The organism is Reinekea marinisedimentorum (genome assembly GCF_004341165.1).
Lineage (GTDB): Bacteria > Pseudomonadota > Gammaproteobacteria > Pseudomonadales > Natronospirillaceae > Reinekea > Reinekea marinisedimentorum.
On the sequence record NZ_SLZR01000009.1, the window covers coordinates 1 to 115,343 of the forward strand.

The following is a 115,343-nucleotide window of genomic DNA, read 5'->3' on the forward strand; positions in this document are numbered from 1 at the left end:
GAAGGCAGCGCTCAACCGGTTCATGATTGAATTTGAAGAGCGCTTGGAAGATTATTTATAAACCTTGCAGTTACACAGAATTAATTACAGGGTCGTTAAAGCTTGTCTACGACTCGTGTTATAGACATATTGTTAACTAGAAAATCGTGAAGTTTTCTATTTTTTAGGATCCATGAATCAATTTTCATCTGCCTTAGTCTGTCACCTCTTCTGTGAGGTCTCAGTCTTACATAGTGATAAAAGTTACTATGATAACGATGTCCAAATGCATTAAAAGCAGGAGTATGGTTATATTTATACCCGATGTCGAACACTTTTGCATTTCGAGCTTTTGCGAAATAATTAAATAGTGTTTGATCTGCAAAGACACGAAACTCAGAAAGTGAGCGATCTGTTGATATATCGAACCAATGCTTGGCTACTGACAAAGCCGATTCAAATATGCCTAAATGCTCTTTGCAAAACAGCATAGCCCCACTGTTAAAATATTCTGAGCTCCATTGAATATCTCCAAATTCTTTTTGTGACTTTTTTATATCATTCGAAATCCAGCCATTCTTCACTGCAGGTGCGACCTCCGGAGGGAGGCTGTCTATAACTGTTGCGCCTAGGCTATCTGGTGGTACAAAATCGAATAGATTAGGAGCAGTAGGGCTTACCAGGATGTCACTATCTAGATACAGCATACGGTCGTACACTTTTAGCTGACTACCTAACAGCAGCTTACTGAATCCCGGCCACATATCTTTTAAGTTGTGACCAGACAATACAAAAAAATCGGCCCCGCACTGTTCCGCGTAACGTCTCATTAGCGGGTGAGAGTAGTCGGCCCACTTTTGACCATTCTCTCCAACGGCAACGGTTACAATGATTCGTTTTTCCATTTCTCTATCCTTGTAAAATTCTGTCTAGATATGATTTAAATAAAATTTTTGATTTCTACTGTCGGTACCAGCCAAAGTCGCGTTTTTATTTGAGTTTCATTCTTGACCTTATACTGCTTGATATAAACGCTAAAACTTGCTTCAGATTAATAAATCGCTTGAAAATTAGAAAGACGGACAAAGCTCCAAGTAACATAAATGTAGTATCTAGGATCAAATGTACAACTAGTGATTCTGTTAACGATGAAGCATATTGGTCTAAGTAAATGAATACTGCTGAGACAGGCAGTGCTGCGCTTATGTACCTAAGTTTTATTTTGTTATCAAAGTATTTTTTAGACCAGAACTGACCTACAAAAATTGCAGCAACATTTGTAAGGAATATTGAATAAGAAGCTCCTACAAATCCATAAATAGGAACTAGCCAATACAGAAGCACTGATATTATCAGCGCTGAAAAATATCGTATGCCTGTTGTACAAATTGTTTTGCTAGTCACTAGAAAACTAAATAGAAAGAAGTTTAATAGTGAATTTAATACAACACCGTAGGTAAGCGGGACAATAGCTTTAGTGGATGTGAAATAGGCTGGGTCAGCCATTAATCTGATTGCGGGTTCATAAAATAAACTTAAGCCCATTGCTGCTAGTACGAAAACGAAGGAGATACGATTAAAAACTGTATTGAAGGTTTCTCCTCCCTTGTCATCGCTATTGAATATTTTAAACCTTTCCGTGTTCCACCATTGACCGAATGGGCCCCATATAAGTAGCGGAAGAATACCCGCAAATTTGCTAGCAAGTTCAAACAAGCCGAGATCTGTTAATGAAGAGAAATAGTTAATTGATATTCTTGATACCGAGCTTATATATAGCGCGCCTAGCCCTGCTAACCATAATGGCCAGCTGAATTTAACCAAGCTTTTAAAAATTTGAAAGTCGAACTTAATGGAAGTTGAATAAAATATTATTACAGAGTAAATGAAAGCAAAGATGGCAGAAGATAGCACTGAAGAAATAATTATGCCGTAAACGCCAATGCCTGCGAATACAATGAGGTATATGTTTAACGAAAGTTGAACTAGAAGCTTCATTATTGAGCTTGCCGCAAATAGTATTGGCCACTCTTTTATTCGCAGGTATGTTGTTCCGTAGGCTTCAATTCCTACAGTAATTAATGAGATTAAATAGATTCCTATTAGGCTCGCATACTTTGTCGATCCGTAAAGGAGTGTCGAAATCTCTTGGTTAAAGGGCTTGACCGATAAATAGAAAACGAAACTTACTAAGATGCTACTTATTAGTGCTGTAGAAATGAGCGTTTGTCGATACTTTTTACTTTTGTTCTCAAAATAGAACTTAGGTAGAGCTTGTGAAAATCTCGCTCCAAAAAGTAGTTCTATTATTGTTAATGTTGTGACAAGCAGGCCAACTACTCCGTAGTCTGCAGGAGTTAGGTAGCTTGTATATATGGGGAGCATAATAAAGCCGGTTAGTTGCCTTATTATTGTGCCTCCAAAATAGATTGCGACTTGCTTTTTTGCTGGCAATGCGCGTGTAAAGATGTTCATTCTTGGCTCACCTTATCGGTTTCAAACTAATTCATAAACTAGGGTTTTATATCTTTTAGGAATTGCTTAACTGATTAACAATGTTTTGAGATAAATTAAGGCCAGTGAACATGGTTTTTCTGCCGGCTTTGTTGCGAATCAAGCTAAATCTATAGGGTCTCCCCGGTATTCTGATTACTTACAGTAGAGATAGGCCGAAAAAATCATAAATAAACGACCCAGATTTCTATACTTAATACAGTCAATCTATGTGGGTTATTTTTCTATACTACTCTCGAGGAAGTTTTAGGGGAAGTTCCACCGTAGGAGTTCACATGAAGGCTAAGCGATATTTCGGCCAAAAAGAGCCCGCTACTTTTACACTCCACTGAATGGTCATCGACCTGATATTTACTTCGTATTGTCTAGCTCTAAAGCTAAGGTATGGAGTGAAAGTCTACGTGAATATTCAATGTATTTGCCTCTTCAATTGCGCTACAAGCTCTTTGTGGGATAGTAAAATGTTGTGTTGATTAATAACGTATGTTTTGCAGCGCTCTTTTATTTTGTGGTCAGTTGAGTTTGTTAACAGGCCTATGATTTGTATTGCAGCACTAGAAATATCTCCTTCTGAATATATGAAGCCGTTTTCTTTATTTGTAATGATTCCACTAACCGATGGGTTGTCTGAGCATAAAATAGGAACCCCTGAATATAGGTTTTCTAGCATCGACAGCGAGAATCCAACTTCACCCTTAGAGGGGTGGAACGAAATGAAACAGTGGCTATAAAAACTAGATGGGCTGCTTACATTGCCAGTAAAAGTCACGTATTCACTTAAACCAAGGTCATTCGCTAATCGCTCTAAATCTTGTCGTGCAGGGCCGTCTCCTACGATCAAGTAGTGCCAGTTTCTGCCATGGTACTTGTGGATAACCTCTGCAAATGTTTTTAAAGCGAAGTCTATATTCTTAAAAGGGTTCAAGCGACCTGTTGAAACTATGATTTTTCGATCTCTTGGTATGGAGAATTCTTCGTAGGGGTCTGTGTATTTTATGTCTCGTAAATAAATACCGTTGTTAACAGCAATGCATTTTTGTTTTGGTATGCAAGTGACATTTATAAGGCGGTTTCTTATAAATTCTGTTGCACCTATGGCAACATCAGTATTTATAAGAGGTATTCTACTAAAGACGACTTTTAATATTTTCTTAAAGCCTTCCGGCCTAGTTCGTAAGCCAGGTGTATGATCATGTGTGAATATGCGTTTTACTCCGGCTAGTCGATATAGGGCATAGCGAAAAGCTCGGGTTGGCTTGTCGGTATAGTAGATATACGTAATGTTGTTCTGTTTTATAAACTCTAACTGGCTTGGAATATTATCAGTAGAAAAGTCATTAAAATTATTCTCTACCACTTCAATGGGTGCACTAGCTATTGCTTTTGGAACCTCTGAAATACTCGGATAGGCCAGGAGTATACGGTGGGTGTCACAAAAAGCATGTGCTATGGCAGCCCAATAGCTTTCCATCAGCCACCAGGCATACCCGACGTTAGAGTCCCAGTTGGCAACCAGAAGAATGGCTGGCTTGGCCTTATTCATTAATTAACCTTCCATTTTCTACTTTCTTTCTAGTTACACAGTCAAAACTGTAGCCCAACAGTTCAATGTCTTTTGCGTACAGCTTCGCTACCTTTTCTTTTGCCCTGTCGCTATAAATTTCTTGATAAGTCTGGCTGCTTCTCTGTGTTGGGTTCTTGTGGCCTAGTGGTGAGCTACCTGGCACTTTACTGCTGAATTTTAGGTAATCCTGCTGAATGTTTTCAAAATAGCCAATATCATCAATTAGAAGGCGGTCTTTATGGTCTAAAAGAAATTCATATTGGGGTTTAAAGTGTATGTGTGTTTTCAGGGTTTCTTCATTAAGCCAATTGTATACAAAGTCGTCAAAGTTTCTTACATTTGCGAAGTTTTTATCTGCCCATTTTCGGTCAGACTCATCCCAGCCTCCAGTTTTTAGATAAGTGTATGCAGAAAACAACCGGCTCCAAGGGTTACGTACAAAGGCAAACTTGTAATAGTTGTTGAAGTCTGCCTTGCCGAATATAACTCGGTACTGAACACCCGTATAATGGTACGGCAACATACCATATAGAGAGGTAGCTACAGAAGTTCCCGCGGTCTTTGTTATGTGTATAAATATTGTTTTCGTTTTTTTAAAGCCAGTGAGCGAGAATGTTCCTTTTTCATGGATGTTAACTTGGTTAAGCAGCTGGCTTATTTCCTCCTGGTGACGAAATTTATAGAATTGATACCTGTACTCATACGGGACGAATTTATTATAAAGATTTCGAATGTGGCTTTGCACTTTTTGCCCCTCAATACTTATTGGTAATAGGCCTGCATAAGCCGCTGGCCAATAACATTAATATCGTACCTTTCCCGGAGGGTTATTACGGCACTATCTTTAACTGTAGGCCAGCTTTCCTTGTTCAATATTAACTCTTCCAGTTGTGCGGCAATTTTCTCACTAGATCTGTCAGGAACTAAAAAACCCGTATGACCGTTGTTTATGCATTCCGGTATGCCTCCGGTAAAGGTAGAAACTATCACCGATCTCATTGCCTGAGCCTCTTGCAGTGCAACGCCCTGAGTTTCTTCATGGAAGCCGTCATGTGACTTTAGGGACGGAAATATGAAAATATCGGCTCTTCGGTATTCCGCCAGGAGGTCTGCGCTAGATAGACCGGTTTTAATCTGAATGCCAGTACAGCCTTTATCTGCAATGTACTGCTTTAATTCTTGCTTTAATGGGCCGTTGCCAACAATTGTGTAGCGTATGTCGTAGCCCATTTCAATGAGTTTGATTACCGCATCAATTGCGAATATGTGGCCCTTGTCAGGGTGGAGTCTGCCCACTGACAGTACCTCTAGTGAACTATTATTCTTTATGTTAGATACACTGTCTGGGTTGTACATATCCAGATCTATTCCCTGCGGAATAACGGTTAAGTTGGCATTTTCTCCACCGATTGATCTGTATTGGTTTGCTGCAAATTCTGTGTTTACAAACACATGTTTTGCCAACGCAGCTATTGTTTTTCGCTTCGGCTCAGGCAAGTTGGTGAGCCCAACGGGTTGCAAACCATGAAAGGTTGTCACGAAATTATAGTTGCACGCAGTAACAATGGGCCTGAAGTACACCGATGGGAGTTCCGAATGGCTATGTACAACATCGTAGCCTTTGTACAAAAATTCGGCATAGACCACAAGGTTAAAGTAATCTCGAAGGCTATACTTATCATTACTTGCCTTAAGCAGGCGCCAAGATGCTTTGGCTACATTCTTGATGCTTGTCCAGGTATTCCTTGGCTTCATCGGATTAAAAACCTTGAGCGCATGTTTTATCGCATCTTTGCCATATGGCTTTATAAAATGGCTATTATCCAATAGATTAAGGTCTGATATTTTAGAAAGGTATGGCTCGTTACGCTTGTCATTGATTGCCAAAATATCAACATGGTGGTTGTTTTTCATGAGAAAATGTATCTGATCAACAAGCCATGGTTGTATTAACGTAGGGAATGAAGACGTTAGAATGAGTGCTTTTTTATGCTTCACAGTGGCGCCACTACCTCTTAGATCAATAACGGTTAAGTTTAGTTAACTTCTGGAGTGGGTGATGTATAGCCAAACAGGTCAATAATCAGCTGCTCTTTACATTGTACAAGGTTGATTGTTTCCTGATCATAATAGAAGTCAGCAGTTTTTCGCTTCGAGCTATTGGTTCTTTGCTGGAATTTATTTTCTATCGTTTTAAAGTAATACTCCATCGGCTGGTAATTCGAAAGCTCCAGTGCTCTTGCTAAGTCACTTTCTAAATGCTCATTCCTGACTATAAAGTCAGTGTTTTTGTTCTTGTTCCAGAAATCCCGGATTGTCTTATACTGATCGAATAACTTTTTATCGTAAACATTTGTTGTATGGTGAGTGAGTAGTTTTAACATCCTATAAGTCATAAGGCCGTGACTGGTTGATATCGGGCTAAACCCATAACCCTCACCAATATCAAACTTATACTCTTCACTCAGCAACCTTTTTAACCACTTTCGGAATAGGTCAGCGTCGTTAGAATCTTTGTATAGGGCTTTCCATGAATTGGTGTCTTTCTTGATGTTGTGTGTCAATTGGGTGCGGGCTTCGTATATAGAAAGTCTCTTTTTACCCATTTCATTTGGAAGCTGAGTCTTATAGAAATATAGACTCTGCTTTTGAGTGGTATTTAAATAAACGGCCCCTTTGCCTTGGCAACCGTAAGCCCATAGCGATACATACCAATCCCATGGATTGCGTATTGAAGCTATTTTATATAGGTGGTCTTCTTCGCTGGTCAGTCTATTGTGCTTACCAATTATTTCGCCATCTAATAGCTCGCTTAAAATTGCGGTTATGTGCGTGCCGCCAGTTTTATGCAGCTCCGTGAAAACTAGTTTTTCAGTTCTAAACATAATTAGATGGTCTCTATTAAAGCGGGCTTCAATCTTTCTTTTCTTTGAAGTAATTAAAATGTCTAAGCATCGGTTCAGCAATGTTATTAATTTTTTCTATATCTTCGTTTGTTAGATTGCTGATGCTATCTGCATTCATGTTCTTGATGGTTTCGTCTTTCTCATGAATTTGAAATTTCTGATTTAGAAAATCTAGATTGTCACTCGGCAAATCTAAAAAATTAAGCAATTTGCGAATGGTGTCATCTGTATTTTCAGTGAACTCTTCATAGCTTATGCCCAAGTAGCGATTAAGTTGTGCTGATTCCTCAACCAGAAGCTCGCTACTGCGTTGCCATTGGTAGGCGGCTTCTTCTATTGTCCAACCTTCCCTGCGGTGATGAGGCTCAGCTTTGCGTTTGATTCCCTGAGCTACCGCGTAACCATTGCGTGTTATACCAATGAAGTAAGAGTTCTTGAAATTCTTTTCTAGCCATTTTATTTTGGCGCTGTTCGGCGGGGATTTTTCTAGAAAATACTCTCGACGCTTGTCTAAGCGCATTGCCCACTGCTTTTTCAATCGATTAACATCTGGGCCGATAGAGCTCTCATCCATCCGGAACAAGTCTTCACGGTTAACCCACATTCTGGGTAGTCCAATTTCGTAGTCTTTAACAAATTGATCTTGAATGAAGTGGCCTTCTGTTGGGATTGCTGATATATCTGGATGTCTACCAAGTACTTCTGCTAATAGGGTTGTCCCAGAGTTGTAGCATCCGACTACAAAAATCCACTTTTTATTATCAGGTACTCGAGTAAGCTGAGTTTTTAGCTCTCTATTAAAATCACTGAGTGACTCTTTGACATGTTTTATTAGGTAGTTTGTCATTCACTGTTTCCTGTTAGGTGCGCAGTACTACTTTGTGAATTTAATATTTGTAGGTATGTTCGTTCGTATTTTATAGCCTGCTCTTTAGCATCAAATACTTTGAAACGTCTTTCTGGTGGCTGCCGGTTTAGTGTCTCAGCTAGGCCCTCAATTGAACAAAATTCTTCTGCCACAAATAGTTCGGTAAGGTTGCTCAACGTGTCCCTTAGAATAAGGCGTTTTTTTAAGGCTTGAGTTTCTAGTGCAATCATTGGTAGCCCCTCGTGATCGCTGCACATGACAATAGCATCCAGGCTGTTTATGCAACTTGGTATGTCACTGCGGTGACCATGAAATGTTGTAATGTCCAATATGTTGAGCTGCGCAGCCTGTGACTCTAGAGTGCCTTTCAGTGGGCCATCGCCGATAATATGGAATCGAAAATCTTGATTGCCCTGTTGCTTTAAAATAGAGGCGGTTGATAAAAACATATCAACACGTTTTACTGGAACTAGCCGACCTATTATACCTATGTGCTTTTTGGCTGGCTCATTGAATTTAAATTCGGCAATTGCTTTCGCGTTTTCTGTCAGCTCTTCGGTATCAACGCCATTGTATATAACGTGAATTCTGTCAGGTTTATAGATTTTTTTCAGTTTGCTTTTTAACTCGTCAGAAACTGCGATGACGGCATGCTGTAAATGGTTGCCAACCCACTGGTCTACTTTTGCCTGCAGGTTGCTTTTCCAATTTGGGGTTATCTCCGATGCGCCATGAACCGTTCTGACACTCTTGGCTCTTACTGTAAATGTATTTGCAATTGCACCCAAGATATTCTCTTTTTGCCGGTGTGTGTGAACGATATTTGGTTGCTCTTCTTTAAGAGTATGCCGAAGTATATTAAATATCTGCCAGCTGGTATGGGTTTGCTCGTCGATAACGGTAACAGGGATGTCGCAGGCCCTTAGGCGCTCTGCCAACACACCTTCATTCATTAGAATAGCGCTGATGTTACATTGACGCTTCAGATACTTCAGCAATGCATAAGCTTGAGCCTCTGCGCCAGCCCAAAGGTCACCAGATATGATGTGAACTACCTTCAATTGGCTGGTTTCCCGTTGGTTATCTGTCATGCAAACAACATCCATGTTTCGCTATAATGTCTGGTATTATGCCTTATATGTATGTCAGATTAATAGACGCGGCATTTCTGCTGGTCTTCAAATGGAGTTGAACTTTGATTACCGTTTTATTTTGGTTGCTGGCCATATGCTCAGTATACAGTTACTTTATTTATCCGCTTATTTTAAAGCTATTACCAAACAAAAAGGCCCTCTTAGTAGTTGGCGAGTCAGAGCCTGAAAAGGTGAAGTCATACCGGTATACGTTAATAGTTGCAGCCTTCAACGAAGAAAAGCGTATTGAGCAGAAGTTGCAGAATATGCTCGAATTAACTTTTGATAGCGATAGGCTCGAATTCATTGTCGCTTCAGACTGCAGTGATGATGGTACCGACGATATTGTTAAGAGCTATCAGGAAAAAGGCATTGGCTTCGTACGTGCTACTGAGCGATTGGGCAAAGAAAACGCTCAGCTACTGGCTATCAAGCAGGCAAAGGGCGATATATTAGTATTTTCGGATGTTGCCACGATCATGGAACCAGACGCTCTGAATAAGCTGGAACGCTATTTCACAGACAGCTCGGTTGGTGCTGTTTCTAGTGAAGACCGCTTTGTCAGCCAGCAAGGCGAAGTTGCTGGGGAGGGGGCTTATTTAAAATACGAAATGTGGTTGCGTAAGCAGGAGAGCCAGTTAGGTGGTCTAATTGGCCTAAGTGGTTCATTCTTCGCCGCCCGTAAACAGGTCTGTGAGTATTGGGATACCCAGATGTGTTCAGATTTTAACACGGCATTCAATTGTGCTCGGGGTGGCTATCGCTCTGTATCGGCTCCGGATGTTCTTGGTTTCTATAAAGATCTTGCGGATCCATCGAAAGAATATGCCCGCAAGGTTCGTACGGTGCTTCGTGGAATGACTGGCCTGGCACGCCATAAAGAGGTTCTCAACTTCTCCAAATACGGGCTATTTGCCTTTCAGGTATTCAGCCACAAGCTGATGCGCTGGGGTGTGCCATGGTTCTTAATGGCGCTTTTGATTGTATCGGTGCTGATGGCTGATAACGGCTGGTTTTACCAACTGGCTCTGTTAGGGCAAATACTGTTTTACGGTGTCGCGCTGTTCGCGCATTTAAGTGAAAGGTTCCGCTCAATAGGTCCAGTGAAACTGGTGTACTTTTTTGTTCAGGTTAATATCGCATTGATAGACTCTGCAATTAAATACTTTTCAGGTACGCGTATGACTACGTGGAAACCTTCCGCAAGATGAAGTTTAAGAGTCTGCCTCCGGTTAACAGTGTAGTTTCTTTCAGGAAAGTACCGTTAAGCGAGAGCCTGCTCCCCGGCTACCAGATTAAATTTGTAGGCTCGGGCACTCAAGCGCTGGCCTACGCACTAAGCCAAATTAAACTGGCCAACCCTGGTATAGATAAACCAGAGGTTATTGTGCCGGGGTATTGCTGCCCGGACCTTCTCTCTGCGGCTATATATGCTGGTTATCTCCCTGTCTTAGTCGATATCTGCGAGAACGACCCTTCTTACGATCTGGCGCAGTTAGAACAAGCAATAACATCAAACACTTTGGCTGTGATTGCTGTTAATTTTATGGGAATAAAAGAGCGTCTAGCAGATATTAGTGTACTGCTGCAGAGGTACCCCAAAATAAAGTTAATAGAAGATAACGCTCAGTGGTTCCCGGATGAAAACGAGGTTAGTGAACTAACAGCTAATTTTGTAACGTTTTCATTTGGGCGCGGTAAGCCGGTTAGCCTTTATGAGGGCGGGTTAGTCGCAATAAAGCGCTCTGAACCAGTGGTTGGCCTTCCCATTCAAAAAGCAGAGCAGTTCAATGAGTTGAAATGGAGGTTAAAGGCTCTTGTCATTGTCCTGTTATCTAAGCCTGTATTCTATTTTTGGTTAGAAAAAGCCCCGTTCTTAAGGTTGGGCGCTACCAGGTATAAAAGGCTCGACACAATACAGGAGCTGCCAGCTGGGCTTCTCAGTTTTGTTCAGGCTAATATTGATGCTTACCGTAGTCGTAGCCGTGAAATTGAAGCGAAGTTAAAATCCAGATTTGAAACTGTTAACTGCCTCAATGACGTTATTGTTGGCCGGGGTTCTCGCCTTTTACGGTTTCCTTTGCTGTTGGAAAACAACAGTACGGCGAGCGACTACTACTCTAAGTTAAAAGAGCAGGGTGCTGGTGTAAGCCGGATGTACGCAGATTACCTGATGGAAGTTGAGGGTGTCTCTACGTTAACTGTTCGAAAGACTAGCGAATTAATGAATTCAAGTGCTTTTGCTAAGCGTTTTTTAACATTGCCTGTAGATAAGTTTGTAGAACAGAGTGAAATTTAATATTTCGAATGGAATCTTTAATGATTAAATCAAAGATAGTTTCATTTTGTAATGGATTAAGCGAGGCGGGCGCGTTTACCGGCTTTCTCGCACCTGCTGTTCCTGTTTTTATGATTCACCGGGTTCATGATTTATCTGAGTGTTATGGTGGCATATCGGTTGACTACCTCCGTAGGTGTTTAACCTATATAAAGCAACATGGTTACCGGGTTTTAACATTGGATGAGTTGTATGAATTTATTGTTCAAGGGGGAGCTATTCCGAGGAAAGTGGCTGTTTTTACCATAGATGATGGCTTTATAGATCATTACAAAAATGCGGCCAGAGTTTTCGATGAATATGGCTATCCGCTTAATTTCTTTTTGGTTACAGATCTGATAAATAAGCGCTTATGGCCCTGGGATGATCAGATCGCTTGGGCAGTGAAACACTCCAGTGCCTCAAGAGTAGATGTTGTGCTGCCTGATGGTTCGGGTTTCTCTGCAGATATAATTAGCAGTACACCTTCTCGGGTCGTAGAGCGGCTGAGAGAGGCCCTTAAATGTAAGCCAGAGAAAAACCTTTATAGTTGGATTGAAGGCCCGCTTTGTAAGGCGTTGGGTGTGAGTCTACCCTCGACTTTGCCTGAGCAATATGAACCGATGAGCTGGGCTAATGCTAGAGACTTGGTAGCTCGAGGGCATGGTGTTTATGCTCATACGGTGAGTCACCGCATCTTGTCACAGCTAGATAGTAACGAAATTGAGGCGGAAGTGGCAGGCTCAATTGACGAAATGAAAAGCCAGAACATTGAGCGCCAAGACTACTTTGTATACCCGACAGGAAGGATAGGTGATTTCAATGAGCAAGCAAAGCAGGTTCTTTGTAGTCAAGGAATAAAACTAGCCTTTAGTACAGAGCCTGATTATGCAAAGCGAAGTTCAGATACACTATCAATACCCCGGTTTTCTCTGCCATCAAATTTCGTCGATTTCATGCAGTATTTAACTAAGTTCGAACAGTTTAAGAGTGCTTTAAGGGCTAAGTTTTGAATACTTTATTTCTAGTAAGCCTAATTGCACGTTTAACTATTGTTGAGCAGTTATTGAGGCTGAATATTATGCCGGGCAGAGGGTCTTTCCAATAAAAGGTTGCGCCAACTTTTGGTTTTGTTAAATGCTTTATATAAAGTTTGGCGATTGAGCGAAGAGGTTCTCTGTCTTCCGCCCGGGCAATAATGTCCCCAGTTAGATTTAAGAATAACTTGTTGTCTCGCTGAGCTGAATTTGGAGTTTCTTCGTGCTGTGAAATCAGGTGGCTGTACAGAACGTTGTTGACGCCGCAGCGAGTATCAAACCAATTACACATACCAACTCTTGGGTTTGTTTCTATATAAAAGTAGCTGTCGCGAATAGGGCACCTTTTGAATTCAATCATAGCCGGCCCCGTATACTCGATGGCTTTTCCTATTTTTGCGCATTCAGCGTAGAGAGATTCGTTGTATTTACTCAGCGCCATTGATGTGACTCCATAGTGAGATGGAGTGGTTCCCAGCCGTTGAAATGAAAAAAAGCTTACCATTTCGTAGTTGTTATTGAAGTTTACATTACAGACCCATAGTTCATCATCGTTACCGGTAATGATTTCTTGGCCAATAAATCTATCGAGTACATCCTCAAATTTTTTACGGAAGGCTACGAGCTCGATTTCGCTACTTATGACCAGGTTTTTTGCGCCTAAGGTAGCGTAATCAGCAAAAGTTCTGGGCTTAATTAACAGCGGAATTTTTGAATTTAATGGTGCTTCTAGGTTCGTTTCAGTGCTGGGGATCGTAACACCTTCTTTTATCATACTTTCACACTCTAATTTTTTATCATTGAGTGTTTGCACGGTTAAAGGACTTATATTGATGAAGTAGTGAAGGTCTTTAATCTCTGTACTGAGTTCTGATGCCCATTCTGCGGCCCAGTCAGAGCAGCAAATGATGCTGCATTTACCATGAGTATTGGATATCTCTTTAAGGTTTTTTAGCAGGTCTTGTTTTGTGGGTTTTTGGGGTAAAAAAACCTTGTTGGATGCGTAACGGCTGTAAGCTGCATTATCTCGTTTATTGGTGAGTATAGTAATAACATCAAGCCCTGCTTGATGCGCAGAACGGACAGCACCCAGGCCATTAATCCCATTTGCAATGATAATGATTTTTTCTGTTTTCATTCTGAATCCAAAGCATTCTAGCTTGCGGGCGGTCTCATTTAGGGTGAGAACACTTAGTGATGGTTATGTGATATACAGTAGCCTGCGAAGCAGACTGTAAGAATGACATTGAAATTTATCATTCTTACAGCTTAGTCTTGAAGGAATCTAACCTTCAATCGCTTTCTTGTGCTCTTGGATTTCGGCATTGTCTGGAGCAATGGTCAGTGCTTTGTTTATGGCATCTAACGCTTCATCCTTTTTGCCGTTCAGGTGCAGAACCCAGCCGTAAGTATCCAGAATCGATGCTGAATTTGGTGCAATGTTTACAGCCTTTTCAGCGTAATCTAGCGCTTCTTTTGGTTTGGCTTCTTTAAGCATCCAGGCCATATTATTCAGAGCAACAACCAAATTCGGGTTGATCTCCAGTGCTTTGCTGTACTGTTCTAGTGCCATGTCTGTTTGGCCGTTGTCCTGATACAGGCTGCCAAGGGCAGTTAGCGCTCCGGTATTATTTGGGGCAACGTTTAAAAGTTCGAATAAAGCTTCTTCCAGGTTTTCTGGCTCCTGAGAGCGGATAAGCCTGAAGTAGTTTGTTGCCAGTTGAGGGTCTGGTTTGTTTTGCCAAATAGGCTTAATGAAGGCCAGAGCCTGCTCTTCACCTTCACCTCCGGCTATAAACTTAACTTTTTCATTGGTCACAACCATGTTTTCAGGGTGGTCTTCCAGGTAGTTATCCAGTTTATTTACCGCTCCCTGATAGTTATCCAGCTGCATTTCTACCTGGGCACCTAAAATCGCCAGGCCACCATGGTCTGGTAACAGGTTAATTGCCTGTTCAACCTTGGTCAGAGATTCTTTCCATTTATTTTGCTGGGCTAATGCAAAGGCTTCACCACGAAGGATGTTGGCGTGTATGGCCCGGGCAAATGGCTGCTCGTTATTGGTATATTTGCTTGCAATGTTTTTGGCCTGGTTAATGTCTCTTTGGCCTACCAGCAATTCAACTGCAGCAGAGTGAAGTGGTAACGCAACCTCAGGGCTATTATCTGCCTCTTTAATCAGCCAGTTGGTGAGTTTATTGGCGTCCAAAGTTGCACTTTTTGCCCGGGTTAAAGAGCTCAAGTATTGCTCACTTCCCGGGTTCACTTTCAGTGCCTTCAACCACATGTCCGAGGCTTCATCAAATGAGTTTTGCGCCTGATACAGGCGCCCTAGTGCACTAATGGTATTAAGATTTTGAGGAACAGTCTTGTGTAGCTCTTCCAGCCCGGTAATAGAGGCTTCTGTGTTGCCTAACTGGTAGTCAGCCATTGCAACCAGCCATATGGCATTAGGGTCTTCAAGTTTAGACAATTCATCGCGAATTTGTGTTGCTTCACTTTGTTCGTTAGATCGAATGAGCTGAGAAACGTAGAAGCCGGTCGTTGCCCAGTCTTCACGGTTTTGTGCATAGGCTTTGCGTAAGTGGCCTAATGCGACGCTTTCGTTTTCCTGCTCAAGATAATATTGAGCCAGCAACAGGTGCAGCCGGGTACGATTGGGCTCCAACTGTAAAGCCTTGCTAATAGATTGCAGGCCCTGTTGTTCCTCGCCACTGTTTAAAGAAATAATGCCGAATAAAGACAGCAGTGTCGTATCATCCGGGCGAGCCAATAAGGCCTTTTTCAATACTTCCAGAGCTTCATCTGGCTTGCCCTGTTCAGCTTGTGCCAGAGCTGTTGCACGAATAATGCTTACGGGTGCGGTTTCCGCATCGATATTCTCGGAAAGCAATAACTCTCCACTTTCAATATCACCCTCACCAATATGAATTAGCCCTAAAAGCATTGCGGCCTGGTGGTTATTAGGAAACTGATTCAGAATATCTTCAAAGTTGGCCTTTGCAGTGTCGAGGTCGCCCTGTGATGCGGCTGCTAATGCATCTTTGTACTGTTGCTGTGCAAGGAAGGCCTCTGGATTCGCTTCGCGGATAAGTTTGCTGTATATCAGAGCTTCAGCGGGTCGGCCCTGATCCAGCAATACAGTAGAGAGGAGTTCAAGTACCTGTTGCCTTTCTGTAAGCAACATATCTGTTTCAGGCAAATACTTCAGAGCATTGGTTAATGCGTTTTCAGCATCGTCAATCTTGCCTTTCTGATAATCCAATTTAGCCTGGTAATACATGAGCACCGGGTCTTCCGGGAACTGTTGCTGAAGTTGCTTGTTCCAGCTTTCTGCTTCTCCATACTGCTCCTCTTGGATTAAAAGGGATATAAACTCCTGTTTGATTTTAAGGGAGGTATCCTTATTCCCTGATAATTCACGATATATTTTGAAAGCTTCGTTGCTCTTTCCGGCAAGAAACATCTGCAACGCAGTTAGCCTGGCGTGTTCGTCTTTTTCTTCATCAGTCGGCACCCAGGCATCGATGACTGTTTTTGCTGAAATGAATTTCCCTTGCAGCAATAGCGCTTCGGCATAAGTAGCATTAACGTCGGCATTATTTTCATAGAAAGGTTTAAGCATCTCTGATGCTTGGTTGGGACTGCCCACTTCTGTTAACAGGCTGGCATAGTGATTAACAAACTTTTGATTGTTTGGGCTTGCCTGAATCGCATTTCTCATTTCAATAAGGGCAGCTCGGTATTGGCCTTGACGCTCGTAAGCCTGACTGCGCTCAACAAATGCCAGTGCTTTATCTTGGTCCGATTCGCTGGAACAACCAACAATCATTACGAGGCTTAAAAGTAACGGTATGGCGAATATTTTTATTCGGTTCATGGTGTGCTCTCTACTGGTTGCTTTCGTTAGTCATGTTGTACTTTTTCATCATGTCATACAAAGTTGGGCGCGTGACTCCAAGCATTTTTGCTGCAGCCGATACATTATATTGGCTTAGCTCAAGTGCAGAGAGAATGGCCTCTACTTCGGCACTTTTACGTGCTTCTTTTAAGTTGATGAGTGAAAATTTCTTCTGAGCCTTAGGTTCATCAATCCCTAAATCTTCAGTTTGCACTACATTGCTTTCTGCAAGTACAACAGCACGTTTAACTTTATTTTCTACTTCGCGTATATTGCCTGGCCAGCTGTAATGTTCGATTGTTTGAATGGCAGATTCAGAGAATGTCATTGCTTTGCCAGACATTTCAGCGGCATAGCGTTTCAGCATGTGGTTTGCGATGAGAGCTGCATCGTTTCCGCGCTCCCGAAGCGGTGGAATGTCGACAACAATCTCACAGATTCGATAGAACAAATCTTCCCGGAATGTTCCTTCTTTAACCATTTCTTCAAGGTTCTTGTTTGTCGCGCACACAACCCGCAGGTCTACTTTTATCTCTTTTCTTCCGCCTATTTTTACAATGCTTCTTTCCTGCAGGAAACGTAATAGTTTAGCTTGTAATGGCAGTGGCATATCGCCAATTTCATCCAGAAATAGAGTGCCTTGATGAGCCTGCTCGACTTTACCTGTTGTTGAGCTGGTCGCACCAGTAAATGACCCTTTTTCATGGCCGAAGAGTTCGCTCTCCATTAAAGATTCCGGAACGGCTGCGCAGTTAATGGCAATAAAGGGCTTGTCTTTATTGGGTGCGTGACTGTGTATTGCCCGCGCAAGTACTTCTTTGCCCGTACCACTTTCGCCAATCAGTGTTGCTGTTACGTTTGTTTGCGCAATTTTTTCTATCATTCGGCAGACATTACGCATTTGTTTGTTGCCGGTAATGACGCCTTTGATGGGCTGCACTGACTCTGTTGTCTTGTTGTTTTCCCATTCGAGTTGAGCGATGCGGAATGCGCGCTCTACAACATGGTCTAAGGTCTCGGTATCGATAGGCTTATAGTAGAAGTCGTAAGCCCCCAGCTTTATTGAAGTCAGAGCGTTCTGGTGCTCATTTTTACCGGTAAGAACAATAATTTTTGTTTTGGGGGCGATTGCCAGTATTTCTTTGATACATCGGAACCCTTCAGATACACCCTCTGGGTCTGGCGGCAACCCCAAATCCTGCAGAACAATGCTGGGTTGATAAGTTCTAACGGCGTTAATTGCTTCCTGAAGATTGCCAGACGTAATAATTGTTGTGCTGAAGTCGTCAAAATGCCATTTCAGCTGGCTTTGCAGTCCATCGTCGTCTTCAACTATTAATATAGTTTTTTCTAGTGCTTCCATTTATTGCTCCATTAACTGAACGCAATCTCAAAGCGACTGCCTTTATCGGGTTCGCTTTGTACGTTCAGGTTAGCACCAAGGTGTTCAATATACGATTTTGTAAGGTACGCCCCAATGCCAACACCATTTTCCTGTTTGGTCGTTGCAAAAGGCCTGAACAGCTCCTCTCTTATGAAATACTCACTCATGCCTTGGCCTGTATCCTCGATAATTATTCGTGATACACCGTTTTGAGTTTCTGAAATAACATTAACCTGGCCGCTGGCGGCTGTGGCTTCCTGTGCATTTCTGATCAGATTCTTCAGTGCTAATGATAACCGCTGCTTATCTGCCTTGAGTTCAAAATCATTATTTACCATAAGTCTGGGCATGGGTTTATAGCAAGAGCACTCTTGTACCAGTTCAAGCAGTAGTTCACTGGCTAAAAAGGATGTTTTCTGCTCTTTGGTGGCTGGATTGAACTTTTGAATTAAGCCTTGCATTCGTGAAGTAGCGTTGTGCACCGTTTTAATCATATCCTCAATAAATGCAGGGTTATTCTTATGGCGTTCAGCGTTCTTTCCGATTAGTGCAAGCTGGGCAATCACATTGTTAATATCATGCATAATAAATGCAGATAAACGATTATAAGTTTCAAGCTGCTTGGTATCGCTAATCACTCTTTCCTGCTGGTGCAGCAGAATGTTGCTGGCTACCTGAGTGCTTACGTTAGTCATTAGATCTCTGTCTTCGAAAGTAATGTCGCTACCCAGCTTTGGTCTGGCCAGGATCACGAATCCGACCAATTTCATTTGTATTATTAGCGGGGCAACCAGCCAGATGCTTTCATTCTTTTCTATCCAGTCGGGAAGTAGCCGGTTGTTTTGCGCCAGACTTGTAGCGCGGCTTCCAGGTACGAAAATCCAGGATTCCTTTAGCATTGTTCGAATGAATGGCTCATTAACGTTTATGCTTTCCGGTGCGCCCTCTAGCTTTATATTGCTGACAATCTGTTTGAAGGTGGAATTGTCATTAATCCACAGGCTGCCTGCTTCTGCGCGTACCACTTCGCATAACATCGTTAGAATGTTTTTGTAATAGCTGGAGCTGGCGCTGTCTAAATCTGAAAGCAGTTTGATCGCATGGAGCCACTCTGTTCGGTAATCATATTTTAGGGAGAAGAAGTGCTTGCTGAGGAATACCTCACAACGTTGTCGAAATTCCCTGGAAATTGCCAGGGAAAACAGTAATAACAGTATTGCAGTCATCGCCAATGAAAATAGATACGTACCTAAAAAACCCTGCTTTTTAACGTAGTAGCTGCCGAGGCTCACCAGGCTGATGAGGCATGCTGAAAACAGAATGGTTGTTGAATAGAATGCTGCCGGGCGGGATACCGTGAACAGGTAGTGGCTATCATCGTTTTCGTTAAATACCATAGAGCCTACGCCCAAGGCTGCTGCGACTGTCAGCGCTAACGCAGCTCTTGTTTGCCACATGGTTAATGGGATGTCGTTTGTTATCAGATTATGGCCGTACATTAAAACATCGAACGCGAATAGAAATGTCAGGCATAAGCCAATTAACTTGATCATTCTATGAGTGTTCAGGTTTCGTACGACCTGTTCTGTAAAGACCAAAGCGAAGGTCGCCAGCAGCATAATCAGAAGGTTAATCGTGCTGGCACTGCCGACCCCAATTAAGAGGCATATTGCTGAACTGGCGGCGGTTACGATTGTTAGGGATGTGATTATTTTGAGTTTTAAAGGCCACTCGATTATGCGAACCCGCCTGGCAAGCAGGGCAAAAAGAGAAGCCAGCCATAGAAACAGCCTTAGAATTTCTGCACCAAGCGTCATTTTTGCTGATAAGGGGACGATACTGTAGCTAATGAAAAATGCAAGAGACCAAATAAATTGCCCGAAGACGCCAATTAGCAGCAGTCTTTTCCAATAAACAGTGATTGACTGGAAAAGCAATAGGGCTAATAAGCTGCCTGTTGTGACAAAGGTGGTAAAAAATGCGGTTTGGGTAACCGTTACATAATCCATTACTACGGTCTCGACAATTCTCGGGTGGCCTCACGCCATTGGTGAGAATCGATCATTATAAAGGCTGGATAATTAAAATATAGTGAATGTGAAGGATCTGCGCAAAACTGTGGGCAGATATCCATTCTGCCGTATATTTTGGGGCTTTATCTAATTGGTGCTGGTCGTCGCTTCAACGTAGTCGCTGTATATGCCTTCAGTGTCGAACACTGCCATTTCAATGGTTTGTTCCGTTGGGTTGGCGATGTCTTCTAATAGTAGTTGGGTGGTCTCGTTACCGCTGACAACCGTTACCGTATACGAGTCATCTGAGCTCAGTTTGTAACGGATCTCGTAACCGCCTATATCGGAAGAGCTCATAGACTCACCATTTGCTCTCTCGGTCGGGGCAGACCAGTAAAGCATGACGTCTCCGTATGTTGTTGTGCTGGTACTCGATGATGTGTTTGTGGTTGATTCAGAGCTTGAACTACTTTCCAGCCCGCTTACGTTACATCCTGCTAAAAAAGTTATACAAATAATAAATATCAAAAGCTGTTTCATATATTAAAAACTATTAAAAATTCAACGCTGTCAGCTTATTGATTTTGCGTAAAATTTCGATCCCTAATGTTCGTAAATGAGACTTCTATTCCGTCTTTTTACGTAAAAATTCAAGTTTGTTAAGTTAGATCAATGTTTGATATCCGTAGGCCGGTAGGCGTTGAGATCGTTGGTTGTCAGGGGAGGGGTTGTGCAGAATTTTTTGGCAGGACGGCTGCTTTCGGGCTTCCGGTTGCGTGGTGTACCACCAGCAAGCTACGTGAGCTTTAAAATGCTGGTGGTACCTAGCGTTGTTTATCAGTTGGCCAGGGCTTCTACGAAGTCACTGTAAATGCCATCTGTATCAAATACCGCGACTTCAAAGGAGTAGTCTTCGGCGTCTTCCATGTCCAGGAAGCTGTATTGATCAGTGGTGTTGTCAGAAATCACGATATTTGAGTATGCATCATCGGCAGGCTTCTTGTAGCGTATTTCATAGCCACCCACATCTGCAGTTGTCATTGTGTCGCCATTGGCGCGTTCGGTTGGCGCAGACCAATAAAGTGTTACGGTGCGGGTCGTGCTGGCGGCTTCTTCCGTTGTAGTGTCTTCTGCTACGGTAGCTTCTTCTGTAGTGGTCGCTTCCTCTACTACGGCGGTCTCTTCTTCAGTCGTTGTTTCCTCTGCCACAACTGTCTCTTCAGATGTGGTGGCTTCCTCTTCAGTGCTGGTGCCCTCTGCGACATTGGTCTCTTCGGTCGAGGTTGTCTCTTCGCTAGTTGATTCATTTGCAACAGTGGTTTCATCAGAGGTGGTCGATTCTTCGACGGTTGTCGTCTCTTCTTCAGTAACTGCTTCCTCAGACGTTGTTGTTTCTTCGGAAATGGCCGTTGTATCAGTCTCCGTTTCAGCAGTTTCGGTTGTAACAATAGTAATCGTGCCCGACTCAATTGGGGTTACTTCAATCTGACAGCCCATCAAAGCGGATGTAGCTAACGTGATGGCAAAAATGTTAAACAGTTTCATATTGGTACCTATTAACCTGATGTCTTGTGTTGAGGCCATAGTAAGAAACGGGTGTTTTTAAACGTGTGAAGGGGTTCAAATCGTTCAATTGGTGACGAAACAGATGCCTGAATAGTATTTTTTGACGGGGTTGTTTGTATTGCGTGATGGTTTATTGTCTATTTATGGTCTGTTTTAGCCTGTTTTTGCTCCTTACGTAGGGCTTACAAACATTTGACTATTTTCCGGTCGGCTGGATCAGTGTTAGAGGTGCTGCACTCTCGCCTCAGTTGAGAGAGGTATCAACAGAATATTAAGGAATGCCTTGTCGTCGCATATTGTCAATTATATTTTGACAACTGCCAGCTTGCTTAATGCGGCCCTGAGCCTAAAATGAAAATTCTTTCAATAAAATCAAATGTACCGATAAGGATTGGATATGGATGTCAGCGTAGTGGTTTTGGCCGCTGGTCAGGGCTCCCGAATGAAGTCAGCATTGCCTAAAGTGCTACATAAACTCTCCGGCAAGCCGCTGGCGGCTCATGTTGTTGATTCTGCACGTCAATTTAGTTCGGACATTAGTATGGTGGTTGGGCATGGTGCTGAGCTGGTTCGTCAATATTTCGCCGAGTCGAGCGTCAAATTTTGTCTCCAAAATGAGCAGCTGGGTACTGGGCACGCTGTAGCCCAGGCGTTGCCAAAGCTTCCGGAAAGCGGCATCGTTTTAATTCTGTATGGCGATGTGCCTCTAACCAGGGTGGAAACCCTTCAGGCTCTGGTGAATCAGGTGGCTGATAAGAGCATGGGTTTGTTAACCGTCCATGCCGCAGACCCAACCGGCTACGGCCGTATTGTGCGCAACGCTGCCGGTGCAGTTCAGGCCATTGTTGAGCATAAAGACGCCAACGAAGATCAGCTGGCCATCAACGAGGTGAACAGCGGCATCATGGCGGTACCCGCCTGGACGCTGCACGAATGGCTGCCAAAGCTGAAAAACAATAACGCTCAGGGCGAATATTACCTGACCGACCTCATCGCCATGGCGGTGGAGAATGGCGTCGCGGTGAATACCGTGCATCCATTCAAAGAGGAAGAAACCCTGGGTGTGAATAATCGCTTGCAACTGGCTCAGCTGGAGCGTTGGCATCAGCAGCAAATTGCTAACCAGCTGATGACCGATGGCATAACCCTGCTCGACCCGAACCGCCTGGACGTCCGTGGCCAGTTAACCGCCGGTCGTGACTGCATCATCGATATCAACTGTGTGTTTGAGGGTGAGGTGACGCTGGGTGAGGGCGTCAGCGTTGGCGCTAACTGTGTGATTAAGAACGCCACCATCGGAGCCGGTACGGTTATCGAGCCGAATACCGTTATTGATGATGCTGCGATTGGTGAAAACGCCAATATAGGCCCCTTTGCCCGCATTCGCCCGGGCACGCACATGGCCAACAACACTAAGATTGGTAACTTTGTGGAAACCAAGAAGGCCATCATTGGTGAGGGCAGTAAAGTGAACCATTTAACCTATGTTGGTGATGCAGAAATTGGCACCGGCGCGAATATTGGTGCCGGAACCATTACCTGTAACTACGATGGCGCGAATAAATATAAAACAACCATTGGCGATAACGCCTTTATCGGGTCGAACTCTACGCTGGTGGCTCCGGTGGATATTGAAAATGGCGCGTTTGTCGGTGCCGGCTCCATCATTACCAAAAGTGCTCCCGCTGATCAGCTGACGCTGGCGCGGTCGAAGCAGGTGACCATCAGTAAGTGGAAAAAACCGATTAAAAAATAATCAAAAACCATTTTTTGGCCTGGCATCAGCCGAGCCAGCAGCTTTACTAATCTTGATGCAGCCAGACGCTGCAACCCTGGAATTTATGGAAGGATCATATTATGTGTGGAATTGTTGGAGCAGTCGCTCAGCGCGATGTCGCTGAAATCCTGGTAGAAGGCCTGCGTCGTCTGGAATATCGCGGTTACGATTCAGCCGGTGTGGCCGTTGTTGATGCCGAATGCAACCTGACCCGCGTGCGTCGCCTGGGCAAAGTTCAGGAGCTGGCCGAAGCCGTGGAACTGGAGCAGGTTGCCGGTGGTACCGGTATTGCGCACACCCGTTGGGCAACGCATGGCGAGCCTTCGGAAGCCAACGCACACCCGCATATGTCGGGTGATATTGCCGTGGTGCACAATGGCATTATTGAAAACTACGAAGCGCTGCGCGAAGTGTTGAAAGGCCGTGGTTACGAGTTTACTTCTGAAACCGATACTGAAGTGATCGCGCACCTGGTTGAATGGGAATACCGTAATTCCGATACCCTGATTGAAGCCCTGCACAAAACTGCGGCGCAACTGGAAGGCGCATACGGTACGGTGATTGTTGATCGTAAAGACCCAAGCCGAATCGTCGTGGCCCGTTCTGGCAGCCCGATTGTGATCGGTTATGGTGTCGGTGAAAACTTCCTGGCATCCGACCAATTAGCATTGCTCAGTGTTACCCGTCGCTTCAGCTACCTGGAAGAAGGCGATGTTGCCGAAGTTACCCGCCGCAGCGTCAAGGTGTTGGATGTCAACGGTAACGAAGTTCAGCGTGAAATTATCGAATCGACTGTAGAGCACGATGCTGGCACCAAAGGTCAGTACCGTCACTTCATGCAGAAAGAAATTTTTGAGCAGCCAACCGCACTGAAGAATGTGATTGAAGGACGTGTTACGGCAGATTCGGTCATTACCGAAAGCATTGGTGTGAATGCCGTGGAAATTCTTTCCAAGGTTGAGCATGTTCAGATCATTGCCTGCGGTACGTCCTATAACTCTGGCATGGCCGCGCGCTATTGGTTTGAAGCGGTGGCCGGCGTCAGCTGCGATGTCGAAATTGCATCGGAATTCCGCTATCGCCAGTTTGTGACCCGCCCGAACAGCCTGCTGATTACCCTTTCCCAATCCGGTGAAACGGCCGATACGTTAGCGGCACTGCGCATTGCCAAAGAAAAGGGTTACATGGCGGTAATGACCATCTGTAACGTCTCCGGTTCATCCTTGGTGCGTGAATCCGACATCGCGTTCATGACCCGTGCCGGTACCGAAATTGGCGTGGCCTCCACTAAGGCCTTTACTACCCAGTTGGCAGCTATGCTGATGCTGGTGACGGCCATTGGTAAGCACCAGGGCCGAATCGACGCGGCAAAAGAAGCGGAGATCGTAAAAGAGATTCACGCGCTGCCGGTACACATTGAAAGCGCACTGGCGTACGACAAAGAGATCGAAGACCTGGCCGAAGACTTTGCCGATAAAGAGCACACCCTGTTCTTAGGCCGCGGCGAATACTACCCTATCGCCATGGAGGCCGCGCTGAAGCTGAAAGAAATTTCTTACATTCACGCCGAAGCCTACGCTGCCGGTGAGCTGAAGCACGGCCCGCTGGCATTGATTGATGCCGATATGCCGGTGGTGGTGATCGCACCGAACAATGACCTGTTGGAAAAGCTGAAATCGAACGTCGAAGAAGTGCGCGCACGTGGCGGTCAGCTGTATGTCTTTGCGGATGAAAAAGCCGGCTTTGAAGGCGATGAAAATATGAAAATTATTTCCATGCCGCACGTTAATGAAATTACCGCACCAATCTTCTACACCGTGCCGATGCAGCTGCTGGCGTATCATGTGGCGTTGATAAAAGGTACGGATGTAGACCAGCCGCGTAACTTAGCGAAAGCGGTGACGGTTGAGTAATGGTATTCAGTAGGTTCTGCTGAAAAATCAGAGCCTACTCCTTTGAAATTCATCAAACACGTCAGCCTTACTATCGAGGCTGACGTTTAATTGAAACCTAAATCTGTTTCGGTTTATTCACAACTTCCCGTAACGCTTGGCAGCGTATAAGAGCTGGTGAAGCTCGCCTGTAATCCCCAGGAGTAACTACTGCCTGCAGAAAGGTAGCTGCTCCACGATGGATTCGTTGCTGTATAGCTGGGTGCGCTGCCGCTTAATTCCGAGTTCCAGCTGTTGACGATTTCTGTGCCATCACTGTAGGTAACGTTGCTTGTCCAGCTGCTGATGGCTGAATCACCGTTATTGGTCACAGTAACGCTGCCTATATAGCCGCTGTTCCAGGAAGATTCAACGGCGTAACTGAAGCTGCAATCACCGGCGGTTGTATCCGTATCGCTGTCGCTATCAGAATCATTGTCTGTGTCTGTGTCTGTGTCTGTGTCTGTGTCTGTGTCTGTGTCTGTGTCTGTGTCGCTATCAGAATCGTTGTCGGAATCTTCGTCAGTATCCGAATCTGAGACATAATCGACATCATAAGCAATACTAATCAGCTCACTTGGGCAGCTCACTTCTTCGTATTCAAATTCCGGGTTGTCAGCAATTTCGAACCAATCAACAAACCAGTCGCAACCACTTTTTAAATCTTCCATACCGTCTTGGCTGAACACGCTCTCGCACTTGTTTTGTACGCAGCTTTTAAGTGAATCGGTATCGTCATAGCCGTAGGTAGCCTGACATTCTGTTAAGAAACCACCGTATTGCGCGCCCAGGTCGTCCGTTCCCCATTGAGTACTGGCTGCATCAAATGCACCGACACCGCCGCCGGGAATGAGTAAGTCAAATTGTTCACCGCCTACGTCGTAACCAATATTCGTCGCCATAACGATCATTTCTTTACCTTCGATCGCCATAGACCCTGAGTCGTAATCGTTGTATCGGCCAGTACCAGAGAAGGTGATTTTATAACAAGTGCCACAGCTTACACCTTCGGCAGAAACGGCCGCGTAACCATAAGACAAGGTATCACTGATCTCCTGGGGTGCCATATTCCAGGGGGTGTATGCGTCACCGCCATCACAGCTACTTGCTATGTAGTCGTAAGCGGTATCTAAGGGGTTTACTTCATTATCAACGTTGCAGGTTTTTACCGGATTGCCATCGGCATTTTCGTACCAGGCACAGTGTGGTTTGCAGCCATCCCAATAGCGGGTGGCGTAACCTTCGGCAGCAAAGACTGATTGGGCAGCGGCTGCTACATATAACAGCGCGCTATATTTTACGACTCGTTTTAACACATTGGATGCATTGAAGCTCATTTTCGTGCTCCTTCATTTGTTATCAATTTGATTTCTAATTAGAAGAGTGCTCACTCCTGCCAAAAAAATTTGAATTAAAAATTAAATGGGTTTTAATTCATGGCAGGAGCGAGCACTTGGTTTTTTACGTAATCCTGAGCGGGAATAATGAGCTCAAGTACAGCAAACTACTTTGCAAACTCAACCAGATCTGCAAAGAGTTTTAAGGGCACCTCTAAAGACTCTGATATGTCTCTGCGGAGCCTAAAAAGTTCAGCGGCAAGACGACGATGAGAAATCATAGTTACTCTATCTTTTGAAATCGTCAACGCAGGCGATGGGCTTTTTAGGCCCGCCCTCCGGGGTCTTCAGGAAAAACACCTGCCGTCGTTGCGATTCTTGCAAAGGTCACGACATTCGCTGCGAACCGCGCCTAGCCAGCTGTTTTTCCTGAAGGCCAGAGATATATCAGAGTCTTTAGAGGTGCCCTTAATTGGCTGTTAGCCAATAGTTTGAAATGTAATAAACCTTTTAGGCCCGGGGTGGCCTATAAAGCGCTGACAGTTTAGGAGGAATGCCAATAGAAGTTGAGGCGAAACATCTAAAAGTTGTATGTACTTCTTAATTTTTCATTTTTCTTTGGAATAATTTAGAGCCTAGACACACTTTATGGCCTCACAGATGCCATTTGTATCGTTGGTATTTAAAAACGTATGTTGATCGGAAACTTCTGTTTCAGTTGGAGGCAGGCACTTTAAATGTCGATTCGATCCATTGAGCTTTTTTACTGGTTCACAAAATCAAATGAAACTGATAACCGTTTTTTTATTTAAGCGCCCGATCACCGTTTTTTTATAGTTCTTGCAATAGCCTCTTCATGCTTTTTTAAAATTACCACAATAAATATTGCTCGTCCGTTTGAGGGCAAGGAAGAGGTGAATAATCATGAAATACCTTATTGCTCTTGGCTTTGTATCGGCGTTTTTCGCGGGTTGTAATGTAGAGTCATCAGAAACAATTTCGACTGAGTCTGATGCAGAGGCAGACGGAGCTATAAAATCAGTAGAGGCGTACAGCTCCGACTATGCAACTGAGATGGATCGGGCCAGTTGGGTGTTGACCGCATCTAGCAATAGTTCTGCGCTGTATTATGCGACCGATGGTGATGATTCTACCCGTTGGACAACAAAGGAAATAAAGGCCAACGATCAGTACATCGACATCGATTTTGGCGATAGCTACTACATTGACGGCGTCGTGCTCGATAGCTGGGAGAGCCCGCGCGATTACCCAGACGCCTACAGTGTTTATGTGTCAGAAAATGGCGCCGACTGGGGTGATCCGGTTGCCATCGGTATTGGTCAGTCGATCACCGAGATTAGTTTTGCCGCTGTTGATACCCGCTATTTGCGCATTCAACAAGAGGGTGTAAGTACCAAGTACTGGTGGTCAATTCATGAAATTTATGTCAGCGAACGAGAGGTTAGTGAGCTCGATTCCAGCAATTGGAGCCTGAGCGCTTCGAACAACAATGACGATGTCATCTACGCTATCGATGGCAGTACCAGTACACGCTGGACGACGGAAGAGTATCAAACAACAGGTCAATATTTTCAGGTTGATTTGGGTGCCTCTGAAACCTTCGATCGCATTGTGTTGAACTCTGAAAACAGCTCTGGCGATTACCCGAGAAATTACGCCCTCTATGTCTCAGATGATGGCAGTAGTTGGGAAACGGTTGTCTATAATGGTGCCGGTGATTCGGCAACCACGACCATTGATTTTCACGATCAAACCGCACGTTATCTGAAAATTGAGCAGCTGGGCAGCAGCGATGATCGCTGGTGGTCTATTCATGAATTGTCCATTTATGCCGATGCTGCCGACAGCGAAACCGGTAACACCGGTTGGACGACCCTTAGCTCTATAGATGAACTACGCGATGCTCTGGATGCCAGCAATGGAACCTATCGAATGGAACCAGGCACCTACACCTTTGATGATTTCGACCCGGACGGTAACGGCTGTACAGTGCTTTATATGGCCGGTGAAAATACGATGATTGATTTCACCGATGTCGTCATTGATATCCCTACCAGTTTGCTGGCCACCAACTACAGCTGCAGCGATGGCTGGTATCAGTCTATTTTGATTGAAGGTGATGGCAATACGCTGATCAATGGTAGCTTTATCAATACCTATCCGAATGGTGATCTGTTTGTTACAGATTTCAAAAGCCATAATGAAGACAGCGAACGCCGACCTTATAAGTCGAATACCTACATGCGCATCTGGGGTGATAACACCACGCTTAAAAATAACAGCATGATAGTCCGTGGTTCGTTCCCTTATGGTTATGGCGATATGTTTGGTAAGGGCAGTGGCAGCACCTATGGTTTGAAAAAGCATTGTGCGGTACTGGTCTCTGCAGACGATGTTGTTATTGATGGCTTCGATCTGACACAGCTTGCGTTTTGTCATGGTATTTTTATGCAGGGTTCAGATAACACCACTATTCGCAATACCACGGTTCAGGGGCGCGTGCGATTGGGTGCTGATATGTATCAGGATGGCGACGATTCGTTACCGGGTATGGTGGATTTTCTGCAACAGCAACCTACCTGGTACGAAGGCGATCCCATTGTTGAAGATCGCATGTACAACCTGACTGAAGACGGTATTCGTGCATACAGCAGCGGTACGAAAAAAGACGGGGAAACATACGATACCGGCAGCATCTATGTTGAGGAAAGCTCGGTCACTAATATGCGTAATTGTTTTGCCCTTGTGGCTGCGGATGAAGCGGAGCTGGAGGGTGTTACGGTCAAAGGTTGCGCGGAGAATGGCTATTCGGTGCCTTCGGGTAGTACTGTCAGTAATGCCTATGGTGATGCGGCCTATGCACCATTGATACAGATGCCCTACGGTAACGAAAGCAATATCAGTATGGATATCACATTGATTGAGCCGGGCTTTGCCAGCGGGCCTTATAAGTTTTCAAATATTGCAGGGTCTAATCACACCATTATTCTGCGAAACGATGGCAGTGAACCTAACGACAGCTTACCCATTCTTATTGGTTATGCCTGGGATCGCTGGGAAGACGATGAGGATAATCTGTATCGGAACGGTGCTAGTGGAATTACCTTGTATAACTACACTGAGCGCGACGTGGAGCTGACTGAGTATGCTGAAGACAATACTGTCTATACCCAAACAGATGTCACCGATAATGGCACAGGAAACCCGGTTCAGTAGCCAGCATGGAGAGGCAGATTTTAACGCCGGAATTTATACGAACATAGCCAGTTGCAACAGCTATGAGGTTAAGAAATCACCGCTTCATCTATGAGTTTGCTCTCTTTAATCAGAGTAAGGTAATTCGGTGGCCTTACTTGGAGGAACTCCGCAATACCTTTTGAAGTCCCGGCTGAATTTGGCCGGGCTTTAAGCATCAGTCTCTGGCCTGTCTGTAGCCAACTTTGCATAGGTGTCATTTAACAGTGGCCTTCAAGGGGGGGCAATGCAGATGCCGGCCTTATATTTGCAAATATATAACGAAATGCTGAGAATGGTTGCTGATATTTCAACCATCGGCTATTTGATTTCTAATTGTTCTTTATAAGTCATTGTTTTATAGGGTTTTTTATTCTCGAAGTGAGCGTTACTTGAGAGAGCTGTGTATAAGCCTGTTGTCGTTATGTTGACAATTATATGTCGCTAGTGGAGGCAACCTGACAATGCTTGAACGTTACATTTTATAATTTAGGCAAATATAAGGTTATTACTATGAAACTATTCAAACAGGTGTTGCTGGCAGCAGTATTTATGACCAGTCATTTGGCAATGGCAGGGGAGGTCAGCGTTGCGGTGGCTTCTAATTTTTATAAGCCACTATTACAGCTGGCTGAAGAGTTTGAACAGGCCACTGGCCACAAGGTTGCTGTCTCTGCGGGGTCTACGGGGGCGTTGTATGCTCAAATAAAGAATGGTGCACCCTTTGAGGTGTTTCTGGCTGCAGATCAGGCTCGCCCGGAAGCACTGGAAAAAGAAGACAAGGCGATTGCCGGGTCGCGGTTTACCTATGCCCAGGGTCAGTTAGCCTACTGGTCAATGCAGAAGGGTTTAGAGGCAGAAGAGGATTTTAAAAAGTCGCTTGCCGAGGTTGAGCATGTGGCCATCGCTAACCCCAAAAATGCCCCTTACGGTGCGGCAGCAATGGATGTTATGAACGAGCTGGGTGTTTACCAGCAAGCTGCAGAGAAATTGGTTGAAGGCAATAACATCGGGCAAACCTACCAATACGTCAGTTCTAAGACGGTCGAGGCTGGCTTTGTTGCGTTGTCGCAAATATATGTGGATGGCCGTGTGGCCGAGGGCAGTGCCTGGCTTGTTCCTTCAAGCTTGCATCGAGTGTTAAATCAGGACGCGATTTTATTAACAGATACTAACGACGTTGCCCGGGCGTTCCTGGATTTCTTACAGAGCGCCCCCGCAAAAGAAACCATCCGCAGCTTTGGTTATAAAATCTGATACGGCTTTGGCCACTCATCATTCGCTTCGGCTGATTTACCGGTGCATTGCAAGGAACCTCTATGTTCGATACGTATTTTACGGTCATTTGGTTAACCATTAAGTTAGCAACGGTTGTCACATTGGTTTTGTTATGTGTGGCGACACCGCTGGCTTGGTGGTTGTCGCAAACCCAGTCTCGATTCAAGCCGGTCGTGAGTGCTGTTTTTGCGGTGCCGCTGGTGTTGCCGCCGACGGTGATGGGCTTTTACCTGTTGTTGTTACTGGGGCCCAATGGCCCTGTTGGTCGGCTTTCGGAAATGATTGGTCTGGGTACTTTGCCGTTCAGCTTTACCGGTATTGCGATTGCCTGTGCGGTGCACTCTTTTCCTTTTGTCGTTCAGCCATTGCAAAACTCATTTGAAGCCATTGGTAAAAGGCCTTTGGAGGTTGCTGCCACGCTAGGTGCTTCTTCGTTTGATTGCTTTCGCAACGTCATTGTTCCGCTTGCACGTCCAGGGTTTATCACTGCGATTGTTATGGGCTTTTGTCATGCAATTGGTGAGTTTGGTGTGGTGCTGATGATCGGTGGCAACATCCCCGGTAAAACAAGGGTTCTGTCTGTCGAAATCTACAATCATGTTGAGGCTATGGAGTATGCACAGGCGCATTGGCTGGCCGGTGGCATGGTTGTGTTTTCCTTTATTGCGCTGCTGATTATCTATCTGGTGAATCAAAAGGCTGCTAACCGGAGTATTGCATGAGTCAGTTGAAGGGGTGTTTTAACGTCGACCGTGGCAACTTTCAGTTGTCGGTTGATTTTTCGTTGCCCGATAAAGGTGTCACGGCTTTCTTTGGCCCATCTGGTTCGGGGAAAACAACCTGTCTAAGAGCCATTGCCGGTTTGGAACGTTTGCCGGAAGGTTACTTCAGTATTGGTGATCAGGTTTGGCAGGATGAATCCAGGAATATCTTTGTGCCCGCCAACCAGCGTGAAATTGGTTATGTGTTTCAGGAGGCCAGCTTGTTTCCGCATTTAAATGTGGCGGAAAATCTTCAGTTTGGCTTTGTTCGATTGCCAAAAGATAAACAGAAAGTCCTGCCGGAATCCGTCATTGAGTTACTGAATATCGGGCCGCTATTGAACCGGCCACCGGCTTCACTTTCAGGTGGCGAGCGACAGCGGGTGGCCATCGCCCGTGCATTGTTACGGTCGCCCAGGCTCTTGTTAATGGATGAGCCCCTGTCGGCGTTAGACAGTCGCTTAAAAAGTGAAATTTTGCCGTATTTAGAAAACCTGCACCACGAGCTATCCATCCCGATTATCTATGTCAGCCATTCGCCGATGGAAGTGGCCCGGCTGGCCGACTACATCGTGATTCTCAAACAAGGCGGTATTCATTGTGAAGGCCCGCTGAAAGACATTATGGTAGACCCTCAGTTTGCAACACAGTTCGGTGATGGTGCGAGTACGCTGTTTGAAGGTTTCGTTTCAGCTCAGCGGGACGATTTAATTACCGAAGTAACGACCGAGAAAAGCACCGTGCTTAGGCTGACCCGTCGGCCGTTTGAGGTCAACGCACCTATTCGTTGTCGAATTTATGCCAGTGACGTCAGCCTATGCACCGAAAAACCGTCTCAGTCGAGTATTTTAAATATTTATCCGGGGCAGGTTTTCAGGATTGACCCAGGTGATCATGAAGGTGAATTCATTGTTACGGTCATTTTAAATAATGATCAGCGGCTGCTGGCGCAAATCTCGGGCTATTCACTGAATAAGCTCCAGCTTAAAGCTGGTTGTTCGGTTTGGGCGCAGGTGAAATCTGTTGCTGTTTTGTAGTGGTTAACAGAATCCATAGGGTTCCTGTAAACACATTAAGGGGTTGTCTATGAAGCTGAGCGCAAGAAATACCATAGCAGCAAAAGTATTGCGCATTAATGAAGGTGCGGTGAACGTAGAGGTGGTTATGGAGATTTCACCGGGGGTCGAAATCGTTTCTATTATTACCAAGCATGCCTTCGAAAACCTGAATCTGGAAGTTGGAGCTCAGGCCTACGCCGTGATCAAATCATCGAATGTTATGATTGCAACGGAATAGCGGGTGCGTCGAGTCTTGTTGTTACTCTGCTCTGTGAGTAGGGATGAGATGGTCAGAAAAATCAGGATCGGGATATGGCTAAAAAAAACAACCCAATGGGTGCAGCAAAACTCAGTTTTAGTGCAGATATAGGCCAGTTTCTAACGGATAATCGTATTCGATTATTGGATGCGATTGGTGAGTATGGATCGTTAAGCGCGGCCGCGCGCTCGCTGCCTATGTCTTATAAAGCGGCCTGGGATGCAGTGAATGCGATGAATAATATCTCAGATAAAGAGTTAGTCATTCGCTCCACCGGTGGGCGAAATGGCGGAGGCACGCAATTAACACCCTATGCGAAAAAGTTGATCAATATGTATCGTGCTATGGAGGTTGAATATCAGCGCAGCTTAGAACGCCTTCATCAGGCGATGGCGGATTCTTCCGAGGCCATGGATATTAATGACTTTCGTCGGCTGATGACTCGTTTGCATTTTAACAGCAGTGCCCGTAACCAGCTTCTGGGTGTGGTTAGTTCCATAACCATTGGAGCGGTCAGCGTTATTGTTGAGTTGAAAGTGGGTGACCGCCTGCATATTAGCGCAGCCATTCCAAAGGAGGCGGCGGAATCTCTTGATATTCAATATGGTCAAGAGTTACTGGCGGTGGTTAATTCATCACAGATGATTTTACATGCGAATGAAACGTTTAAGCTTTCCGCCGATAACCAGTTGAAGGGTATCGTTCGTCATATTCATCCGGGTGCGGTCTGCTCGGATATCAATGTTGAACTTTCCGATCAGAAGTCTCTCGATATCACGATTACCGAAGAAAGCTGCGCCGAACTTGGGCTGGTAATCGGTCAGCCTATTATCGTGAGCTTTAACGCATCCTCCGTCATTTTGTGCCGCTATGAATAATTCGTTTCGTCAGAGCTGACACCTTTTATGCGTATGAAATTTTATAGGCTGCTTGCTTTATCTGTCGCGTTACTAACGTTATGTTCCGCATGTTCGTTGCAAAAGCCTTCACATTCTATTGTTACGGTGACCTATGTTGAGTCGGTTGATGTTGGTATGGGCACAACGGTTCAGGCGGCCTATTCGAGTGAAGGGCATGTGCTGTTAACCTTTAAGGATGGTCATACTCAGTTGCTTAAACAGGCGGTCTCGGCCTCTGGCTCCCGGTATGTCGCCGAAGGGGTGGAATGGTGGGAGCATCAGGGTGAAGTGACTTACAAAATCAATGGCCAGCTCATTTTTATGGGGCAGCAGCGTTAGCGCCACCCTGTAGGTCACCTGATGCTCGATTGTTTGAATTAACAGTCCGATTGAATCTGTTGAAAACAGTAACGGTGCTTTAGGGCCTGCATGCAGGCCCCGAGTAATGTCATTTCTATTTCGCGACCGGCATCTTCAAATGCAGGCTTCGGTCTTCCGAGGGTGTTAAGCCATACTGGTTTCGGTAGGCGGTAGAAAAGTGCGCGCCCGATGAAAACCCGCAACTTAAGCCGATATCTGCAATGCTCTGGTTGCTGCCCAGTAATTTACTGCGCGCCTTTTCCAGACGAATGCGCAGGTAGTAGCGGCTGGGTACCGAGTTGAGAAACTTCTTGAACAGCCTTTCCAGCTGACGACGACTGATGTTGGCATGAAAGGCAATGTCATCGGTGGTCAGTGGCTCTTCAATATTGCTTTCCATTAAGGCTAACGCTTCGGCCAGTTTGGGCTGTTCGCTTTTGGTTTTTTCACTGAGCTGCTGATTCCCAGTCGCGCTCGCCATACCCAGCCGTTCATTCACAAAATGCTTAGAGATTGCCTCAGCGGTTTCGGCATTCACCTGCTTGGCAATCCACATCAGCATTAAATCGAGGCTGGCGCTGCCGCCTCGGCAGGTGAGCCTGTCTCGATCAATGCAGAACTGATCGTGTGACAGCAGCATGGCGTTGTTTTCTTTGATCAGTGCCTCATACGACAGGCAATGAACCACCGCGCGGTAGCCGTTCAGCAAGCCGGCTCTGGCCAGGGTGTAACTGCCGGAGGCAATACCGGCCAGGTTGCGTCCGCTGCGTTCGGTTAAAAATTGCTCCAACACGGCACAATGGGTGTGGCGCGCGGGTGTGGTACCGGCCACAACCCAGCTGTCTGCCTCGGGCGCATCGGCCAGTGAATAGTTGGTGTCCACCTGATTGCCCAGGCTGGAGGTGGTTTTTTGGTCGTGCAGTGACACGGTGAAAAACTCAAACAGAGTTTCGCCCACCAGTTCGTTGCACATGAGCAGAGGCTCCATCGCTGAAACATAGGTCATCGATGAATAACCGGGTAATAGAATGAATCCGATCGTATGTGGCACGTTGAAAATTCCTTCGAGGTAAACGTTGAAAAGTTATTCGGCTTTTTCGAACGTGCCTCGCCGGAGCAGCGTGCCTTGCTGCATCATCCACTGGCCTTTTGCCAGTACAGCGTTTAGCTGTAGAGTCTTTTCATCCAGCAATAGCAGGTCGGCATCGGCATTCACCGTAACGTTGCCTTTGCCTGTCAGCTTTAATATTCGCGCCGGGTTGGCGGTGATGGTTTTTAAGGCGGTGGTCAGGCTGATGTCCAGCTCATTAACGGCGGTGATCAGCTGATTGTGCAATGACGACATAGAGCCACACTTCAGGCTGGTCAGCTCACCCTGCGCATTAAACACCGGCAGGCTGGCATGGCCATCGGTACTGAAGGTAATGCGGTTTTCATCGGCACCGGCTTCCAGAGCCATTTTCAGTGCCTCGGCGCACAGTACTTCGCCGCCGGCGAGGATCTCCGGTGTGGTGCTGGCGGTGAAATCGATGGTGCCGCCCTGCAGGTTAAAGTCGATGCCCTGATCGAGCAGCGCGGCGTTGCGGTTAATGTGCGTCGGGTAAAAGGCATTCAGCGGAATGCTGCTGTTGTAGGCAACATCAAACAGTGGTGCGAGCATTTCGTCGCCCGCGCCGGTGTGAATACTGACAATGCCTGCCTTGTTCGAGCACATGCCGGCGACTCGGGCCTGTGACGCCAGTCTGGCCAGCTCCTGCCAGCTCATCTGGCTGCCGCGATGGTCGGCAATCGCCACTTCGCCGACACCGATGCATTCGTCTATCAGCATGATGTCTTGCTCAACAGATCCGGTGAGCGTCACCGTGGGGTAGTGGTAGTTGCCGGTGTAAAAATAGGCCGAAAGGCCCTCTTCTTTCAGTGCCTTCACCTTGGCCAGCAATTCTTTATGCGTGCGGCAGACGCCATCGGTGCCCAGCGCGCCGGTAACGGTGGTGACACCACCGAGGATGGCATCGGAAAGCTGCATCTCTGGTGTGCGCGTGGCAAAGCCGCCTTCGCCGCCACCGCCGGTTACATGCGTCAGAGTATCAACAAAGCCGGGGCACAGAATGCGCTGCTCACAATCAAACTCTTCGAATTGCACCGACGACGAAAGCCGGATGTTCGCATCGATGGCAATAATTCTACCGCCGGCAATCAGAACACTTTGCGTGCCCATAAATTCAGGAGCGTAGAGTTGAGCATTTTTCAGCAGCAGCAACGACATGCCATAACCTTATCGGGTAGTTCAGGTTCGAATGATCATAGCAGTCACATTGCCGTTGCCAAATAGCTTGCTGCTAATTACTGACATTTATTCGCTCGGGTGAAAAGTCAGAGCGTTGAGCATTTCCGGTGCGTGGGCATGATCGCAAAAAATACCGCTAACGCCCCATTGAAGTAACTCGCCAAAGCGCTCAGCGCTGTTCACCGTGTAGCAGTACAGCGGGTAGTGGCTGGCGTACTGTTTAGCCTGCTGTAGGGTTAACCGGCTTTGGCTACAGTGCACTGACACCGGCTGCAGCTGCTGTAACGACGCCGGTATGGTTTGCGGTAAGGTTTTAAACAGGGGGGCAATTTGCACGTTGTTATCCAGGTTTCGTAGCTGCGCGAGTGCCGCGTGGTTGAAGCTGGAGACCAGCAGCTGATTTGTCGGCAGGTCTGCGTGCTTCAGGGTTTCATAAACGGCCATTACCTGACGGTTCGTTTCAAGGTCATCGTTGATCTTGATTTCCAGGTTTAAACCCAGCTGCAGTTCGCTGACCAAGCTCAGCAGTTCATCCAGAAACAGCAGGGGTTCACCCTGAAATTCAGGATTGAACCAGCTGCCGGCATCCACCTGTTGCAGTTCTTTTCGGCCGATATCGGCCAGGCGAACATCGGGCTGACCGAAAAGGCGAAGATCGGGGTCATGCATGATCACCAGCGAGCCATCGCCCGCCATGGTGACGTCAATCTCGACCCATCCAATGCCATGATGTTTGGCAGCCAGGATGCTGGCACGGGTGTTTTCAGGGGCTTTGTCCGGTAAGCCGCGATGGCCAATGAGGGCAGGCATGGGTTGTGTCATGGTGTGTACTCACAGTTTGGGCGCTCAGTTCGCCCAGTTGTCGTTAGTGATCGCCGTGAGTACATGGTCTTCCCAGCGACCGTTGACCCGCAGGTATTTTTCTGCGAAGCCTTCTTTTCGGTAACCGGCTTTTTCCAGCACTCTGCCACTGGCGATGTTGTCTGGCCGGTAGTTAGCCATAATTCTGTGAAGGTTTAATGCATAGAAGCCAAAATCCGTAATTTCTTCAACGGCTTCGGTCATATAGCCGTTGCTCTGTTCATTTTCAGCCAGGCTGTAGCCCAGATAGCCGGCCTGAAAAGCACCGCGAACAATATTGCTGATACCGGCAACCCCGATCAGCCGGTTTTTAAGGTAGATAAAGAAGCGAACTTCAGTATCGCGATCCATATTGCTCAGCCATTGCTCGTAGACGTCTTCAACATCCTGTGCGGTGTTCGGCACAAAGCCGCCGCCTTGCAACAGGTGGTGATGGTTGTTCAGAAAGTACCGTACCAGCTCATAAATATTGATGTCGTTTATACCGACTATGCTCAGCCGCGGGGTGTTGAGTTTCAGTGAATATGCCATGATGCTTTCATCATTAAGGAGGTGTTTATGTGGAATACCAACGATCTTTACGACGAACTGGAAGAACAGCTGGCGGTGATGCCACCAATTTATCACAGCTTTGGCGGGAAGCGATGCTTCAGTGGCGAGGTGGAAACGGTACGTTGTTTTGAAGACAACTCACGGGTGAAGGAAGCCATGGCATCCGCTGGAAATGGCCGGGTGCTGGTGGTCGATGGCGGCGCTTCACTGCGCTGTGCGCTGATCGGCGACATGATTGCCGAATCGGGCATGAGTAACGGCTGGTCCGGCATTCTGGTGCATGGCTGTTGCCGCGATGTGCATGAGTTGCAGCGGATGAATTTTGGTGTGCGGGCGCTGGCCTCCACGCCACGAAAGTCAGTGCGTAAAGGGCAGGGTGAAGCCGGTATCGAAATTGAAATAGACGGCATCAGCATCAAGCCCGGTATGTGGCTCTACGCCGATGAAACCGGCATCGTGATAGCGCCACACCAGGTTGCTTAAACCGAATTAGCCGCGGCTGCGCTGGGCAATAACGACCCCGAAGATGATCAGCCCCAGTCCAAAAAAGGTTTGCAGCTGCAGCGGCTCGCCCAGCACCAGATGAATCAGAAACAGGCTGATAAAGGGTGACAGGAAAATCAGCGAGCCGATGCGCGCCGTGTTGCTGGTGTGCTGCAGTGCCAGCTGCCAGAACACAAAGGTGATGCCCATTTCAAACAGGCCGATGTAGGTAACGCTGGCAATCGCCGGCAGGCTCCAGTCGAGCGGCTGGTGGTTAAACAGCATCAGCACAATGAACAGCATGGGCGTTGCGATGAGGAAATTCTGAAACAGCCCGATCATTGGGTCTTGTTTGTTGCGGGTATTCAGCAGCCAGTAACCGGCCCAGAACAGGGTGGAAATCAACGCCAGCGCGATGCCAAACATATCCAGTGAGCCGGTCACATTTTTGCCCGCCAGCGAGATCACCACCACACCACCATAGCCAATCAGCAGGCCGACAAAGGCACCTATGCGCAGCTTCTGTTTCAGCACCGGGATGCTCAGCAGCGCCAGAGTAATCGCCCAGGTGTAGTTGATCGGCTGCGCCACCTGTGCGGGCAGACGGCGGTAACATTCAAACAGAATCAGGTAGTAGATCAGCGGGTTTATAGAACCCAGCAGCAGCCGCTGTTTCCAGTGCGCCGGTAATGTTGTCAGCGCAGTCGACAGCTTTTTCTGCTGCGCCAGCAGGGCGGTCAGGGTGAGCAGTGAAACAACGGCGGCACCGGTCAGCAGTGAAATAACAGAATGGTACTGCAGGGCGACCTTGAAGGCAGTGGCCACAGTGGACCACAGCAGCACCGCCAGCAAGGCAAAGATGAGGGCTTTTTGTTCAGATTTCATTCGCTGTTCGCAACGGTCTAAAGCGCTGCAGGCTATCGCAACCTGAGCGCTTTAGAAAGAGGCTTTTAGCTAGAACTGAGCCTCCAGATACAAACCGGACGACAGCTGGTCGACGCCTTCCTGATCGAGGAACTTCCAGGTAAACATCCAGCCGACATTGATGCCCGGGCTCATGTTGGTCTTAAAGTTGATGGTAGCCTGCAGGTAGTCTTCCGATTCAAAACTGGTACTGGTGCAGGTGCTGCAATTATCCGGATCCACCGTGGTGCTGTAGTCTTCGGTGTTGACGTAATAGAGCATGTTTTCAATGGTGAAGCGGTTGTCGTCAAACATTCGGTAACCGATACCCAAGCCAAAGGTGTCGTAGCTGCCGTCGTTCTTGACGTTGTCGTTGCTATTGGCAATACCCACGGTATCTTCACCGATAAACAGGCCGGCACCGATACGGTTCTGGTGCCAAATGCCCATGCCGAAGCGGTTGCTGCTGATGGCCAGATCGTCCGCCGAGGCCTCTTCATTGCCATCAAAAGTAAACGAAAGCGTAAAGCTGAGCGGTTTCTCCTGCTCTTTCACGGCGACCTTTTCCGGCTGATAAGGAACAATCTTGCGGGCGCTGGTTTTTGGCCGTGGCGCGTAAGGCTGAATCTTCACCTTGGCCGGTGTCTCTGAGCGGGCACTGACCACATCAAAATAGAAGGTGCCGTTGGCGGTCATCTTCAGCTGGCCGTTGGTGTAGCTGTCGCGCTGACTGCCGCTGAAATCACGGTAAACCAGGCGATAGGCCGGGCTGTTGGCGTATTGCTGATCTAACGTGTCATACAGGTCGGCTTTGGCCTGATCGACGATATCAAACCAACAGACATCACCCTTGCGTTCATCGGCGCAATAGCTGATGTAGTTGCCGTCGATAGCCTGCTCTGAACCGATCTTCAGTGTTTTGCTGATTTCAGCACGCCAGGTGCCTTCAAAGCGGCAGCTGGTCAGGCCAGCATCGGTCAGGGTTCGTTGCTCGTTCTGGCGAATAAGCAGCGCCACGTAATGCGGGTTGCTGTTGTTAATTGTAAAGTGTTGTTTAATTTCATTAAGAGCTTTGTCTTCTGCTTTAATAAAGGCACTATTGCAGGCGGCATAGGCGTCTTTATGAGTACTGACCGCATTGCTGGAAACCTCAAACGGACTTGTTTGGGCCATTGAGAACTGTAGCCCACCCAGGCAGGTGAGCCCCGTCAACGCGATTAATTGGGTTGGTTTTCTCATGTCGGTCTCCTACTGACCAGAATCACTGTAGCATTATAAGCTGAATACCCGATGAACGGCTCTATAGCTGGGTATCAGACGTTTTTATGAGATTGATCCGGTTGCTCTATCTAAGCATTTTATGTTTGTGATTTCACAGGCTTTACCTGTTTCCGGCTTACATCTTTAACGCGTAAACAGAGTACCGGAAATAGCTGCAATCAGTGTTAAGCCAGCGTGGATAAATACTGATCATTTTATGCAGAATGATTGAGCGTAATTTCGCTGAGTGTGATTCAAGTCAATTTTCCGTTTTGTAATTTTCTTACAATTTCCCTCGTCAGCAGAAAGAAAGAATTACAAACTATTTTGATCGTGGTTCTGATGCATAAAAAATAAGTATCACGACCAAAATAAACTAAGCTCCACATTCGACACACTGCCCACTTATTTAAAAACATTACAAGGGCAGATGGGCAAAGTTAGTACCGTTTTCTAATCTCGGAGGTAATAACCAATGACTGATAAAAGCAATGCAGCCTTAGATGGCCTAAATGCAATGGTCGCTCGTGTAAAAGCAGCTCAAGCTGAGTTCGCGACTTACACACAGGAACAGGTTGATGCAATTTTCCGCGCTGCTTCTCTGGCAGCTAACCAGGCGCGTATCCCGCTGGCACAGCAAGCTGTTGCCGAGTCTGGTATGGGCATCGTCGAAGACAAAGTAATCAAAAACCACTTCGCTTCTGAATTCATCTACAACAAGTACAAAGACGAAAAGACTTGTGGAATTCTGGAAGAAGACGACAACCTGGGCACTTTCACTATCGCTGAGCCTGTGGGCATCATCTGCGGTATCGTTCCAACCACTAACCCAACGTCTACTGCGATCTTCAAATCTCTGATCTCCCTGAAGACCCGTAACGGCATTATCTTCTCGCCACACCCACGCGCTAAAAACTCCACTAACGACGCTGCTAAGCTGGTTCTGGATGCTGCCGTTGCTGCCGGTGCACCTAAAGACATCATCGGCTGGATCGAAGAGCCATCTGTTGAACTGTCTAACGCGCTGATGAAGCACGAAGACATCTCTCTGATCCTTGCGACCGGTGGTCCGGGCATGGTTAAGGCTGCTTACTCTTCCGGTAAACCAGCCATCGGTGTGGGTGCGGGTAACGTACCTGTTGTTATCGACGAAACGGCTGACGTTAAGCGTGCCGTTGCATCGGTACTGATGTCTAAAACATTCGACAACGGCGTTGTCTGTGCTTCTGAGCAGGCTGTTATTGTTCACGATGCCGTCTATGACGAAGTTAAAGAGCGTTTCGCTTCTCACAAAGGCTATGTTCTGTCTAAAGCAGAAGCCGACAAGGTTCGTAAAACGATCTTTAAAGATGGCGCTCTGAACGCCGCTATCGTTGGTCAGCCAGCAACCAAAATTGCTGAAATGGCCGGTGTTAAAGTACCTGCCGATACCAAGATTCTGGTCGGTGAAGGTGATCGTGTTCGTGGTGAAGACGAATTCGCACACGAAAAACTGTCTCCGGTTCTGGGTATGTTCCGCGCTTCTTCTTTCGAAGATGCCGTTGATCAGGCTGTGACCATGGTTGAGATCGGTGGTATCGGTCACACCTCGGGTATTTACACCAACCAGGACGTTAACGAAGACCGCATCCGTTACTTCGGCGACAAGATGAAGACCGCCCGTATTCTGGTCAACATCCCAACCACGCACGGTGGTATCGGTGACCTGTACAACTTCAACGTTGCTCCTTCTCTGACCCTGGGCTGTGGCTCATGGGGTGGTAACTCTATCTCTGAAAACGTTGGTCCTAAGCACCTGATCAACAAGAAGACCGTTGCTAAGAGGGCTGAAAACATGTTGTGGCACAAACTTCCTAAGTCTATCTACTTCCGTCGTGGCAGCCTGCCAATCGCAATGACTGATCTGGAAGGCAAGAAGCGCGCATTCCTGGTAACGGACCGCTTCCTGTTCAACAACGGTTATGCCGATGACCTGGTTAACATGCTGAAATCACAGGGTATGGAAGTTCAGGTATTCTTCGATGTTGAAGCTGACCCAACACTGTCTGTTGTACGCAAGGGCGCAGAAATGATGCAGAGCTACCAGCCTGACGTTATTCTGGCTCTGGGTGGCGGTTCTCCAATGGACGCTGCGAAAATCATGTGGGTCATGTACGAGCATCCAGAAACTGCCTTCGAAGAACTGGCAATGCGCTTCATGGATATCCGTAAGCGTATCTACAAGTTCCCTAAAATGGGTAAGAAAGCGGAACTGGTGTGTATCACAACCACCTCCGGTACCGGTTCTGAAGTAACGCCTTTCGCGGTTGTTACCGATGACGAGACTGGCGCGAAATACCCACTGGCTGACTACGAGCTGACACCACAAATGGCGGTTGTTGATGCCAACCTGGTGATGAACATGCCTAAGTCGCTGACTGCCTTCGGTGGTTACGATGCGGTTACTCACGCTCTGGAAGCTTACGTATCTGTTCTGGCGAACGAATACTCTGACGGTCAGGCTCTGCAGGCACTTAAGCTGCTGAAAGAATACCTGCCTTCAAGCTACGCGAACGGCGCGAACGATCCTATCGCTCGTGAAAAAGTTCACAACGCTGCGACCATCGCTGGTATCGCGTTTGCGAACGCTTTCCTGGGTGTATGTCACTCAATGGCGCACAAGATCGGTGCTGAGTTCCACGTACCGCACGGTCTGGCGAACGCACTGTTGATCGCGAACGTTGTTCGTTACAACGCTAACGACAACCCATCCAAGCAGACTGCATTCTCTCAGTACGACCGTCCACAGGCACGTCGTCGTTACGCTGAAGTTGCAGAACACCTGGGTCTGGCTCAGCCGGGCGACCGCACTGCTCAGAAGATCGAGCGTCTGCTGTCATGGCTGGACGAGCTGAAAGACAACCTGGACATTCCTAAGTCAATTCAGGAAGCCGGTGTTGCTGAAGCAGACTTCATGGCCAAGGTTGACGAGCTGTCTGTAGATGCGTTCGACGATCAGTGTACAGGTGCTAACCCACGTTACCCTCTGATCTCTGAGCTGAAAGACGTTCTGATTGCTTCTTACTACGGTAAGCCATACGTTGAAGGTGAAACCTTCGAAGGCACCACTGTAATCAAGAAGAAAGCAGACCAGAAACCAGCTGCTAAGAAGTAATTCGGGATAAATTAGTAATTCTTCATTTCCCTGAGTTAGGGCGCTGCTAAGGCAGAGCCCGTTTTTGAAGCCTGCACAGTGCAGGCTTTTTTTATGCCCCGGGGTTTTAAAGCATGACCTGCAGCATCAGGATTTTCAGCGCAGGGCTGGGGTTCTGGGAGTGAATGGTTTACTCTTTAACGCTATATAAAAAACCTCAAGAATTAAGGATATCGCTATGCGAATTCAAGCCGTTCGATATGCGTTAATGCTGCTTGCCAGCGTTTTTCTACTGCAGGGTTGTGCCTCCTTTGGCTCCAAAGACCTGACCGAATACGGCCGTCTGGTGATCGTCGCCGATGCCAGCATAACCGGTGGTGGCTCTCAGCCGCTATGGGATTACAAGCTGTGGGCGAAGCACCGCGATACCGAAAAACTGGAAATCATTCCGGTGACCGTGAAGAACAACATGGTGATGGCGGTTTCTCTGCCGATGCCGGCCGGTGAATACGATATCGTCCACTGGCGTTGGGATACCGATGACTACTCACTGGATTTACCGGCCCAGCCGAAGCTGGAAGGTGAGTTTGAAATCTTCCCGCAGACCGCAACTGTGCTCGATAAAAGCCTGAAGATAACCATTCACTCGGATACCCAGGAGTCTGAATTTATTCAGCAGCAGACGGCCTTTACCGCTGAAGAGTTTGCCGCGCTGGTGGCCCGCAACAAAAAGCTGCAGGGTTTGGAGTTCTACTGGACCCGCACCAAGGATTTCGTCTGGACCCATAAGGTGCTTTTTTGACGGCCCGGTGATTAGATTCCACCCGTCCAGTCAACCCTGATACAACTCCATTATTGACCACCAGTGCCTTCTGTTCTGAAGGCACTCTTGTTTCTGGCTTACCGAAAAATAACCGCCTTTACCTGAAACTGGCGCGGATTTTTAGCGGCGCTCCCCCCATTTTTTAAAGCGCTGCTAGACTGAAAATTAAACAGGTAACAGGACACGTCATGAATGAACTCAGTGCTGCGGCCTCTAAGGCGGCGAACAGCATTTCCAGCCGAATCCGCAAGGGCGAAGTGGTGGTGCCGCTTCTGCCGGAAGTTGCCAGAAAGGTTCTGGAGGTTGCCAACGATGCCGATTCCGATGCCTCTCAGCTTGCCAAAATTATTCAGAGCGACCAGTCGATGGCGGCTCATATCCTGCGTATTGCCAACTCGCCCGCCTACACCCCGGCGGGCAACATCACCTCGCTGCAACAGGCCATCAGCCGGTTGGGCATGCAGGCCATGGTCGAGGTGGCCATTGCTGCCAGCGTCAATGCCAATATGTTCCATGCACCGGGGTATGAACAGCATATCCAGTCCATTCTGGAGGGTTCTCTGCTGACCGGGCTTTGGGCCAAAGAGGTTGCCCGGGTCAGCCGCCGCAATGTTGAAGCGGCGTTTTTGTGTGGCCTGCTGCATAACATCGGCCGGCCTATGGTGCTGCAGTGGTTGTCTGAAATGAACACCGGGCTCAGCGAGCAGGAAATCCTCTCGGTGGAGAGTGCCCTGCTGCTGGAGGCCAATTACGCAGTTGTTGAAAAGTGGGGCTTGCCCGAGATTGTTCTGCGCGGGGTTTGTGAATATTCCGGGCCGCTGGAAGACGTGCCAGAAGCCGGGCTTCTGGTGCGGGCCGGGCAGCTGTTTGCCAGTTGGATGCTGGCCGAGAGAGATAAAAAGCTGGAAGACAACACCGAGCACGGTGGTGTGCTGGCGCTGCTAACGCTCTATTCAGCAGAGATAGAAAAGCTCAAAGAAAAGGTGGATGACGTGGTTCAGTCCAGGGAGGCGATGCGGGTATGATGCACTACGATGTGGTTGTCATCGGCAGTGGTCCGGCCGGGCAAAAGGCGGCGGTACAGGCGGCGAAATCCGGCCGAACAGTGTGTGTGGTTGAGCAGGAAGGCAGAATCGGCGGTGCCAGTGTTATTCGTGGTGCCTTGCCGACGAAAATCCTGCGTGAAAATGCCATGCGCCTAGCGCAGTTTAAACAGTTTCCGGAGCTGAATGCCTTCAGCGCGCAGGTGGATACCGATATGCCCAGCCTGGTCAACCGTATGGAAGCGGTGATTGGTGCTCACAGCCAGCTGATCGAAAACCAGACCAACCGTAACTTAATTTCCAGAATTCCCGGTCGCGCCTCATTCAAGGGGCGCTACGATGTTCATGTCGAACGGGTTAAAGGTCAGCCGGTTGATCTGCAGGCTCGGGTGGTTGTCATTGCCTGCGGCTCGGTGCCGGTTGAAGAGACCAATATTCAGGTCGATCACGAGTTTATTTTCGATGCCGAGTCGATTCTCAATGTGCTTTACCTGCCAAAATCATTGGCTGTGATTGGCGACGATATCCACTCCTGTGAATACGCCTCGATATTTCAGTCGTTAGGGGTCGAGGTGACTCTGATCAGCTCGCGCCCGCAGCCGCTGCATTCGCTCGATCACGATGTACAAAAGCAGTTTCTGGATAATTTCAAAACCATGGGTGGCCGCTGGCTGGGCAATCGCAAGGTGCTGAGCGCAGCGCCAGACGCCCGCGGCAAGGTGGTTGTCGAGCTGGAAGATGATGAGCCGGTGGAGGCCGAAAAGGCATTGGCGTCGTTAAAACGCCGGGCTAACATCGGGCACCTGAACCTCACTGAGGTGGGGGTAGAGCTGACCGAAGATCAGTTCATACGGGTCAATGGCTTGCTGCAAACCAGTGTTTCCAACATCTTTGCCGCCGGTGATTGTATCGGCTCAATGAATCTGGTGTCGGTTTCTATGGAACAGGGGCGTCAGGCGATCTGCAACGCCTTCAGGTTGCCCGGTTCGGCCGAAAACACTCTGGTGCCCAAGGTGGTTTATGCCATCCCCGAAGCATCATCGATCGGCTTAACCGAGCACGAAGCCGCGGCTCGCTACCGTAGTGTGATTGTCGGTACGGCCCGGTTCAGTGAAGTAGTGCGGGGCCAGATCAGCGGTGGTCAGGAAGGCTTTCTGAAAATCGTCTGCGATGATGCCGGTGAGCGGGTGCTGGGTGTGCATATCATCGGTGAGAATGCGGCCGAACTGATTCACATCGGGCAGATGGCGATTCTTAATGAAAATACCGTTGAGATTTTTATCGAAAGCAACTTCAACTTCCCGACCCTGGCAGAGGCATACCGCATCGCCGCGCTGGATGTGCTCCATCAGCGCCTGAAGCTGCAGGATGCCTACTGACCGGCAGGCCGGTAATCTTTTTGGGGCAGCCGAATAACAAAGCTCGCCCCTGTTCCCGAAGTATTGTTTTCCACATGAATGGTTCCGTGCAGTGAACGGGTTACCAGGCTGTGAGCCAGCGCTAAACCAATGCCGTTGTTCTGGCTCAGGCGGGTGGAATAAAAGGCTTCAAATATCTTCCGGTGACTGCTTTCGTCAATACCGACGCCATCATCAGAAAACCTGACTATATAGTGCTGATCTTTGTATTCGCCCTCTACGGTAATGTTGCCCGACTCGCCCTCGGTAATGGCATGGTGGTACACATTATTGGCCAGCACGGAAATAACGGTGACCCAGTCGTTTGGGTTGGCAAAGGCCACGATTGACGGGTCCAGCTTATTCTCCAGGCGGATGTTGTTGATTGATTCCGCATGCAGCGACATGTTCACCGCATCGGTCACAATCTTCGCCAGGTTGAAGTCGCAGATATCGCCGTTGTTCTTATCGGAAACCAACTGCTTAACAGATTCGATCAGCGAAGAGGCCTTGCTGACGCTGCGCTTAATAACGTAGGTTGCGTCACGCACCTCCTGCAGTGTGTTTTCCAGTGCGGAAACCGTCAGCGTGGCGTTTTGCTGGTGCTTTTCGGTATCGTTGGCTGCGTCGGTGAGTATCGAGGCCGAGGTTTGTATATTGCCCAGTGGCGTATTCAGCTGGTGAGAAATGCCGCGCAACAGCGCCGTCAGTGCTTCATGCTTTTCGTTCTGGATGGCAATGCCCTGAAACAGCTGCAACTGCTCACGGGCACGCCGTTCGTTCTCGGCGGCCAGCTCAAAGGCCTCTTTTAAGCGGACCTCTTCGGTGATATCGACCATCACCGTCAGCGCGCAGTACTCACCCTTAAAGCTGAGCCGACGGTCCTGCACCTTCAACCAGATGACTTCGCCGTTCAGCCTTTGGGTCTTGATGGTCATCGGCTCTGATTCGCCGGTTACCATGGTTTGCCGATAGCGTTCGAGCGCCGTTTTATGAAGTTTTTCCGGTATGAGTTCCATAATGGACTCCAACTTCATGAATTCCTGAGTACAGCTAAAGCCAAACAGTTGGGCATAAGCATCGGTGATGTAGATTGGCTTAAAGTCTTTGTGAATCTGAATAATTAATCCGGTAAGACTACCCAAGGCTTCTATAAAGTCGGTACTGGAAATGTCGGTTTTATCCATAACGGGGCCTGAGTGCTGCAAAGTAAATTCGCTGTATGTCAGTTAAGGCTATAAGGATAGATGTTCTCCAGAAATATTAAACGTCTGCAGTCGGCAGATTCCGGTGTATTTTGAGCTTGTGCACAATTTGCCGCCTTTATTTGCAGTGAATGAGTTTCGGTCAGCTGTGATAGAATCCCGCCAATTCTTATATGTTCCTCAATCAAGGCGTTTGCTGTGTCTGCTTTTTCCCAACTGAATATTAAAACTGATCTTCAAAAGAACCTGAAAGAACTGGGTTTTAAAGCGCTGACGCCGGTTCAGCAGGCCAGCCTGCCGCTGATCCTTGAGGGTAAGGATGTCATCGCTCAGGCTAAAACCGGTTCCGGTAAAACCGTTGCTTTCGGCTTGGGTGTGCTTCAGCACCTGGATGTGCGCCGGTTCCGTATTCAGTCGCTGATTTTGTGCCCCACCCGAGAGCTGGCCGATCAGGTTGCACAGGAGCTGCGTCGCCTGGCTCGCCTGATTCACAACATCAAGGTGTTGACGCTGTGTGGTGGTATGCCGTTTGGGCCGCAAATCGGCTCGCTGGAGCATGGTGCTCATATTGTTGTCGGCACACCGGGCCGCATTGAAGAGCATTTGCGCAAGGGCACGCTGACGATCGATAACGTGAACATGCTGGTGCTGGATGAAGCCGATCGCATGCTGGATATGGGCTTTCAGGATACGCTCGACCGAATTCTCGATCGCCTGCCGGCCGAGCGTCAGACCCTGCTGTTCAGTGCAACCTACCCTGAGCAGATACAGAACATCGCAAAGCGGGTCATGAAGCAGCCGGAAATGATTCAGATTGAATCGGAGCACGATGCTCAATCCATCGATCAGAAATTCTACCGGGTAGCAAATAACTCAGACCGCGAGGAGCTGCTGGCCCGTGTGCTGGCCTGCTACCGGCCGGAGACATCCATCGTGTTCTGCAAAACCAAGCGCGAAACCGATGAGGTTGCCGATTACCTGAAGGGGTGTGGCTACAGCGCGCTCACACTGCATGGCGATATGGAACAACGAGCCAGAACGGAAACGTTGGTGCGCTTTGCCAACCGCAGTGCGTCCGTGCTGGTGGCTACCGATGTGGCCGCGCGCGGACTGGATATCGCATCGCTCGATGCCGTTATCAACTTCCATATCGCGCTCGACCCGGAAGTGCATACGCACCGGGTTGGCCGAACCGGTCGTGCCGGTGAGAAGGGCATGGCGTTTTCGTTTTTCAGCGAAAAAGAGGTGCATCGGGTTCTGGATTTAGAACTGAAGCAGGATCCGATTGCCAATGCCGAAGAATGGCCGGGCGATCACTATGCCGACCAACCCGCCTTTCTGCCGCCAATGGCGACCCTGCAGATAGACGGTGGCAAAAAGCAGAAGGTGCGTGCCGGTGATATTCTGGGGGCACTGACCAATGGTGATGAAATTAAAGGGACGGATGTCGGCAAGATTGCCATTCAGGATAACAGCGCCTATTTCGCGGTGAAGCGAAACCTGGCAAAGACAGCACTGAACAAGATCAGCAAAGGGAAATTGAAAGGCCGCAACTTCCGTGTGCGGCTCATTCGTGGCTGAGTAACTACTTACTCTTTCGGAACAGCTTCACCACCGGCAGATTCAGCAGGTTATCAATAAACACCTGCTGGGCCATCTGCCGCAAGGCATCGGCGTAGGTCGGGTAGGGGTGGATCACACCCTGCAGCTTGGCGAAGTTAATACCCAGCGTTTTTACCGTTTGTACCTCAGCAATCAATTCACCGGCCCGTTCGCCAATAATGTGGGCGCCCAGTACTTTACCCTTCTGGTTGGTGATCAGTTTAATCTGGCCCTGGTCACCGGCCTTGGTTTTAGCCCGATCAAGCTTGTTAAAGTCGTAGTGGTAGACGCGAATGTTATCGCCATGCTGTTCACGCGCTTCGGCTTCGGTTAATCCGGCGCGGGCAAATTCCGGGTCGGTGAAGGTTGTCCAGCTGACATGCTCATAGTTCACCTTGCGGTTAATCGGCAGCAGCGCGTTCATTGTGGCAATCTTGCCCTGGTAGTTCGCCATGTGGCTCAGCAGATAAGGCCCGGCAACATCACCGCAGGCATAAACACCCTTGGCGCTGGTCTGCAGGGTTGCGTCCACCACAATGCCGCGCTCGGTTTTAATGCCGGCCGCTTCCAGGTTCATGCCTTGAATATTCGGCGAGCGGCCCAGTGCCACCAACAGCGACTCGGCTTCCAGAATAAAGTTGTTGCCGTCTTTCTCGACACTTAAGGCAATGCCGTTAGCGGTTTTTTCCACGCCCACCGCTTTGGTACCAATGTGGAAGTGCACGCCTTCTTTGGTGAGCTTCTCGCGGATGACCTTCGAGAACTCCGGCTCTTCGCGGAACATCACTTCCGGCATCATTTCCACCACGGTTACATCGACATCCAGACGGTTCATAGATTGTGACAGCTCCATGCCAATGGCGCCGGCACCCAATACGATGATGGATTTCGGTAACTGTTGCTGCTCGAAGAAGTTATCGTTAGTCAGGAACGGAACCGTATCCAGTCCGGGAATCGGCGGCACCATCGGCGAAGAGCCGGTCGCGATCACAACCTTCTTCGCCTTGTATTTGGTCTCGCCGACGCGAATCACCTTGGCAGATTCAAAAACCGCAGCCCCTTGCACAAAGACTGCGCCGGCCTTTTCCAGCACCTCCGGGGTTTCGTGCTCGTAAATGCCTTCACTGATGGCGCGAACATTCTGCAGAATAGTGCCGCTGTCGACCTCGATGCTGGCAAACTTCTTCGCGGTATAGACGTCCTTCGCCTGATTGATTAAACCCTTACTTGGAATACAGCCCGACCAGGTACATTCGCCACCGCTTTTGTGCTTTTCAATAATCAAAACCGATTTGCCAAAGCCCAGTGCGGTGAATGCAGAAGTTAAACCTGCTGCGCCAGAACCGATAACGATGAGATCAAACTTCTTCATGGGTGCTCCAAATTAGGGTAATAGGATGTTTAATTTAAGTTTGCTTTCAGGTTCAGACTTAAAGGCCGGCGTAAAGTTCAGCCAGTGCGTCATAGCGTTTTCGGTTAAGGCCCATATCGGAATAACCGGCACGGCTGGCCGAGCGGAAATGCACCACGCCGTTGGTTTCATCAATCCAGAACTCGACATCATCGTGATACTTCATTAAATCGGTGGTGAAGATGACGTACAGGTAGTCTTCGGTTTCCGTTTTAACGGTTGCGCCACCGTACTGGTTAACCGCCTGTTTAAGTGCGCTCATGGTTTCAGCTGTGGTCGCTTTTACCGGCAGAGTGGCCACCTTCTTCTCTTCGTCTTCCGCCTGGCTGGATACATTATTTGGTTTTTTGCTGACCGGCTTCAGCTGGCCGTTTTCAACGCCGAGTTGTGGTACCTGAACGTTCTGATAATAGATGCGACCGAAGTTGGCGGCGATAAAGACAACAAAAATAATGAGGGCGATGGTCATGATTTTTTTCCTTTTCATGGGTGTTCTCTGAGGTAATTTAGTTTGTGCGCAAAATATTATACCAATGGATTGACATGTCAATGCTTTGTGCGCAAAATAAATTTCAAAGGTTTTGAGAACAAAGATGAGCACACCAAACGAACTTAAGCTGGAAAACCAGATTTGCCATTCAATCTATTCAGCCACCAATGCACTGATTCGCGCCTACCGGCCGCTGCTGGAGGCGCTGGATTTAACTTATCCACAATACCTGGTGATGATGGCGTTGTGGGAAGAAGACGGCGTCATGATTAAACGGCTGGTGGAGCGCACGCGCCTGGATGCCGGAACGCTGACACCCATTCTGAAACGGTTGGAAGCCAAAGGCCTGGTCAGCCGGCAGAAGTCGCACGAAGACTCCCGCCAAAAGCTGTTAAAGGTGGCAGATAAGGGCCTGGCGCTGCGCGATAAGGCGGCTAAGGTGCCGGCAGCACTGACTTGTCAGGTGCAGATGACGCTCGAAGAAGCCACTCTGCTCAAGCAGCTCAGCGAAAAGCTCTACAAGCAGTTAGTGGCTGCTGTTTAAATCCTGCAACACCGACCATTGCTCTTTCAGCATCAGTAAATGCTCACTCCAGTAACGGGCGCTGCCATACCAGGGAAACGCCTGCGGGAATGCTGGGTCGCTCCAGCGCTTGGCAATCCACAGGTTGTGGCGAACCATATGAGCCGTGCGCAGGGGTTCAATCAGGCGGGCCTGTGAATCCGGAAACTCATAAAACTGTTCATAGCCTTCAGCCAGCTCTGAAAGTTGCGACTTCTGTTCCAGATCGCTGCCAGACAGCAGCTTCCAGATATCCTGCATCGCCGGAGCCATTTGGGTGTCATCGAAGTCGACCAGCAGAATATCTTCATCGCGGGTGAGAATGTTGCCGGCATGGAAGTCACCGTGGGTTCGCAGCAGCGGGGTGCTTTCAAGCCGGGTCTGAAACGGCCGCATATTGGTTTCAATATGCTGCAGCGTGGTCAGGTAGTTGTCGCGCAGGTCATAGCCAATCAGCTCATTATCTTGAAAGAACGCAAGCGATTCCTGAATCGGTTTAATCAGCGACAGTGTTGTACGGGTTTTAAAGGCCTGCTGGCTGCCAAAGCTGTGTACCCGGCCGAGCAGTTGACCGATGCGGTAGAGCTTATCGGGGTTATCCAGCTCAAAGGCATGGCCGGCTCTCATTGGAAAGCAGGCGAACAGAAAGCCATCGCGTTCATGCAGGGTTTGGCCCTGAATAGATAGCGCAGGCACCACCGGTAGCTCCTGATCAAACAGCTGCTGGGTAAACTCCAGCTCCTCCTGAATCTGCTCGCGGCTCCAGCGGCCGGGGCGGTAAACCTTCATGACGATCGGCTGAGCATCTTCAATTCCAACGCGGTACACCCGGTTTTCATAACTGTTTAACGGGTAAATCCGGTAATCGCTCAAGATTTCGAGCGATTCCAGCCAGTCGATGATCTTATCCTGTGTTAATTGGCTGTACGGGTGTTCGGTGTGCATGTGTGGTTATCCGGCAGAGTCAGTGAATGCATTGTTTCGTATTGACGGGTTTGCCGGCAACAAAAATCAGATGGCGGCCGTCTACTATAGAGTTTTTCTAAAGGGAGTGAAGTGAAATGCGTTGCCCGCAGGGGTTGGGTTGGCAGCCGCGCAACGGGCGTGGTAAGCGCGAGCTTCCCGATAAGCTGCAGGTTGCATTTACCCTCAGCTCCAAGGTTTTCGGCGGCAATGACCGAAGCTGAAGAAATTGTACAAAATTTTACAGTAACCGGGGTGCCCTTGATTAAAATGTAATCAGGTAAGTGCCATTTTTACGTGCACGGAAGTAACCGAAACAACAGAACGAGGTTGTATATGATTGGTTCGATGATGAATGCCGGAGTAACAGGCGTACAAAACGGCTACGACATGCTGAATCGCAGTGCCGATCAGATTGCGAAATTGAATGTTCCGGCTGAACAGGGCGGAACCGAAGATTACATCACACCGGCGGTTGAACAAACCCTGGGTGAACTGCAGGTGAAGGCCAGCGCCAAGGTTGTTGAAACGGCCAGTGAAACACTGGGTACGTTAATCGATATCAAGGTATAGCAGGGCATAGGGTGAGGTTATGTCTACAGTAAGTGGTGTCTTTCCAAATGCGATAACGCCCACCTTTGCTGCGACCAGTGATCCGGCGGCAGCCACACGCCTGCGCCGTGAAAATGAAACCATCGTTTTTTCCCCTATTGAAGAGCTTGAGCAAAACGCCGAATCCCGCGCTATGGCTATTGAGCAGCCCGGCCGGCTTGAGGCTGAGCAAAATGTGAAAGTCGCCTTTCAGGGAATGGCAGCCAATCCGTCTGCAGATCTGGAAGAGACCGCTCAGGTTACTTCTCAGGGTGGCACTGTCGGTTCGTTACAGGATGATGCTGAAAACAATGCCCCTTCCAGTATGTCTGACCGGGAACAGGCGCAACTGGATGCCGATATTGAACTGATTGAAGAACTGGCAGCGCGTGACCGAGAGGTACGCATGCATGAACAGGCACATCAGAGTGTGGGTGGTCAGTATGCCGGTTCCATGGAGTTCACCTACACCACCGGCCCGGATGGCGTGCGCTATGCCACGGGCGGTGAAGTCTCTATCAGTATTTCCAAGGTTCCGGATGATCCGGAAGCGACGCTTGAAAAAGCCCAGACCATTCAGGCTGCCGCACTGGCACCGGCCGAGCCTTCGGCTCAGGATCGCCGAGTGGCCGCATTAGCCTCTCAAATGGCGGTTGAAGCTCAGGCTGACATTCGTGAGCAAGCCATTGAAGCCCGGGCCGCCGAAACTGAAGATCGTTCTGAGCAACAGGGGTTGAGTGCTGATGCGGAAGAGGCAGCCCAGCAGAGCCGGCAGGCCGAAGAAGAACAGGAAACGCTTGCCGAACTGAACGAAGAGCGCCTTAATGATTTTATGGCGCAAACTCAGGAAACCGTGCGGGCCGCGTTGAATGCGGCGTATAAGGCCAAACGGCCTGAAGATATGGATTCTTACCTGGTTGATACCTCAGTTTAAGGCCGGTTAGAGCAGGCCTGAATCACGATCGCCGTTTTCCGGAAAATCCTCATCCTCCAGTTCCAGCTTCAGGGCGATGCCCCGTTCTGTTTTTCGGATGACCTCGGCGCTGAGCGAGGGTGTTTCATAGTTAGTGCCAGTTAACTGGATAGTCACATAGGAGCCCAAATCAATTGAGCCGGCTTCCTCTTCGGTCATGGCGACGTAGGCACCTTTGTCGGAAAAATCCCAGGTGTGAACATTCAATACCCGGCCACCGCGGGTGGTTATTTGTGTGGGCAGCTCGACGGCGATGCGCTGAGCATATCTTCGGTCACTGTTTTGCATGATCGCTTACCAGACAGACATTACCAAAAAGTATAGAGGAAATTTCCGCATGCCCGGAAGAATTGCCCGTATCGCCACCATGGCTATCAAAATTGCTTGTTGTTGGGTTCCCGGCGATATTTGGTAAAGACACTCAGCTCCCACGGGCGCATGGCCAGCGTTAAGCCGGTGCCAAAGGTTTGGTCGAGCGGCTGTTTGGCGTCTTCCTTGCAAATTTCATCAAATTCGCGTGCCAGCCTGAGCATGCTGTTCTGCAGTTGCGTGTTGGACTGTCGGGTGATCTGCCCATAGCTGAATACCAGCAGCTCGCCGGCGTTGATATCAAAGTTGCAGTCGAAGAACTCGAGCGCGACGTATTTCTTGAAGTAGTTCTGTACCGGCCCGTCGTTGATCCATTTGAAGTGGCGGGAAACCAGTACCTTCACCCGGTTGCCGGGCAGCAGGTCGATCACGCCCATTCGGTCGAGCTTGGCCAGCAGTTGAATGCCCTCCAGCTCATCGAAGGTATAGGTGCTGGTGATCTCCTCGAAGCTCCAGCGGTTGATCAGCAGCTGAGCCATAATCAGCAACTTTTCGTTGTTCACCAACTCAGTTTCTGTTTCCAGCGTGAGGCTGTTGATCAGCTGCGAATCTTCCTGCATGCGCATCATCAGGTAGCCCAGATCAACCTCAGCGAGATTACAGATTTCTTCCATGCGGCTGAGCGTGAAGTGCTTGCGTGAAAACATCCGCTTTACGTTGGCTTCGCTCAGGTCAAGGTGTTGAGCGACGTGCTGATAAGTGATCTTCTTTTCACGAAGGACGTGTTTCAGTGTTTCAACGAGTTGTGCCGTTTCGGACATATCCATATAACCTTAAGTGGCATTATTTAATACTGATAATCTCATTTATGGGCTACTTCGACCAGATGTATGTCATGCCAGGCTGAGATCCTGCGGACTGAATAAAAATAGTGTGCCTCTTGAGCATTCCGCTCAGCCCCAGCCCATCAGGCCAAGGGCCTGAATACTCTCTGGAACGGTGGTTAACGGCTAGACAGCCCGGGGGCTATCAAGTAGAATCCGCCAAATTTTTTTGGGTACATTGCCCAATGATTGATCAGACTGACTATTTATTTTTGGATCTGTTCTCAGGCCAGTTTGAGGCTTTTTCGATAAGCCGAAAATAATTTCTAAAAAAGCGGGATGAGGTTTTCTTCATCTCGCTTTTTTACGAATAGAGGATTAAAAAATCAGTCTGATTGGTCAATAATCTCAATCGTCCATTCATTCAAAAAGGGGAAGGGATCTTGAGTACGCCTGCCATACTCGCGCTCGAAGACGGAAGTATTTTTAAAGGTATCAGTATTGGTGCCGCTGGGGAGTCTATTGGGGAGGTCGTATTCAATACGGCCATGACCGGTTATCAGGAAATCCTGACCGATCCATCCTATGCCCGCCAGATTGTAACATTAACCTACCCTCATATTGGTAACACCGGTGTGACCTCTGAAGATGAAGAATCTGCACAGGTTTGGGCCTCTGGCTTGGTGATCCGGGATTTACCGCTACTGCACAGTAATTTCCGCAGTGAGCAATCGCTCAGCGACTACCTGGTAGAGCGCAATGTGGTTGCCATTGCCGATATCGATACCCGCCGCCTGACCCGAATTCTGCGTGAAAAGGGTGCTCAAAACGGCTGTCTGATGGCCGGTGACAACATTGATGAAGCGCGTGCCCTTGAACTGGCGAAAGGCTTTGCCGGTCTGAAAGGCATGGATCTGGCTAAAGAAGTTTCAGTAAAAGAAGCCTATGAATGGACCGAAGGCAGCTGGAAACTGGGAGAAGGCCATGCCAAGCCGGATACCAGCAAGTTCCACGTCGTTGCCTACGATTTTGGCGTGAAACGCAATATTTTGCGCATGCTCGCTGATCGCGGCTGCCGCCTGACCGTCGTGCCGGCACAAACCCCGGCCAGTGACGTGCTGGCGATGAATCCGGATGGTGTATTCCTGTCTAACGGTCCGGGTGACCCGGAACCTTGTGATTACGCTATCACCGCCATTCAGGAGATTCTGAAAACCGAAATTCCGGTGTTCGGCATTTGCCTGGGTCACCAGTTACTCGGCCTGGCCAGTGGTGCCAAAACAGTGAAGATGAAATTCGGTCACCACGGTGCCAACCACCCGGTTGAAACCATTGCTGAAAAGACGGTGATGATCACCAGCCAGAACCACGGTTTTGCCATTGACGAAACCACACTGCCGGCGAACCTGGAAATGACGCACCGTTCGTTGTTCGATAAGTCCCTGCAGGGCATTCAGCGTACCGACAAGTTAGCCTTCAGCTTCCAGGGCCACCCGGAAGCCAGCCCGGGGCCGCACGATGTCGCCCCACTGTTTGACCAATTTATTGAGAATATGGAGAAAGCGGCCAATGCCTAAACGTACCGACATACAAAGTGTTCTGATCTTAGGTGCCGGTCCGATTGTTATTGGTCAGGCCTGTGAATTCGACTACTCCGGCGCGCAAGCTTGTAAAGCGCTGCGTGAAGAGGGTTACCGCGTCATTCTGGTGAACTCTAACCCGGCCACCATCATGACCGATCCGGCCATGGCCGATGCCACCTACATCGAGCCGATCATCTGGCAGGAAGTCGAAAAGATCATCGCCAAAGAAAAGCCCGATGTGCTGCTGCCAACCATGGGTGGCCAGACCGCGCTGAACTGCGCGCTGGATCTGGAAAAGCATGGCGTACTGGAAAAATACGGCGTTGAGATGATCGGTGCCAATGCCGATACCATCGATAAAGCCGAAGATCGTGACCGTTTCGACAAAGCCATGAAGGCGATTGGTCTGGAAACGCCGCGTTCCGGTATCGCACACAGCATGGAAGAAGCCTGGGAAGTGGTTGAAGGCTTGGGCTTCCCGTCCATTATCCGTCCGAGCTTCACCATGGGTGGCACCGGCGGCGGTATTGCTTACAACAAAGAAGAATTTGAACAGATTTGCCGTCGTGGTTTGGACTTATCCCCAACCAACGAGCTGCTGATCGACGAAAGCCTGATCGGCTGGAAAGAGTACGAGATGGAAGTGGTGCGCGACAAAGCGGACAACTGCATCATCGTGTGTGCCATTGAAAACTTCGACCCGATGGGTATTCACACCGGTGACTCCATCACCGTGGCACCGGCGCAAACCCTGACCGATAAAGAATATCAGATCATGCGTAACGCCTCGCTGGCGGTACTGCGTGAAATTGGTGTGGAAACCGGCGGCTCCAACGTTCAATTCGGTATTAACCCGAAAGATGGCCGCATGGTGATCATCGAGATGAACCCGCGTGTGTCCCGCTCTTCTGCGCTGGCCTCTAAAGCAACCGGCTTCCCGATTGCCAAGGTCGCTGCCAAGTTAGCGATTGGTTACACCCTGGATGAGCTGCAGAATGACATTACCGGTGGCGTCACCCCGGCTTCGTTCGAGCCAAGCATCGACTACGTTGTCACCAAGATTCCTCGCTTTGCTTTTGAAAAATTCCCGCAGGCCAATGACCGCCTGACCACGCAGATGAAATCGGTGGGTGAAGTGATGGCCATTGGCCGTAACTTCCAGGAATCGGTACAGAAAGCGTTGCGTGGTCTGGAAGTGGGCGCGTGCGGCTTCGACCCGATGCTCGATATCAATGCCAGCGATGCCGAAGAAGTGCTGGTGCGTGAGCTGCGTGAAGCCGGTCCGGATCGCATTTGGTATATTGCCGATGCCTTCCGCATGGGTAAAACCGTCGACGATATCTATGCGCTGACCGCCATTGACCCCTGGTTCCTGGTACAGATTGAAGACCTGGTGAAAGACGAAATCGCGCTTGGTCAGCTCGGCCTGAAAGACATGGACGAGGCTCTGATGCGCAAATATAAGCGCAAAGGTTTCTCGGATACCCGTCTGGCGCAACTGCTGGGCCTGAGCGAAAAAGAATTCCGCAAGAAGCGCTGGGCGCTGGGTGTGAAGCCGGTGTATAAGCGTGTGGATACCTGCGCCGCCGAGTTCGCGTCCGATACCGCCTATATGTACTCCTCGTATGATGAAGAGTGTGAAGCTGCGGTCACTGATAAGCAGAAGATCATGGTCATCGGTGGTGGCCCTAACCGCATTGGTCAGGGTATTGAATTCGACTACTGCTGTGTCCACGCGGCGCTGTCGGCTAAAGAAGATGGCTACGAGACCATTATGGTCAACTGTAACCCGGAAACGGTCTCTACCGATTACGATACCTCTGATCGTCTGTACTTCGAGCCAGTCACTCTGGAAGACGTACTGGAAATTATCGAACTGGAAAAACCAACCGGTGTGATCGTTCACTACGGTGGCCAGACGCCATTGAAGCTGGCGCGTGATTTAGAGGCCGCCGGTGCGCCGATCATCGGCACCAGTCCGGATGCCATTGACCGTGCCGAAGACCGTGAGCGCTTCCAGGTCATGGTTGAAAAGCTGGGTCTGCTGCAGCCGGAAAACGGCACTGCACGCAGCCTGGAAGAAGCTGTGGGTATTGCTAACCGTATCGGTTATCCACTGGTGGTTCGCCCGTCTTATGTACTGGGTGGCCGCGCGATGGAAATCGTTTACGCAGAAGAAGAGCTGCGCCGCTACATGAACGAAGCCGTTCAGGTTTCCAACGATGCACCGGTACTGCTCGACCACTTCCTGGACGATGCCATTGAGATGGATATCGACTGCGTTTCCGACGGCGAGCAGGTGGTGATGGGCGCCATCATGCAGCACATTGAGCAAGCCGGTATTCACTCCGGTGACTCCGCCTGTTCACTGCCGCCATACAGCCTGCCGAAAGCGGCTCAGGACATGATCCGCGCGCAGGTGCGTGATATGGCGCTGGAGCTGAACGTTGTCGGCTTGATGAACGTACAGATGGCCTGGCAGGATGAAAAACTGTACATCATCGAGGTTAACCCACGAGCTTCGCGTACCGTACCGTTTGTTTCCAAAGCCATTGGCACCTCGCTGGCGAAGATCGGTACCCAGGTAATGACCGGTAAAAAGCTATCTGAAATCGGCTTTACCGAAGAGATCATTCCGGGCTACTTCTCAGTGAAAGAAGCGGTCATGCCGTTTAACAAGTTCCACGGCGTAGACCCGGTACTGAGCCCGGAAATGAAATCGACCGGCGAAGTGATGGGCACCGGTGCAACCTTTGCCGAGGCTTTCCTGAAGGCTGCTTTGGGTGCCGGCGCGGTGATTCCAACCAAGGGCAAAGTCATTATCTCTGTGAAAAACAAAGATAAAGAAGCGGCCTTGGCGATGGCTAAAGACTTGACCACGCTGGGCTTTGAGGTTGTTGCAACCCGCGGTACCGCTCAGTTCTTCACCGAAAACGGTCTGCCAACCGAGGCTGTGAATAAGGTGAAAGAAGGTCGTCCGCATCTGGTGGATATGATCAAGAACGACGAAGTCGCTTATGTGATGAATACCACGGAAGGTCGCCAATCGATGGTTGATAGTGCGGAGATCCGTAAAGGTGCTCTGCAGCATAAGGTTTATTACACCACCACACTGGCCGGCGCGGAAGCTTCGGTTCTGGCCATGAAGCTGCGTGGCGAAACCGCCGTTAACCGCCTGCAGGACTTGCATGCCGGTTAAAGATCGTCATAATTCAGAAACATAAATAATTTCATATAAGGGCGCTCGGCGCCCTTTTTGCTCAAAGGAAAAGCTAATGCAACGTTACCCCATGACCGTTGAAGGTGAACTGGCGCTGCAGAACGAACTTAAAGAGTTAAAAACCGTTAAGCGTCCTGCCGTTATTGAAGCCATTGCCGAAGCCCGGGAGCACGGCGACCTAAAAGAAAACGCTGAATACCATGCTGCGCGCGAGCAGCAGGGTTTTATTGAAGCCCGTATCAGCGATATTGAAGGCCGTCTGGCCGGCTCACAGGTAATCAACGTTCACGATATTCCAAACACCGGTAAGGTGATCTTTGGTGTAACCGTAACGCTGCTAAATTTGGAAACCGATAAAGGCGTTACCTACAAAATTGTGGGAGATGATGAAGCCAACGTGAAGGTGAATAAGATCTCTGTGAACTCACCGATTGCACGCGCACTGATCGGCAAAGAGGAAGGCGATGTTGTTAATGTGCAAACGCCTGGTGGCACCGTCGAGTATGAAATAGAGTTGGTGGAGCATAAATAAACGCTCCCGGATAACAAATAAATTTTGAAAGAATGAACCGCCTTAAGGGCGGTTTTTTTCGTATGGGGAACGAATAACCTAATACGGTGAGTAGTTGATTTAACTGCGTTTGGTATTGCTCTCTTTGCTGCTAAGATCACGAAAAAAATAAAAATCGACACCGCAGCCGGGACGGCAACCTAAAGCAATTAAAATAAGGATTTTTGTATGCGATCAATGAAAGCCTCGCTGGCTAAACTGTGCTTGCCTCTTCTTTTGTTGGCGGGGTGTGGAAGCTCATCGGATGACCCATTAAATTACGATGGCGTCCTTTCAGCCGCAGAACTCTATAGCTACGATACCCGGACTAACTCCGATGCGCTGGTTGAGTGTTCAGTTATCTATTTACAACCGGGCTCCTGCGATCTTTCGAAGGTGCAGCCACTGGGTATGGGGGTATCTGGCGATGTTTCGGAGAGTGACGTTGCAAGTCGCCTGGTGGTATCCCACGACTGGATGGCCGACAGCTTTCTGGACGCCTTGGATTATATAGACGATCAAAACCTGCTTAATCTGTTTAAAGCAGTGAATACCATCGTTATCAGCTACGAAATTGACGGTTCTTTCTACCACGCCTACACCGCATCTATTTATATCGACCCAAGGTATCTCTGGCGAAATACGGAAGAGTGGGAAACCATTAACGATGAAGATGATTCCTGCGGTTGTTCGGAATATCCATTACAGTTTTATCCTGCCCGCCGCTTTGTCGACGCTGGCAGCGGTGACTACTCAACCTGGTCAAACTCTTACAATAGTGAAACCTACAACTACCGCTATACATACCAGCTGGCTCCGAAGCTCTATAGCCTGCTTGCACACGAACTAGCTCATGCGAATGATTTTGTTCCACCCGAACTGCTGGCCTCACTGGGCAGCAGCGGTACGATATATGACTATATCTATTCAAATACCCGGGTCAGTAGCGATCTCGATGAGCTATACCCGTTGAGTTCAGATCTGGTTATGGAAGCTGCTGACGTTTACTACAACGAATCTGAAGCTTCGGCAGGGTTGATCGCTTCAACCGGAGAAGACATTGGCTTAGAGTTTGAGGACGATGGCGCGAGCTATTTTTACAGTTACACCAACAGCCGTGAAGATCTGGCCACACTGGTCGAGATTTCCATGATGTATTTGAAGTATGGGGCGGTTCTCGATGTTGGTTTTACTAATATTCCGGACGTTGAAAGCCCTGAATGTGATGATTACCTTATTGAATGGGGGCAGCGTCATCGACTGGCAGATGCCGATGTCAACAACCGAGCAGCCTATGTGGCAGGCCGAATTATTTCAGCAGACTATGCGTTGGAAATATCCTCGATAACCGATGAAACCATCGCTATTGAAGCCGGGTCCGGCTGGTGCTCATCCCGCTACGATACTGACGTTGCCGTTTCCAGCGCTCGCAGCATTCAGTCAAGGAGCCGGTCAACGGTTGTTCATGATTTTCAGGACGATTTTGTTGTTGAGGGCGTAATGCCGGAATGGCCCTGAGGCTATACCAAAAAACCGCCTGTTCAGGCGGTTTTCTGCATTAAGGCATCAGCGTCTATTTAAATTCAAACAACGCAAAACCATCCTCTTCTACAGCCACAAACTCCAGATTATCACCAGCAAAGGTTCGCGCCTTGGGAGATGTGCGTATCGTTACCCTGGCATTGCCCCAGTCGGCAAATGACCAGTTGTTGTCTGCTGCCGGGTTGATCTCATTCTGGCTGAGCAGGTAGTTGGCGATGACGTCGCGGTTTTTATCCGGTGCATCGATAACCGTTGCGCTACCATCCAGCGCCGGGAAGCTGCCACCGCCGCCTGCGCGGTAGTTGTTGGTCACCACCAGAAACTCCTGCGCCGGGTCGATGGCTTTGCCCTGATAAGTGACATCCAGAATGCGCCGGGCATCGGCGTTTTCCAGTTCGCCTTTGGCGCCAAACTTACTGGGCTGAGTAACGTCAATCTTGTACTCAATGCCGTCGATTACATCAAAGTTGTAAGAAGGAAAGGCTTCATTAACCAGAGTCTGGGTGTCTTTTTTGTTGTTCGGATCAATCTGATTGAACTGCCCGGCAGAGCGTTCCAGCCAGTCGATAACCTGCGCGCCATTCAGTTTTACAACCTTCAGGTCGTTCGGGTAGATGTATAGATCGGACACATTTTTCAGTGCAATGTCGCCGGCGGGAACATCGGTGTAGTAGTCGGCACCGCCACGACCGCCTGCTTTAAACGGGGCGGCCGCTGAAATGATCGGCAGGCCATCGTATTCGGTGCCGCGCACGATATTCTCAACATACCAGACCTGCGCGTTGTTCACGATCTGAACCGACGGGTCGTCCTGAATCTGTGAGAAGTAGCTGTAAATCGGTGCCGTGGTTTCACCCACCTTTTGGCGCATGTACGCCAGCGTACCCTCGTGATCGGCTTTAATGGCGTCGTTAATGGTTTTATCGGCTTCTACCAGAGCAATGGTTTCGCGGCCTTCGCGTTTGGAGATGGCGCGCACCTCGGTATTCGCGCTGGCCACCTGCCATTCACCGTCAGTCATTTCCAGCGTTAAATCGATAACGCCCAGGTGGCTGCCCCAGAAGCCCGGCATCACCGAGGGCACGCCAAACACAGTGCCTTTTTCGTTATCGACACCGTCCATGTTGTTGAACAAGTCACCGCCCGGGAATACCTGATGCGAATGGCCGAACAGGATGGCATCGATGCCTTCCACCTTAGCCAGGTGATAGACCGCATGCTCTTCATTGGTGGTGCGCGGGTTGGCATAAAGGCCGCTGTGCGGGATGGCAATGACGATGTCAGCGCCTTCGGCTTTCATCATCGGTACGTATTTTTCGGCACTGGCAATAATGTCTTTGGCGGTGACCAGGCCGGTCAGGTTGTCTTTATCCCAGTTCATTATTTGCGGCGGTGTAAAACCAATGTAGCCGACCTTCACGTCGTGCGGCTGACCGCTGGTATCGGTCATGGTTTCGGTTTTGATGACGTAAGGCATGAAGTAGGGCTGGTCGTTTTCCGGGTTGTTATCGCCATCGTCGGCATAGACGTTGGCTGAAACATAGGGGAAGTTGGCGCCCGCCAGTGACTTGGCGAGGAAATCCAGCCCGTAGTTGAATTCGTGGTTGCCGACGTTACCAACATCGTAATCGAGCAGGTTCATGGCTTTAAACGCCGGGTGTGTTTCACCGAAGCGCAGCACCCGCCCTTTGGCAACGAAGTCGCCCAGCGGGTTGCCCTGAATTAGGTCACCATTATCAACCAGAACAGAATTGGTGGCTTCTTTTCGTGCCTGTTTGATCAGCGTGGCCACCTTGGAAAGGCCGACAGAATCGCTTTCGGCATCCCGGTAATAATCGTAGTTGGCGATGTGCATATGGATATCAGTCGTTTCCATTATGCGCAGTTGAATTGTCGGTGAAACAGCCAGTGCAAGGGGGGATAGCGCTGCCAGGGTGATAGCAGCCGGCAGCAGACAGATGGATTTTTTCACAGGAAAACCTCTTCTTTATGTCGCATGATTGCGGTTATGTGGGTTGTGATCGGCAATGTTACGGGCAAAAACTGTACCGATCGGTCAGGAGTAGCCTAGCAGGCAATATTGAAGGGTGTGTGAATCCGGCCCTTTGTCAGGGGGTATTTACGGCGTGTAGGTGAAAAAGAGATGAAGCCGCCAGACGCAGCGGCTTTGCTGGAGATGAGTGACCTAACTTTACACATGGCCCACTAGGGTAATTCATCACCATATTTTTCGTGGGTGCGTTTCAGGGTTTCATCAAAGCCGGCCTTGGCCGATTCTGAAACCTCTTTAAACACCGTCTTCAGATCGCGCCCGGAAGAGAAGCCCCGGTCGAGCATCTGGGTACGTAAAAAGCTTTCGTAGTCGCGGCCTTCATGGAAGTATCCGCCGGGCGCAATCACATAGCGGGCGACAAAACTGCCGCAATCGTGGCACTGCACGAATACCCGCTGGGCATCATCACGGGCGATGATGTTGCGTAGGTTGGTGGAGTTGCATTTCTGGCATTTCTGAATGTGAACCTGCATGAGCGCCTCTCAGATCTTGGTCTGTAGCCAGATATTAAAGCAGATTTGGCAGCAAAGCAGAATCATCCGCCTGCTGCTTTATAACACCAGGAACCAGTAAATCGGGCCGATGGTGATGGCCAGTATGATACCGAGTACGTTCATCAGTATACCCATGCGGGCAATGTCTTTTACGCCGATCATGCCGGAACCGAAGGCAATGGCGTTGGGGGGTGTACTGATCGGCAGGATCATCGCCGTTGAGCAGTTCAATGTAATGGCCAGCACCATAACCAGCAGCTGGTTTGTGGGTAAGGCCAGCGAGACCACGATAGGAATCAGCAAACCGGCGGTTGCCGTATTACTCATCACCGTACCCAGTACCGCACCCACCATGACCATCAGCGCGACCAGCATTTCAAAGCTGCCGGTTGCCGGCAGGAATGACAGAATGACCTGGCCCAGATCGGAAATATCGATGGCTACACCCAGGGCGATACCGCCGGAGACCATAAACAGCACATCCCACGGCAGGGCCCGGAAGTCGGACTGATCCAACAGCCCCAGCCAAAAGGAGGCAATGATCGGGAACAGGGCGATGGTGCCGGTCTTCAGGCCAAACTGACCGCCAATGAGCCAGCCGATAACGGTAAATACGAAGATGAACAGAGTGAACCACTGGCGCGCGCGAAACGGTTCAATCTTCGCTTCGCTCATTTCCAGCACGTCATTACCCGGCGGGTACACCTTGAGAATGCCCAGCCAAAGCACGCCGGCAGTGATCAGCAGGAACGGCATGGTGAGGATAATCCATTCCAGAAAGCTGACATCAATGCCCTTGGCCGTCAGGTAGCTCATGGCAATGGCATTTGGCGGCGTGCCGATGGGTGTGCCCATGCCACCGAGGTTACACGACAGCGGAATCGCCAAAATCAGACCGACACGAAAGGGCGAGTCGAAGCGCAGCTGCTTGGTGAGCGGCAGAATCATGGTCAGCATCATGGCCGCAGTGGCGGTGTTGCTCATCCACATCGAAAGGAAGATGCAGCCGGCAATAATGCCGAGCAGGGTAATCTTGGGTTCGCCCTTGGTGAGCTTCAGTATCCAGAACGCCAGGCGCGAGTCGAGTGCCGCCTTCTGCATGATGCTGGAAAGCACAAAGCCACCCATAAACAGCAGAATGATGTTGGAGAAAAACGGCGAGAAAAACAGACTGTCGGACGCGGCGATATCCAGCGCCTGAACCGAGGGCATCAGCCAGATCAGCTCCAGTGCCAGAATAATAAAGCTGACCACAAACAGCGGTACCCACTCCGTGACCCAAAGCACCGCGGCCAGCAATAGAATGGCGACGGTTTTTGTCTGTGCATCGTTTAAGTGAGAGAGCTCAGCGAGGCCGGTACTGGGAAGAATGAGAGCAATAATTAAAGCGAGCGTGGCGAAGATTTTATAGCGGTGAGGCAGTAGTTGGGCAAGCATGGCACGTCATCAGGTCGTTGATGGCAGGCATTGTATGTGAATCAGCAGACCTAATCAGCTCATATATTGCGCAGTAGATGCGACAGGGTTGCATTATAGATTGCAGTTATATGAGCGATAGCTTTTATCTATGTCAGCGATTAGCTCGGTGATGAAAACTGTTTGGCCAGATAGAGCGCGTAGTTATCGGTCATGCCGGCAATGTTATCGACCATGCGCTGGTAAATTTCGTACTGCCCCATCTTTTCACTCGGCGCTTCGCCGGCCATCAGGTCGAACACGCGCTTGGTACGGTAGCTCAGGCTTCGGCGGTCGCGCCGCTGGTGGTATTCAAAGCCGGCTTCAATGTAGGTTTCCAGCAGAATGGACAGCACGGTGTAGGCACCGATCTCGGTTTCGGTTTTCTGTGCATCCATAAATACCTTGTTGCGCGCCAGCGTTTTGGCCCGTTGAATGCCTTGGTAAATGGCGGTCGGGCAGGCGGCGATCAGGTCGCCTTCAAAGCTACCGTTAAGAATGTCGCCCTTGTTTTTGACAAAGGTATCGACCACCGCATCGACAATACAGCCAATGGTTTTACTGCGCAGTGCCGAAAGCTGCCGTGCGGGTGAGATGTTGCCGCTGTTATCCAGCGCCAGCACCTTGGTGCCCTGAATATCGAGGAAGATCTCTTCCACTTCTTCGAAATCGATGATGGAAAGCTCGACAGCATCTTCTAAATCGATCAGTGCATAGCAGATGTCATCGGCCGCCTCCATCAGGTAACTCAGTGGGTGGCGCGCAAAGCGACCGCTTTCCAGGCGAATCAGCCCCAGTTTATTGGCCAGTGCTTCCAGAATGCGGTGCTCGCTCTGGAAGCAGCTGAATTTACCGTTTGACCCGGCGAGTTCGGCGGTCCAAGGGTATTTCAGTGACGCGCCCAGCGTCGGGTAGGTTAGGCGCAGGCCGCCGTTGTTCAGGTGGTACTCAATTTGTGTCAGCGTGCGAAAGCCTTGCGCGTTGCCTTCAAAGCTTTGCAGATCGAGCTTTTCTTTATCGGTCAGCCCGGAAAGATAGTGCTGATTGCCGGCGCGCTTGAACCAATCCTGAATGGCGTACTCACCGGCATGCCCAAACGGTGGGTTGCCGATATCGTGCGCCAGGCAGGCGGCCTGTACGATAATGCCCAAATCGTCCGGCTGAATGCCTTTGGGCAGCTCTTTCTTCAGTTCTTCACCGATGCGAATGCCCAGCGACCGACCGACACTGCCCACTTCCATCGAGTGGATCAGCCGGTTGTGAATGTGGTCGTACTTGGCCAGCGGATGAACCTGCGTTTTACCACCAAGCTTGCGGAAGGCACCGGAAAAGACAATACGGTCATGATCTTTGTGGAAATGGCTTCGGCCCATATCGGCGGGCTCGAGTGCATCGTGTCCTTCGCGGGCGGTGGTTAAAAGCTGTTGCCAGTTCATGCCTGTCATTTTTGGGCTCTTTTAAATGCGTGTTATTTGCATCATGGTTGCCCGTGAACGAGGAATCAAGGGCTAGCTGCCTTTAACTCCATAATCCGGCCGGGCTTTTCCGCAGAGGGTAATGGCTTGCGGACACAATCTAAAAAGAGGGGTAGCGCTGCTTACGCCTGTGCGGAGGCGCCCTGCGCTTCAGCGTTAATCTGCGTCAGCGCATCGATAAACGCCTCGCTGGGCTGACCGCCACTGATGCCGTACTTCTTATTTATGATGAAGGTCGGCACACTCTGAATACCCATCTGGTGCATGCGGTTCTGCTCTGCACGAACCTCGGCTGCGTATTCATCGCTGTCCAGAATTTGCCGGGCTCGGGCCTCATCCAGGCCAATACTCACCGCTACGGCCAGCAGCTGCGCATCATCATTCAGCTGTTTGCCCTCGGTAAAGTGCGCACTGAACAGCGCCAGCTTCAGCTCGGTTTGCTTACCGTGCTCCTTTGCCCACGTCAGCAGCCGGTGGCAATTGAACGAGTTGATAATCTTTGAGTCATCCGAGAAGTTGAACTGAAAACCTGAATCCAGGCCGCGTTGGGCAATCATCTTGCGGTTCTCCACGCTCTGCTCTTTGGTGGAGCCGTACTTTTCAATCACGTGCTCAACCAAGTCCTGACCTTCCGGTGGCATCTGAGGGTTCAGCTCAAACGCGTGCCAGCTGATGTCGGCCTCGATATCCGGTAGCTGCTGCAATGCCTTCTCTAGATTTTTATAGCCAATAATGCACCAAGGGCACATCACGTCAGACACAATTTCGATGCTCATCTTACTCATATAGGGCGATTCCTGATTCGTTGGCGTATTTGCCTGCTCTATAGAGTGGCGGCGACCGGGTTTAGTTCAAGGTGGCTGGTACTTACTTCCGATATTGCTTATTCGCCTTCACCGGAAAGTTGCCGCATGCCCAGCTCAATAGTCTGCAGCATGTTCTTCGCGCTCTTATAATCCAGCTCGATGTGCGCAATGCGATTACCCACGATCAGGCCCAGCGACGGGAATGAGTTCAGCTGCAGCTGGCGTGCCTGTGCGAGTTCTTTTTCCAGACTCTGCGTTTGTTGCACCTGAGCGATCGCGTCGATGAATTCAGCTTTATTCAGGCCAATGTTTTCAGCGCATTGCGCGAGCGTGTCGATATCGGACGGGTTCTGCGCCTTCAAATAGTAGGCCTGCTGGATTTCGGTGATCATTTTTTCTTCCAACCCGGCTTCGCGGGCCACCAGGCAGGCGCGGCAGGCCGGGTAGGTCGAGCGGCGGGGCTGGCACTCCTGCCAGAAGGCGTGGTTAAACTCGGTGCCTAAGTGCGCGCTGATTTGCTGCCAAACGCCCTGCAGCTTGGTTTGCATCTCTGGCGGCATCGGTTGGTCGGAATCCGGCGCCAGGCCGCCGAGCAGGTAGTGGATTTCCAGTTTTTGTTGCTCAACCAGTGGGGCAAGCAGTGTGCGCAGTTCATACCAGGTGGGTTTGAAGCCCCAGCACCAGCTGCACATTGGGTCGTAGCAGTAAATTAGCTTTGCGGTCATTCGGTGTTTCCATGGGTCAAATAGTGAATGGGTGTTCTAGGGGCTGGTTGCCCGCTGCCATGAGCCTAGAGTGCCAGTAAATGATACTGATTTCGATGTGGGAGACCTGATTCGCCACACACAATTTCAGTAGGCGGCTGATTTTCGGGTCCGTGCAGTGAATGCGCGTTAACGAATCATTTGTTAAGGTAGGCAATCGAGAAATGACAATGTTGACATGGGTGCGGGTATGACCACCATTAAGGACGTCGCCAAGGCGGCAGGAACATCGTTCAAGACGGTTTCCAGAGTGATCAATAACGATGATAACGTCACACCTGAAACCCGGAAAAAGGTTCAGGACGCAATTAAAGCCCTGGGCTACCGGCCAAATACCGGTGCGCGGATGATTCGCAGCAAAAAAAGTGGTGTGATCGGCCTGATTGCTGACCAGGCCGGTATGTCGGTGCACTCGGTTAATCTGATTCGTGGTGCACAGGAAGAAGCCTGGGCGCAAGGCAAGTTTCTGATGGTGATCAATATTGACGATAACCATCAGAACATGGATGCCGCCATTGATAAGCTACTGGAGCGTCGTGTTGAAGGCATTATCTACGCCGCCATGTATCATCACGCTGTTAATCCATCGGATGAGCTGCGCGCGGTGCCTCTGGTACTGGCCAACTGCTATGACGAACGCGGCGAGCTGCCCTGCGTCGTTCCGGATGAATACGCCGCCGCTTGCGATGTTACCCGGCATCTGATTAATACCGGCCATCGACGAATTGCCTACCTTAACCTGAATCCACGCATTATCGCTGGCCGTGAGCGCAGCCGCGGATTTTTGGACACCATCCACCAGCATCCCGCTGTGGACGGCTGGACTGAAAAGGCTATTTCCGGCGAAATCGGGCAGGAAGTCTCGCGTGTAGATGAAGTCATGTCGAATCTGCTGAACTCGGATAGGCGCCCGGATGCCATTCTTTGTGGTAAAGATGAGATTGCCATGTCCGTTTACTTCAGTCTGGTGGAGCACAGCCTTCAGCCGGGCCACGATATGGCGGTGGCCAGCTTTGATAATCTGGAGATCATTGCCGAGTCGCTAAAGCCAGGCTTGTCGACGATGGCGTTGCCGCATTATGAAATGGGGCAGTGGGCAATCAGGCACCTGCTTTCTGAAAACCTGGAAATCAGCCACGAGCGCCTGAGCTGCGATTTTATCCGGCGGGCATCGGCCTGATGCCGATAGCCGCAGCGTTGGCAAAACTGCGCTGGGTCAATTCAGATTACATCTTGAAACAAAAACTTTTTATGTGAAATTGACAATGTTGTCATAATCGCTATCCTATCTGATGACAACATTGTCAATAGGCCCAAAACAAAAACACGAGAGGCATAAGATGAACGTCAATACCCCAATGAAAACGCTGGTAGCCGCGTTGCTGCTTGCAAACTCCTCACTCGCTCTGGCTGCACCAACAGAAGTCACCATGTGGCGCCATGAGACTGGCGACGCCGAGATGCAAGCCAGCGAGGCCGCCGTAAACCGCTTTAATGCCTCTCAGGATCGCTGGGAAATCTTGGTAGAAAAGTTGCCTGAAGGCTCTTACACCGAATCCATTACTGCTGCTGCATTGGCGAATACGCTTCCCTGTGTATTCGATATGGATCAGCCGACCGTGCCTAACTTTGCCTGGTCCGGTTACCTCCGCCCGATCAGTGACTACCTTAGCCAGGATTTTCTCGACGGTTTGAATACCGGCGCGAAGGGGCAGTATAAAGGCCAAGTTTATTCTGTTGGTCAGTTCGATGTTGCACTGACCCTGTTTACCCGAAAGTCCATATTGGAACGGTTTGATATTCGCTATCCGACTTTGGAAGCGCCCTGGACAAAAGACGAACTGATGGCCGCCATCAAGAAGATTAAAGCGTCCGGTGAGTTTGCCTATCCTTTCGATGTGAATACCAACTGGACCGGCGAATGGTCCTCTTACGGCTATGGGCCTTTATTGCAGTCATTTGGGGCGGATCTGATTGATCGCGACAACTATTTAGAAGCGGAAGGTACGCTCAATGGCGACGCTGCTGTGCAGTGGGGCGAATGGTTCCAGTCGCTTTTTGAGCAGGAATTTGCCGATCGTAAACCGGCCGACGACAAGCGTTTTCAGAATGGAAAAATTGCCATTCACTATACCGGTTCCTGGTCTGCTAAAGACTACACCGATGCCTTCGGTGACGACCTGGCCATTTTGCCTCCGCCAGATCTGGGTCACGGCCCGGTTGTGGGTGGTGGTTCATGGCAGTGGGGTATTTCCAGCTCATGTAAGCACCCGGAAGGCGCAGCCGAATTCGTTCAGTTCCTGATGAGCGATGAAGAAGTGGCCGAAATGTCTGAAAAGACCTCCCTGATTCCAACCTCATCCGGCGGCGCGGCGCTGACTGAACAATACAGTGAGGGTGGCGAGTGGCGCATTTTCTATGAGTTTTCAGAACAGTATACGGTCATGCGCCCTGAAACACCGGCCTATCCAGTTATTTCCAGTGCTTTTGATAAGGCCGCGCAGGACATTATTGACGGCGTGGATCCGCAAGACGCTCTCGACAATGCCGTTGACACTATTGAGTTAAACATCGAAGACAATGGTGGTTACGGGTTCTGAACCCAGCCATGAACGACTGCACCACTCGGCGCAGTCGTTCGATAAGTCATTCACTCACAGATACTGGTTGTACTTATGACGCTTTCCACTACCCAAGCACAAGCAGCGCCCATTAAGAAGAATTATCGTGGTCCGATGTCGCGTTTGCAGTCGCGTTATGGGCTGCTGATGATCGCCCCGGCCGTCTTTTTCTTATTGATGTTTCTGGTCACGCCTACTCTGATGGCCTTTTATATGTCGTTCACCAACCAACGGCTAATATCCCCGAACCCGACGGAATTTGTCGGGCTTCGGAACTATGACCGGGCGCTGGCGCTGAGTGTCATCCGGTTGCCGGCTGAACGGGACGAACAAGGCAATATCCAGGTTGATGACGATGGCAATACAGAATTTCCGCGCCTGCGCACCGTGACCCGCAAGGATGAAAAATATAAAGGCTTTCGTGAGCTTTACAGCTGGGAAAGCGATGACACAAAAACGGTGCTGGTCGCCAAAGACCCCATTTTCTATAAATCATTCTATAACACCTTTCGTTTTGCCTTCATGGTTGTTCCGCTGCAGGTGGCAATGGCATTGGGGCTGGCCTTACTGATCAACCGCCAGATGAAGGGGGTTAACTTTTTTAGGTCGGTTTATTTCGCGCCTGTCGTTACCTCGATGGTGGTGGTTTCCATTGTCTGGTCTTTCTTCTTCAACAAAGACATGGGGTTGTTTAACCGCTACCTGGAGGTGTTCTCGTTCGGACTCATAGAAGGGCCTAACTGGCTCGGTGATCCGGCCTATGCCATGAAATCGATCGTCATCATGTCGGCCTGGCAGGGCGCCGGTGTTCAGATGCTGATATTTCTGGCCGGACTGCAGGGTATTTCAAAAGACCTGTATGAAGCCGCATCTATTGATGGTGCTAATGGCTGGCATAAATTCCGCTTCATTACCCTTCCCGGGCTGAGGAATACCTTTGTCTTTGTGGTTATTGCAACAACGATCGCAGCATTCGGCCTCTATACCCAGGTTGCCGTAATGACGGCCGGAGGGCCGGTCGACAGCACCACAACCGTTATGTATCACGCTGTTCGCAAAGGACAGACAGAGCAGGACATGGGCTATGGCTCGACCATTACCGTGATCTACTTTGCGGTCATTCTGATCATAGCGCTGCTTCAGAAACTGTATTTTGAACGTAAGGGAGACTGACCCATGATCGAAACGAATGTAGATGCCATGCGCCCCTATAAAACCCTGTTGCGATACGCCGTGATGATCTTCCTGGCATACATCTTTGCGTTTCCATTGCTGTTTATGGTGATGTCATCGTTTAAAACCGAGAATGCGATGTTCGCTGATATGTACTCATTGCGAGCAGTATTACCGGTCGGCGACCTGATGCTCGATAACTACCAGAACGTGTTCCGGAAATCGAACATCGAGTTATTCTTTTTTAACTCCGTGATTATCACCACACTGAATGTACTGTTGGGTCTGATCGTCAACAGCATGGCGGCATTTTCGATGGCACGTTTAAAGTGGAAAGGGCAGGAGTTCGTGCTAATCGCCATTGTCTCGCTGCTGATTGTGCCTTTTGAAGCCATTGCCATTCCGCTATTGATGCTGGTGGCCAAGCTGCCCTGGATTGCGTTTGAAGGCGGCGAGCTGGTGGTTCAAAGCTCATGGCTGAACACCCTGCATGTGCAGATTATTCCGGGAATTGCCAATGCTTTTCAGATCTTCCTGTTTTATCAGTTCTTCAGAGACATTCCGAAAGACTTTGACGAAGCGGCCGCCATCGACGGTGCCTCGCCGCTGCGTACTTTCTGGTCACTGATCGTTCCCATGTCCGGCCCGGTATTCGCTACGGCCACCATCCTGGCGTTTCTGGCCAACTGGAATAACTACCTTTGGCCAATTCTCACCACTCAAAGTGAGAGCGCCCGGCCGATCATGGTTGGTATTCAGATGTTTTTCAGCAACAACACAGACTGGGGAGAAATTATGGCCTACTCGACCTTGACCACCATTCCCGTGTTCATCGTCTTTATTGCTTTCCAGAAAAAATTCGTCGCATCGCTGGCAGGCACCGGCATCAAAGGCTGATCCTTTAATCCGCGACAACTTATCCGTGGCAGTATGGCTTTGCCTGCCCTTCGGGGGCGGGCCCGTTTTGCCTGCATTCAGGTTTTGTTACAGGTAATTTATATGAGTTCTAATGATCGTTTTCGTCCACAGGTCCATTTCACTCCACCGTCTAACTGGATGAACGACCCTAACGGATGCCTATACCATAACGGCGTCTACCATCTTTTCTATCAATATCATCCGGGGAGTACTCAATGGGGCCCTATGCACTGGGGGCACGCGACCAGCGCGGATCTGCTGCATTGGCAGCATCATGCAGTTGCTTTGCAGCCGGATGCGGCCTTGGGCGCAGCTTTTTCCGGTTCAGCGATACACGACCGGGACAACCTCAGCGGTCTGTTTACGGATGATCAGGGACTGTTGGCGTTCTATACCACTCATCTCGATCGGGGCCCAGAACAGGACCCGCTGCAGCAGCAATGCATGGCCTATAGCCGTGATGGCGGCAACAGCTGGCAGCCTATTGCAGATAACCCGGTCGTAGCCAACCCGGGAATTAAAGACTTTCGTGACCCCAAGGTTTTCTATCATCAGCCCAGCCAACACTGGATCATGGTGGTGGTTGCTGGCCAACAGGTGAACTTTTATCGTTCCCGAAACCTTCTGCAATGGGAGTATTGCGGTGAATTTGGTAAGTATCAGGGGCACGACGAGGTGGTCTGGGAATGTCCTGACCTGGTTGAAATGACCGACGATAGCGGCCGGTCGCATTGGGTGTTGTTCATCAGCGGCGTGACACCGGCAGAGAAACCGTTCCCGCCGATGCAGTATTTCATCGGTCACTTTGATGGTCTTACCTTTGCTGAAACCGCCCCCGGCGAAATGGTCAACATCGTTGATTTCGGGGCCGATTTTTATGCCGCCCAAAGCTTCCACGGTACCTTCGATAACGACGGTCGACATATCTGGATTGCCTGGGCGAACTATTGGCCCTACGCCAATGTGACGCCGGCTGATCACTGGCGCGGAATGATGTCATTGCCCAGAGAGTTGTCATTGGTCACGGTTAATGGCCTGCCCCGGTTGCAACAACGCGTTGTGCGTGAGTTTGATGCCCGGCTGAGTGAGCCTTACCGGGTTCAGTCACCGCAAGCCTGGGCGATCCAAAATCCGGAGCTGGCGCAATCCATTGAATTTAAAGTCACCGGGGCGAAACATACGGATGCCACTTTGCGACTCAACAACGCAAAGGGTGATGAACTGTGTCTGAGCTGGTCCGCTCAGGCCCAAACACTGACCCTCGACCGAACGGGCATTGCTTCTTCTGACTTTCATCCGATATTCAATCAGATTAAAACCGTTTCACTTCTGCATGAGCTGGGCGATGACAGTGTCTTAGATCTTCGCATCATTGTGGATCGCTGCAGTGTGGAAGTCTTTGCTCTTAATGGTCGTGTGGTGCTCACCAGTCAACTGTTTCCGGAGCAACCGTTTGCTCTTGCGTCATTAGAGTGCGTCGGACCAGTTGAGGTGACACAGGCTTACCTGCCGGATCAGACTGAGGATTGCGCCCGTTCTGATGAGCCGGTCTCCCTGGCGGCCGATTAACCGTATCGCACGTTGAAGAGTTGGACGATGTTATGATGAACAAACCGATTTATGCCTTTGGTGAGCTACTGATCGATTTTTTACAGGTGGGTCAGACGGTCTCCGGTGCATTAGCGCTGCCGGTATTTAATCAATTTCCGGGCGGAGCTCCGGCAAACGCGGCTGTCGCCGCCGCGAAACTGGGAGCGGAGTCTTACATGATCGGCCAGGTGGGCGATGATCAGTTCGGCCGCTTCTGCCGCGACGCACTCGAGAAATATTCGGTCAATACTGAGTATTTGAAGACGACCGATCAGGGCAAAACACCACTGGCCTTTGTCTCTCTGGACGACCAGGGTGAGCGTAGTTTTGAGTTTTACCGGGACCGAAGTGCGGATCTTCTGATTGAGCTGGGTGACTTGCCAAAGGCTGAGGATTTAAGGCCCGGCATTATTCATGTGTGCTCTAACACCCTAACTGATTCACATATTGCCGCGGTGCATCTGGAGTGGATTGAGCAGTTGAGTCACAGCGGAAAGTTTACCGTCAGTTTCGACGTGAACCTGCGTAAAAACTTGTGGCCGGAGGGCAGCAACTATAAGGCCCCGATTTTGAAAATGCTGCAACTCGCAAACATCATCAAAATCAGCCGGGAAGAACTCGACGAGATCTTTTCTGTAAATGCTGATACGGCGCTGACCGAGCATTGTTTTGACGGCAATGCTGAGGCTATTTACATTACGGACGGAGGCCATCGCCTTAAGGCGGTGAGTCGATTTGCCTCCGTTGAGATTCAGCCACCCAGTGTTAACGTTGTAGACACGACCGCTGCGGGTGATGCTTTTTCAGGTGGATTACTGTACCAAGCGTCAATGGGCGTCACAGATTGCAGTGCTGTTGCCGGGTTTGCGACCCGCTGTGGCGCTTATGCTGTTCAGCATGCCGGTGCGTTTACCTCGCTACCGTCAATGGCGGACATTTGAAATTAGAGGTGGCGAGGCATTGTAGCGGTGCCTGAAGCCAGCCCCACGTTACGTTCTCGAAGCTGGCTTTCTCTGCTGGCTGATCGGATTCGCATGAGAGCGCCAGCAGAAACGATCAATGTGCAGCGTCTTCAATCAATACTTTCCAGTCGACAACCGCGATTCTAAAATCCTGCAGGCCGCATTGGAAATTAGTTCAGCTGGAGCTGGCATGCCTGCGTGAGTTCTTTTTTCAGACTCTGCGTTTATTGAGCCTGCGCGGTCATTCGGTGTTTCTTTTGGTCAAATTGTGAATGGGTGTTCTAGGGGCGAGTTGCCCGCGGTCATGAGCCTAGAGTGCCAGTAAATGGAATTTAATTCGAGGTGGGCTGCTTTGAAACACCGGCGCTTGCAATGTGAACGCTCTTAAATTGATGACGGCCGTTAAAAGCGACTTTGCCACTCATTCAGATCAATAAAATCATGGCCAAACTGCGTTAAATTTCTGCAAATAAAAACAATAAAAGAGCAGCACTGACGCTTGCCTGACAGAGTTATCTAGTGGGCCATGCGCAAAGTTAGGTAATTGTTCGCTTCGCAGTTCAGCGAAGATATTCGTTGAAAAACCTTGAAATAGCGCCACTATTCCAGCGCTTTTTCGCCTTGATCTTCACTGAACTACTGTGCTCCTTAGTGACCGAACTTTACGCATAGCCCACTAGCTGAGAACCTTCTCGCAAAACCATCGTGTCTATTACTGTAAAAAGGACTTGTTTTGAAAACCACCTATTCCTCTGTTGGCCTTGTCAGGGCGGCAATCGTTGCTGCCTCCTTCTTTGTCACTGGGTTTGCCTTTGCCGGGCACCTTGATGATCGCCTGGAGCCCTCCACTGCGTTAGTTACGGGTAAATTGGAGAACGGTCTGTCCTACGCCGTAGAGCATATCGGTCGCCCGGAAAATCTCGGTGTTATCTGGCTGGTGGTGAATGTTGGCTCTGTCCATGAAAGTGAAAAACAGCAAGGTCTTGCGCATTTCGTTGAGCATATGGCGTTTAATGGCACCGAGGATTTTCCAAAGAACGAGCTGATTAAGTATTTCGCATCTGTTGGTATGAGTTTTGGGGGTGACGTAAGTGCAATTACAGATTTTGATCGCACAACCTATTGGTTGAAGGTGCCCACGGATGATCCGGCTGTTCTGGAAGAAAGCTTCAGAGTGCTGGAAAACTGGGCACATAAGGTGAGCTTTGATGCGCAGGAAGTCGATAAGGAACGGGGCGTTATCCTGGAGGAGTGGCGCATAAAGCAGTCACCAGACTATCGCCTTCTGCAACAGGAGTTTGCCGTTAACTATAAAGATACGCTCTATGCTCAGCGAGCGCCTATCGGCCAGCCTGACGTTATTCAGAATGGCTCTCGTGAAGACTTAATCCGGTTTTATAAAGACTGGTACCAGCCTCAGAATATGATGGTTCTGGCGGTGGGAGATTTTAATAAGGCGCACATTGAAAGTCTTATTAAGAAATACTTCTCCGCTTTGCCGGCAGCGGAGAGCCCCCGAACTGCCGCCTATTTGAGTATTCCGGATCATCATGAAACCCTGGTTAGCATCGCAACCGACCCGGAAGCTCAGGCTGCCAGCATTACTCTTAAAATTGATCAAAAGCGAAAACCCGAAACGACCTTAAAGAGCAAGGTTGAACAGTTAAAAAACCAGCTGTTCTATAGTCTTTTGGCGCAGCGCCTTGTCGAGGTTCAAAGGACTGCAGACTTTGATGCCGCTTCAACCGGTGTCCAGCTTGCTCATGGCTTAGGTTTAAGAACGAATCTGACTATTCAGGCGACCGCGAACAGCAGTCAGCTGGAGCAGGTGATGAAAAAGCTGCTAAGTGAAACCTATCGGGTTGCACAACATGGCTTTGGCGCAGAAGAATTTAAGCGCGTCAGTGGCCACTACCGAAATACCCTTCAGAGCCAGGCCAATGGGCAGTCGACATTCAAGCAAAAGCATAACGCTATGCTCGACCAACTGATACTGGAGGCGCCCTACGCCGGTGAGAAAAATCTGGCAACCATGCTGTTGGCGCAGTTGGATGACATCACTGTTGAAGATATCAATGATGTTGCCAAAGAATGGCTCTACCACAACGATAACCGATCGGTCTTTTTGCGGGCCCCGGATGACCAGGCGGATGCAATACCCTCAAAAAAACAGATCATAAAAGCCTGGAAGAAAGCGGTGGCAGCGTCGTATGAGCCCTATACCGAGTCAGAAACCATTGATCAGCTTATCAGCGAAATACCGGAACCGGGCAAGGTCATTAACTACTTTTATGAAAAGCGTTATGACGCACACCTTTGGCGTCTGAGTAATGGTGCCAGAGTTATTCTGAAAGATCGTAAGTTTGCCGAATATGGTATTTGGATGAAGGCAAGCAGCGAGGGTGGTCAATCCAAATTGGATGACAAGCTGTACCGAGCCTCTCCTTACGCCGGGGCGATCATCGACTATATGGGCGTTGGCGATTTCAGCAGCGCGCAACTGCAGCGCTTTTTACTTGATAAAAACGTTAACTTGAAAACCTCTTTAACAGAAACGCATGAGGTTTTGTCCGGGTCGACCACAAATGAAGACCTGGAAACCTTCTTTCAACTCTTACACCTTAAATTCACGCAACCAAGAGTCAACGCTCAGGATTATAATTTTATTAAGGATCAGCTGAGGGCTGCTTTGAATAGCCAGCAAATGAAGGCGTCCTGGCGGTTTCTGGAGGCCGTTTACTTAGCCAGCAATAAACATAACCCTCGCTCGGTAAATGTATTTTCCCCAACGGCGCTGAACTTCAACAGCCTGGATGACACTGTAGAAATTTATCAGGATCGTTTTAGCGATGTGGGTGACTTCACCTTTGTTTTTGTGGGCGACATTGATAAAGCCAGCATCGAAAGCCTGTTGAAAACCTATATTGCCTCGATTCCGGGTGAGCCCTTTGCCGAAAAGGAAACCTGGCAATATCGGGAAGATCAGCAAACCAAAGGCCACCTTGAAGTCCACCTGAAAGAAGGTACAGAGAACAAAGCGTCTGTTCGTATGGAGCTTCGTGGTCAGCATGCCTGGAAGAGTTACAGCAGGGAGGTCTTCAAGGCTGGCACATCCGCTTTGCAAATTTTACTGACGGAAGAAATTCGGGAGAATTTAAGTGGCACCTATGCAATTACAGTGGGCCAGTCGATATCGGAGTTTCCTGAGGGTAATTACACCATTGCTATTTCATTTGATTGTGAGCCTGAACGGGTCAATGAACTGGTCACAGCGGTACGGAGAGCCTTAACCAAGGCGGCAGAACAGGGATTTTCAACAGAAGTTATTACCAGTGCGATACAGCAAGTGGTTGAGCAGCGAGATCGGGACATGAACCGAAATAAGATATGGCTGGATAACCTGGCAGATATCAGTTTGCATGAGCGATCTTATATCTTAGAAGACTACAAGTACCGTATTGCAATGACCAATGTGAAGGTGAGTAAAGTGAATGATGCCTTTAAGGTTTTTTTGCGAACGCCCGATACGCTCTATGCAACCTTGCTGCCCGAAGGCTCCGAGGTTGAGGTAGAAGAGCAGGGTGCTCTTCTGTATTAGCAAGCCTTTAGCCGTATTTGCGCGGGCAGATAATGCTGTACACCTGGGCGGGGCGCTACTCGCCAATAAATACTTTCCAGTCGACAACCGCGATTTTAAAATCCTGCAGGCCGCATTCAGCCTGCAGCTCCTGTTGCTCCAGACCATTGTCTTGCAGGAATGTCTGGTCGGCATCATCGTATTCTTCACCCACAATCATTGCATCCTGCGGGCTGAGCGTCAGCGTCAGCCGCTGGCCAAACAGGGTTTTCTCACCGAGGTTATTGAATTCCAGCTGCTCTATTTCATGGATTAAGGCCGTACAGCGTTCTGTACTGCTGCCAATTTCATCGCTTAACCATTGACCAAACAATTCATGGCCCATTGAAAACTCGGCTAACGGCTGGCCAAAGTCATCGAAACTGAACTCGTAATCCATTGTGTAAACTTCGCTGTGCATGAAAAGCCGGCATAGTAACCGATTCGCCGCCGGTGCTGAACGCTACCTTGTGTTGAATGAGCGCATTCGGTATAAAGATCACTCGATAAAATAACTGGATATAATTACAGTGGCGAAAGCGAAGATTCAATTTGTCTGCACCAGCTGCGGCGCGGACTACAGCAAGTGGCAGGGTCAGTGCGGTGAGTGCAAGGATTGGAACACGCTGAAGGAATTTCGCGAGTCCAAAGCTCCGGCTGGCCGGCCCGATTTTTCGCAGGGCGATCGCTTTGCCGGCTATGCCGGTGCCAAGGCGAGCATTAAAGCGTTGAGCGAGGTCGACCTGAACGAGCAGGCACGGCTGGAAACCGGCATCAGCGAGTTCGACCGTGTGCTTGGTGGTGGCCTGGTGGCGGGCAGTGCGGTGCTCATCGGTGGTCACCCCGGTGCCGGTAAAAGTACGTTGCTGCTGCAAACCCTGTGCGTGATGGCGAAGCAGTTTTCGGTGCTGTATGTGACCGGTGAGGAATCCATGCAGCAGGTGGCGATGCGCGCCCAGCGTTTAAACCTGCCGCGCGATGATCTGAAAATTCTCTCCGAAACCAGTGTTGAAACCATTACTGAAGTGGCTAAAGAGGTGCAGCCGAAGATTCTGGTGATCGACTCCATTCAGGTGATGCACGCGCCGGGGATCGAATCGGCCCCCGGCAGTGTCGCCCAGGTGCGTGAATCGGCCGCCTGGCTGACGCGCTTTGCCAAGCAGACCGGCACCATTCTGATTCTGGTCGGGCACGTCACCAAAGACGGCTCTCTGGCCGGCCCCAAGGTGCTTGAACACATGATCGATGCCTCGGTGATGCTGGAAAGTTCGGGTGATTCCCGCTTCCGTACCCTGCGTGCCATTAAAAACCGCTTTGGTGCGGTGAACGAGCTGGGCGTGTTTGCCATGCTCGACAGTGGCCTGAAGGAAGTGAAGAACCCCAGTTCCATCTTTCTGAACCGTTCCGGTGAGGATTCGCCCGGCTCGGTGGTGACCGTGGTTTGGGAAGGTACGCGACCGATGCTGATCGAGTTCCAGTCACTGGTCGACAGCGCCACCATGGGCCATCCGCGTCGGGTCGCTGTAGGTTTGGATACCAACCGGCTGAACATGATGCTGGCCATCCTCAATCGTCATGGCGGTATTTTTACCGGCGATCAGGATGTGTTCATCAATGTGGTGGGTGGCGTGCGGGTTAATGAAACCGCCGCCGACCTCGCCAGTACGCTGGCGATTCTTTCCAGCCTGCGCGATAAGCCGATTTCATCGAACTGGGTGGTGTTTGGCGAGATTGGCCTGAACGGCGAGGTTCGCCCGGTGCCGAATGGTCAGGAGCGCATTGTTGAAGCCGCCAAGCATGGCTTTACCCGCGCTATTGTGCCCATTGGCAATAAACCGCGTAAGAATATTGAGGGTATTCAGGTGGTGCCGGTGAAGAATTTGGCCGAGGCGCTGGAGCAGATTCGGGAGGGGTAGTATTAGATTCTAGATGCTAGATAGTTAGATGCGAGAGTTGAGCCGCATCTAGCATCTAGTAACTAGAATCCAGCATCTAGTAACTAGCATCTAGTAACTAGCATCTAGAATCTAGAATCTAACTATCCAGCCCCTACCCCAACACCGCCAAATAATCCCCACCCTTGGCATGCGTCGCCACGATCTGTGCCAGCGTTTTGCCTTCCAGGTTGGTGGCATGGATATTCCGGTTCTCGGATTTAAACAGTTCAACAAACGCTTCAAAGGCCGCGGCATCCATCCGTGTATAGGCTCGGTACAGGCAGTGAAAATCTCGGTCGGTACCGTCATATGTGTTAAAGTTCAGGTATTCACGAAGCTGCTCATCGCCCCATTGTACATCCTCAACTCTGGACTTATCTTTTTTCATTGTGAGTAAGTATCCGTTGATAAAATTGAAGGTCATAATAATGACGGTCTTCTTTCGGGTAAAATGAACAAATAGCATAGTGACTGTTCAAAGCAGAATAAGATGGCGCATTCAGCCGGTGTTAAGGGTTACAACGAGAATATCTGTATTCATGAAAAACTTGCTTGTTTGCATATTCTGTTTTGCAGCTGTGTCCGTTGCCGCGGAAGAACTTGCTTCCGCCAGCCGTTGGAACACCTCGGTTAAACCCTACAAGTTCGAGCTGCAGGGCGAGCTGGTGCGTACGCTCAACGAATATCGCGATTCGGTAAACCTGTCTGGCATCAGCCTGGAAAAAAGCCGCCAGATCCGCGCGGAAACAGAACGCCTGCGCCTGCTGCTGAGAAGCCGCGGCTATTATCAGGCCAGCATCGAATCCGAATGGCCGGAAGGCGAGGCCAGGCCCGACTATCAGATTATCCTCGGTGACCGCTTCACCATCAGTTCTATCGAGCTGGAAGGTAACTTCCAGCCGGTGGATGATAAATGGCAAACGCTGAAGGTTGGCGACGATCTGTCTGCCACCGATGTGGTCAGCCAGCAGACCAAGCTGAAAAGCTACATTGAAGATCAGGCCTGTTATTACAACATCAATGTATCCCATAAGGTGGTTCTCGATGAGGCTCAGCGCAGTGGCGCTTTAACGCTGGTCGCCTATGTTGCCGACCCGGCCGAATTCGGTACCGTCAGCTTCACCGGTGAAGATGAAGACAAACAGTCGTTTCTGCTGCGCTCCAGTGGTATTAAACCCGGTCAGTGCTACAAGGCCAGCTCGGTGGATTCAGCGGTTATTTCGCTGCTCGATGTCGGCCTGTACAGCCGGGTGAAGCCCACCTCCATTCGCACCGCAGATGGCAATGTCGATGTAAACTTCCGGCTCACCAAGAAGAAAAAGCGCACGCTTTCTGCCTCGATCGGCTGGGAAACCGAAGCCGGCCCTATTGCCGGTGCCGGCTGGTTGCACCGCGACCTCTTCTCCAGTGCCCAAAGCCTGGAGCTGGAGCTGTCGGTGCAGGAAACCAACCAGACCGCCAGCGCCACAGTCATCATTCCCAGCTTTTTTGACCGCCGTAACCGTCTGAACTGGGAGAATACCGTCGAGCACGACACTTCCGACTACGAGACCTACACCCTTTCCAGCACTACCACGCTGGAGCGTCAGGCCTCCAGCACATCCTATTACGAGTACGGTATTGGCTTCAGTCAGGAGAACGAGAATGTCGATGGCGACTGGGATAACTACCACCAGATCCGTCTGCCGCTGCTGTACCGCTACGATACCGTCGAAGACCCGTTCGACCCGGAAACCGGCTATCGCCTGTCGTTCGAGCTGGAGCCGGTCTGGGATATCGACGATAACTTCACCCCCTTCCTGCTGACCGGTATTGGTGTGCAAACCTTTTACGAGCTTGACCCGCGCCTGACCATTGCCAACCGCGTGAAGTGGAGCTCGCTCTGGTACGGCGATTACTTTGGCTCCACGCAGGAAAACATTCCGGAGTCGGAATGGCTAACCGCCGGTGGCAGCACCTCGATTCGCGGCTATGCCTACGAATCCATCGAGCTTGCAGAAAAGTACGAGGCCGACGATGACGATGCCGGTGATATCGCCGGTGCCACCCAACGCTGGATCTCCAACAACGAGCTGCGCTTTCGCTTGAGTGAATCCTGGGGCTTGGTGACCTTCTTTGATGTCGGCTCGGTCAGCGAGGAGATTAACCCGCTGAATCAGGATATCTGGTATGCCGGCGCCGGCGCGGGCATTCGCTTCTACACCAGCTTCACGCCGATCCGCCTGGATGTGGCGTTTCCGCTCAATCCGCGTGACGAAGACGAATCCTTTATCGTCTATGTCAGTTTGGGGCAGGCGTTCTGATGCTACGGAAAATTGCCCGCCAAACCTGGACTACGACGCTTCGAATTCTGCTGATTCTGCTGGTTTTGATGACGCTGGCGTTGGTGGTTGCCTTTGGTACCGAAGGCGGCCGTATTACGGTGGTGAAGCAATCGCTGCAGCTGATCAATGTTGCCACCGCTAACGATATTGAGCTGAAGGGCATCCGCTCGCCCTCTATGCGCCAGTGGCGGGTAGAGCAGGTACTGATTCGTGACGCCGATAACCAGCCGAAGCTGCGGGTGCGCGACCTGCAAATTGACTGGAACTGGCGCTACGCACTGCAGCATCGCTGGTGGTTCAACCAGATTCAGCTCGATGCGTTAACGGTGTACAAGAGCACCGGTGAATCCAACGCCACGCCGGCCGAAACGCTGGCCGAGCTGTACCGCGCCTGGCCGCAGATTCCGGCGGTGCGTATCGATGCCGTCAGCGTCGACCAGCTGCGTATTGAACACACCGAGCTGCCGCCGTTTCAGTCGGAACTGAGCGGTCAGCTGGAGCTCAACTGGGGGGCCATACCGGCCCGTTTTCTGCTGGCGCTGACCGATAATTTGAACGGCAACTACTTTGCGGCAGAGCTCTCTGCTGATGCCATCGACTACTTCCGGCTCAGCGGTAGCCTGAGTGCCAATGCCGGCAGTGCATGGTCGCAGTGGCTGCAGTGGGACTTATCCGAGCCGGTCGACGCACGCTGGAGCCTGCGTATCGATTACAGCGAACCGGGCTTTCTCAGTGTGCTGATCGACGATTGGGCGATGCCCTGGAAGAGCCACCAGATCACTTCCAGTGGTGAGCTGAAATACGATATTGAGCAGGCGCAGATGCAGTTCCTGCCGCTGAATGTTGAGCTTGATGAAAAGCCGGCAAGCCTTGATGGCTGGATCAGCCACGATAACGCCGACCTGAGTGTGACCGTCATCGAATGGAACATTGAGCCTTTTGCTGAGTTTATCGGGGTCAGTGATCTGCAGGGCCAGGCTTCGGTCAAGGCGCGGGTACAGGGCGGCTGGCGGCGTCCGCTGGTGGATGCGCAGCTCGATGCCAGCGGTCAGTGGCGTCAACAGCCGTTTGATTTGCAGGTCACCAGTAGCCGCACGGCGCAGAAGGTGACGCTGAAACAGGCCGAACTGACACTGGCCAATAATCAGATTTCGGCAACCGGCGTGGTTGACTGGATAACCGATGAACTGGAACTGAGCTACAACGCCGAGCTGAGTACCGATCCGGTGTTCCGCTCGGTACTGCCGGCCGCGCTGGCCGGGGTTCAGGCCAGTGGCACGCTCAGTGGTGAAATTACCGGCGCTATTGAAAACCCGAGCGTGACCGCCGATGCCCGGCTGGAAGGCTTCTGGCAGCAGGATGCAATGCAGGCCAACATTCAGGCGCTCTGGCAGGATGGCACGTTGGCGTTGAGTGATGTCTCCCTGAATTTGCCGGTACTGAAGACGCAGGGCGACTTAACCTGGCAGGTCGCAGATAACCGCTGGAATGCACGGCTGGATATCGCAGAATGGCATACCGATATCTTTGACCGGCTGAACATTAACTTCCCGGTTACGGTCGATGGCGCCGGCGATGGCCAGCTGAATATCAGTGGCGTTGGCGAGCAATTCTCGATCGCGGGCCTGTTGAACTTTAACGGCGTCTGGCAGCGCTGGCCGATTGAGGCCGAGGTGAATCTGGATGAAATCAACGCCCGGCACATCCGCTTCAGTGACAGCCGCATTAAACTGGCCAGCAGCCAGCTGATTGCTAACGGCGGTGTCGATTGGTCAGCGCAAGAGCTGGATCTGCACCTGGATCACACCCAGCTGCCGCTCGATGTGTTGCCGCAATGGTTCCCGGTCTGGCCATCCATATTGCAAACCCTGCACGGCAATATGACCGGCCATACCGATGTTACCGGCCCCTGGACCCGGCCGGCGGTGGCGACCGAGAGCAAGTTTGTTGGCCGCTGGTTTGATGAATACCTGGAGCTGGATCTGGCGGTTGAGCCGACCACCAACCTTGAGTGGAACATCACAAAATTTGATGCCAGCTGGCTTACCGGTCGCTGGCAATACACGGGGTTATTTGAGCCTTACGCGCTGCAGCTCGACGGCCGCGTGCAGGCCGATTCCATCAACAACCGCTACCTGCCGTTGCTGACGCGTGAATTCACCGGCAATGAAAGGCAGCTGCCGGAGAACATGGATCTCGACTTCAGCGCCGATATGGCCATTTCCGGCAGCATTGTCGAGCCGGTGCTGGTGGGTAACCTCAGCTCGCGCGGGCAGATTGATCAGCAGCCGTTTGTGCTCGATGCCGATCTCAATTATCTGGATACCCATCACATGGTCATCAGCGAGGCTCAGGGCGTCTGGGCCGCCGGTGACTGGGTGCTTTCCGGCCGCTACGACTGGCATGATAACGAGATCATCATGACCATCGAAACCAACACCCCGGATGCCAAGCACCTGGTGCCCTGGGTGCAACTGGTTGTCGGCACCGACCCGAATTTCCGCTGGCTCGATGCCTGGCAGGGTTCGCTCAATGGCACTCTGCAGCTCGATAACCGCTTCGACAGCTGGAAGGTTCAGGGTGAGCTCGACAGCCAGGGCCTGTTGCAACAGCAACCCTACGAACTGCGCTGGCTGGGTGAAGGTGAACTGCAGACCCAGCTTAACCATCAGTTTGAAGGCGAGTGGGGCGATGCCAGCATCAGCGCCAGCCTGATTAGTGGCAACCAGCTGCTGACCGGCAATGTTGATGTGACGGCGTTGCAGTTTGCGCAGATTGATCTGTTTGTGGATATCTTCCCGGATCAGATGAGTGGCGAGCTGAATGCCGATATTCTGCTCTCCGGCGAGGTCAGCAAGCCCACGGTGAACGCGCAGATTAACGCCCGGGGCCGCTATCTGGCGCATGATTTTACGTCTGGCCTGCTGTTGCAGAGTGATGCCGATGGCTGGCGTATCTCGGATACCAATGTTGCCATTCCCGGCGCACTGACGCTGACCGTTGCCGGTGAAGGGAAAGACACAAACGGCACCGTGCGGCTGGTGGCCGACTTCACCGATACCCGCTATTGGTGGCCAGATTCTGCACTGGGCAACGGTCAGGCCAGGGTAGAGCTGACCGCCAGTGGTGATCTGACCGCGCCGGATCTCAACGGCCGCTTGAACTGGCAAACCAGCAGCTGGCCGATCAGCCTGCAATCGACACTGGTGACGAAAAACAATGAATACCAGCTGGAAGCCAGCCTGCTCAGCCGTGGTCAGGTAAGGGTCAAAGCCGGAGCCAAAAGCCCGGTGGCCAGCCTCAGCAGCTGGAAGGATGAACTGCTGAGCAAGCCCATGGAAATGCGCCTGGCGGTGAACACTCCGCTGACCGTGCTCGACCCGTTCTTTATCAACCAGCCGGATCAGAAAGTCAGTGGCACCCTGGGCGGTGATATTACGCTGACCGGTTCACTGAACAATCCGTATCTCGACGGTGAAATCGCCTGGATCAAGGGCGCATACGAACACGCCAGCTATGGCACCCGTATTTCAGATATCGGCCTGGTGCTGCATGCTGAAGATAAGCAGCTGAAGGTATCGGGCAGTGCCACCGATGCCGCCAATGGCCTGATGCTGATAGCCGGCACCGTTGATTTCTTCCAGAGTGAATCCGACATGCTGGCGCACGCCATTTCGGTGACCGCCTCGCTGGATAACGCCAAGCTGATTAATCAGGCGCAGATGGACGCCATTCTTTCCGGCGACATTAAGGTGATTGGGTCCTACCACAGCCTGCTGGTGTCCGGTGATCTGGTGGTGCCGCAATTCAATATGCAAACCGACACGCTGTTGTGGGATGGCGCGCCGCAGCTGAATATTGTGACCGCTGAACAATACGGTGACGACCTCAATACGCAGCGCTTCTATTGGCCGCAGGGCGAGTGGGATGTCACTCTGCAGGCCGATCAGCGCGCCAACCTTTACGGGCAGGGCATTAATGCTGAGCTTTCCGGTGAATTTTCCGTTTCCGGCGATCTCTATAACCCGGTGCTGGCCGGTCAGTTTGAGCTGGTGCGCGGTACCTATGTCGGCTTCGGCAAGGTGTTTACCCTGACCGAGGGCCAGGTGCAGCTGCAGAACAACCTGATTACGCTGGACATTCAGGGTGAATACAGCAGCGATGATCTCGATGTGACGCTTGAGATCACCGGCAATCAGAATGAGCTGTCGCTGTCGCTGACCTCCGATACCACCGACGGTCAGGATGAGCTGCTGGCGCTGTTGCTGTTCGGGGAAAGTATTGAGGAGATGAGCGTGGTGCAGGCCATTCAGCTGGCCAACGCACTGAATAAGTTACGCACCGGTGATTCCGGGCTGGATATCGTCGCTCAGGCGCGTGATGACCTGTCGCTGGATACGCTGGTGATCGATACCGACTCTGATGACGATGGCAACCTCACCTTTAACGTCAGCGCCGGTAAGTACATCAATGATTTTCTCTATCTGGAAATTGAACAGGGTGTGGGCTCTGATCAGGAGTTCCGCAGCAGCCTGCAATATAAGCTGACCAAAAAGGTTTATCTGGAATTCTATACCCAGGGAGAGTTTGGTCAGTTCGATGAAAACGGGATTGAGCTGAATTGGTCTTGGGATTATTGAAGGATGTGAGATGTGAGATGCTAGATACTAGATACTAGATACTAGATACTAGTTGCTAGTTGTTAGATGCTTTTCGCAACCACCTGATTCTTGCCCTGATCTTTGGCCTGATAAAGGCAGTCATCGGCCAGCTTGTAGAAATCTTCCTGATCAAAGCCCTGGCGTGGCTGAGCGTAGGCCAGACCGATGCTGACCGTAACACTGGCCGGGCCCTGATCGGTATCAATACTGTTATCGGCAATCTGCCGGCAGATCGATTCGGCCAGTTCGCGGGTTTGTTCAAAGCTGGTTTCCTGCACCAGCACGGCGAACTCTTCACCACCAATGCGCGCGATGATGTCGATCTCGCGCTGGAAATTCTTGCCAATGGTTGCAGCGACCTTCCTGATAACTTCGTCACCCACCGGGTGGCCGTAGATATCGTTGATGCTTTTGAAGTTGTCGATATCGAGTATCAGCAGCGCCAGCGATGCTTGCCTGCGCTGATGCTTGGCCCAGCACAGGTGCATGGTTTCATCAAAGAAGCGGCGGTTAAACAGGCCGGTCAGGCTGTCTTTGCGGGCCAGCTCTTCCAGCGACTTTTTCTGGGCAATCCGTTCCTGGTATTCCTTATTGAGCAGTCGGATCATGTGCAAGTTAAAAAACATATACAGCACCATCATCATGCCTTCCACGCCGCGCTCCTGTGGCCGGGTTAAGGCCACCACCAGTGCCGGCAGGGCTATGGCCAACAGGTAATAGTTAGCCAGTAAGCGGTTTGGCGAGTAGGTTACGGTGCCGCCACTGAGCAGGGCGATGTTGATCATAAACAGGTAAATGAACAGCTCATGGTGCTCGATATGCAGCATGGCAAAGGCGAACAGAATGCCATACACCAGTGCCGGGCCGATGGCATTGGCAATCAGCAGTCGCTGCCAGCCGGGTTTGTCGTAATGAGTCTGCTTGCCGCTGGAAAGCTTGGCCCATAAGCGGCTGAGTGAAAAGCCCAGCAGCATGGCCATGGCCACACTGTAGATAATCGGGTGTTCGTCAATATAGTCGGTCATCAGGCCGATAATCAGCCAGGCCAGAACGTAAAGGTAGCCGCCGGATACTGAGCGTTTTTCCAGATTTTGCTCCGGTAAAATTATCGGGATCATTCCACCTTCTTAATTATGCTGATGTCTGCTTCTGCCTGGCTGGAAACCTTAACCGTCGTGCTACCCAGAGCGGGCCTGCCGAGCTGGCTTCCTGCGGTGCGGTGTCTGCCCAGAATAATCAGGTCTGCATTAACCTCGCGTGAATAGGCCAGAATCTGATCGGCCGGGGCGCCTTTTTTAACCACCAGCTTAACGTGATCTTCTTTTCCCGCATGGGCGGCGATGTGTTCAGCCACAAAGCCCATCAGTGCAATGGAAAGCTCGTCTGTCTGTTCTGCGCCGGTGCTTTCAGGTGCAATCGCCAACAGGTGAACAATGCAATCACTGTACTGCAAATGGAACAGTGCTTTTGCTAGTATGCGCTCGCTCATCGGCACTTCGCTAATATCGACAGGTGCCACTATTGTTTTGTACATGATGTATTCCACCATCGACCCGGTTGTAAGCTTCAGTTTAGCAACAGCCGGTATTTCTGCCATATCGCGCACCGAGGGGGCCCTTTGCGTATTTTCTTGGATTTAATGTGGTTCTTCCGCCAGGAGTATCGGCGCTATGGTTTAGCCGTGCTTGCGTTGATCGGCGTTGGCTTTGCCACCATGGTGCCGCCGTGGATGATCGGTAAGATTGTTGATGCTCTGGCTGATGGCAGCCTGACCCGCGAGTTCCTGCTGCAGCATGTCGGTATTATTGCCGGTGTAGCGCTGGCCAGCTACCTGCTGCGCGTGCTCTGGCGGGTAGCGCTGTTTGGGGCCAGCTATACCCTGGCCAATGAGCTGCGCCAGAAGATTTTCCGCCATCTAACCCGGCAGTCTCCGGCGTTTTATCAACAGATGACCACTGGCGATCTAATGGCCCGCGCCACCAACGATATTCAGGCCGTGGAGCAAACCGCCGGAGAGGCGGTGCTGGCGCTGTTCGACGGGGCCCTGACCGGTATTCTGGTGCTGTGCGTGATGACGCTGTTTATCTCTCTGCCGCTGACGCTGGTGGCGCTGATCCCGTGGCCGATTGTCGGCTACTTCATGTGGCGCTTTGGTAAAGAGCTGCATCATTCCTTTGCCGATGCCCAGGCGCGCTTTTCAGATTTAAACGACGATGTGCAGGAGAGTATTTCTGCGCTGCGCCTGACCCGTGCCTATGGCCGCGAGGCGGTTGAGCAGGGGCAGTTCAACGCCATCGCCAGGCAGGCCAATCTGGCCAACCAGCGCGTGGCCCGCACCGATAGCAAGTACGACCCGGCCATTCAGCTCGGCGTCGGTTTTTCGTTTCTGCTGAGCGTTGCCGGTGGCGCCTATCTGATTTATCTGCAGCGGCTCACGCTGGGTCAGCTGACCAGCTTTACGCTCTATCTGGGTTATATGATCTGGCCGATGTTTGCCATTGGCTGGTTACTGAACTTGGTGGAGCGGGGTCAGGCGGCCTATGCGCGCATCAAGGAACTGCTCGCCATAGCGCCGGATATTGCCGATACCGGCTCCTTCAGCCAACAGGCCTTTCCGAGCATTACCTTTGCTATTCACCGCTTCAGCTATGGTGAAGGCCAGCCGCCGGTGCTGGAAGATATTAACCTGTCGCTCGAAGCCGGGCAGATGCTGGGCATTGTCGGCCATACCGGTGCCGGTAAATCGACCCTGATCAGCCTGCTGCTGCGTCAGCTGGAGGGTGACGAGGCGAAAATCCTGATTGATGAGCGCGACATTCGCCACTTTACGCTCGATAACCTGCGCCGCCATATTGCCACGGTGCCGCAAACGCCGTTTCTGTTTTCAGCCACCATCGCTGAGAACATTGCACTGGCCCGGCCAGAGGCCACGCAGGCAGAGATCGAAGCGGTGGCGAAGATTGCCCAGGTGCACGACGACATTGCCGGCTTTAAAGATGGCTATTTAACCGAAGTCGGCGAGCGCGGCATTACCCTTTCCGGCGGTCAGAAACAGCGCATCGCCATTGCCCGGGCGCTGTTGCAGAACGCGCCCATTCTGGTGCTCGACGATGCGCTTTCGGCGGTCGATGTGAAAACCGAAGCCGCCATCCTGGCGCACCTGCAACAGGCGCGTGCCGATAAAACCACGCTGGTGGTCTGCCACCGCTTGTCGGCTGTCGAGCAGGCCGATAAAACCATTGTGCTGCAGCACGGGCACATCATTGAACGCGGTACACACACCAGCCTGCTGGCCGAAAGCGGCTGGTACCGGCAGATGTTTGATTATCAGCAACTCGAACGCGCGGTGGAGGAAGGCCGATGAAACAGACTTTTACCCGCCTGCTCGGCTATGCCGCCGTCTACCGCCGCACCCTGATCCAGGCCTTTTTGCTGCTGTTGCTGGCCACCGTGGCCAGTGTGCTCGGGCCGTATCTGATCAAGGTGTTTATCGACAGCTACCTGACGCCGGGCAACTGGGTTGCCGCTGACATCGGCCTGCTGGCACTGGCCTACGTGGTCAGCCAGCTGGTGGGTGCAACCGCGTTCTTCATGCAGGCGCTGCGCTTTAACCGGGTGGCACTGAACGTGATTCAGACGCTGCGTGAAGAGGTGTTTGAGCGGGTACTGCAATTGCCCATGGCGTACTTCGACAAGATCGCCACCGGCAGCCTGATCAGCCGTATCACCAACGATACCGAAGCCATTAAAGACCTGTACGTCAACGTGATTTCGGTGTTCGCGCAGAATACCGTTCGGGTGATCGGTATTCTTATCGCCATGGCGTTTCTAGACCTGCGCCTCATGTGGATCTGCGCCATGCTCATTCCGGTGGTGCTGGTGCTGATGTTTACCTACCAGAAGCTGTCGACGCCGGTGTTCCAGCGCGTGCGAAGCCTGCTCAGCGACATCAACGCCCGTCTGAATGAAAGCATTGAAGGCATGTCGGTGATTCAGCTGATGAACCAGCAACAGGCGTTCAGCAAGGCGTTCAGTAAAACCAGCACCGATCATTACCGGGCGAAGATCCAGAACATCATCATCGATGGCTTTTTGCTGCGCGCACTGGTCGACTTCATCTACATGCTGTTGTTGGCGGCGCTGCTGTTCAGCTTTGGTCTGATTGAACTGAACAGCCACGGCGCGGTGGAAATTGGTGTCATCTACGCCTTCATCAATTATCTGGGCAATGTCACCGAGCCGCTGATCGACATGACCTCGCGCCTGAACATGGCGCAGCAGGCGCTGGTTTCGGCCAGTCGGGTGTTCAAACTGCTCGATGAAACGCCAGAGCCGGTGCCAGCCGAGCCGCTGCAGCCCGCATCCACGCGGATCGAGTTTGATATCGACCGGTTCAGCTACAACGGTAAGAATGACGTCTTGCACGACATTCACTTTGCCATTGAGCCCGGCAAATTCATCGGCATTGTCGGTCATACCGGTTCCGGCAAAAGCTCGCTGATGGCGCTGCTGATGAACTTCTACCGGCTGGAGTTCGGCAGCATTCAAATCGGCGGTGTCGATATTCGCGACATCAGCAAAACTGACCGTACCCGAATGATTGGTATGGTGCAGCAAGACCCGTTCATCTTCGGCGGCAGCATTGCCGACAACATCCGTCTGGAGCTGGATATCTCCGATGCCGAAGTCGAGCAAGCCGCAAAACAGGCGCAGTTGCATGAGTCGATTCTGAACATGCCGCAGGGCTACCAGACCGTACTGGCCGAGCGCGGCAAAAACCTGAGTGCCGGTCAGCGTCAGCTGCTCAGCCTGGCACGAACGCTGGCGCGTAAACCGCAGATTCTGATTCTCGATGAAGCCACCGCCAACATCGACAGCCACACCGAGGCACTGATTCAGAAATCGCTGATGACGCTGCGCGGCAAGATCACCATGATCGCCATCGCTCACCGCTTAAGTACGGTGATCGATGCCGATCAGCTGGTGGTGCTGCATCAGGGTGAAATTAAGCAGCGTGGTACACACCGTGAACTGCTGCGAGAGGAAGGGCTGTACAAGCACATGTATCAGTTGCAACAGCAGCAGGACCCTTGCGAAGCCATGGAGCACAGCGACAGTTAAACGTCGCTTGAATTACGCGCCGGGCTTTTGCATTGTGGAATGGGTAAACGGAGCCTCAGATTATGACTGCACATTCTTCAACACTACCGGCCGCAACCATGACCGAGGCAATTCTGGAAAGTATTTCCGAGGGTGTGTTCACGGTCGATAATCAGTGGCGCATCACCTCTTTTAATCGGGCTGCAGAGCAGATCACCGGTGTCACCCGCGCCGAGGCGCTGCAGCAGCGCTGCTACGAAGTGTTCAAGTCGAGCATGTGCGAAGGCAATTGCCCGTTGCGTGCCACCCTTACCAACAACCAACCCATCATCAATCGCGCCGGTTATTTTATTAACGCCGCCGGTGAACGCGTTGCAGTCTCGGTTTCAACTGCGGTGCTGAAAGATGCCGAAGGCCGGGTCATTGGCGGTGCAGAAACCTTTCGTGACTTAAGCGAGGTAGAAACGCTACGCAGTGCACTGAATAACCCGGCTCAAGCCGGTCGAATGCTCAGTCACAGTCCGGCCATGCAGCCGGTCATCAATCTCGTGCCGGATGTTGCAGCCAGTAACAGTACGGTACTCATCCAGGGTGAAACCGGCACCGGCAAAGAGTTGCTGGCGAAAACCATTCACGAACTCAGCCCGCGCGCCGGTGCGCCCTTTGTCGCGGTCAACTGCGGCGCACTGCCAGATAACCTGCTGGAATCGGAACTGTTCGGCTACAAAAAAGGTGCCTTTACCGGCGCCACGCAGGATAAGCCGGGACGCTTCGCACTGGCCGGAAACGGTACCTTGTTCCTGGACGAAATAGGTGAGGTCAGCCCGGCGCTGCAGGTTCGCCTGCTGCGGGTTCTGCAGGAGCAAACCTTTGAGCCCTTAGGCTCAACCAAATCGGAACAGTGCCATGCGCGCATCATTGCCGCTACGCATCGGGATTTAACCGAGCTGGTGGCTGCCGGCAGCTTCAGGCAGGATCTGTTCTACCGCATTCATGTGGTCGATTTAACCATGCCGCCGCTGCGCGAGCGCAGTGAAGATATCGATTTGCTGGTGAATCAGTTTATTCATCATTTTAATCAGCAGCAGGGCCGCAGTATTACCGGCATTCACTCTCAGGCACTGGCTGTGCTTCGGGCGTACCGCTGGCCGGGAAATATTCGGGAGCTTGAAAACGTCATTGAGCGCGCCTTTGTGCTTTGTCGCGAGGGCGATATTGAGCTCCGCCACTTACCGGCCGGATTAAACCAGCCGCTTTCCGGTTCGCCCGCAGCAAGCAGCGGCAGCGGAACGATTACAGACAGCCGTCGCTCGGCTGAAAGACAGCGCATCGTCGAGTCGCTCGAGCGCCATCAGTACAACCGCAAGGCAACAGCCGATGAGCTGGGTATCCATAAAACAACGCTGTACCGCAAGATGAAAGCGCTCGCTATTGACCCTCAGCGCTAACGGACCTCAATAATAAGAATCGGTCTGGGGTTGCAGTTTTGCAACCTATTGCAACTAAAAGGTTGCATCTTTGCATTCTCCGAGCGTTCTTCATGCTCACCCCTATTTCGTAATAAATCCATTAAAAACAATCACTTATATCCGATTGCCAAGGTTGGTTTCGTTTTTGCTATCTGACAGATAAGGGATGCAGCGGAGCGGAGCATGAAGGTTGCGATAACAGTCTGGCAACAACGGGTTTCACCGGTTTTTGATGTCTCCGCGAATTTACTCATGTTGAGCCTGCACGACGGAAAGATCGCTGATGAGCAGGCTATTCCATTGCCCACATCAGGCCCGGCAGCGAAGCTTGCCTTCATTGCAGCGCTGCAACCCGATGTATTGATCTGTGGTGCGATGTCGGCGCAGATTCAGCACGTGGCAGAAACGCATCCATGGCAGCTGTACGCCTTTATGAAGGGTAGCGTACGCCGGGTGATGCGAGCGCTGATTGCCGGGGGTGTGCTGGCGGATGATTTCAGCTTACCCGGTTGCACGGCCCGAAACCGATGCTGCACCGGTAACAAATGGGCTCAGTGTGTTGCGCAAGAGCCGCACGAAAAACGATTCGGGAGGCCGTTATGCCAATCAGAGAAAAACGAAAATTAAATCGTTCAGGCCGTCCGGGGCGTGGCGAAGGCCGCTGCGAAAGTGAGCCACAACAAGACATGCGCCGCGGTGCGGGTGATCGTGGTAAGGGTTTTGGCCCAGGTCGCAGACAAGCAGCAATACCGGTAAGTCCGGTCAATCAGGTTACACAAGTAAAAATAGAGAAGCCCTTTATGAAGATAGCCATTTCAACCACCGAAAACTCTAGTGATGCACTCATGGATGAACGGTTCGGCAGAGCGCCGGGGTTTCTGTTATTCGATACCGGCACGTCGAAAAATGAGTTTATTAATAATCAAACCAATGTGGCAGCACGCCAAAGTGCAGGCATTCAATCGGCACAGGCACTGGTGAATAAAGGGGTCGAGGCGGTTATCAGCGGTCACTGCGGCCCTAAGGCTTTCCGGGTGTTAAACGATGCCGGTGTGAAGGTGTTTATGAGTGCACCTGTAAAAGTTTCAGAAGCGGTCTCCAGACTCCAGGCCGGTGAACTTGAACAGCAACTGAGCTAAGTAAACGAGGGTAGTACGGTGAAAATAGCTATTGCCTCCGGTAAAGGTGGCACCGGTAAAACAACCTTATCTGTAGCGTTGGCGCTCTCTGCAGATGAACCGGTGCAGTACCTCGATTGTGATGTGGAAGCTCCTAATGGCGCGCTCTTTCTGAAGCCGGAAAGGTGCGCTCAGGAATACGTTAATGTCATGGTGCCGGTGGTGAATGCAGAGCTGTGTAATGGTTGTGGCAAGTGTGCCCGTGTTTGCCAGTTTGGCGCCATCATCGCCAACAGGGCAGCGCGCAGTGCTACGGTGTTTCCGGAAATGTGTCACGCCTGTGGTGGCTGTGCGCTGGCCTGCCGAATGAACGCCATTACTGAACAAGCCAGATGTGTAGGCGTTGTGGAGCAGGGCAAGTCTGGCCGTATTGAATTCATTCAGGGGCGCTTGAACATTGGTGAAACCATGGCGCCTACAGTGATTCGCGCGGTGAAAGATAAAATTGATCCACAAAAACTAGCCATTATCGACAGCCCGCCGGGCACTTCCTGCCCAATGATTATGACCACTAAGGATGCCGATTTTGTATTGCTGGTGACCGAGCCCACACCCTTTGGCTTGCACGACCTAACCCTGGCTGTTGACACGGTGCGACAACTGAAGCGGCCGTTCGCTGTGGTTATCAATCGCAGCGACAGTGGCGATGCGCGTGTCGAAGACTATTGTCGTCAGCAGAATATTGATGTGCTGTTGCGCATTCCTGAGAGTCGCCGTGCGGCACAGCACTATTCGCGTGGTGACAGTGTGCTGGCGGCCTTTCCGGGTCTTTCTGCACAGCTGCGCAGCCTGTTGAATGACATTCGTCAGCGTATACAGAGGGCTGCGGCATGAAAGAACTGGTCATTCTCAGCGGCAAAGGCGGTACCGGTAAAACCACACTGACATCGGCGTTTGCGTCGCTCGCGAACAATGCCGTACTTGCAGATTGTGATGTCGATGCGGCCGATCTGCACTTGATTCTCTCGCCGGATGTTCAGCAAGCCACACAGTTCTACAGTGGCAACGAAGCCCTGATCGATCCGGATTTATGCACAGATTGCGGTAAATGCCTGGAAGTTTGCCGGTTCGATGCCATTGCGCGCGATGTGCAATCCGGCCTGCCGGTTGTCGACCCGGTTTCCTGTGAAGGTTGTGGTGTGTGTCGACTGGTGTGTCGCCAGCGCGCCATTGAATTCCCCGAAACGCTCTGTGGCCAGTGGTTTAAATCACAAACCCGATTCGGGCCGATGGTGCATGCACGGCTGGGGATTGGTGCTGAAAATTCAGGGCGTCTGGTCAGCCTGGTCCGAAAAGAGGCCCGGGCGTGTGCGCAACAAATACAGGCCGATCTGATTCTGGTTGACGGGCCTCCGGGCATTGGCTGCCCGGTTATTGCTTCTATTACCGGAGCCAGTGATCTGTTTGTGATTACCGAACCTACGCTGTCCGGAATGCATGATATGCAGCGAGTGTTGGAACTGGCACAGCATTTCCGTGTTCCCGCTTACTGCTGTGTCAACAAGTGGGATTTAAACGAACAGATTACTGAACAGATTGAGTCGCTGGCGATGCAGTTCGGTGCGGTGCCACTGGGCCGCATCTGTTATGACCCGACAGCCACCCGGGCACAAATGCAGGCGCAAACCCTAATCGAAGCCGGAAACAGTCCGGCTGCAGCTGAAATAAAAGCCATTTGGCAGCAGTTGCAAAAGGCCATTTCACTACCGACAGATCACGCCTCGGCTGCCGAGGTTGTCTGATCAAACAAGACCACTAACAACCAACAACTGAAGAAGAGTGAAACAATGAAAATAGCAATCCCTGTTACCGATGGTGTTTTGGACCCACATTTTGGCCACTGCAAAAATTTTGCGATGTTTGATGTGGATAAAGACAACAATCAGGTGACTAAGGTGACCAGCGTAGAAGCCCCGCCACATGAGCCCGGCCTGTTACCGAAATGGTTGGGTGATCATCACGTTTCTATGGTCATCACCGGTGGCATGGGGCAGCGAGCGATTAGCCTTTGTAATGACAATGGCATCAATGTGGTTTTAGGTGCACAGCCGCAACCGGCAGCCGTGTTGATTGATGATTTCTTAGCCGGCCGTTTACAGGCTGGGGGTAATGCTTGCGACCACTAGTCGTTCTTGCATTCGTTGCAGAGTGTGCCGTTTTTACCGGTAGTCAGGAGCGGTACGCTCAATACTTAAATACAGAAAGCAGCTTTGCTGAGCAATAAGGAAGATTATGACTGCACACTCCACCGTTACTGCCATTGCTCCGGCATGTCAGGTTTGTGTTAGAAACCAGGCTCAATCAGCAGCTCGCTTTGCCAGATTAAACAAACAGCAAACTGAACATGTTATGGCCGTTGTTGCGCAGCAAATTGAACAATCCAGAACCAAACCAATCATCGTACAAAACATTGTACGCACGGTGGCAGATGCCATTATAAATGAGCTTTGTGCCGCAGAAGACTTTGATATTTATGGCAGTGTAAAAGAGCTATCGAATAAAATAGCTTGTCAATATATCAATACCTTCAAAAAACAGATTGAGCAAAGTGACTCGCCGCTGGAAAAAGCCATTCAGATAGCTGCGGCGGGTAATATTATTGATTTTGGTGCGAAGAGCCATGGCGAAATCGATATCGAAAAAGAACTGGAGAACCTCAATAAAACCGGCTTTAACCGTTACGACATTAATCCCTTTCGTGCCGCATTAGAACGAGCAAAAAGCTTGCTTTATATATGTGATAACAGCGGCGAAATTGTCTGTGACATGCTGTTTATTACTCAACTGAAAAAACAATACCCAAGATTAACCATTACAGCCGCTGTGCGTGAAAAACCAATTATTAATGATGCCACCATGCAGGATGCAAGAAGCATTGGCCTGACAGATGTGGTTTCGGTTATCTCCAGTGGCAGTATATACCCTGGCACTATTCTGAATGAAACCTGCTCTGAGTTTAAGAGTTTATATAAGTCTTCGGATGTTGTTTTATCTAAGGGGCAGGGAAATTATGAAACCCTGCTGCCAACCTCAGATAAGCGCCTGTTCTTTTTACTGCGCATAAAATGTGAAGCGATGGCTGCACTTTCCTCTGTCGAGATTGGTAGCCTGGTTTTACTGCAGGGTTAACGGTTACGTTAAAGTGAGCGTTATAGGCCAACGCCTTTTTATAATCTGGTTTCGTTGAATGCTCTATTAGCTTGTCGGCTTCATTACAACACTTTGTCACCTTTAAAGGTTTTTTCAAAATTTTCTGAAATTCTACGTGCTTTATATGTGTATTTTATAGGTGTGTATTTTGCAGGTTAAGTTTTGTTTTGTTTTTTTCATTACAAGAGGCCGCGTTGGTATGTTTAAAATTATTTCTTGCTATTGGTTTCAGGTTTCGGCTCGGTACGTAATTTGTTTTTGTTCGGGTTTTATCTTTTTTACGGGCAACTGTTTTGCTGAGCAGGTTTTATTCGTGCATGCAGGTGCTGGTTTGAGACCCGCACTCGATATTATCGCTGCGGATTTTGAAGCTGAAACGTCAATAAAAGTATTGATTGATTATGCAGGTTCCGGGCAATCGCTGGCTCGTATCGGTACCAGTCAAAAAGGTGATGTGTTTATTCCCGGCTCTGAAGTTTATTTAGACAAACTTAAGCAGACTATGGCGGTTAAGTCTGTCTATAGGGTTGCCTTACACACACCGGTGATTGGTGTGAATGTAAATAGAGCTGATCAAATTCATGAATTCAGTGATTTAACAAAGAGTGGTGTTCGGATAGGGCTGGGTGATCCGGCATCCATGGCCCTTGGGCGCACTGCGGTCTCCATTCTGGAGGCTTCGGGTATGGGTGAAGGCGTGAAAGAAAACACAGTAGTGTATGCTGCAACGATAAAGCAATTGGCTCTGTACTTAACACGCGGCGATATAGACGCAGCCATCATCGGCCGTTCGGATGCTATACAAAACAAAGATAGCGTTGTTTTGTTGGATATTAACCCCGCATGGTATAACCCTGAAGTTATCGCAGTAGGCGTATTGGGTTGTGCTAAAGAGCCTGAACTCGCCTTACTATTTGCCCGCTATGTTGCTTCAGGCAGGGGTGTACAAGCCTTTGCTGATGTTGGTTTTCTGCCTTATACAGATATTCAGGCAACGGCTGAACATTAATGCCAGCTATGTTTATCGCTTTTTTGTTCCCTTTGGTGTTGTTCAGTTCTGTCATTATTGGCGCTGTAGCTTCTCTATTATTTTATTTGTCGCCAAACGAACTCTTACAGGCATTTACGTCGGCTGAGACATGGTTTGCTCTGCGCTTAACGTTGAGTTCGTCACTGATCTCATTAATTGCCTCTCTGTTTTTGGGTATACCCAGCGCTTATGTGCTTGCCCGTTATAGGTTTGCCGGTAAGGTTGTTTTAGAAACGTTGTTGGATCTACCAATGGTAACTCCGCCACTGGTAGCTGGGCTGGGCTTGTTATTTTTGTTGGGGCGTAATAATCCGGTTGGCCATACCCTGAACAACCTGGGTGTTGAAGTACTGTTTACCCCGCTTGCCATTATTGTAGCTCAAACGTACGTCGCGACCTCTGTTATTGCTCGCAGTGCTCAGGCAACTTTTAGTCAACAAGACACTGAGTACCGACATATGGCAATGACCTTGGGGTTATCGTCTGGATGGACATTTATTTTGGTGGAGTTGCCTATGGCTGCTAAGGGTCTGGTGGCCGCAATAATTCTGGGTTGGGCGAGAGCACTGGGAGAGTTCGGTGCAACGCTAATGATTGCCGGTGCAACTCGCATGTATATCGAAACCCTGCCAGTTGCTGTTTATTTGAGTATATCGAGCGGTGAATCAGAGCTGGCCGTAGCGTGTGCTGTTATTTTGCTGGCGCTTGCTTTCCTTTTACTCATCGGAATACGGCTGGTCAATACTGCTTATTCAACAGTAAGGATTCGTCATGTCGAATATTCAGTTTGAATCGGTTCAGTGCCGGTTGTTAAAGAATATAAGCTTTTCTATTGAACAGGGGGAGTCAGTTGCGCTTATGGGGCCTTCGGGGTCCGGAAAGAGCACATTGCTAAAAGTTGCAGCTGGATTACTGGCTTACAAAGGCCGGGCTCAGATTGGTGGAGCATCTATTGATAAGCTTCCCAGGCATAAGGCAGGGATAGGTTATCTGAGCCAGGACTTACATCTGTTTCCTCATCTGAATGTAGAAAATAATATTCGTTTAGCGCTGTTGTTCGGTATGGGTCGAAAGATTTCCTGTTCAGATCGTATTGCTCAATCCTTAGCGCTGGCCAGAGCGACGCATTTGGCAAAACTTAAGCCGGCAGAGCTTTCCGGGGGTGAACGTCAACGAGCTGCGCTAGCCCGGACTATTGCTCGCCAGCCAAATCTACTATTGCTGGATGAACCCTTTTCAAGCCTGGACGCAGTCAATAAAAAAGATCTCTGGTTTGAATTAAAGCAACTGCAAACTGCTCATTGCATGACCATGATTGTGGTAAGCCACGATATAGAAGAGGCGTCATTTCTTGCGGATCGTATTCTTTATCTGCGTGGCGGTGAACTGACAGTTGAGCAGGCTAGCCGTTATAGAAATAGCGCTAATGAAATTCAATCACTGGCGGTCTCACAGCCGTCGAACTATTACATTTGAGGTAAAGCAATGGATTTACTGATACAGGCGAAAGAAAAATTAATTAAGTTGCTTCAACAGCAAGCTATCCGTGAGATAAGTATTCAGGTTTCTGCCAGAGGGTTGACACCAGAAGAAGCGATTGGTCTGCCCGGGAGAACAGACTACCCGATAATGAACGGCAAGGAAGTCATGATCGAAGCCAATTGCGATGGTGCATTTGGTCAGGCATTTACCGATGCGCCTGCTTTTTTTAACGGTACCTTAACTGAAGTGTTACAAATGCCTTTAGAAAAAACATCCGATCGAGCCTTACTGGTGGCAACACTTAATGCCGTGCTGAGAAAGCATCAATTGGCTGAAAAAACTGTGCATTGTAAAAACGAAGAACCCGAGCAGTGCTCTCAGTCACTCATGCCCTGGCTGGAAAGTAAGCTGACTGAAGGCCGTAAGATTGGTCTGATAGGCTTACAGCCTGCCATGCTTGAAAGCCTGAGTGAGACCTTTGGCCCACAGAATATTATGGCTTCAGATTTAAACCCAAATACCATTGGCACAGTAAAATGGTCAGTGACTATCCTTGATGGCAGTTGTGACAACGAGCGAATTATTGAGGCGTCAGATTTTATATTGGTAACAGGGTCTTCGATCGTAAATGGTTCCTTTAATGAACTGTATAAGTCTTTGCGTACCAAGACTAAATCGTTTGCGGCCTTTGGGAATACTATTTCCGGTGTAGCATCTTTGCTGTCCATTCCTCATGTTTGTTTTTATGGGCGCTAAGTAAAGGGTTCGAGAGTCGAAAGCTGCATATGTCGTGCTACGCTTACAAGCAAAGCACCCTGGATAATGAGGACCTATGCCAGACAACACCCTCTTCTCGAGTATCTTCACTCAAACCCTGGAACAGGCAATAGATGCCGTCGTGGTTATTGATGCAAACAACGTGGTGATGTTGTTTAACCGGGCGGCGGAACAGCTTTGGGATATTCCCAGAGAACAGGTTATAGGTGAGAACGTTAAGGTATTGGTTCCGGATGAGATAAAGGCCAGTCACGATGGCTACGTAAACCGGAACCGGGAGACCGGCGAAAACAAAATTGTAGGCTCCAGCAGAGACATCGAAATTGTCCGCAAGGATGGCTCGATAAGGTGGGGCTCGTTTTCAATATCCAAGGTAGAGGTCGGCGATCAGGTTTTATATACCGCCTTTGTTAAAGATGTAACGGCGGCGGTTGCCGAGCGCGAGCGAACTCAAATGCTGTCGCTGGTGACGGACCGTTCAGACAATGCCATCTTTATCACCGACAACCAGTGGAACATTATTTACATCAACAGCGGGTTTACCCAGTTGTTAGGCTATACCGAGGGTGAAGTTTATGGAAAAACACCCATATCCGTCATCGCGCCCTATTTCAGCCTTGAAGATGTCAACAGCATGCGGGCCAACCTGGCCTCCGGGAGTGCCGTGCACTCGGATCAACGGGTAGTCACTAAAGGCGGCGAGGAGTTCTGGTGCTCCGTTATGGCCAACCCTGTATTCGATGAAGCCGGTACTCTCACTAACATCGTTGCCATCCTTTCCGAGATAACGGCCACAAAACTGCATGAAATACTGCATGCCCAGGTGATTCATGCGATCGCCAGTGATCGGTCACTGGAAGTGGTCATGGATATTGCCAGCAGAGAGCTGAAAGCCTTCAGTAAAGAGGTATTGCCGTGCATCTTCAGCTTGGCCGAAGACGATCATCTGCAGGTTTTGTCTGCCCTCGATTTTCCGCCGGAGTTCAAACGCCTGAGCAATCAGCTGCAGCTCTGCGGCGAATACAGCGCGCTGAAGAAAGCCGTTCATTTCAACCGGGATGTGCAAAACACCGGGTTCTTGCAAGGCTTAAAACCGCTGTTTGTCAGCATGGGTATTCGGGCGTGCTGGACCAGCCCGGTGGTGGGTGATCATGGCGAGAGCATCGGTCTGATTGCGTTTTTCAAAAGAGAAAGCACCGGTCTGACGGCCATAGAAAAGACCCTGGGCAGCATTCTTGAGTCGCTCTGCAGTTTGGCGATAAACCGGGAAAACCAGCGTCAGCAAATTCGCCAGCTGGCCTATTACGACACCCTCACCGATTTGCCCAACCGAAGCCTGTTGTTTGCAGAGGCCGAAAGCGCATTAAGAGAGGCGAAATCTCATGGCCAGAGCCTGGCGGTTCTGTATTTGGATGTTGACCAGTTTAAGCAGTTTAACGATAGCCATGGCCATTCATCCGGCGATTTTCTTCTGAAGGAATTAGCCTCCAGGCTGAATAAACTCTGCATCAACGGTGATTTTTGCGGCCGCTTATCCGCGGATGAGTTTGTCATTATCGCTAAAAACAAATCGACGCCAGAGCTGGGCAATTTCGTTGATGAAATCCGTCAGTCGGTGGCTAAAAAGATTCATATGCCGGCATTGACGGTTGTGCCTTCCGTTTCTGTGGGTATTAGTGTTTACCCGGATGACGGGCACGACATCAGTACGTTGGTCCATCGTGCCGATGTTGCCATGAATCAGGCTAAGTCTTCAGCACCGGGGCACTGTTCTTACTTCAGCCATGAGCTCAACCAGGCGGTCATGGCGCGCCAGAAGCTTGAGCGTGCGTTGCAGGAAGCGATAGAAACCAATCAGCTCAATCTGGTCTATCAGCCACAGGTGAATATTGACGATGGCAGCCTGTACGGTGTTGAGGCGCTTGCCCGTTGGCAGCACCCCGAGCTGGGCTTTGTTTCGCCGGGAGAATTCATTCCGCTGGCGGAAGAGTCTGGCTTAATCGGCCGGCTAACCCAGTGGGCGCTGACGACGGCCTGTCAGCAGATGGCGCAATGGCGTGCTAATCAGGTGGCCGTTCCGGTGGTTTCCATCAACCTGTCTCCGGATAATTTTCACAGCCGTGATCTGTGCCAAACTATTTTGGCAGAGCTCAGCGCCTTTAATCTGCAGCCTTCCGATATTCTGTTGGAACTGACCGAAGGTGTGCTGCTCGATACCAACCCCAACACCATGAAAACGCTGCACGAGATTCACAGCCATGGCATTGGCTTCTCTCTTGATGACTTTGGTACCGGCTATTCGAGTTTGAGCTATCTGAGGCAGCTGCCGATTAAAGAGCTAAAGCTCGACAAGAGCTTTGTGAAGGACCTGGAGCTCAGCAAAACCGACCAGGCGCTCAGCCATGCAGTGATACAGATTGGCCAAAGTCTGAATTTAAAGGTCGTGGCAGAAGGCGTTGAAAATCAGGCGCAGCTTGCTGTGCTCAGGGAGCAGGGTTACCCGATTGCACAAGGGTATTTGTTTGCCCGGCCTTTAGCCCCTGCAGAGCTTGAAGCCTGGCTGGAGCGCTCCCCGGTGAATGCCGGTTGAGGGTTTCAGAACCACGGGCATTGTGGTCAGATTAACCCCGTCAGCTCGTCTCCGTTGTGCGCGGCGCACTGTGCATTGCGATAAAATCCGCCATCTGTTCGGCCGGTAGCGGCCTGGCAATCAGATAGCCCTGAATTTCATCGCAGCCAAAGCTGCTCAGAAACGCCAGTTGACCCTTGGTTTCCACACCTTCGGCAATGACCTTCAGGTTCAGCCCCCTGGCCATCATGATAATGGCGGCAATGATGCTGGAGCTGTCGTTGTCACTGTCGCAGCCATGCACAAAAGATTGATCAATCTTCAGTGTATCGACCGGTATTTTGTGCAGGCCACTCAGCGAAGCGTAACCGGTACCAAAGTCATCGATGGCGATGCTCAGGCCGTAGTCTGACAGCTTCTGCAGCGCAGCGCGGGCACTGCCCTCATCGTTGATCACCGCATTCTCGGTGATTTCGATAGCCATCATCGCCGGGTTTACACCGGTGCGTTCAATCGCGTTGATAAAGTCATCAGCCATCCTTGGGTTACGCAGCTGTCTGGCCGAGACGTTGACAGAACAGCGCAGCGGCAGGCCAGCATCGGCCCACTTGCGTTGCTGCAGGCAGGTATTCTTGAATACCCACAGGCCAACCTGATCGATCAGGCCGATCTCTTCGGCGAGCGGGATAAATTCCGTCGGGCCTGTCGCCTGAGCTTGCGGGTCACCAAAGCGGATCAGTGCCTCGGCTGCAATCACCTGCCGGGTGCGCTCATGGATGATTGGCTGGAACAGCAGTTTAAAGCTGTCTTCGAGCAGGGCGTTGTGCAGGTGGTTGGTGATTGTCACGGTGCGGGACGTCGCCAATTCCTGTTCGGCCTGATAAAAGCCGTAACGGTTCTTGCCATTCTGTTTGGAGCGGTACATGGCCTTATCGGCATTGATCAGCAGGCTGTCGGCGCTGAGGCCATCGCCAGGGTACAGCGCAATGCCGATACTGGCGGTGATAAAGACCGACTGTTTGTGTATGCGGATCGGGCCATCGAGCGCCTTAATCATTCGGTCGGCTATCTTGGCGGCATCGCTGCTGCACTCAATGTTGGGCAGTACGACGACAAACTCGTCGCCACCGAAGCGGCCCAGGGTATCGCCTTCGCGCATGCAGTCGGAAAACAGCTTGGCGACATGGCTGAGCAATATATCGCCGGCCTTGTGGCCCAGAGAGTCGTTGACCAGCTTAAACCCATCCAGATCGATAAACAGCACAGCAAACTCTGTTTTGGTGCGCTGTGCCGCTGCGACGGTGCTGTTCAGGCGGTCGTTAATCATCGAGCGGTTGGGCAGGTTGGTGAGCAGGTCGCTGTAGGCCAGCGTTCGGATTCTGGCTTCCTTGGCTTTTAAATCGCGCACATGAAGCTGGTTTTTCAACGCGGACGAAAACAGCGTCAGCAGGCTTTCATACACCACGCCCTTGCGTTCATTGAGGTTGAGTACACACATGCCGAACAGGTCTTCCTTAAAGGACAGCGGCATAATCACCAGCGCATAGGTGTCTTCATAATCCGCAACCTCGGGCGGCATTAACTCTTCTGCACTGTAGGGCTTACCGGACAGTTGCAGGCGGTGGCCGTCGCGCATGGCCATAACGCAGCTGGCCGGGTCTTTTTGCCAGTTTTCGCCTTCAAACAGGCTGATGTAGCAATCAGAAATGTTCAGGCCATAAGCCAGTAACTGGCCGATTTCATCGAGATTGAATTCCGAGTTCAGCTGAATACCGATCTCACGCAGGATGCCAACGTATCGCTTGGCTTCCAGCCTGCGGTAGCGCCCGGCCTTTTCGTTGCTGGTCTGTACCACCTGAAACAGCTCAGCCGCCAAGGTCTGGCCAGCCTGGCCGGAGCTGTAGCTCTGCATCAGTGCCCAGTGAATGCACAGCGCGAGTTGCCCCCAAAGGTAGACTTCTTCAGATTTGAGCGTGGTTTCCAGCTGGTGGTGAAAGTAGCTGACCAGAGCGGATGTTTGCTCGCCGGCCAGCTCTGCAAAGGTCAGCTGCACCAGTTTTTCCGGTGTTCCCGGTGACATGCCTGCCCAGGTTTCCGGCGGTGCGTTATTCAGGGCTTGCTGCAGGTTGGTGAGCAGCTGTTGCCGGGTCAGGGGCCTGCCATAGGTGTATTGCATGGGCCTGGCGACGAGTTTGTCGACACGCTCCCCGGGCCGGTTGCAGCCGCACGAGCGGCGCACGGCCAGAGAGGTGGGAATGATCAGGCTCTCGGCCTCCGGTCGGCCTTCGATGGCGGCAATGACCCGTTCGGCGGCGTGCCAGCCCAGTTCATAGGTGGGCTCAACAATGCTGGTCAGCGGAGGCTCGGCAAACAGGCTGTCGACATTGCCGGTACTGCCGGTAACGATGACATCATCCGGGACGCGTATGCCCATGCGCTGCAGCGAGGCCACCAGCGATTGCGCCTGACTGTCGGTGCTGGCAACCATGGCCTGCGGCCATTCATCGCGGTTGTCGGTGAACAGCCTTTCCAGGCCCTGAACCGGGGTGCCGCGGCGCATCTCACAGGCCAGTTCCAGTTGTTCGTTATAGCGCAGACCGTGTGCGCTCATGGCCTCGATCAGCGCTTGTTTTTTTATTTCCGATGCCCGGTGTCGGCCGGTTGCCCGGGCGTAGGCTATCCGCTCCACCCGGTGCTCTTTATGCAGATGCTCAACAAGCTCAAACATGCCCTGACGCGGGCTGTAGCCAACGTTTTTATAGCCGGGAATGTCACTGGCCACCGTAATGACCGGAATGGAATCGAAGCGCTTCAGAAACGCCAGTTGTTCATCCTGCGTGATGTAGCGGCTGAGCGCGCCCATAGGAATGATCAGGCCGCGAATGTGGCCGGTATCAACCAAATCAAAAATACGGTCGCGTGACATATTCACTTCAACCGGTTTATTGAACTCCGATCCGGCGAAACACAGCACGTTGTAGTTGTGCACCCGGGCATAGTCGCTGGCGCCGAAGATAATGCCTTCGGAAAAGGGCGTAGCAATCATGTTGGTGAGAACGGCAATCGTCGGCTTGTTGTTATTGAGTTGGTTGGGCGTCATGGTGGCGAATCGAACTGCTCCTTATCAGCATCTGTGGTTCAGGCATCGAATAACCAAAGGTTCTTTTTGAACAGTTTAGGCTTTTGTCATACAAAAAGCATAATTACGGAGCTGTTTTATGTCGCTGGGTGTTCAATCCGTTGCTGTATATCAGCATTACTGAAAGTAAGTTGACTAGTGGGCCATGCGCAAAGTTAGGTAACGGTTCGCTTCGCAGTTCAGCGAATATCTTCGTTGAAAAACCTTGAAATAGCGCCACTATTACTGCGCTTTTTCGTCTTGATCTTCACTGAACTACTGTGCTCCTTAGTGACCGAACTTTACGCATGGCCCACTAGCCTGGCGAGATTTACCGGCGCTTGTCTGCCAGTTGCGCCTCCAGACCGGCAGCATGATTACGCAGCCAGCCCCATACCCGGCGAGTGGTGCGGTCGATGTCGGGAATGCTGTAAAAGCCCTGGCGCGGAGCATCGTTGATCAACAGGTAGTCGGGGTGTTGTTGTTTTGCTGCCGCTGCTTTGCGCAGGTCGGCCTGCTGATGTGCCAGCCGGCCTTCGGTCATGTACAGATCGAGCGTGGAGATACTCAGCGCCCCGACGATTGCCGGCAGATCCGGGTAGGTGGATGGCGCGTTGATCATGATCAGCGCGTAGCCGTCTTGTTCCAGCGGGTTGAGTCGCTCACTCAGATACCGCGCTGCCTGGTAGGCACTGTCGCCTATGCCGATGACTGCGATGTTGAAAAAACCACGTTCATTCAGTTCCGCCAGGGCCGCCGCTATATGGTTGTTCATGCGCGCCTGCCACTGCTCCGGGCTTTGCGGGGTGTAGGTGATGCTCTGTTCGCTACGCACTTCATTGAGCGCGGCCTGTGGTGGTGGCAGGCTGATCGCCAGCGTTGACCAGCCCACCTCCGGCAGATAACGGTGCAACTGTCGCTGCAGGTAGGGCCAGTCCGGGCTGGTGCCGGCATCGTGCAGGATCAGTACTGCACCCTGTGGGCTGGCAGTTAATTGGTCGTAGAACAGGCCGAGAAACGGCTCGTTTTCAGCGTTCAGCTGCACCACCTCCAGTGGCGTGAGCGCCTGCTGATAGTGCTGGGCAAGGTTCTGCTGCAGCGTTGCCGAAGGGGTTGGCAGGGTCGCGGCGTAAACCGGCAGTAGGCAGAGGGCTAACAGGCCGGTACAGGCCGTCAAAAAACGGCGGCCAAATTGACCTTGGCCGGGGCGGCCGCAACCCCTAGAATAGCGCCTCCATTTGAAGCTGCCGGATCTTTTCAACATGTCGAATTTTGTCATTGCCCCTTCCATTCTTTCCGCTGACTTTGCCCGCCTGGGGGAGGAAGTCGATAACGTTCTGGCCGCTGGTGCCGACTGGGTCCACTTCGATGTGATGGACAATCACTATGTGCCTAACCTGACCATCGGGCCGATGGTCTGCAAGGCGCTGCGTAATCATGGCGTGACCGCACCCATCGATGTACACCTGATGGTCTCTCCGGTAGATCGGCTGATTGGTGATTTTATTGAGGCCGGCGCATCAATTATTACCTTCCATCCGGAGTCGAGTGACCATATCGACCGCTCCCTGCAGCTGATCAAGAATGCGGGCCTTAAGGCCGGCCTGGTGTTTAACCCGGCGACGCCTTTGCACTATCTCGACTATGTGATGGATAAGATTGATGTCATCCTGATTATGTCGGTTAACCCGGGCTTTGGTGGCCAGGCATTTTTGCCGTCCGCGCTGGAAAAACTGAAGGAAGCGCGTAAGCGCATCGATGACAGTGGCCTGGATATCCGTCTGGAGATCGATGGTGGCGTTAAGGCCAGCAATATTGCTGAGATTGCTGCCGCCGGTGCCGATGCCTTTGTTGCCGGCTCTGCGATCTTCAATGCCGATGATTACGCCGCTGAGATCGCTGAATTCCGTGCTCAGCTGGCAACCGTGAAATAGCTGGCAACCCGCTTGTACCCGGGCTTCATTCGCAGCCGCTGTTATGGCCCTGTGAATGGCCCTTTATCCGTAAATTAAGGAATCCTTTTTTGGAAGAGTTATTAGTTTTTGATCTGGATGGCACGCTGCTGAACGAGCATGAAGCGCTGTCACCGGTAACGCGTGAAGCCCTGGCGCATCTGGACCGTCTGGGTGTGAACTGGACAGTCGCCACCGGCCGTATGCCGCACGGCGCGCGTGAAGCCCTGCCTAACCTGGTATTCAAACACCCGCAGGCGTATAAGAACGGTGTTTTGTTGTGGGATCTGAACGAGGATACCGTGTTCAGTAAGCTGCCGATGAACAAAGACGACACCATCGAAATTTGCGCCCGTCTGTACGAGAAAGACATCAAACCATGGGTAAACACCATCGACCATGAAGATAATGTCGGTGCCATCATCACCGGGCTGACCTCAGCGCGCGAGCGCGAGTGGGCCGGTTATCTGGAAAGTCAGGGCATCCGGGTTCAGCAGCAATCCGACTACTCAAGCCTGCCGGATCTGGTATTGAACGTTTTTGCTGTTACCACCAACCCGGCGGTGCTGGATATGGCTGAAGAGCTGGCGCACATGCAGGAAGTAGCGGTCTTTGCCGGGCACGATATGTATAACCCGGGCGGTTACTGGCTGGATATTCACCACGCCGCCGGCACCAAAGGCGACGCAGTGAAGCTTATTCAGAAGCAGCTCGGGGCGAAAAAGCTGATTTGCTTCGGTGATTCCGATAACGACATCTCCATGTTTGAGCTGGCCGATGAAAGTTATGCCATGGGGCAGGGGCTGGATGAACTGAAGGCTATCGCCACCGATACCATCGGTAAGAACACCGATGACGGTATCGCTCACTTCCTGGCGGCCCGATACGGCTTCACGCTAAGCGCCTGAACAGCCGAAAGGAACCTGACTGAATGAACACAGTGTTATTAAAAGCGCACCTGGCCGTATTGACGGCGGTGGTGATCTGGGCGACCTCCTTCATTGCCCTGAAGGTGGCCGTCGGCGAGGTCGCACCGATGGTGGTGATCTTCCTGCGAATGATCGTTGGCTCGCTGGCCTTTATCGCCGCCTGGCCGTGGATTCGGCACGGTATTAATTATCAGCCCGGGGACTGGAAGTACCTGGTCGGCATGGCGCTGTTTGAGCCCTGCTTCTACTTCATTTTTGAAGCTCAGGCGATGCTTTATACCAGCGCCGGTCAGGCCGGTATGATCACCTCGATGCTGCCGCTGATGGTGGCTGCCGCCGCCTACTTTATTTTTAAAGAGCGTAACTCGCTGCGCCAGTGGTCTGGCTTTATTATCGCGGTGATCGGTGTCGTCTGGATGACGCTGAGCAGCACCGAGAGCGAGCAGGCTCCCAACCCTATACTGGGTAACTTCCTTGAATTTGGCGCCATGGTGATGGCCGTGGGTTATACGCTGTTCGTGAAACACCTGACACGCCGTTATTCGGCCTTTGTGCTGACCGCCATTCAGAGTTTTGTCGGGGTCGTCTTCTTTTTGCCACTGGCACTGGTGTCGGATTGGCCGTCTCATGTTTCGCTGAATGCCGTTGGCTGCATTGTGTACCTGGGGCTGGTGGTGTCACTGGGAGGCTATGGCCTGTACAACTATTCTCTGTCGCACATTAAGGCCTCGACATCGGCCGGTTACATTAATCTGCTGCCTGCCTTTACGCTGGTGTTTTCGATGCTGCTGCTCGGTGAGCGGCTGATCTCGGCGCAGTGGATAGCGATTGGCATTGTCTTCTTTGGTGTGCTGCTGAGTCAGGAGCGCAACCCGCCGATACCGAAAGAGGTGCCACCCGGCGCAACCGGCTAACATCGGCTGAAAGCATGCTGGACCGCGGGCGTCCCCGCCCGCACCTCACTTCAGAACCCTAATCTTCCGCTCAACCCCCGTCATCCGCGGGGTTCGTTGCCACTCGTCAATTATTTTCAATTTGAACAGTCATAGATGCTTGCCTTTTTCATACGCTAAGCCATACGAGATCTATACTAAGTGTGTCAGGCAAGTGTGCTGCACGCATCTGTTCTGAGCTGTGCCCATCTCACTTTGTCTGCGGCCTTGGTAGCTGATAGATAAGGAGGACGATATGTCTTATAAGCACATAGTCGTTGCTGTCGACCTGAAAGACGCCAGTGAGACGGTGACCAAAAAAGCGGTTGCGCTGGCAAAGAGCTTGGGTGCAGAAATATCCCTGATCCACGTTGATATCACTCACCCGGATGGCGATGTCCGCGAATACGATAAAGCGGAAACCCAATTGCTGGAAAGCGAACACAAAATGCTCAACGATGCTCTGACAACAATGGCAGGTTCATTAGGTGTTCCAATTGCCCATTCAATGGTCGTTGATGGTGATGTCGAGAAAAAACTGATGGAAACCGTTAGCGATTTGGGGGCAGACCTGCTGGTCAGCGGGCACCACCACGGCTTCTGGAAGCGTTGGTGGTCCTCAGCGCGTAAATTAGTGGATGTAGCAACGGTCGATCTGTTATTGGTTAGACTGTAACCGTTGCTAAAAAGGCATGGTGGTGCGGCCTGCACCGAAAAAGCCATAAGGATGGGCACCATGCCTGTACCACCGATAGCCGGCGGTTAATAACGCGCTAGATTGCACCGTGCAGTTCGCGCTTTTCACTGGTGGCGCTGGCTAACACTTCATCCAGCGGAATGAACGGGTTTTTAGGCTTGTAAGTAATCGCTTCGCTGTAGAGTGTTTCTACTTTCTCAGCGGATGACTGGCCCTTGAAGTCGCTCTTTTCAAGACGCATCTCTTCTGAAACCTGGCTCCAGACCATGGCATCCCAGCGCAGCAGTTCGCATTTCACCCCTTCAATTTCAGTCTGGCAGTCGTTTGCCAGGTTAGGTGCCAGCAGGATGACCGGCGCGCTTTCGCCGATGTCTTTACCGTAGCGTTCCAGCAGTTTTGGTGCATCGGCAATATCATCGATGCCGCCGACCATCATGGACAGTTTATCGGCATCGGATAGCAGGATCGCATCGCGCAGTACGGCAACTGGCGGTTTACGGCGACCAGAATCATCGGCAACCTCGCCTTCTTTAATAATCAGCTCGCCACGGTAAGCAAAGCTTTCCGGTTTGCTGGCAGGCTCTAAAAAGTTAGGCGTGAAAAACAGGCTTTGCTCGTCGTAAGTTTTTAAAGGCATAAAAAGTTCCTGGTAAGTGAATTCCCAGTAAGCTTATTGCAATTATTAATCCGCCCGGTGAGGGCGATTCAGCCGGCTGTAAAACCTTTAAGATCAATCAGTTAGCGCGATGCAGCGGCGCCGGGTTTTGTTTGAAAGGCAACATTGTCTGATGTTTTGGAAGGAAGCGTGCGATGCCTGAGTGTTATTTAGGGAGCCGTAGCTCCCCGGTATTAGGCGTTAATCGCGGGCGATGTCGTCAAACTCTGGCAGTGCGGTAAAGGCGCCCGGCTTAGAAACCGTGAAGGCACCGCAGCGGCTGGCAAACAGGGTGATCTCTTCCAGCGTTTGCTGATCCTGCAGGGCCTTGTTCAGGTCGCCCTGCTCAGCCAGCGCATACAGGAAACCACCGGTGAAGGCATCGCCGGCGGCGGTGGTATCAACCACGGTGGTTTGCGGCGGGGTAATCTCAGAATAGATGCCCTTGGCGATGACCTTAATCGGGTTGCCACCATCCGTGACCAGCACCAGCTTCACACCTTCGGCGACGGCCGCTTTCACGAAGGCAATCTCGCCTTCGGGTTCCAGGTAATCCAGCTCTTCTTTAGAGACCTTGATGATGTCGACAAACTTAAAACAGCTTTTCACCACCTCGATATCGGCCTTGCCGCCCTGCCACAGGTTATGGCGCAGGTTGATATCAAAGCTCACCAGGTTGCCCTGTTTTTTTGCCTTTTCGATGGCGAACAGGGTGGTTTCAGCAATGGCGCTTTCAGTCAGGGTATTAGAGCAGAAGTGAAAAATATCGCTGTTGATAAACCACTGGTCTTTC

94 protein-coding genes (1 of these 94 running past the window's edge) are annotated in these 115,343 nt (G+C 50.5%); 53 read left to right on the forward strand and 41 right to left on the reverse strand.

Features of this window, described 5'->3' with window-relative positions; all coding sequences use genetic code 11:
* Positions 1–95 precede the first annotated feature (95 nt).
* The 8 genes from BCF53_RS11110 to BCF53_RS11145 form a co-directional block, all read right to left on the reverse strand.
* The gene (locus BCF53_RS11110) at positions 96–884 is read right to left on the reverse strand and encodes a glycosyltransferase (RefSeq protein ID WP_132701807.1); all 789 of its coding nucleotides are present in this window, start codon (positions 882–884) and stop codon (positions 96–98) included.
* 85 nt (positions 885–969) lie between these two features.
* Positions 970–2,454: a lipopolysaccharide biosynthesis protein gene (locus BCF53_RS11115; protein WP_132701808.1), complete on the reverse strand. Its 1,485-nt coding sequence runs from the start codon at positions 2,452–2,454 to the stop codon at positions 970–972.
* Positions 2,455–2,902: 448 nt separating this feature from the next.
* Positions 2,903–4,036 (reverse strand): glycosyltransferase, encoded by a 1,134-nt coding sequence (locus tag BCF53_RS11120; protein ID WP_132701809.1) that lies wholly within the window; start codon positions 4,034–4,036, stop codon positions 2,903–2,905.
* Positions 4,029–4,802 (reverse strand): sulfotransferase family 2 domain-containing protein, encoded by a 774-nt coding sequence (locus BCF53_RS11125; protein ID WP_132701810.1) that lies wholly within the window; start codon positions 4,800–4,802, stop codon positions 4,029–4,031. The genes BCF53_RS11120 and BCF53_RS11125 overlap by 8 nt, the downstream gene beginning before the upstream one ends.
* 17 nt (positions 4,803–4,819) lie before the next feature.
* Positions 4,820–5,971, reverse strand: a complete 1,152-nt coding sequence (locus tag BCF53_RS11130; protein WP_132701811.1) for a glycosyltransferase family 4 protein — start codon at positions 5,969–5,971, stop codon at positions 4,820–4,822.
* A gap of 122 nt (positions 5,972–6,093) precedes the next feature.
* Positions 6,094–6,942, reverse strand: coding sequence for a hypothetical protein (locus BCF53_RS11135; RefSeq protein ID WP_132701812.1), 849 nt, complete (start codon positions 6,940–6,942; stop codon positions 6,094–6,096).
* Between the two features lie 28 nt (positions 6,943–6,970).
* On the reverse strand, positions 6,971–7,810 hold the full coding sequence (locus tag BCF53_RS11140; protein WP_132701813.1) for a sulfotransferase family protein: 840 nt from the start codon (positions 7,808–7,810) through the stop codon (positions 6,971–6,973).
* Complete coding sequence (locus BCF53_RS11145) at positions 7,807–8,922, reverse strand: glycosyltransferase (RefSeq protein ID WP_165901891.1); 1,116 nt, start codon at positions 8,920–8,922, stop codon at positions 7,807–7,809. Before BCF53_RS11145 ends, BCF53_RS11140 begins: the two co-directional genes overlap by 4 nt.
* A gap of 104 nt (positions 8,923–9,026) precedes the next feature.
* On the opposite strand from BCF53_RS11145, the gene BCF53_RS11150 reads away from it, so the two are divergent.
* Genes BCF53_RS11150 through BCF53_RS11160 form a run of 3 tightly spaced genes read left to right on the forward strand, consistent with a single transcriptional unit; the run spans position 9,027 to position 12,294 of the window.
* Positions 9,027–10,175 carry a glycosyltransferase family 2 protein gene (locus BCF53_RS11150; RefSeq protein ID WP_132701815.1) on the forward strand — a complete coding sequence of 383 codons (1,149 nt, stop codon included), beginning with the start codon at positions 9,027–9,029 and terminating at the stop codon, positions 10,173–10,175.
* Positions 10,172–11,263 carry a DegT/DnrJ/EryC1/StrS family aminotransferase gene (locus BCF53_RS11155; protein WP_132701816.1) on the forward strand — a complete coding sequence of 364 codons (1,092 nt, stop codon included), beginning with the start codon at positions 10,172–10,174 and terminating at the stop codon, positions 11,261–11,263. The genes BCF53_RS11150 and BCF53_RS11155 overlap by 4 nt, the downstream gene beginning before the upstream one ends.
* A 20-nt stretch (positions 11,264–11,283) precedes the next feature.
* Entirely contained in the window at positions 11,284–12,294 is a 1,011-nt protein-coding gene (locus tag BCF53_RS11160; RefSeq protein ID WP_165901892.1) for a polysaccharide deacetylase family protein, read from the forward strand.
* Here the strand turns inward: BCF53_RS11160 and BCF53_RS11165 are convergent.
* The 6 genes from BCF53_RS11165 to BCF53_RS11190 form a co-directional block, all read right to left on the reverse strand.
* Complete coding sequence (locus BCF53_RS11165) at positions 12,284–13,456, reverse strand: hypothetical protein (protein ID WP_132701818.1); 1,173 nt, start codon at positions 13,454–13,456, stop codon at positions 12,284–12,286. The two genes, BCF53_RS11160 and BCF53_RS11165, sit on opposite strands and share 11 nt — an antisense overlap.
* Positions 13,457–13,603: 147 nt before the next feature.
* Positions 13,604–16,198, reverse strand: coding sequence for a tetratricopeptide repeat protein (locus tag BCF53_RS11170; protein WP_132701819.1), 2,595 nt, complete (start codon positions 16,196–16,198; stop codon positions 13,604–13,606).
* Positions 16,199–16,208: 10 nt separating this feature from the next.
* Positions 16,209–17,582, reverse strand: coding sequence for a PEP-CTERM-box response regulator transcription factor (gene prsR, locus BCF53_RS11175; RefSeq protein WP_132701820.1), 1,374 nt, complete (start codon positions 17,580–17,582; stop codon positions 16,209–16,211).
* Positions 17,583–17,593: 11 nt separating this feature from the next.
* Positions 17,594–19,612: an XrtA/PEP-CTERM system histidine kinase PrsK gene (prsK, locus tag BCF53_RS11180; RefSeq protein ID WP_132701821.1), complete on the reverse strand. Its 2,019-nt coding sequence runs from the start codon at positions 19,610–19,612 to the stop codon at positions 17,594–17,596.
* 150 nt (positions 19,613–19,762) lie between these two features.
* A complete protein-coding gene (locus BCF53_RS11185; RefSeq protein WP_132701822.1) occupies positions 19,763–20,017 on the reverse strand; it encodes a hypothetical protein in 255 nt (84 codons plus the stop codon).
* A 435-nt stretch (positions 20,018–20,452) separates the two neighbouring features.
* Entirely contained in the window at positions 20,453–21,112 is a 660-nt protein-coding gene (locus BCF53_RS11190) for a hypothetical protein (RefSeq protein WP_132701823.1), read from the reverse strand.
* 466 nt (positions 21,113–21,578) lie between these two features.
* On the opposite strand from BCF53_RS11190, the gene glmU reads away from it, so the two are divergent.
* On the forward strand, positions 21,579–22,937 hold the full coding sequence (gene glmU, locus BCF53_RS11195; protein ID WP_132701824.1) for a bifunctional UDP-N-acetylglucosamine diphosphorylase/glucosamine-1-phosphate N-acetyltransferase GlmU: 1,359 nt from the start codon (positions 21,579–21,581) through the stop codon (positions 22,935–22,937).
* Between the two features lie 101 nt (positions 22,938–23,038).
* Entirely contained in the window at positions 23,039–24,871 is a 1,833-nt protein-coding gene (gene glmS / locus BCF53_RS11200; RefSeq protein WP_132701825.1) for a glutamine--fructose-6-phosphate transaminase (isomerizing), read from the forward strand.
* Positions 24,872–24,984: 113 nt separating this feature from the next.
* On the opposite strand, the gene BCF53_RS11205 is transcribed toward glmS, so the two are convergent.
* Entirely contained in the window at positions 24,985–26,226 is a 1,242-nt protein-coding gene (locus BCF53_RS11205) for a cellulose binding domain-containing protein (protein ID WP_132701826.1), read from the reverse strand.
* A gap of 924 nt (positions 26,227–27,150) precedes the next feature.
* Here BCF53_RS11205 and BCF53_RS11210 point away from each other — a divergent pair.
* The 7 genes from BCF53_RS11210 to BCF53_RS11240 all read left to right on the forward strand — a co-directional run bounded on the left by BCF53_RS11210 (position 27,151) and on the right by BCF53_RS11240 (position 34,075).
* Entirely contained in the window at positions 27,151–29,463 is a 2,313-nt protein-coding gene (locus tag BCF53_RS11210; protein WP_132701827.1) for a discoidin domain-containing protein, read from the forward strand.
* Between the two features lie 531 nt (positions 29,464–29,994).
* Positions 29,995–30,738, forward strand: a complete 744-nt coding sequence (gene modA / locus BCF53_RS11215; RefSeq protein WP_132701828.1) for a molybdate ABC transporter substrate-binding protein — start codon at positions 29,995–29,997, stop codon at positions 30,736–30,738.
* Positions 30,739–30,800: 62 nt separating this feature from the next.
* On the forward strand, positions 30,801–31,481 hold the full coding sequence (modB, locus tag BCF53_RS11220; protein ID WP_132701829.1) for a molybdate ABC transporter permease subunit: 681 nt from the start codon (positions 30,801–30,803) through the stop codon (positions 31,479–31,481).
* Positions 31,478–32,557, forward strand: a complete 1,080-nt coding sequence (modC, locus tag BCF53_RS11225; protein WP_132701830.1) for a molybdenum ABC transporter ATP-binding protein — start codon at positions 31,478–31,480, stop codon at positions 32,555–32,557. The genes modB and modC overlap by 4 nt, the downstream gene beginning before the upstream one ends.
* 49 nt (positions 32,558–32,606) lie before the next feature.
* Complete coding sequence (locus tag BCF53_RS11230; RefSeq protein WP_132701831.1) at positions 32,607–32,816, forward strand: TOBE domain-containing protein; 210 nt, start codon at positions 32,607–32,609, stop codon at positions 32,814–32,816.
* A gap of 74 nt (positions 32,817–32,890) precedes the next feature.
* On the forward strand, positions 32,891–33,715 hold the full coding sequence (locus tag BCF53_RS11235) for a TOBE domain-containing protein (RefSeq protein ID WP_132701832.1): 825 nt from the start codon (positions 32,891–32,893) through the stop codon (positions 33,713–33,715).
* Positions 33,716–33,811: 96 nt separating this feature from the next.
* Entirely contained in the window at positions 33,812–34,075 is a 264-nt protein-coding gene (locus BCF53_RS11240) for an MliC family protein (RefSeq protein WP_165901894.1), read from the forward strand.
* 115 nt (positions 34,076–34,190) lie between these two features.
* Here the strand turns inward: BCF53_RS11240 and BCF53_RS11245 are convergent, their stop codons facing one another.
* The 4 genes from BCF53_RS11245 to BCF53_RS11260 form a co-directional block, all read right to left on the reverse strand.
* Positions 34,191–35,147, reverse strand: a complete 957-nt coding sequence (locus BCF53_RS11245; protein ID WP_132701834.1) for a GlxA family transcriptional regulator — start codon at positions 35,145–35,147, stop codon at positions 34,191–34,193.
* Between the two features lie 33 nt (positions 35,148–35,180).
* A complete protein-coding gene (gene iadA / locus BCF53_RS11250; protein ID WP_132701835.1) occupies positions 35,181–36,362 on the reverse strand; it encodes a beta-aspartyl-peptidase in 1,182 nt (393 codons plus the stop codon).
* Positions 36,363–36,449: 87 nt separating this feature from the next.
* On the reverse strand, positions 36,450–37,193 hold the full coding sequence (locus BCF53_RS11255) for a glycerophosphodiester phosphodiesterase family protein (RefSeq protein WP_165901895.1): 744 nt from the start codon (positions 37,191–37,193) through the stop codon (positions 36,450–36,452).
* 36 nt (positions 37,194–37,229) lie between these two features.
* A complete protein-coding gene (locus BCF53_RS11260; protein WP_132701837.1) occupies positions 37,230–37,775 on the reverse strand; it encodes a GNAT family N-acetyltransferase in 546 nt (181 codons plus the stop codon).
* Between the two features lie 27 nt (positions 37,776–37,802).
* Here BCF53_RS11260 and rraA point away from each other — a divergent pair, with 27 nt between their 5' ends.
* Positions 37,803–38,279, forward strand: a complete 477-nt coding sequence (rraA, locus tag BCF53_RS11265; protein WP_132701838.1) for a ribonuclease E activity regulator RraA — start codon at positions 37,803–37,805, stop codon at positions 38,277–38,279.
* Positions 38,280–38,285: 6 nt separating this feature from the next.
* Here the strand turns inward: rraA and BCF53_RS11270 are convergent, their stop codons facing one another.
* Positions 38,286–39,164, reverse strand: a complete 879-nt coding sequence (locus BCF53_RS11270) for a DMT family transporter (RefSeq protein ID WP_132701839.1) — start codon at positions 39,162–39,164, stop codon at positions 38,286–38,288.
* Between the two features lie 69 nt (positions 39,165–39,233).
* Entirely contained in the window at positions 39,234–40,421 is a 1,188-nt protein-coding gene (locus tag BCF53_RS11275; RefSeq protein ID WP_132701840.1) for a hypothetical protein, read from the reverse strand.
* A gap of 496 nt (positions 40,422–40,917) precedes the next feature.
* Here BCF53_RS11275 and adhE point away from each other — a divergent pair, with 496 nt between their 5' ends.
* The 4 genes from adhE to BCF53_RS11295 all read left to right on the forward strand — a co-directional run bounded on the left by adhE (position 40,918) and on the right by BCF53_RS11295 (position 46,820).
* The gene (gene adhE, locus BCF53_RS11280; protein WP_132701841.1) at positions 40,918–43,596 is read left to right on the forward strand and encodes a bifunctional acetaldehyde-CoA/alcohol dehydrogenase; all 2,679 of its coding nucleotides are present in this window, start codon (positions 40,918–40,920) and stop codon (positions 43,594–43,596) included.
* Between the two features lie 217 nt (positions 43,597–43,813).
* Complete coding sequence (locus BCF53_RS11285; protein ID WP_132701842.1) at positions 43,814–44,377, forward strand: hypothetical protein; 564 nt, start codon at positions 43,814–43,816, stop codon at positions 44,375–44,377.
* Between the two features lie 209 nt (positions 44,378–44,586).
* The gene (locus BCF53_RS11290) at positions 44,587–45,423 is read left to right on the forward strand and encodes an HDOD domain-containing protein (protein WP_132701843.1); all 837 of its coding nucleotides are present in this window, start codon (positions 44,587–44,589) and stop codon (positions 45,421–45,423) included.
* Positions 45,420–46,820 (forward strand): FAD-dependent oxidoreductase, encoded by a 1,401-nt coding sequence (locus BCF53_RS11295; RefSeq protein ID WP_132701844.1) that lies wholly within the window; start codon positions 45,420–45,422, stop codon positions 46,818–46,820. The genes BCF53_RS11290 and BCF53_RS11295 overlap by 4 nt, the downstream gene beginning before the upstream one ends.
* On the opposite strand, the gene BCF53_RS11300 is transcribed toward BCF53_RS11295, so the two are convergent.
* Entirely contained in the window at positions 46,814–48,025 is a 1,212-nt protein-coding gene (locus BCF53_RS11300; RefSeq protein WP_132701845.1) for a PAS domain-containing sensor histidine kinase, read from the reverse strand. The genes BCF53_RS11295 and BCF53_RS11300 overlap by 7 nt on opposite strands.
* A gap of 216 nt (positions 48,026–48,241) precedes the next feature.
* Between BCF53_RS11300 and dbpA the strand changes: the two genes are divergently transcribed.
* Positions 48,242–49,624, forward strand: a complete 1,383-nt coding sequence (dbpA, locus tag BCF53_RS11305; RefSeq protein ID WP_132701846.1) for an ATP-dependent RNA helicase DbpA — start codon at positions 48,242–48,244, stop codon at positions 49,622–49,624.
* A 4-nt stretch (positions 49,625–49,628) separates the two neighbouring features.
* On the opposite strand, the gene BCF53_RS11310 is transcribed toward dbpA, so the two are convergent.
* Complete coding sequence (locus BCF53_RS11310; RefSeq protein WP_132701847.1) at positions 49,629–51,017, reverse strand: dihydrolipoyl dehydrogenase family protein; 1,389 nt, start codon at positions 51,015–51,017, stop codon at positions 49,629–49,631.
* A 58-nt stretch (positions 51,018–51,075) separates the two neighbouring features.
* The gene (locus tag BCF53_RS11315; RefSeq protein WP_243645823.1) at positions 51,076–51,543 is read right to left on the reverse strand and encodes a DUF1499 domain-containing protein; all 468 of its coding nucleotides are present in this window, start codon (positions 51,541–51,543) and stop codon (positions 51,076–51,078) included.
* A 106-nt stretch (positions 51,544–51,649) separates the two neighbouring features.
* On the opposite strand from BCF53_RS11315, the gene BCF53_RS11320 reads away from it, so the two are divergent.
* Entirely contained in the window at positions 51,650–52,090 is a 441-nt protein-coding gene (locus BCF53_RS11320) for a MarR family winged helix-turn-helix transcriptional regulator (protein WP_132701848.1), read from the forward strand.
* Here the strand turns inward: BCF53_RS11320 and BCF53_RS11325 are convergent.
* Entirely contained in the window at positions 52,073–53,053 is a 981-nt protein-coding gene (locus BCF53_RS11325) for a serine/threonine protein kinase (RefSeq protein WP_132701849.1), read from the reverse strand. The genes BCF53_RS11320 and BCF53_RS11325 overlap by 18 nt on opposite strands.
* A gap of 354 nt (positions 53,054–53,407) precedes the next feature.
* Here BCF53_RS11325 and BCF53_RS11330 point away from each other — a divergent pair, with 354 nt between their 5' ends.
* Both BCF53_RS11330 and BCF53_RS11335 read left to right on the forward strand, forming a co-directional pair.
* The gene (locus BCF53_RS11330; protein WP_132701850.1) at positions 53,408–53,644 is read left to right on the forward strand and encodes a flagellar biosynthesis protein FlgE; all 237 of its coding nucleotides are present in this window, start codon (positions 53,408–53,410) and stop codon (positions 53,642–53,644) included.
* Positions 53,645–53,663: 19 nt separating this feature from the next.
* Positions 53,664–54,596 carry a putative metalloprotease CJM1_0395 family protein gene (locus BCF53_RS11335; protein WP_132701851.1) on the forward strand — a complete coding sequence of 311 codons (933 nt, stop codon included), beginning with the start codon at positions 53,664–53,666 and terminating at the stop codon, positions 54,594–54,596.
* Positions 54,597–54,602: 6 nt separating this feature from the next.
* On the opposite strand, the gene BCF53_RS11340 is transcribed toward BCF53_RS11335, so the two are convergent.
* Both BCF53_RS11340 and BCF53_RS11345 read right to left on the reverse strand, forming a co-directional pair.
* Positions 54,603–54,923: a PilZ domain-containing protein gene (locus BCF53_RS11340; RefSeq protein WP_132701852.1), complete on the reverse strand. Its 321-nt coding sequence runs from the start codon at positions 54,921–54,923 to the stop codon at positions 54,603–54,605.
* An 86-nt stretch (positions 54,924–55,009) separates the two neighbouring features.
* On the reverse strand, positions 55,010–55,765 hold the full coding sequence (locus BCF53_RS11345) for a helix-turn-helix domain-containing protein (RefSeq protein ID WP_165901896.1): 756 nt from the start codon (positions 55,763–55,765) through the stop codon (positions 55,010–55,012).
* 446 nt (positions 55,766–56,211) lie between these two features.
* On the opposite strand from BCF53_RS11345, the gene carA reads away from it, so the two are divergent.
* The 4 genes from carA (at position 56,212) to BCF53_RS11365 (ending at position 62,639) form a co-directional block, all read left to right on the forward strand.
* Entirely contained in the window at positions 56,212–57,345 is a 1,134-nt protein-coding gene (carA, locus tag BCF53_RS11350; RefSeq protein WP_132701854.1) for a glutamine-hydrolyzing carbamoyl-phosphate synthase small subunit, read from the forward strand.
* A complete protein-coding gene (carB, locus tag BCF53_RS11355) occupies positions 57,338–60,550 on the forward strand; it encodes a carbamoyl-phosphate synthase large subunit (protein WP_132701855.1) in 3,213 nt (1,070 codons plus the stop codon). The genes carA and carB overlap by 8 nt, the downstream gene beginning before the upstream one ends.
* A gap of 76 nt (positions 60,551–60,626) precedes the next feature.
* Positions 60,627–61,103, forward strand: a complete 477-nt coding sequence (gene greA / locus BCF53_RS11360; RefSeq protein WP_132701856.1) for a transcription elongation factor GreA — start codon at positions 60,627–60,629, stop codon at positions 61,101–61,103.
* A 207-nt stretch (positions 61,104–61,310) separates the two neighbouring features.
* Entirely contained in the window at positions 61,311–62,639 is a 1,329-nt protein-coding gene (locus BCF53_RS11365) for a hypothetical protein (protein WP_132701857.1), read from the forward strand.
* 55 nt (positions 62,640–62,694) lie between these two features.
* On the opposite strand, the gene BCF53_RS11370 is transcribed toward BCF53_RS11365, so the two are convergent.
* The 6 genes from BCF53_RS11370 to BCF53_RS11395 all read right to left on the reverse strand — a co-directional run bounded on the left by BCF53_RS11370 (position 62,695) and on the right by BCF53_RS11395 (position 69,671).
* Positions 62,695–64,635 (reverse strand): bifunctional 2',3'-cyclic-nucleotide 2'-phosphodiesterase/3'-nucleotidase, encoded by a 1,941-nt coding sequence (locus BCF53_RS11370; protein ID WP_132701858.1) that lies wholly within the window; start codon positions 64,633–64,635, stop codon positions 62,695–62,697.
* Between the two features lie 233 nt (positions 64,636–64,868).
* Positions 64,869–65,189, reverse strand: coding sequence for a hypothetical protein (locus BCF53_RS11375; RefSeq protein ID WP_132701859.1), 321 nt, complete (start codon positions 65,187–65,189; stop codon positions 64,869–64,871).
* A gap of 78 nt (positions 65,190–65,267) precedes the next feature.
* Positions 65,268–66,647, reverse strand: a complete 1,380-nt coding sequence (locus BCF53_RS11380; protein ID WP_132701860.1) for an SLC13 family permease — start codon at positions 66,645–66,647, stop codon at positions 65,268–65,270.
* Positions 66,648–66,787: 140 nt separating this feature from the next.
* Positions 66,788–68,110 carry a deoxyguanosinetriphosphate triphosphohydrolase gene (locus BCF53_RS11385; protein ID WP_132701861.1) on the reverse strand — a complete coding sequence of 441 codons (1,323 nt, stop codon included), beginning with the start codon at positions 68,108–68,110 and terminating at the stop codon, positions 66,788–66,790.
* Positions 68,111–68,262: 152 nt separating this feature from the next.
* Positions 68,263–68,925: a DsbA family oxidoreductase gene (locus BCF53_RS11390; RefSeq protein WP_132701862.1), complete on the reverse strand. Its 663-nt coding sequence runs from the start codon at positions 68,923–68,925 to the stop codon at positions 68,263–68,265.
* Positions 68,926–69,023: 98 nt separating this feature from the next.
* Entirely contained in the window at positions 69,024–69,671 is a 648-nt protein-coding gene (locus tag BCF53_RS11395) for a DsbA family protein (protein ID WP_132701863.1), read from the reverse strand.
* 229 nt (positions 69,672–69,900) lie between these two features.
* Here BCF53_RS11395 and BCF53_RS11400 point away from each other — a divergent pair, with 229 nt between their 5' ends.
* The 7 genes from BCF53_RS11400 to BCF53_RS11430 all read left to right on the forward strand — a co-directional run bounded on the left by BCF53_RS11400 (position 69,901) and on the right by BCF53_RS11430 (position 80,572).
* On the forward strand, positions 69,901–70,890 hold the full coding sequence (locus BCF53_RS11400; protein ID WP_165901897.1) for a LacI family DNA-binding transcriptional regulator: 990 nt from the start codon (positions 69,901–69,903) through the stop codon (positions 70,888–70,890).
* A gap of 160 nt (positions 70,891–71,050) precedes the next feature.
* A complete protein-coding gene (locus BCF53_RS11405) occupies positions 71,051–72,310 on the forward strand; it encodes an ABC transporter substrate-binding protein (protein ID WP_132701865.1) in 1,260 nt (419 codons plus the stop codon).
* A gap of 75 nt (positions 72,311–72,385) precedes the next feature.
* Positions 72,386–73,504 carry a carbohydrate ABC transporter permease gene (locus tag BCF53_RS11410; RefSeq protein ID WP_207902714.1) on the forward strand — a complete coding sequence of 373 codons (1,119 nt, stop codon included), beginning with the start codon at positions 72,386–72,388 and terminating at the stop codon, positions 73,502–73,504.
* Between the two features lie 3 nt (positions 73,505–73,507).
* On the forward strand, positions 73,508–74,401 hold the full coding sequence (locus tag BCF53_RS11415) for a carbohydrate ABC transporter permease (RefSeq protein WP_132701866.1): 894 nt from the start codon (positions 73,508–73,510) through the stop codon (positions 74,399–74,401).
* Positions 74,402–74,503: 102 nt separating this feature from the next.
* On the forward strand, positions 74,504–75,991 hold the full coding sequence (locus BCF53_RS11420) for a glycoside hydrolase family 32 protein (RefSeq protein WP_165901898.1): 1,488 nt from the start codon (positions 74,504–74,506) through the stop codon (positions 75,989–75,991).
* 32 nt (positions 75,992–76,023) lie between these two features.
* Positions 76,024–76,953: a carbohydrate kinase family protein gene (locus BCF53_RS11425; protein ID WP_132701868.1), complete on the forward strand. Its 930-nt coding sequence runs from the start codon at positions 76,024–76,026 to the stop codon at positions 76,951–76,953.
* Positions 76,954–77,707: 754 nt separating this feature from the next.
* A complete protein-coding gene (locus tag BCF53_RS11430; RefSeq protein WP_132701869.1) occupies positions 77,708–80,572 on the forward strand; it encodes a M16 family metallopeptidase in 2,865 nt (954 codons plus the stop codon).
* A 55-nt stretch (positions 80,573–80,627) separates the two neighbouring features.
* Here BCF53_RS11430 and BCF53_RS11435 read toward each other — a convergent pair whose 3' ends face one another.
* Positions 80,628–81,011 carry a YacL family protein gene (locus tag BCF53_RS11435; RefSeq protein ID WP_132701870.1) on the reverse strand — a complete coding sequence of 128 codons (384 nt, stop codon included), beginning with the start codon at positions 81,009–81,011 and terminating at the stop codon, positions 80,628–80,630.
* A 109-nt stretch (positions 81,012–81,120) separates the two neighbouring features.
* On the opposite strand from BCF53_RS11435, the gene radA reads away from it, so the two are divergent.
* Positions 81,121–82,506, forward strand: a complete 1,386-nt coding sequence (gene radA / locus BCF53_RS11440) for a DNA repair protein RadA (protein ID WP_132701871.1) — start codon at positions 81,121–81,123, stop codon at positions 82,504–82,506.
* 133 nt (positions 82,507–82,639) lie between these two features.
* On the opposite strand, the gene BCF53_RS11445 is transcribed toward radA, so the two are convergent.
* The gene (locus tag BCF53_RS11445; RefSeq protein WP_132701872.1) at positions 82,640–82,915 is read right to left on the reverse strand and encodes a PA4642 family protein; all 276 of its coding nucleotides are present in this window, start codon (positions 82,913–82,915) and stop codon (positions 82,640–82,642) included.
* Positions 82,916–83,066: 151 nt separating this feature from the next.
* Here BCF53_RS11445 and BCF53_RS11450 point away from each other — a divergent pair, with 151 nt between their 5' ends.
* On the forward strand, positions 83,067–84,830 hold the full coding sequence (locus BCF53_RS11450) for an autotransporter assembly complex protein TamA (protein WP_132701873.1): 1,764 nt from the start codon (positions 83,067–83,069) through the stop codon (positions 84,828–84,830).
* Entirely contained in the window at positions 84,830–89,491 is a 4,662-nt protein-coding gene (locus tag BCF53_RS11455) for a translocation/assembly module TamB domain-containing protein (protein ID WP_132701874.1), read from the forward strand. Before BCF53_RS11450 ends, BCF53_RS11455 begins: the two co-directional genes overlap by 1 nt.
* 62 nt (positions 89,492–89,553) lie before the next feature.
* On the opposite strand, the gene BCF53_RS11460 is transcribed toward BCF53_RS11455, so the two are convergent.
* Both BCF53_RS11460 and BCF53_RS11465 read right to left on the reverse strand, forming a co-directional pair.
* Complete coding sequence (locus BCF53_RS11460) at positions 89,554–90,630, reverse strand: GGDEF domain-containing protein (protein WP_132701875.1); 1,077 nt, start codon at positions 90,628–90,630, stop codon at positions 89,554–89,556.
* Positions 90,627–91,109: a universal stress protein gene (locus tag BCF53_RS11465; protein WP_132701876.1), complete on the reverse strand. Its 483-nt coding sequence runs from the start codon at positions 91,107–91,109 to the stop codon at positions 90,627–90,629. The genes BCF53_RS11460 and BCF53_RS11465 overlap by 4 nt, the downstream gene beginning before the upstream one ends.
* 21 nt (positions 91,110–91,130) lie before the next feature.
* Between BCF53_RS11465 and BCF53_RS11470 the strand changes: the two genes are divergently transcribed.
* From BCF53_RS11470 to BCF53_RS11535, 14 genes are all read left to right on the forward strand, one after another.
* On the forward strand, positions 91,131–92,876 hold the full coding sequence (locus tag BCF53_RS11470) for an ABC transporter transmembrane domain-containing protein (RefSeq protein ID WP_132701877.1): 1,746 nt from the start codon (positions 91,131–91,133) through the stop codon (positions 92,874–92,876).
* Positions 92,873–94,633, forward strand: coding sequence for an ABC transporter ATP-binding protein (locus tag BCF53_RS11475; RefSeq protein ID WP_132701878.1), 1,761 nt, complete (start codon positions 92,873–92,875; stop codon positions 94,631–94,633). The genes BCF53_RS11470 and BCF53_RS11475 overlap by 4 nt, the downstream gene beginning before the upstream one ends.
* 62 nt (positions 94,634–94,695) lie before the next feature.
* Positions 94,696–96,060, forward strand: a complete 1,365-nt coding sequence (locus BCF53_RS11480; protein ID WP_132701879.1) for a sigma-54 interaction domain-containing protein — start codon at positions 94,696–94,698, stop codon at positions 96,058–96,060.
* A gap of 204 nt (positions 96,061–96,264) precedes the next feature.
* Complete coding sequence (locus BCF53_RS11485; protein ID WP_132701880.1) at positions 96,265–96,708, forward strand: NifB/NifX family molybdenum-iron cluster-binding protein; 444 nt, start codon at positions 96,265–96,267, stop codon at positions 96,706–96,708.
* Entirely contained in the window at positions 96,681–97,220 is a 540-nt protein-coding gene (locus BCF53_RS19310) for a NifB/NifX family molybdenum-iron cluster-binding protein (RefSeq protein ID WP_207902715.1), read from the forward strand. Before BCF53_RS11485 ends, BCF53_RS19310 begins: the two co-directional genes overlap by 28 nt.
* 18 nt (positions 97,221–97,238) lie before the next feature.
* On the forward strand, positions 97,239–98,093 hold the full coding sequence (locus BCF53_RS11495) for an ATP-binding protein (RefSeq protein ID WP_132701881.1): 855 nt from the start codon (positions 97,239–97,241) through the stop codon (positions 98,091–98,093).
* The gene (locus BCF53_RS11500; protein ID WP_132701882.1) at positions 98,090–99,001 is read left to right on the forward strand and encodes an ATP-binding protein; all 912 of its coding nucleotides are present in this window, start codon (positions 98,090–98,092) and stop codon (positions 98,999–99,001) included. The genes BCF53_RS11495 and BCF53_RS11500 overlap by 4 nt, the downstream gene beginning before the upstream one ends.
* A 45-nt stretch (positions 99,002–99,046) precedes the next feature.
* Complete coding sequence (locus BCF53_RS11505) at positions 99,047–99,385, forward strand: NifB/NifX family molybdenum-iron cluster-binding protein (RefSeq protein WP_132701883.1); 339 nt, start codon at positions 99,047–99,049, stop codon at positions 99,383–99,385.
* Positions 99,386–99,491: 106 nt separating this feature from the next.
* Complete coding sequence (locus BCF53_RS11510) at positions 99,492–100,388, forward strand: damage-control phosphatase ARMT1 family protein (protein ID WP_132701884.1); 897 nt, start codon at positions 99,492–99,494, stop codon at positions 100,386–100,388.
* Between the two features lie 220 nt (positions 100,389–100,608).
* Positions 100,609–101,418 (forward strand): molybdate ABC transporter substrate-binding protein, encoded by an 810-nt coding sequence (modA, locus tag BCF53_RS11515; protein WP_132701885.1) that lies wholly within the window; start codon positions 100,609–100,611, stop codon positions 101,416–101,418.
* Positions 101,418–102,230 (forward strand): ABC transporter permease, encoded by an 813-nt coding sequence (locus BCF53_RS11520; RefSeq protein WP_207902716.1) that lies wholly within the window; start codon positions 101,418–101,420, stop codon positions 102,228–102,230. Before modA (BCF53_RS11515) ends, BCF53_RS11520 begins: the two co-directional genes overlap by 1 nt.
* Positions 102,211–102,915, forward strand: a complete 705-nt coding sequence (locus BCF53_RS11525; RefSeq protein ID WP_132701886.1) for an ABC transporter ATP-binding protein — start codon at positions 102,211–102,213, stop codon at positions 102,913–102,915. Before BCF53_RS11520 ends, BCF53_RS11525 begins: the two co-directional genes overlap by 20 nt.
* A 9-nt stretch (positions 102,916–102,924) precedes the next feature.
* A complete protein-coding gene (locus tag BCF53_RS11530; RefSeq protein WP_132701887.1) occupies positions 102,925–103,677 on the forward strand; it encodes a Rossmann-like domain-containing protein in 753 nt (250 codons plus the stop codon).
* Between the two features lie 76 nt (positions 103,678–103,753).
* Entirely contained in the window at positions 103,754–106,288 is a 2,535-nt protein-coding gene (locus BCF53_RS11535) for an EAL domain-containing protein (protein WP_132701888.1), read from the forward strand.
* A 40-nt stretch (positions 106,289–106,328) separates the two neighbouring features.
* Here the strand turns inward: BCF53_RS11535 and BCF53_RS11540 are convergent, their stop codons facing one another.
* Positions 106,329–109,367: an EAL domain-containing protein gene (locus BCF53_RS11540; RefSeq protein WP_132701889.1), complete on the reverse strand. Its 3,039-nt coding sequence runs from the start codon at positions 109,365–109,367 to the stop codon at positions 106,329–106,331.
* Positions 109,368–109,716: 349 nt separating this feature from the next.
* The gene (locus BCF53_RS11545; RefSeq protein WP_165901900.1) at positions 109,717–110,562 is read right to left on the reverse strand and encodes a DUF3530 family protein; all 846 of its coding nucleotides are present in this window, start codon (positions 110,560–110,562) and stop codon (positions 109,717–109,719) included.
* Between the two features lie 85 nt (positions 110,563–110,647).
* Here BCF53_RS11545 and rpe point away from each other — a divergent pair, with 85 nt between their 5' ends.
* From rpe to BCF53_RS11565, 4 genes are all read left to right on the forward strand, one after another.
* Complete coding sequence (gene rpe / locus BCF53_RS11550) at positions 110,648–111,319, forward strand: ribulose-phosphate 3-epimerase (RefSeq protein ID WP_132701891.1); 672 nt, start codon at positions 110,648–110,650, stop codon at positions 111,317–111,319.
* An 89-nt stretch (positions 111,320–111,408) separates the two neighbouring features.
* Entirely contained in the window at positions 111,409–112,245 is an 837-nt protein-coding gene (locus tag BCF53_RS11555) for an HAD-IIB family hydrolase (protein ID WP_165901901.1), read from the forward strand.
* A gap of 23 nt (positions 112,246–112,268) precedes the next feature.
* Positions 112,269–113,180 carry a DMT family transporter gene (locus BCF53_RS11560; protein ID WP_132701893.1) on the forward strand — a complete coding sequence of 304 codons (912 nt, stop codon included), beginning with the start codon at positions 112,269–112,271 and terminating at the stop codon, positions 113,178–113,180.
* Between the two features lie 274 nt (positions 113,181–113,454).
* Positions 113,455–113,874 (forward strand): universal stress protein, encoded by a 420-nt coding sequence (locus tag BCF53_RS11565; RefSeq protein ID WP_132701894.1) that lies wholly within the window; start codon positions 113,455–113,457, stop codon positions 113,872–113,874.
* 97 nt (positions 113,875–113,971) lie between these two features.
* On the opposite strand, the gene BCF53_RS11570 is transcribed toward BCF53_RS11565, so the two are convergent.
* A complete protein-coding gene (locus BCF53_RS11570) occupies positions 113,972–114,532 on the reverse strand; it encodes a hypothetical protein (RefSeq protein WP_132701895.1) in 561 nt (186 codons plus the stop codon).
* A 219-nt stretch (positions 114,533–114,751) separates the two neighbouring features.
* A protein-coding gene (locus tag BCF53_RS11575; protein ID WP_132701896.1) for a carbohydrate kinase family protein crosses the window boundary here: on the reverse strand, positions 114,752–115,343 show its 3' portion. 362 nt of this gene lie beyond the right edge of the window; the window shows 592 of its 954 coding nt (coding positions 363–954); the start codon falls outside the window, past its right edge — the gene reads right to left on this strand; it ends in the stop codon at positions 114,752–114,754.

What these genes read in the sequence shown, in the direction of transcription:
- BCF53_RS11120 (WP_132701809.1), bottom strand. Translation starts at nt 4,036, where the DNA reads ATGAATAAGGCCAAGCCAGCCATTCTTCTGGTTGCCAACTGGGACTCT.
- BCF53_RS11330 (WP_132701850.1), top strand. Translation starts at nt 53,408, where the DNA reads ATGATTGGTTCGATGATGAATGCCGGAGTAACAGGCGTACAAAACGGC.
- BCF53_RS11340 (WP_132701852.1), bottom strand. Translation starts at nt 54,923, where the DNA reads ATGCAAAACAGTGACCGAAGATATGCTCAGCGCATCGCCGTCGAGCTG.
- BCF53_RS11260 (WP_132701837.1), bottom strand. Translation starts at nt 37,775, where the DNA reads ATGGCATATTCACTGAAACTCAACACCCCGCGGCTGAGCATAGTCGGT.
- modA (WP_132701885.1), top strand. Translation starts at nt 100,609, where the DNA reads ATGTTTAAAATTATTTCTTGCTATTGGTTTCAGGTTTCGGCTCGGTAC.
- BCF53_RS11415 (WP_132701866.1), top strand. Translation starts at nt 73,508, where the DNA reads ATGATCGAAACGAATGTAGATGCCATGCGCCCCTATAAAACCCTGTTG.
- BCF53_RS11155 (WP_132701816.1), top strand. Translation starts at nt 10,172, where the DNA reads ATGAAGTTTAAGAGTCTGCCTCCGGTTAACAGTGTAGTTTCTTTCAGG.
- BCF53_RS11295 (WP_132701844.1), top strand. Translation starts at nt 45,420, where the DNA reads ATGATGCACTACGATGTGGTTGTCATCGGCAGTGGTCCGGCCGGGCAA.
- BCF53_RS11335 (WP_132701851.1), top strand. Translation starts at nt 53,664, where the DNA reads ATGTCTACAGTAAGTGGTGTCTTTCCAAATGCGATAACGCCCACCTTT.
- BCF53_RS11540 (WP_132701889.1), bottom strand. Translation starts at nt 109,367, where the DNA reads ATGACGCCCAACCAACTCAATAACAACAAGCCGACGATTGCCGTTCTC.
- iadA (WP_132701835.1), bottom strand. Translation starts at nt 36,362, where the DNA reads ATGTCGTTGCTGCTGCTGAAAAATGCTCAACTCTACGCTCCTGAATTT.
- BCF53_RS11465 (WP_132701876.1), bottom strand. Translation starts at nt 91,109, where the DNA reads ATGGCAGAAATACCGGCTGTTGCTAAACTGAAGCTTACAACCGGGTCG.
- BCF53_RS11275 (WP_132701840.1), bottom strand. Translation starts at nt 40,421, where the DNA reads ATGAGAAAACCAACCCAATTAATCGCGTTGACGGGGCTCACCTGCCTG.
- BCF53_RS11285 (WP_132701842.1), top strand. Translation starts at nt 43,814, where the DNA reads ATGCGAATTCAAGCCGTTCGATATGCGTTAATGCTGCTTGCCAGCGTT.
- BCF53_RS11520 (WP_207902716.1), top strand. Translation starts at nt 101,418, where the DNA reads ATGCCAGCTATGTTTATCGCTTTTTTGTTCCCTTTGGTGTTGTTCAGT.
- BCF53_RS11290 (WP_132701843.1), top strand. Translation starts at nt 44,587, where the DNA reads ATGAATGAACTCAGTGCTGCGGCCTCTAAGGCGGCGAACAGCATTTCC.
- BCF53_RS11420 (WP_165901898.1), top strand. Translation starts at nt 74,504, where the DNA reads ATGAGTTCTAATGATCGTTTTCGTCCACAGGTCCATTTCACTCCACCG.
- BCF53_RS11170 (WP_132701819.1), bottom strand. Translation starts at nt 16,198, where the DNA reads ATGAACCGAATAAAAATATTCGCCATACCGTTACTTTTAAGCCTCGTA.
- BCF53_RS11380 (WP_132701860.1), bottom strand. Translation starts at nt 66,647, where the DNA reads ATGCTTGCCCAACTACTGCCTCACCGCTATAAAATCTTCGCCACGCTC.
- BCF53_RS11390 (WP_132701862.1), bottom strand. Translation starts at nt 68,925, where the DNA reads ATGAGTAAGATGAGCATCGAAATTGTGTCTGACGTGATGTGCCCTTGG.
- BCF53_RS11300 (WP_132701845.1), bottom strand. Translation starts at nt 48,025, where the DNA reads ATGGATAAAACCGACATTTCCAGTACCGACTTTATAGAAGCCTTGGGT.
- BCF53_RS11255 (WP_165901895.1), bottom strand. Translation starts at nt 37,193, where the DNA reads ATGCCTGCCCTCATTGGCCATCGCGGCTTACCGGACAAAGCCCCTGAA.
- BCF53_RS11405 (WP_132701865.1), top strand. Translation starts at nt 71,051, where the DNA reads ATGAACGTCAATACCCCAATGAAAACGCTGGTAGCCGCGTTGCTGCTT.
- BCF53_RS11185 (WP_132701822.1), bottom strand. Translation starts at nt 20,017, where the DNA reads ATGCTTTACTGGTCTGCCCCGACCGAGAGAGCAAATGGTGAGTCTATG.
- prsK (WP_132701821.1), bottom strand. Translation starts at nt 19,612, where the DNA reads ATGGATTATGTAACGGTTACCCAAACCGCATTTTTTACCACCTTTGTC.
- prsR (WP_132701820.1), bottom strand. Translation starts at nt 17,582, where the DNA reads ATGGAAGCACTAGAAAAAACTATATTAATAGTTGAAGACGACGATGGA.
- BCF53_RS11160 (WP_165901892.1), top strand. Translation starts at nt 11,284, where the DNA reads ATGATTAAATCAAAGATAGTTTCATTTTGTAATGGATTAAGCGAGGCG.
- BCF53_RS11230 (WP_132701831.1), top strand. Translation starts at nt 32,607, where the DNA reads ATGAAGCTGAGCGCAAGAAATACCATAGCAGCAAAAGTATTGCGCATT.
- BCF53_RS11315 (WP_243645823.1), bottom strand. Translation starts at nt 51,543, where the DNA reads ATGAAAAGGAAAAAAATCATGACCATCGCCCTCATTATTTTTGTTGTC.
- rraA (WP_132701838.1), top strand. Translation starts at nt 37,803, where the DNA reads ATGTGGAATACCAACGATCTTTACGACGAACTGGAAGAACAGCTGGCG.
- modA (WP_132701828.1), top strand. Translation starts at nt 29,995, where the DNA reads ATGAAACTATTCAAACAGGTGTTGCTGGCAGCAGTATTTATGACCAGT.
- BCF53_RS11385 (WP_132701861.1), bottom strand. Translation starts at nt 68,110, where the DNA reads ATGACAGGCATGAACTGGCAACAGCTTTTAACCACCGCCCGCGAAGGA.
- BCF53_RS19310 (WP_207902715.1), top strand. Translation starts at nt 96,681, where the DNA reads ATGCCAATCAGAGAAAAACGAAAATTAAATCGTTCAGGCCGTCCGGGG.
- modC (WP_132701830.1), top strand. Translation starts at nt 31,478, where the DNA reads ATGAGTCAGTTGAAGGGGTGTTTTAACGTCGACCGTGGCAACTTTCAG.
- BCF53_RS11435 (WP_132701870.1), bottom strand. Translation starts at nt 81,011, where the DNA reads ATGCACAGCGAAGTTTACACAATGGATTACGAGTTCAGTTTCGATGAC.
- BCF53_RS11205 (WP_132701826.1), bottom strand. Translation starts at nt 26,226, where the DNA reads ATGAGCTTCAATGCATCCAATGTGTTAAAACGAGTCGTAAAATATAGC.
- BCF53_RS11320 (WP_132701848.1), top strand. Translation starts at nt 51,650, where the DNA reads ATGAGCACACCAAACGAACTTAAGCTGGAAAACCAGATTTGCCATTCA.
- BCF53_RS11165 (WP_132701818.1), bottom strand. Translation starts at nt 13,456, where the DNA reads ATGAAAACAGAAAAAATCATTATCATTGCAAATGGGATTAATGGCCTG.
- glmS (WP_132701825.1), top strand. Translation starts at nt 23,039, where the DNA reads ATGTGTGGAATTGTTGGAGCAGTCGCTCAGCGCGATGTCGCTGAAATC.
- glmU (WP_132701824.1), top strand. Translation starts at nt 21,579, where the DNA reads ATGGATGTCAGCGTAGTGGTTTTGGCCGCTGGTCAGGGCTCCCGAATG.
- BCF53_RS11500 (WP_132701882.1), top strand. Translation starts at nt 98,090, where the DNA reads ATGAAAGAACTGGTCATTCTCAGCGGCAAAGGCGGTACCGGTAAAACC.
- BCF53_RS11395 (WP_132701863.1), bottom strand. Translation starts at nt 69,671, where the DNA reads ATGACCGCAAAGCTAATTTACTGCTACGACCCAATGTGCAGCTGGTGC.
- BCF53_RS11505 (WP_132701883.1), top strand. Translation starts at nt 99,047, where the DNA reads ATGAAAATAGCAATCCCTGTTACCGATGGTGTTTTGGACCCACATTTT.
- BCF53_RS11345 (WP_165901896.1), bottom strand. Translation starts at nt 55,765, where the DNA reads ATGTCCGAAACGGCACAACTCGTTGAAACACTGAAACACGTCCTTCGT.
- BCF53_RS11535 (WP_132701888.1), top strand. Translation starts at nt 103,754, where the DNA reads ATGCCAGACAACACCCTCTTCTCGAGTATCTTCACTCAAACCCTGGAA.
- BCF53_RS11510 (WP_132701884.1), top strand. Translation starts at nt 99,492, where the DNA reads ATGACTGCACACTCCACCGTTACTGCCATTGCTCCGGCATGTCAGGTT.
- BCF53_RS11445 (WP_132701872.1), bottom strand. Translation starts at nt 82,915, where the DNA reads ATGAAAAAAGATAAGTCCAGAGTTGAGGATGTACAATGGGGCGATGAG.
- BCF53_RS11560 (WP_132701893.1), top strand. Translation starts at nt 112,269, where the DNA reads ATGAACACAGTGTTATTAAAAGCGCACCTGGCCGTATTGACGGCGGTG.
- BCF53_RS11270 (WP_132701839.1), bottom strand. Translation starts at nt 39,164, where the DNA reads ATGAAATCTGAACAAAAAGCCCTCATCTTTGCCTTGCTGGCGGTGCTG.
- BCF53_RS11425 (WP_132701868.1), top strand. Translation starts at nt 76,024, where the DNA reads ATGATGAACAAACCGATTTATGCCTTTGGTGAGCTACTGATCGATTTT.
- BCF53_RS11570 (WP_132701895.1), bottom strand. Translation starts at nt 114,532, where the DNA reads ATGCCTTTAAAAACTTACGACGAGCAAAGCCTGTTTTTCACGCCTAAC.
- BCF53_RS11140 (WP_132701813.1), bottom strand. Translation starts at nt 7,810, where the DNA reads ATGACAAACTACCTAATAAAACATGTCAAAGAGTCACTCAGTGATTTT.
- BCF53_RS11310 (WP_132701847.1), bottom strand. Translation starts at nt 51,017, where the DNA reads ATGAAGAAGTTTGATCTCATCGTTATCGGTTCTGGCGCAGCAGGTTTA.
- BCF53_RS11325 (WP_132701849.1), bottom strand. Translation starts at nt 53,053, where the DNA reads ATGCACACCGAACACCCGTACAGCCAATTAACACAGGATAAGATCATC.
- BCF53_RS11210 (WP_132701827.1), top strand. Translation starts at nt 27,151, where the DNA reads ATGAAATACCTTATTGCTCTTGGCTTTGTATCGGCGTTTTTCGCGGGT.
- BCF53_RS11525 (WP_132701886.1), top strand. Translation starts at nt 102,211, where the DNA reads ATGTCGAATATTCAGTTTGAATCGGTTCAGTGCCGGTTGTTAAAGAAT.
- BCF53_RS11400 (WP_165901897.1), top strand. Translation starts at nt 69,901, where the DNA reads ATGACCACCATTAAGGACGTCGCCAAGGCGGCAGGAACATCGTTCAAG.
- BCF53_RS11110 (WP_132701807.1), bottom strand. Translation starts at nt 884, where the DNA reads ATGGAAAAACGAATCATTGTAACCGTTGCCGTTGGAGAGAATGGTCAA.
- BCF53_RS11190 (WP_132701823.1), bottom strand. Translation starts at nt 21,112, where the DNA reads ATGGGCTGTCAGATTGAAGTAACCCCAATTGAGTCGGGCACGATTACT.
- BCF53_RS11480 (WP_132701879.1), top strand. Translation starts at nt 94,696, where the DNA reads ATGACTGCACATTCTTCAACACTACCGGCCGCAACCATGACCGAGGCA.
- greA (WP_132701856.1), top strand. Translation starts at nt 60,627, where the DNA reads ATGCAACGTTACCCCATGACCGTTGAAGGTGAACTGGCGCTGCAGAAC.
- modB (WP_132701829.1), top strand. Translation starts at nt 30,801, where the DNA reads ATGTTCGATACGTATTTTACGGTCATTTGGTTAACCATTAAGTTAGCA.
- BCF53_RS11460 (WP_132701875.1), bottom strand. Translation starts at nt 90,630, where the DNA reads ATGATCCCGATAATTTTACCGGAGCAAAATCTGGAAAAACGCTCAGTA.
- BCF53_RS11115 (WP_132701808.1), bottom strand. Translation starts at nt 2,454, where the DNA reads ATGAACATCTTTACACGCGCATTGCCAGCAAAAAAGCAAGTCGCAATC.
- BCF53_RS11135 (WP_132701812.1), bottom strand. Translation starts at nt 6,942, where the DNA reads ATGTTTAGAACTGAAAAACTAGTTTTCACGGAGCTGCATAAAACTGGC.
- BCF53_RS11130 (WP_132701811.1), bottom strand. Translation starts at nt 5,971, where the DNA reads ATGAAAAACAACCACCATGTTGATATTTTGGCAATCAATGACAAGCGT.
- BCF53_RS11235 (WP_132701832.1), top strand. Translation starts at nt 32,891, where the DNA reads ATGGCTAAAAAAAACAACCCAATGGGTGCAGCAAAACTCAGTTTTAGT.
- adhE (WP_132701841.1), top strand. Translation starts at nt 40,918, where the DNA reads ATGACTGATAAAAGCAATGCAGCCTTAGATGGCCTAAATGCAATGGTC.
- BCF53_RS11565 (WP_132701894.1), top strand. Translation starts at nt 113,455, where the DNA reads ATGTCTTATAAGCACATAGTCGTTGCTGTCGACCTGAAAGACGCCAGT.
- BCF53_RS11530 (WP_132701887.1), top strand. Translation starts at nt 102,925, where the DNA reads ATGGATTTACTGATACAGGCGAAAGAAAAATTAATTAAGTTGCTTCAA.
- BCF53_RS11475 (WP_132701878.1), top strand. Translation starts at nt 92,873, where the DNA reads ATGAAACAGACTTTTACCCGCCTGCTCGGCTATGCCGCCGTCTACCGC.
- BCF53_RS11365 (WP_132701857.1), top strand. Translation starts at nt 61,311, where the DNA reads ATGCGATCAATGAAAGCCTCGCTGGCTAAACTGTGCTTGCCTCTTCTT.
- BCF53_RS11485 (WP_132701880.1), top strand. Translation starts at nt 96,265, where the DNA reads ATGAAGGTTGCGATAACAGTCTGGCAACAACGGGTTTCACCGGTTTTT.
- carB (WP_132701855.1), top strand. Translation starts at nt 57,338, where the DNA reads ATGCCTAAACGTACCGACATACAAAGTGTTCTGATCTTAGGTGCCGGT.
- BCF53_RS11410 (WP_207902714.1), top strand. Translation starts at nt 72,386, where the DNA reads ATGACGCTTTCCACTACCCAAGCACAAGCAGCGCCCATTAAGAAGAAT.
- rpe (WP_132701891.1), top strand. Translation starts at nt 110,648, where the DNA reads ATGTCGAATTTTGTCATTGCCCCTTCCATTCTTTCCGCTGACTTTGCC.
- BCF53_RS11455 (WP_132701874.1), top strand. Translation starts at nt 84,830, where the DNA reads ATGCTACGGAAAATTGCCCGCCAAACCTGGACTACGACGCTTCGAATT.
- BCF53_RS11450 (WP_132701873.1), top strand. Translation starts at nt 83,067, where the DNA reads ATGAAAAACTTGCTTGTTTGCATATTCTGTTTTGCAGCTGTGTCCGTT.
- BCF53_RS11145 (WP_165901891.1), bottom strand. Translation starts at nt 8,922, where the DNA reads ATGACAGATAACCAACGGGAAACCAGCCAATTGAAGGTAGTTCACATC.
- BCF53_RS11375 (WP_132701859.1), bottom strand. Translation starts at nt 65,189, where the DNA reads ATGCAGGTTCACATTCAGAAATGCCAGAAATGCAACTCCACCAACCTA.